Source organism: Mycobacterium gordonae, from assembly GCF_002101675.1.
Taxonomy (GTDB): domain Bacteria; phylum Actinomycetota; class Actinomycetes; order Mycobacteriales; family Mycobacteriaceae; genus Mycobacterium; species Mycobacterium gordonae.
The window spans coordinates 1-114,535 of sequence record NZ_LQOY01000155.1; the positions used below are offsets into that span (position 1 = coordinate 1).

General features: G+C 66.7%; 107 protein-coding genes and 4 tRNA genes. 58 read left to right on the forward strand and 53 right to left on the reverse strand.

The window, feature by feature from the left end; translation table 11 throughout:
* Positions 1-166: 166 nt before the first annotated feature.
* From AWC08_RS21850 to fadD8, 4 genes are read right to left on the reverse strand one after another with little or no spacing between them, the layout of a single operon-like run.
* Positions 167-1,069 carry a 1,4-dihydroxy-2-naphthoyl-CoA synthase gene (locus tag AWC08_RS21850; protein ID WP_065131803.1) on the reverse strand — a complete coding sequence of 301 codons (903 nt, stop codon included), beginning with the start codon at positions 1,067-1,069 and terminating at the stop codon, positions 167-169.
* Entirely contained in the window at positions 1,066-1,746 is a 681-nt protein-coding gene (locus AWC08_RS21855; protein WP_065131802.1) for a hypothetical protein, read from the reverse strand. The genes AWC08_RS21850 and AWC08_RS21855 overlap by 4 nt, the downstream gene beginning before the upstream one ends.
* Complete coding sequence (locus tag AWC08_RS21860) at positions 1,743-2,189, reverse strand: nitroreductase family deazaflavin-dependent oxidoreductase (protein ID WP_065131801.1); 447 nt, start codon at positions 2,187-2,189, stop codon at positions 1,743-1,745. The genes AWC08_RS21855 and AWC08_RS21860 overlap by 4 nt, the downstream gene beginning before the upstream one ends.
* Positions 2,190-2,203: 14 nt before the next feature.
* Positions 2,204-3,823 carry a fatty-acid--CoA ligase FadD8 gene (gene fadD8, locus AWC08_RS21865; RefSeq protein ID WP_372513544.1) on the reverse strand — a complete coding sequence of 540 codons (1,620 nt, stop codon included), beginning with the start codon at positions 3,821-3,823 and terminating at the stop codon, positions 2,204-2,206.
* Between the two features lie 99 nt (positions 3,824-3,922).
* Here fadD8 and AWC08_RS21870 point away from each other — a divergent pair, with 99 nt between their 5' ends.
* The 6 genes from AWC08_RS21870 (at position 3,923) to AWC08_RS21895 (ending at position 10,749) form a co-directional block, all read left to right on the forward strand.
* A complete protein-coding gene (locus AWC08_RS21870) occupies positions 3,923-5,527 on the forward strand; it encodes an amidohydrolase (RefSeq protein ID WP_069435058.1) in 1,605 nt (534 codons plus the stop codon).
* A gap of 50 nt (positions 5,528-5,577) precedes the next feature.
* Positions 5,578-6,495: an o-succinylbenzoate synthase gene (locus tag AWC08_RS21875; protein WP_244906520.1), complete on the forward strand. Its 918-nt coding sequence runs from the start codon at positions 5,578-5,580 to the stop codon at positions 6,493-6,495.
* Entirely contained in the window at positions 6,492-7,280 is a 789-nt protein-coding gene (locus AWC08_RS21880; RefSeq protein ID WP_065131797.1) for an alpha/beta fold hydrolase, read from the forward strand. Before AWC08_RS21875 ends, AWC08_RS21880 begins: the two co-directional genes overlap by 4 nt.
* A gap of 105 nt (positions 7,281-7,385) precedes the next feature.
* Positions 7,386-9,035: a 2-succinyl-5-enolpyruvyl-6-hydroxy-3-cyclohexene-1-carboxylic-acid synthase gene (gene menD / locus AWC08_RS21885; protein ID WP_065131796.1), complete on the forward strand. Its 1,650-nt coding sequence runs from the start codon at positions 7,386-7,388 to the stop codon at positions 9,033-9,035.
* A 26-nt stretch (positions 9,036-9,061) separates the two neighbouring features.
* The gene (locus AWC08_RS21890; protein WP_065131813.1) at positions 9,062-9,541 is read left to right on the forward strand and encodes a DUF3592 domain-containing protein; all 480 of its coding nucleotides are present in this window, start codon (positions 9,062-9,064) and stop codon (positions 9,539-9,541) included.
* A gap of 71 nt (positions 9,542-9,612) precedes the next feature.
* The gene (locus tag AWC08_RS21895; RefSeq protein WP_065131795.1) at positions 9,613-10,749 is read left to right on the forward strand and encodes a glycosyltransferase family 4 protein; all 1,137 of its coding nucleotides are present in this window, start codon (positions 9,613-9,615) and stop codon (positions 10,747-10,749) included.
* 4 nt (positions 10,750-10,753) lie between these two features.
* Here the strand turns inward: AWC08_RS21895 and AWC08_RS21900 are convergent, their stop codons facing one another.
* Positions 10,754-11,578, reverse strand: a complete 825-nt coding sequence (locus AWC08_RS21900; protein WP_065131812.1) for an SDR family oxidoreductase — start codon at positions 11,576-11,578, stop codon at positions 10,754-10,756.
* Between the two features lie 65 nt (positions 11,579-11,643).
* On the opposite strand from AWC08_RS21900, the gene AWC08_RS21905 reads away from it, so the two are divergent.
* Positions 11,644-12,333 carry a demethylmenaquinone methyltransferase gene (locus AWC08_RS21905; protein ID WP_065131794.1) on the forward strand — a complete coding sequence of 230 codons (690 nt, stop codon included), beginning with the start codon at positions 11,644-11,646 and terminating at the stop codon, positions 12,331-12,333.
* Between the two features lie 103 nt (positions 12,334-12,436).
* Here the strand turns inward: AWC08_RS21905 and AWC08_RS21910 are convergent, their stop codons facing one another.
* From AWC08_RS21910 to menJ, 3 genes are all read right to left on the reverse strand, one after another.
* Positions 12,437-12,772 (reverse strand): DUF732 domain-containing protein, encoded by a 336-nt coding sequence (locus AWC08_RS21910; protein WP_065131793.1) that lies wholly within the window; start codon positions 12,770-12,772, stop codon positions 12,437-12,439.
* A gap of 34 nt (positions 12,773-12,806) precedes the next feature.
* Complete coding sequence (locus tag AWC08_RS21915) at positions 12,807-13,484, reverse strand: class I SAM-dependent methyltransferase (RefSeq protein ID WP_069434901.1); 678 nt, start codon at positions 13,482-13,484, stop codon at positions 12,807-12,809.
* Between the two features lie 135 nt (positions 13,485-13,619).
* The gene (gene menJ, locus AWC08_RS21920; protein WP_232008070.1) at positions 13,620-14,834 is read right to left on the reverse strand and encodes a menaquinone reductase; all 1,215 of its coding nucleotides are present in this window, start codon (positions 14,832-14,834) and stop codon (positions 13,620-13,622) included.
* A 45-nt stretch (positions 14,835-14,879) separates the two neighbouring features.
* On the opposite strand from menJ, the gene grcC1 reads away from it, so the two are divergent.
* Both grcC1 and htpX read left to right on the forward strand, forming a co-directional pair.
* A complete protein-coding gene (gene grcC1 / locus AWC08_RS21925; protein WP_065131791.1) occupies positions 14,880-15,887 on the forward strand; it encodes a nonaprenyl/(2E,6E)-farnesyl/geranylgeranyl diphosphat synthase in 1,008 nt (335 codons plus the stop codon).
* Between the two features lie 79 nt (positions 15,888-15,966).
* Entirely contained in the window at positions 15,967-16,830 is an 864-nt protein-coding gene (htpX, locus tag AWC08_RS21930; RefSeq protein ID WP_065131790.1) for a zinc metalloprotease HtpX, read from the forward strand.
* A gap of 51 nt (positions 16,831-16,881) precedes the next feature.
* Here htpX and AWC08_RS21935 read toward each other — a convergent pair whose 3' ends face one another.
* The 3 genes from AWC08_RS21935 to AWC08_RS21945 form a co-directional block, all read right to left on the reverse strand.
* On the reverse strand, positions 16,882-18,030 hold the full coding sequence (locus AWC08_RS21935; protein ID WP_069434900.1) for a YncE family protein: 1,149 nt from the start codon (positions 18,028-18,030) through the stop codon (positions 16,882-16,884).
* Positions 18,031-18,142: 112 nt separating this feature from the next.
* On the reverse strand, positions 18,143-19,630 hold the full coding sequence (locus AWC08_RS21940; protein WP_069434899.1) for a SulP family inorganic anion transporter: 1,488 nt from the start codon (positions 19,628-19,630) through the stop codon (positions 18,143-18,145).
* A 243-nt stretch (positions 19,631-19,873) separates the two neighbouring features.
* A complete protein-coding gene (locus AWC08_RS21945; protein WP_065131787.1) occupies positions 19,874-20,899 on the reverse strand; it encodes an NAD(P)H-dependent glycerol-3-phosphate dehydrogenase in 1,026 nt (341 codons plus the stop codon).
* Between the two features lie 126 nt (positions 20,900-21,025).
* Between AWC08_RS21945 and AWC08_RS21950 the strand changes: the two genes are divergently transcribed.
* Positions 21,026-22,399, forward strand: a complete 1,374-nt coding sequence (locus AWC08_RS21950) for a trypsin-like peptidase domain-containing protein (RefSeq protein WP_232008069.1) — start codon at positions 21,026-21,028, stop codon at positions 22,397-22,399.
* A gap of 7 nt (positions 22,400-22,406) precedes the next feature.
* Here the strand turns inward: AWC08_RS21950 and AWC08_RS21955 are convergent, their stop codons facing one another.
* Both AWC08_RS21955 and AWC08_RS21960 read right to left on the reverse strand, forming a co-directional pair.
* A complete protein-coding gene (locus AWC08_RS21955) occupies positions 22,407-23,882 on the reverse strand; it encodes a flavin-containing monooxygenase (RefSeq protein ID WP_085088174.1) in 1,476 nt (491 codons plus the stop codon).
* 92 nt (positions 23,883-23,974) lie between these two features.
* A complete protein-coding gene (locus tag AWC08_RS21960; RefSeq protein ID WP_065131784.1) occupies positions 23,975-24,466 on the reverse strand; it encodes a YajQ family cyclic di-GMP-binding protein in 492 nt (163 codons plus the stop codon).
* A 68-nt stretch (positions 24,467-24,534) separates the two neighbouring features.
* On the opposite strand from AWC08_RS21960, the gene AWC08_RS21965 reads away from it, so the two are divergent.
* Positions 24,535-24,618, forward strand: a tRNA-Tyr gene (locus tag AWC08_RS21965).
* Positions 24,619-24,771: 153 nt separating this feature from the next.
* On the opposite strand, the gene AWC08_RS36670 is transcribed toward AWC08_RS21965, so the two are convergent.
* Positions 24,772-24,939, reverse strand: a complete 168-nt coding sequence (locus AWC08_RS36670; protein WP_156781011.1) for a hypothetical protein — start codon at positions 24,937-24,939, stop codon at positions 24,772-24,774.
* 211 nt (positions 24,940-25,150) lie between these two features.
* On the opposite strand from AWC08_RS36670, the gene AWC08_RS21970 reads away from it, so the two are divergent.
* On the forward strand, positions 25,151-26,914 hold the full coding sequence (locus tag AWC08_RS21970) for an AMP-dependent synthetase/ligase (protein WP_232007875.1): 1,764 nt from the start codon (positions 25,151-25,153) through the stop codon (positions 26,912-26,914).
* Positions 26,915-26,937: 23 nt separating this feature from the next.
* On the opposite strand, the gene AWC08_RS21975 is transcribed toward AWC08_RS21970, so the two are convergent.
* A complete protein-coding gene (locus AWC08_RS21975; RefSeq protein WP_069433779.1) occupies positions 26,938-27,546 on the reverse strand; it encodes a TetR/AcrR family transcriptional regulator in 609 nt (202 codons plus the stop codon).
* A 20-nt stretch (positions 27,547-27,566) separates the two neighbouring features.
* The gene (locus tag AWC08_RS21980) at positions 27,567-28,331 is read right to left on the reverse strand and encodes an HD domain-containing protein (RefSeq protein ID WP_069433771.1); all 765 of its coding nucleotides are present in this window, start codon (positions 28,329-28,331) and stop codon (positions 27,567-27,569) included.
* A 421-nt stretch (positions 28,332-28,752) separates the two neighbouring features.
* Between AWC08_RS21980 and AWC08_RS21985 the strand changes: the two genes are divergently transcribed.
* The gene (locus tag AWC08_RS21985) at positions 28,753-29,439 is read left to right on the forward strand and encodes a class I SAM-dependent methyltransferase (RefSeq protein ID WP_069433772.1); all 687 of its coding nucleotides are present in this window, start codon (positions 28,753-28,755) and stop codon (positions 29,437-29,439) included.
* A gap of 27 nt (positions 29,440-29,466) precedes the next feature.
* On the opposite strand, the gene AWC08_RS21990 is transcribed toward AWC08_RS21985, so the two are convergent.
* A complete protein-coding gene (locus AWC08_RS21990; RefSeq protein ID WP_069433773.1) occupies positions 29,467-30,399 on the reverse strand; it encodes an LLM class F420-dependent oxidoreductase in 933 nt (310 codons plus the stop codon).
* Positions 30,400-30,450: 51 nt separating this feature from the next.
* Positions 30,451-31,428 (reverse strand): YihY/virulence factor BrkB family protein, encoded by a 978-nt coding sequence (locus AWC08_RS21995; RefSeq protein ID WP_065131779.1) that lies wholly within the window; start codon positions 31,426-31,428, stop codon positions 30,451-30,453.
* 107 nt (positions 31,429-31,535) lie between these two features.
* On the opposite strand from AWC08_RS21995, the gene AWC08_RS22000 reads away from it, so the two are divergent.
* Positions 31,536-33,647, forward strand: coding sequence for a catalase (locus AWC08_RS22000; RefSeq protein ID WP_065131778.1), 2,112 nt, complete (start codon positions 31,536-31,538; stop codon positions 33,645-33,647).
* A 2-nt stretch (positions 33,648-33,649) separates the two neighbouring features.
* Here the strand turns inward: AWC08_RS22000 and AWC08_RS22005 are convergent, their stop codons facing one another.
* From AWC08_RS22005 to AWC08_RS36675, 3 genes are read right to left on the reverse strand one after another with little or no spacing between them, the layout of a single operon-like run.
* On the reverse strand, positions 33,650-35,218 hold the full coding sequence (locus tag AWC08_RS22005) for a long-chain-fatty-acid--CoA ligase (protein WP_065131777.1): 1,569 nt from the start codon (positions 35,216-35,218) through the stop codon (positions 33,650-33,652).
* Between the two features lie 40 nt (positions 35,219-35,258).
* Positions 35,259-36,062: a mycofactocin-coupled SDR family oxidoreductase gene (locus AWC08_RS22010; protein ID WP_065131776.1), complete on the reverse strand. Its 804-nt coding sequence runs from the start codon at positions 36,060-36,062 to the stop codon at positions 35,259-35,261.
* A gap of 54 nt (positions 36,063-36,116) precedes the next feature.
* On the reverse strand, positions 36,117-36,335 hold the full coding sequence (locus tag AWC08_RS36675; RefSeq protein WP_156803080.1) for a hypothetical protein: 219 nt from the start codon (positions 36,333-36,335) through the stop codon (positions 36,117-36,119).
* Positions 36,336-36,429: 94 nt separating this feature from the next.
* On the opposite strand from AWC08_RS36675, the gene AWC08_RS22015 reads away from it, so the two are divergent.
* Positions 36,430-37,389 (forward strand): DNA polymerase domain-containing protein, encoded by a 960-nt coding sequence (locus AWC08_RS22015; RefSeq protein ID WP_065131775.1) that lies wholly within the window; start codon positions 36,430-36,432, stop codon positions 37,387-37,389.
* Between the two features lie 2 nt (positions 37,390-37,391).
* Here AWC08_RS22015 and AWC08_RS22020 read toward each other — a convergent pair whose 3' ends face one another.
* Together AWC08_RS22020 and AWC08_RS22025 are read right to left on the reverse strand one after the other, a co-directional pair.
* A complete protein-coding gene (locus AWC08_RS22020) occupies positions 37,392-37,760 on the reverse strand; it encodes a nuclear transport factor 2 family protein (RefSeq protein ID WP_065131774.1) in 369 nt (122 codons plus the stop codon).
* Complete coding sequence (locus AWC08_RS22025) at positions 37,747-38,454, reverse strand: SDR family NAD(P)-dependent oxidoreductase (RefSeq protein ID WP_065131773.1); 708 nt, start codon at positions 38,452-38,454, stop codon at positions 37,747-37,749. The genes AWC08_RS22020 and AWC08_RS22025 overlap by 14 nt, the downstream gene beginning before the upstream one ends.
* Positions 38,455-38,564: 110 nt before the next feature.
* Between AWC08_RS22025 and AWC08_RS22030 the strand changes: the two genes are divergently transcribed.
* Positions 38,565-39,506: a carbohydrate kinase family protein gene (locus AWC08_RS22030; protein WP_065131772.1), complete on the forward strand. Its 942-nt coding sequence runs from the start codon at positions 38,565-38,567 to the stop codon at positions 39,504-39,506.
* On the opposite strand, the gene AWC08_RS22035 is transcribed toward AWC08_RS22030, so the two are convergent.
* Positions 39,485-40,807, reverse strand: coding sequence for a hypothetical protein (locus tag AWC08_RS22035; protein ID WP_232007874.1), 1,323 nt, complete (start codon positions 40,805-40,807; stop codon positions 39,485-39,487). The genes AWC08_RS22030 and AWC08_RS22035 overlap by 22 nt on opposite strands.
* A gap of 118 nt (positions 40,808-40,925) precedes the next feature.
* On the opposite strand from AWC08_RS22035, the gene AWC08_RS22040 reads away from it, so the two are divergent.
* Both AWC08_RS22040 and AWC08_RS22045 read left to right on the forward strand, forming a co-directional pair.
* On the forward strand, positions 40,926-42,368 hold the full coding sequence (locus tag AWC08_RS22040; protein ID WP_069433774.1) for an amidase: 1,443 nt from the start codon (positions 40,926-40,928) through the stop codon (positions 42,366-42,368).
* Complete coding sequence (locus AWC08_RS22045) at positions 42,365-42,709, forward strand: hypothetical protein (protein WP_069433775.1); 345 nt, start codon at positions 42,365-42,367, stop codon at positions 42,707-42,709. Before AWC08_RS22040 ends, AWC08_RS22045 begins: the two co-directional genes overlap by 4 nt.
* A 34-nt stretch (positions 42,710-42,743) precedes the next feature.
* Here the strand turns inward: AWC08_RS22045 and AWC08_RS37155 are convergent, their stop codons facing one another.
* Complete coding sequence (locus AWC08_RS37155) at positions 42,744-42,917, reverse strand: hypothetical protein (protein WP_167544980.1); 174 nt, start codon at positions 42,915-42,917, stop codon at positions 42,744-42,746.
* A 332-nt stretch (positions 42,918-43,249) separates the two neighbouring features.
* Positions 43,250-43,453 (reverse strand): cold-shock protein, encoded by a 204-nt coding sequence (locus AWC08_RS22050; RefSeq protein ID WP_055578804.1) that lies wholly within the window; start codon positions 43,451-43,453, stop codon positions 43,250-43,252.
* A gap of 383 nt (positions 43,454-43,836) precedes the next feature.
* On the opposite strand from AWC08_RS22050, the gene AWC08_RS22055 reads away from it, so the two are divergent.
* The 11 genes from AWC08_RS22055 to AWC08_RS22105 all read left to right on the forward strand — a co-directional run bounded on the left by AWC08_RS22055 (position 43,837) and on the right by AWC08_RS22105 (position 54,225).
* Positions 43,837-44,337 (forward strand): DUF5994 family protein, encoded by a 501-nt coding sequence (locus tag AWC08_RS22055; protein WP_065131768.1) that lies wholly within the window; start codon positions 43,837-43,839, stop codon positions 44,335-44,337.
* Positions 44,338-44,425: 88 nt separating this feature from the next.
* Complete coding sequence (locus AWC08_RS22060; RefSeq protein WP_065131809.1) at positions 44,426-45,784, forward strand: cytochrome P450; 1,359 nt, start codon at positions 44,426-44,428, stop codon at positions 45,782-45,784.
* Positions 45,781-46,773, forward strand: coding sequence for a 1-aminocyclopropane-1-carboxylate deaminase/D-cysteine desulfhydrase (locus AWC08_RS22065; RefSeq protein ID WP_065131767.1), 993 nt, complete (start codon positions 45,781-45,783; stop codon positions 46,771-46,773). The genes AWC08_RS22060 and AWC08_RS22065 overlap by 4 nt, the downstream gene beginning before the upstream one ends.
* Before the next feature lie 84 nt (positions 46,774-46,857).
* Positions 46,858-48,036: an acyl-CoA dehydrogenase family protein gene (locus AWC08_RS22070; protein ID WP_065131808.1), complete on the forward strand. Its 1,179-nt coding sequence runs from the start codon at positions 46,858-46,860 to the stop codon at positions 48,034-48,036.
* A gap of 4 nt (positions 48,037-48,040) precedes the next feature.
* Complete coding sequence (locus AWC08_RS22075; protein WP_065131766.1) at positions 48,041-49,144, forward strand: acyl-CoA dehydrogenase family protein; 1,104 nt, start codon at positions 48,041-48,043, stop codon at positions 49,142-49,144.
* Positions 49,128-49,625, forward strand: a complete 498-nt coding sequence (locus AWC08_RS22080; protein WP_065131765.1) for a MaoC family dehydratase — start codon at positions 49,128-49,130, stop codon at positions 49,623-49,625. The genes AWC08_RS22075 and AWC08_RS22080 overlap by 17 nt, the downstream gene beginning before the upstream one ends.
* On the forward strand, positions 49,622-50,047 hold the full coding sequence (locus tag AWC08_RS22085) for a MaoC/PaaZ C-terminal domain-containing protein (RefSeq protein WP_065131764.1): 426 nt from the start codon (positions 49,622-49,624) through the stop codon (positions 50,045-50,047). Before AWC08_RS22080 ends, AWC08_RS22085 begins: the two co-directional genes overlap by 4 nt.
* Positions 50,044-51,246, forward strand: a complete 1,203-nt coding sequence (locus tag AWC08_RS22090; RefSeq protein WP_069433776.1) for a thiolase family protein — start codon at positions 50,044-50,046, stop codon at positions 51,244-51,246. The genes AWC08_RS22085 and AWC08_RS22090 overlap by 4 nt, the downstream gene beginning before the upstream one ends.
* A 1-nt stretch (position 51,247) precedes the next feature.
* A complete protein-coding gene (locus AWC08_RS22095) occupies positions 51,248-51,661 on the forward strand; it encodes a Zn-ribbon domain-containing OB-fold protein (protein ID WP_065131762.1) in 414 nt (137 codons plus the stop codon).
* Positions 51,662-51,663: 2 nt separating this feature from the next.
* Positions 51,664-53,238, forward strand: a complete 1,575-nt coding sequence (gene fadD1 / locus AWC08_RS22100; protein WP_065131761.1) for a fatty-acid--CoA ligase FadD1 — start codon at positions 51,664-51,666, stop codon at positions 53,236-53,238.
* Positions 53,239-53,271: 33 nt separating this feature from the next.
* Positions 53,272-54,225 carry an AraC family transcriptional regulator gene (locus AWC08_RS22105; protein ID WP_065131807.1) on the forward strand — a complete coding sequence of 318 codons (954 nt, stop codon included), beginning with the start codon at positions 53,272-53,274 and terminating at the stop codon, positions 54,223-54,225.
* Here AWC08_RS22105 and AWC08_RS22110 read toward each other — a convergent pair.
* Together AWC08_RS22110 and AWC08_RS22115 are read right to left on the reverse strand one after the other, a co-directional pair.
* The gene (locus AWC08_RS22110) at positions 54,189-54,995 is read right to left on the reverse strand and encodes a GAF and ANTAR domain-containing protein (RefSeq protein WP_065131760.1); all 807 of its coding nucleotides are present in this window, start codon (positions 54,993-54,995) and stop codon (positions 54,189-54,191) included. The genes AWC08_RS22105 and AWC08_RS22110 overlap by 37 nt on opposite strands.
* A 204-nt stretch (positions 54,996-55,199) precedes the next feature.
* Positions 55,200-56,462, reverse strand: a complete 1,263-nt coding sequence (locus tag AWC08_RS22115) for a cytochrome P450 (RefSeq protein ID WP_065131759.1) — start codon at positions 56,460-56,462, stop codon at positions 55,200-55,202.
* A 127-nt stretch (positions 56,463-56,589) separates the two neighbouring features.
* On the opposite strand from AWC08_RS22115, the gene AWC08_RS22120 reads away from it, so the two are divergent.
* Positions 56,590-56,901 (forward strand): hypothetical protein, encoded by a 312-nt coding sequence (locus AWC08_RS22120; RefSeq protein ID WP_069433777.1) that lies wholly within the window; start codon positions 56,590-56,592, stop codon positions 56,899-56,901.
* A 2-nt stretch (positions 56,902-56,903) separates the two neighbouring features.
* On the opposite strand, the gene AWC08_RS22125 is transcribed toward AWC08_RS22120, so the two are convergent.
* From AWC08_RS22125 to lpqN, 4 genes are all read right to left on the reverse strand, one after another.
* Positions 56,904-59,135, reverse strand: coding sequence for an FUSC family protein (locus AWC08_RS22125; protein WP_082986034.1), 2,232 nt, complete (start codon positions 59,133-59,135; stop codon positions 56,904-56,906).
* Positions 59,132-60,667 (reverse strand): alpha/beta fold hydrolase, encoded by a 1,536-nt coding sequence (locus AWC08_RS22130; protein ID WP_232008071.1) that lies wholly within the window; start codon positions 60,665-60,667, stop codon positions 59,132-59,134. The genes AWC08_RS22125 and AWC08_RS22130 overlap by 4 nt, the downstream gene beginning before the upstream one ends.
* Positions 60,668-60,692: 25 nt before the next feature.
* On the reverse strand, positions 60,693-61,175 hold the full coding sequence (locus AWC08_RS22135; protein WP_065131757.1) for a hypothetical protein: 483 nt from the start codon (positions 61,173-61,175) through the stop codon (positions 60,693-60,695).
* A 150-nt stretch (positions 61,176-61,325) separates the two neighbouring features.
* Positions 61,326-62,015, reverse strand: a complete 690-nt coding sequence (gene lpqN, locus AWC08_RS22140; RefSeq protein ID WP_065131804.1) for an envelope biogenesis lipoprotein LpqN — start codon at positions 62,013-62,015, stop codon at positions 61,326-61,328.
* A 139-nt stretch (positions 62,016-62,154) separates the two neighbouring features.
* Here lpqN and AWC08_RS22145 point away from each other — a divergent pair, with 139 nt between their 5' ends.
* On the forward strand, positions 62,155-64,785 hold the full coding sequence (locus AWC08_RS22145; protein WP_069434906.1) for a GH92 family glycosyl hydrolase: 2,631 nt from the start codon (positions 62,155-62,157) through the stop codon (positions 64,783-64,785).
* 5 nt (positions 64,786-64,790) lie between these two features.
* On the opposite strand, the gene AWC08_RS22150 is transcribed toward AWC08_RS22145, so the two are convergent.
* Positions 64,791-67,166: a lysylphosphatidylglycerol synthase transmembrane domain-containing protein gene (locus AWC08_RS22150; RefSeq protein ID WP_069434905.1), complete on the reverse strand. Its 2,376-nt coding sequence runs from the start codon at positions 67,164-67,166 to the stop codon at positions 64,791-64,793.
* Between the two features lie 144 nt (positions 67,167-67,310).
* On the opposite strand from AWC08_RS22150, the gene AWC08_RS22155 reads away from it, so the two are divergent.
* Entirely contained in the window at positions 67,311-68,252 is a 942-nt protein-coding gene (locus AWC08_RS22155) for a class I SAM-dependent methyltransferase (RefSeq protein ID WP_065135875.1), read from the forward strand.
* 467 nt (positions 68,253-68,719) lie between these two features.
* Here the strand turns inward: AWC08_RS22155 and AWC08_RS22160 are convergent, their stop codons facing one another.
* Positions 68,720-69,838, reverse strand: a complete 1,119-nt coding sequence (locus AWC08_RS22160; RefSeq protein WP_065135876.1) for an HNH endonuclease — start codon at positions 69,836-69,838, stop codon at positions 68,720-68,722.
* A gap of 104 nt (positions 69,839-69,942) precedes the next feature.
* On the opposite strand from AWC08_RS22160, the gene AWC08_RS22165 reads away from it, so the two are divergent.
* Both AWC08_RS22165 and AWC08_RS22170 read left to right on the forward strand, forming a co-directional pair.
* Complete coding sequence (locus AWC08_RS22165; RefSeq protein WP_065135877.1) at positions 69,943-70,170, forward strand: antitoxin; 228 nt, start codon at positions 69,943-69,945, stop codon at positions 70,168-70,170.
* Complete coding sequence (locus AWC08_RS22170; protein WP_069434903.1) at positions 70,167-70,574, forward strand: TA system VapC family ribonuclease toxin; 408 nt, start codon at positions 70,167-70,169, stop codon at positions 70,572-70,574. Before AWC08_RS22165 ends, AWC08_RS22170 begins: the two co-directional genes overlap by 4 nt.
* A 92-nt stretch (positions 70,575-70,666) precedes the next feature.
* On the opposite strand, the gene AWC08_RS22175 is transcribed toward AWC08_RS22170, so the two are convergent.
* From AWC08_RS22175 to recC, 5 genes are all read right to left on the reverse strand, one after another.
* Positions 70,667-73,249: an SEC-C domain-containing protein gene (locus AWC08_RS22175; RefSeq protein ID WP_065135883.1), complete on the reverse strand. Its 2,583-nt coding sequence runs from the start codon at positions 73,247-73,249 to the stop codon at positions 70,667-70,669.
* Positions 73,250-73,319: 70 nt separating this feature from the next.
* Positions 73,320-74,045 (reverse strand): TVP38/TMEM64 family protein, encoded by a 726-nt coding sequence (locus AWC08_RS22180; RefSeq protein ID WP_065135879.1) that lies wholly within the window; start codon positions 74,043-74,045, stop codon positions 73,320-73,322.
* On the reverse strand, positions 74,038-75,807 hold the full coding sequence (gene recD, locus AWC08_RS22185) for an exodeoxyribonuclease V subunit alpha (RefSeq protein WP_082986574.1): 1,770 nt from the start codon (positions 75,805-75,807) through the stop codon (positions 74,038-74,040). Before recD ends, AWC08_RS22180 begins: the two co-directional genes overlap by 8 nt.
* On the reverse strand, positions 75,804-79,106 hold the full coding sequence (gene recB / locus AWC08_RS22190; protein WP_142283736.1) for an exodeoxyribonuclease V subunit beta: 3,303 nt from the start codon (positions 79,104-79,106) through the stop codon (positions 75,804-75,806). Before recB ends, recD begins: the two co-directional genes overlap by 4 nt.
* Entirely contained in the window at positions 79,106-82,402 is a 3,297-nt protein-coding gene (gene recC, locus AWC08_RS22195; protein WP_069434077.1) for an exodeoxyribonuclease V subunit gamma, read from the reverse strand. Before recC ends, recB begins: the two co-directional genes overlap by 1 nt.
* 253 nt (positions 82,403-82,655) lie before the next feature.
* Between recC and AWC08_RS22200 the strand changes: the two genes are divergently transcribed.
* From AWC08_RS22200 to AWC08_RS22215, 4 genes are read left to right on the forward strand one after another with little or no spacing between them, the layout of a single operon-like run.
* Positions 82,656-83,489 (forward strand): lysophospholipid acyltransferase family protein, encoded by an 834-nt coding sequence (locus tag AWC08_RS22200; RefSeq protein WP_065135881.1) that lies wholly within the window; start codon positions 82,656-82,658, stop codon positions 83,487-83,489.
* The gene (locus AWC08_RS22205; RefSeq protein ID WP_069434376.1) at positions 83,489-83,920 is read left to right on the forward strand and encodes an SRPBCC family protein; all 432 of its coding nucleotides are present in this window, start codon (positions 83,489-83,491) and stop codon (positions 83,918-83,920) included. The genes AWC08_RS22200 and AWC08_RS22205 overlap by 1 nt, the downstream gene beginning before the upstream one ends.
* Before the next feature lie 54 nt (positions 83,921-83,974).
* Entirely contained in the window at positions 83,975-84,430 is a 456-nt protein-coding gene (cynS, locus tag AWC08_RS22210) for a cyanase (RefSeq protein ID WP_065137419.1), read from the forward strand.
* A 10-nt stretch (positions 84,431-84,440) separates the two neighbouring features.
* Entirely contained in the window at positions 84,441-85,472 is a 1,032-nt protein-coding gene (locus AWC08_RS22215) for a patatin-like phospholipase family protein (protein ID WP_065137420.1), read from the forward strand.
* Between the two features lie 182 nt (positions 85,473-85,654).
* Here AWC08_RS22215 and AWC08_RS22220 read toward each other — a convergent pair whose 3' ends face one another.
* From AWC08_RS22220 to AWC08_RS22230, 3 genes are all read right to left on the reverse strand, one after another.
* On the reverse strand, positions 85,655-86,350 hold the full coding sequence (locus AWC08_RS22220; RefSeq protein WP_065137421.1) for a crotonase/enoyl-CoA hydratase family protein: 696 nt from the start codon (positions 86,348-86,350) through the stop codon (positions 85,655-85,657).
* A gap of 41 nt (positions 86,351-86,391) precedes the next feature.
* On the reverse strand, positions 86,392-87,249 hold the full coding sequence (locus tag AWC08_RS22225) for a hypothetical protein (RefSeq protein WP_065137422.1): 858 nt from the start codon (positions 87,247-87,249) through the stop codon (positions 86,392-86,394).
* Between the two features lie 97 nt (positions 87,250-87,346).
* The gene (locus tag AWC08_RS22230) at positions 87,347-88,063 is read right to left on the reverse strand and encodes an MBL fold metallo-hydrolase (RefSeq protein ID WP_065137423.1); all 717 of its coding nucleotides are present in this window, start codon (positions 88,061-88,063) and stop codon (positions 87,347-87,349) included.
* A gap of 86 nt (positions 88,064-88,149) precedes the next feature.
* Between AWC08_RS22230 and AWC08_RS22235 the strand changes: the two genes are divergently transcribed.
* From AWC08_RS22235 to rplA, 12 genes are all read left to right on the forward strand, one after another.
* Entirely contained in the window at positions 88,150-88,365 is a 216-nt protein-coding gene (locus tag AWC08_RS22235; protein WP_055578834.1) for a type II toxin-antitoxin system VapB family antitoxin, read from the forward strand.
* Between the two features lie 97 nt (positions 88,366-88,462).
* Positions 88,463-88,535: transfer RNA gene (locus AWC08_RS22240), tRNA-Thr, on the forward strand.
* A gap of 32 nt (positions 88,536-88,567) precedes the next feature.
* Positions 88,568-88,644 (forward strand) — tRNA-Met (locus AWC08_RS22245).
* A 54-nt stretch (positions 88,645-88,698) separates the two neighbouring features.
* Positions 88,699-88,866: a 50S ribosomal protein L33 gene (rpmG, locus tag AWC08_RS22250; RefSeq protein WP_036352522.1), complete on the forward strand. Its 168-nt coding sequence runs from the start codon at positions 88,699-88,701 to the stop codon at positions 88,864-88,866.
* A gap of 47 nt (positions 88,867-88,913) precedes the next feature.
* Positions 88,914-89,393: a (3R)-hydroxyacyl-ACP dehydratase subunit HadA gene (gene hadA / locus AWC08_RS22255; protein ID WP_065137424.1), complete on the forward strand. Its 480-nt coding sequence runs from the start codon at positions 88,914-88,916 to the stop codon at positions 89,391-89,393.
* Positions 89,380-89,808: a (3R)-hydroxyacyl-ACP dehydratase subunit HadB gene (gene hadB / locus AWC08_RS22260; RefSeq protein WP_055578836.1), complete on the forward strand. Its 429-nt coding sequence runs from the start codon at positions 89,380-89,382 to the stop codon at positions 89,806-89,808. The genes hadA and hadB overlap by 14 nt, the downstream gene beginning before the upstream one ends.
* Before the next feature lie 3 nt (positions 89,809-89,811).
* A complete protein-coding gene (gene hadC, locus AWC08_RS22265; RefSeq protein WP_069434375.1) occupies positions 89,812-90,312 on the forward strand; it encodes a (3R)-hydroxyacyl-ACP dehydratase subunit HadC in 501 nt (166 codons plus the stop codon).
* Between the two features lie 122 nt (positions 90,313-90,434).
* A tRNA-Trp gene (locus tag AWC08_RS22270) sits at positions 90,435-90,507 on the forward strand.
* A 121-nt stretch (positions 90,508-90,628) separates the two neighbouring features.
* Positions 90,629-91,090, forward strand: a complete 462-nt coding sequence (secE, locus tag AWC08_RS22275; RefSeq protein ID WP_065137426.1) for a preprotein translocase subunit SecE — start codon at positions 90,629-90,631, stop codon at positions 91,088-91,090.
* A 31-nt stretch (positions 91,091-91,121) separates the two neighbouring features.
* A complete protein-coding gene (gene nusG / locus AWC08_RS22280) occupies positions 91,122-91,841 on the forward strand; it encodes a transcription termination/antitermination protein NusG (RefSeq protein WP_069434374.1) in 720 nt (239 codons plus the stop codon).
* A gap of 54 nt (positions 91,842-91,895) precedes the next feature.
* Positions 91,896-92,327, forward strand: a complete 432-nt coding sequence (rplK, locus tag AWC08_RS22285; protein ID WP_055578840.1) for a 50S ribosomal protein L11 — start codon at positions 91,896-91,898, stop codon at positions 92,325-92,327.
* Positions 92,328-92,397: 70 nt separating this feature from the next.
* Positions 92,398-93,111, forward strand: a complete 714-nt coding sequence (gene rplA, locus AWC08_RS22290; RefSeq protein WP_055578841.1) for a 50S ribosomal protein L1 — start codon at positions 92,398-92,400, stop codon at positions 93,109-93,111.
* Between the two features lie 156 nt (positions 93,112-93,267).
* Here rplA and AWC08_RS22295 read toward each other — a convergent pair whose 3' ends face one another.
* The 10 genes from AWC08_RS22295 to AWC08_RS22340 all read right to left on the reverse strand — a co-directional run bounded on the left by AWC08_RS22295 (position 93,268) and on the right by AWC08_RS22340 (position 102,789).
* The gene (locus AWC08_RS22295) at positions 93,268-94,476 is read right to left on the reverse strand and encodes an RNA polymerase sigma factor (RefSeq protein ID WP_069434373.1); all 1,209 of its coding nucleotides are present in this window, start codon (positions 94,474-94,476) and stop codon (positions 93,268-93,270) included.
* Between the two features lie 9 nt (positions 94,477-94,485).
* Positions 94,486-95,184 carry a YciI family protein gene (locus tag AWC08_RS22300; RefSeq protein WP_069434372.1) on the reverse strand — a complete coding sequence of 233 codons (699 nt, stop codon included), beginning with the start codon at positions 95,182-95,184 and terminating at the stop codon, positions 94,486-94,488.
* Between the two features lie 83 nt (positions 95,185-95,267).
* The gene (gene mmaA4 / locus AWC08_RS22305; protein WP_372511532.1) at positions 95,268-96,188 is read right to left on the reverse strand and encodes a hydroxymycolate synthase MmaA4; all 921 of its coding nucleotides are present in this window, start codon (positions 96,186-96,188) and stop codon (positions 95,268-95,270) included.
* Positions 96,189-96,310: 122 nt separating this feature from the next.
* The gene (locus AWC08_RS22310; protein WP_065136938.1) at positions 96,311-97,192 is read right to left on the reverse strand and encodes a cyclopropane mycolic acid synthase family methyltransferase; all 882 of its coding nucleotides are present in this window, start codon (positions 97,190-97,192) and stop codon (positions 96,311-96,313) included.
* Between the two features lie 151 nt (positions 97,193-97,343).
* On the reverse strand, positions 97,344-98,207 hold the full coding sequence (gene mmaA2, locus AWC08_RS22315) for a cyclopropane mycolic acid synthase MmaA2 (RefSeq protein WP_069434371.1): 864 nt from the start codon (positions 98,205-98,207) through the stop codon (positions 97,344-97,346).
* Between the two features lie 141 nt (positions 98,208-98,348).
* On the reverse strand, positions 98,349-99,209 hold the full coding sequence (locus AWC08_RS22320) for a cyclopropane mycolic acid synthase family methyltransferase (RefSeq protein WP_065136943.1): 861 nt from the start codon (positions 99,207-99,209) through the stop codon (positions 98,349-98,351).
* A gap of 88 nt (positions 99,210-99,297) precedes the next feature.
* Positions 99,298-100,203: an alpha/beta fold hydrolase gene (locus tag AWC08_RS22325; RefSeq protein WP_065136940.1), complete on the reverse strand. Its 906-nt coding sequence runs from the start codon at positions 100,201-100,203 to the stop codon at positions 99,298-99,300.
* Positions 100,204-100,207: 4 nt separating this feature from the next.
* On the reverse strand, positions 100,208-101,563 hold the full coding sequence (locus AWC08_RS22330; RefSeq protein ID WP_069434370.1) for an ABC1 kinase family protein: 1,356 nt from the start codon (positions 101,561-101,563) through the stop codon (positions 100,208-100,210).
* Between the two features lie 95 nt (positions 101,564-101,658).
* Positions 101,659-102,252 (reverse strand): DinB family protein, encoded by a 594-nt coding sequence (locus tag AWC08_RS22335; protein ID WP_069434369.1) that lies wholly within the window; start codon positions 102,250-102,252, stop codon positions 101,659-101,661.
* A 3-nt stretch (positions 102,253-102,255) separates the two neighbouring features.
* The gene (locus AWC08_RS22340; protein WP_065137623.1) at positions 102,256-102,789 is read right to left on the reverse strand and encodes a DinB family protein; all 534 of its coding nucleotides are present in this window, start codon (positions 102,787-102,789) and stop codon (positions 102,256-102,258) included.
* Between the two features lie 62 nt (positions 102,790-102,851).
* On the opposite strand from AWC08_RS22340, the gene AWC08_RS22345 reads away from it, so the two are divergent.
* From AWC08_RS22345 to rplL, 6 genes are all read left to right on the forward strand, one after another.
* Positions 102,852-103,811 carry a helix-turn-helix transcriptional regulator gene (locus tag AWC08_RS22345; protein ID WP_065137624.1) on the forward strand — a complete coding sequence of 320 codons (960 nt, stop codon included), beginning with the start codon at positions 102,852-102,854 and terminating at the stop codon, positions 103,809-103,811.
* Between the two features lie 9 nt (positions 103,812-103,820).
* Positions 103,821-107,993 (forward strand): glycoside hydrolase family 38 N-terminal domain-containing protein, encoded by a 4,173-nt coding sequence (locus AWC08_RS22350; RefSeq protein WP_069434368.1) that lies wholly within the window; start codon positions 103,821-103,823, stop codon positions 107,991-107,993.
* Between the two features lie 75 nt (positions 107,994-108,068).
* Complete coding sequence (locus tag AWC08_RS22355) at positions 108,069-108,686, forward strand: DUF7158 domain-containing protein (protein WP_065137626.1); 618 nt, start codon at positions 108,069-108,071, stop codon at positions 108,684-108,686.
* Positions 108,686-109,618 carry an ROK family protein gene (locus AWC08_RS22360; protein ID WP_085088178.1) on the forward strand — a complete coding sequence of 311 codons (933 nt, stop codon included), beginning with the start codon at positions 108,686-108,688 and terminating at the stop codon, positions 109,616-109,618. Before AWC08_RS22355 ends, AWC08_RS22360 begins: the two co-directional genes overlap by 1 nt.
* A gap of 335 nt (positions 109,619-109,953) precedes the next feature.
* Positions 109,954-110,523: a 50S ribosomal protein L10 gene (rplJ, locus tag AWC08_RS22365; RefSeq protein ID WP_065137628.1), complete on the forward strand. Its 570-nt coding sequence runs from the start codon at positions 109,954-109,956 to the stop codon at positions 110,521-110,523.
* 44 nt (positions 110,524-110,567) lie between these two features.
* On the forward strand, positions 110,568-110,960 hold the full coding sequence (rplL, locus tag AWC08_RS22370) for a 50S ribosomal protein L7/L12 (RefSeq protein WP_055578857.1): 393 nt from the start codon (positions 110,568-110,570) through the stop codon (positions 110,958-110,960).
* 61 nt (positions 110,961-111,021) lie between these two features.
* Here rplL and AWC08_RS22375 read toward each other — a convergent pair whose 3' ends face one another.
* Positions 111,022-111,699 (reverse strand): TetR/AcrR family transcriptional regulator, encoded by a 678-nt coding sequence (locus AWC08_RS22375; protein WP_065137637.1) that lies wholly within the window; start codon positions 111,697-111,699, stop codon positions 111,022-111,024.
* Between the two features lie 83 nt (positions 111,700-111,782).
* On the opposite strand from AWC08_RS22375, the gene AWC08_RS22380 reads away from it, so the two are divergent.
* Complete coding sequence (locus AWC08_RS22380) at positions 111,783-113,300, forward strand: carotenoid oxygenase family protein (RefSeq protein ID WP_065137629.1); 1,518 nt, start codon at positions 111,783-111,785, stop codon at positions 113,298-113,300.
* 130 nt (positions 113,301-113,430) lie between these two features.
* Positions 113,431-114,435 carry an ABC transporter ATP-binding protein gene (locus AWC08_RS22385; RefSeq protein WP_055578859.1) on the forward strand — a complete coding sequence of 335 codons (1,005 nt, stop codon included), beginning with the start codon at positions 113,431-113,433 and terminating at the stop codon, positions 114,433-114,435.
* The last annotated feature ends 100 nt before the right edge of the window (positions 114,436-114,535 follow it).

Sequence of the window (114,535 nt, forward strand, 5' to 3'; positions counted from 1 at the left end):
AACAGAATGGTCGAACTGCGCAAATACATCACCCGCAGAAACGCCCACGGCCACACCGAATGGCACCCACCCGCCCACCTCGACCACGGACGACCCCGCACCAACTGCATGCACCACCCCGAAAGACCACTCAGAGCCGACGACGACGTGCCGTAACGCGATAGCGTCAGAAATACCGTGGAAACGGGCTCCAGTCCGGCGGACGCTTTTCCAGGAACGCGTCGCGACCCTCGACGGCCTCGTCCGTCATGTACGCCAGCCGGGTGGCTTCCCCGGCGAACAGCTGCTGCCCCACTAGGCCGTCGTCGAGCAGGTTGAACGCGAACTTCAGCATCCGTTGCGCCTGAGGCGATTTCGCGTTGATCTCCGCCGCCCACTGCACGGCGACGGCTTCCAGCTCGGCGTGATCCACCACCTCGTTCACCGCACCCATGTGATGCATCTGCTCGGCGGTGTACGCCCGGCCCAAAAAGAAGATCTCGCGAGCGAACTTCTGGCCCACCTGGCGGGCCAGGTACGCACTGCCGTACCCGCCGTCGAAGCTACCGACGTCGGCGTCGGTCTGCTTGAAACGCGCGTGTTCGCGGCTGGCCAGGGTGAGGTCGCAGACCACATGCAGGCTGTGCCCACCTCCGGCGGCCCACCCGTTGACCAGGCAGATCACCACCTTCGGCATGAACCGGATCAGCCGCTGCACCTCGAGGATGTGCAACCGGCCGGCGCGCGCCGCGTCCACGGTGTCCGCGGTCTCGCCGCTGGCGTACTGGTAGCCGCTACGTCCGCGGATGCGCTGGTCCCCGCCGGAGCAGAAGGCCCAGCCGCCGTCCTTCGGCGACGGCCCGTTGCCGGTCAGCAACACCACACCCACATCCGGCGACATCCGCGCGTGGTCGAGCACCCGGTAGAGCTCGTCGACGGTGTGCGGGCGGAACGCGTTGCGCACCTCGGGCCGGTCGAACGCCACCCGCACCGTCGCGTCGCGCACGTGGCGGTGATAGGTGATGTCGGTCAGATCGTCGAAGCCGTCGACGAGTCGCCACTGTGCGGCGTCAAAAGGATTGTCGCTCAAGGCTCTTGGACTCCATCCTGGTCGATGTTGAGCTCGCCGCAACTGATCGTCTGGGCGGTCGTCACCACGGGGTCGTGCTCCGACGTGGCCGTCAGGGTATCGGATCTTCCGGTAGCGGCCCGGAGCCCGTTCAGGTCGACCTCGGTGCGGCGCACGGTCCACTGGTCGCCGCTGCCCAGTGCCTGCAGGGCCACGAGGTGACGCCCGTCTCCCAAGTCGCTGCACCCGACACCCGTGCCCATGCCCGCGAGGTTCTCCAGATCGAACACGAACGGCCTGCCACGGTCTTCCCGAACGATCTGCAGCCGGCACTCGGCGAACGCATACAGGGGTGCGCTGCGGCCCAGGCTGGCGATCACCTGGTGACCGTCCTGAATATCAACAGCCAAGGCGCGCACCGGTATCGGGCTGGCCGACACGATCGGCACGTCGCTGTTCGCCCCGCTGGCGGTGGCGATGCCGACGGCCCGGGTCATCGCGCCGTCCTGGCCTTGCCACTTGCCGACCCACAAGGTGTCGGGCAGGCCGTCGCCGTCGACATCACCGATCTGCCGGCTGGCCGCGCCCGGTGGTGCAGGGGCGCCGCCCGGGGCGCAGCCCGGTGCGGCCGCCGCGCGGGGCGCCCCGGCCAGACCGCCCGCGGCAACCAAGACGGCGATCAACGGACGCAGCATCATGTGTCGAAACGAAAGACGGCACAGCGCCCGGCCAGTGCTTCGAACTCCTCGGGGCGCCCGTCTTTGACGAGCCCGGAACGCTTCATGAAGCCCACCCCGGTCGGCACTTCGGTCGGGAACGCCCGCAGCACCGGTCGCGCCTCCGCTGCCGAAAGTTCCACCATCCGCACCCGCTCACTCTCGCGGCCACGGGTCAGCGTGACTTCCCCTGCGGCCCTGACGTTTTTGACCCAGTCGGCACCCGGAAAGCCGGCCACCACATACTGCTTGCCGTCCAAGGTCATCGGGGTGACCGGCGTGGAGCGCGGCTTGCCGGACTTGCGGCCGGGCACCGTCAGCACGACCGGGCTCTCGCCGCCGAAGTTCATGCCCAGCTTCGACATCTGGATGAAGACCTTGTTCAGCGGCTTGAGCCACCAGGGCGGTGCGATGCGGTCAGCCATGCCCGCCAGCGTACTTAGCCCACCGCGCGGCCGGCGCCCTCCCAGAACTGCGCGCGCACCGCCTTCTTGTCGGGCTTGCCCAGTCCGGTCAGCGGCAGCGCGTCGACGACGACAACCCGCTTGGGCGACTGCACCGAGCCCTTGCGGTCTTTGACCGCGGCCTGGATTTCTGCGGTCATCAATTCGATCGCCGCCTCGTCGCGGGCGGCGTCGGCGCGCAGCACCACCACCGCGGTCACGGCCTCACCCCACTTCTCGTCCGGGGTGCCGACCACGCACGTCTGCGCGACGGCCGGGTGCTCGGCGATGACATCCTCGACTTCGCGCGGGAAGACGTTGAAGCCGCCGGTCACGATCATGTCCTTGACCCGGTCGACGATGAAGTAAAAGCCGTCCTCGTCCTCGCGGGCCATGTCGCCGGTGTGCAGCCAGCCGTCCTTGAACGCTTCGGCCGTCGCCTCCGGCTTGTTCCAGTAGCCGGCCGCCAAAAGTGGTCCGCTGACACATATTTCGCCCGGCTCGCCCTGCGGCACCGGCTTGCCGTCATCACCCAGCAGCGCCACCCGGGCGAACAGCGTGGGCCGTCCGCAGGAGGTCAGCCGCTTCTCGTCGTGGTCGGCCTTGGCCAGGTAGGTGATCACCATCGGGGCCTCGGACTGGCCGTAATACTGGGCGAAGATCGGGCCGAAGCGCCGAATGGCCTCGGCCAGCCGTACCGGGTTGATCGCGGAAGCGCCGTAGTAGACAGTCTCCAACGAGGACAGGTCCCGCGTGTGCGAGTCCGGGTGGTCCATCAGCGCATAGAGCATCGACGGCACCAGCATGGTGGCCGTAATGCGTTGCTCCTCAATGACTCTCAGCACCTCGGCCGGGTCGAACTTGGCCAGCACCACCATCTCCCCGCCCTTGACCACGGTCGGGGTGAAGAATGCCGCGCCGGCGTGTGACAGCGGTGTGCACATCAGGAACCGGGGGTGTTCCGGCCATTCCCATTCGGCCAGCTGGATCTGGGTCATGGCGGCGATGTTCCCGGTGGTGCCGATCACGCCCTTGGGCTTGCCGGTAGTGCCGCCGGTGTAGGCCATGCCGCCGATGTTGTCCGGCGGCAGGTCGGCGACCACCAGCGGCTTGGGCTCGAACTTGGCGGCCTCGGCGTTCAGGTCGACAGCCACCCCCTGCAACGCCTCGGGCACCGGGCCGATGGTGAGGATCTGCTTGAGCGAGTCCACCTTTTCCAGCAATCCGAGCGCGCGCTCGACGAACATCGGGTTGGGGTCGATGATCAGCGCGCTGGCCCCGGAGTCGCTGAGCACATAGGCGTGGTCGTCCAGTGAGCCGAGCGGGTGCAGCGCGGTGCGCCGATAACCCTGCGTCTGGCTGGCTCCGAGGATCATCAGCACTTCCGGCCGGTTGAGCGACAGCAGTCCGACCATGACGCCGGAACCCGCGCCGAGGGCCTCGAATGCCTGGACGTACTGGCTGATCCGCTCGGCGAGCTGACCACCGGTCAGCGTGGTGTCGCCGAGGAAGAGCACCGGCCGGTTCTTGTGGCGCTTGAGTGCGCCCGCCAGCAGATGGCCGTTGTGGGTCGGGTTGCGCAACAAATCGACACTCATGGCGCCGCTCCTCCTCATCGCATCGCTGAAGCATCGTCGCCGGCGCGACTGATATCCCAGACTAGAACGTGTTGCAATTCTGCTTCGCGGGGGCCTTGATCAGTAGAGTCTGCACACATGAGCGCCGCAGATGTCGTGATTACCGGAACCGTTCTCACCGTCGACGAAAACCGTCCCACCGCCGAGGCGCTCGCCATCGCCGACGGCCGCATCGTCGCCGTTGGCGACCGGGCCGACGTCGCGCAGTACAAGGGGCCCGGCACCCGCACCATCGATTTCGGCGACGGCTGCGTCATGCCGGGTTTCGTCGAGGCGCACGGACACCCGCTGATGGAGGCGATCGCGCTTTCCGACCGGATCATCGACATCCGCCCCGTCACTATCCGGGACCCGGACGACGTCGTCGCCACGGTTCGGCAAGAGGCCGCCCGCCGGGGCTCGGAGGGCGCCTACCTCAACGGCTGGGACGCCCTGTTGCAGCCCGGCCTGCCGAACCCGACGCTGGGTTGGCTGGACGACATCGCACCCGACGGCCCGCTGGTCATCATCCACAACTCCGGCCACAAGGCCTACTTCAATTCGCGCGCCGCACAACTCAACGGCCTCACCCGCGACACCCCCGACCCCAAGGGCGCCAAATACGGCCGCGACGCGAACGGCGAACTCGACGGCACCGCGGAGGAGATCGGCGCCGTCTTCCCGTTGCTGGGCGGTGCGATTCAGGCCGGCGCCTACCCGGACATGCTGCGCGCCGAGTGCGCGCGGCTCAACCGTGCCGGGCTGACCACCTGTTCGGAGATGGCCTTCGACCCGAAGTTCAAGCCGCTGGTCGAGCAAATGCACAAGGACCTGACCGTGCGGCTGCGCACCTACGAGGTCTCCAACGCGCAGATGTCGACGCAAGCCACTCCTGGCGAGGGTGACGACATGCTGCGTCAGGTCGGCATCAAGATCTGGGTGGACGGGTCACCGTGGATCGGCAATATCGCACTGTCGTTCCCGTATCTGGACACGGCGGCCACCCGGTCCGCCGGCATTACGCCGGGTTCCTGCGGCTGCGCCAACTACACGAAAGAGCAGCTGACCGAGATCGTCGGCGCATATCTGCCGCTGGGCTGGCAGATGGCCTGTCACGTGCAGGGCGATGCCGGCGTGGACACCATCCTCGACGTTTACGAGGAAGCCTTGCGGCAGCATCCGCGTGACGATCACCGCATGCGGCTCGAACACGTCGGCGCCATCCGGCCCGAACAACTACAGCGCGCCGCCGCACTCGGGGTCACCTGCAGCATCTTCGTCGACCAGATCCACTACTGGGGTGACGTCATCGTCGACGGGCTGTTCGGGCCGGAGCGCGGCTCGCGCTGGATGCCGGCCGGATCCGCCGTCGCCACCGGCATGCGCATCTCCCTGCACAACGACCCACCCGTGACGCCCGAGGAGCCCCTGCGCAACATCAGCGTGGCCGCGACCCGGGTGGCCCCCAGTGGACGGGTGCTGGCGCCCGAGGAGCGGCTCACCGTCGAGCAGGCAATTCGGGCACAAACCATCGACGCCGCCTGGCAGCTGTTCGCCGACGACGTGATCGGGTCGCTTGAGGTCGGCAAGTACGCCGACCTGGTGGTGCTGTCCGCCGACCCGCGCGCGGTGCCGCCCGAGCAGATCGCCGATCTACAGGTCCGCGCGACGTTCCTGGCCGGTAGGCAGGTCTACGGGCAGTGACTCCGGGTGTGCAGGACCTGTTGGACCGCCTGCACGTCGTGGCGCTGCCGATGCGGGTGCGGTTCCGCGGCATCACCACGCGCGAGCTGGCGTTGATCGAGGGCCCGGCCGGGTGGGGCGAATTCGGCGCCTTCGTCGAATACGGCCCGCCCGAGGCCGCGCACTGGCTGGCCTCGGCGATCGAGGCCGCCTACCAGCAGCCGCCACCGGCCCGGCGTGACCGTATTCCGATCAACGCCACCGTCCCGGCCGTCGGCGCGGCCGAGGTGCCGGCCGTGCTGGCCCGGTTTCCCGGCGCCCGCACCGCCAAGGTCAAGGTCGCCGAACCCGGGCAGACGCTGGCCGACGACGTCGACCGGGTGAACGCGGTACGGGAGCTGGTCGCCACGGTCCGGGTGGACGCCAACGGGGGCTGGACGGTCGAGGAGGCGGTTCGGGCGGCCCATGCACTGACCGCCGACGGCCCGCTCGAATACCTCGAACAGCCCTGCGCCACGGTCAGCGAGCTCGCCGAGCTGCGTCACAGGGTCGACGTGCCCGTCGCCGCCGACGAAAGCATCCGCAAGGCGCAGGATCCGCTGGCGGTGGTCCGCGCCGGCGCCGCCGACGTCGCGGTGCTCAAAGTCGCTCCTCTGGGCGGGATTTCGGCGATGCTGCGAATCGCCGCGCAGATCGACGTCCCCATCGTGGTGTCCAGCGCGCTGGACTCGGCCGTCGGGATCGCCCATGGTCTGGCCGCCGCGGCGGCCTTGCCGGAACTGCGCCATGCCTGCGGGCTGGGCACCGGCCGGCTGTTCGTTGACGACGTCACCGATCCGGTCGAGCCCGTCGACGGATCGCTGCCGGTGGGTCCGGTGGCGCCCGATCCTGCCCGGCTGGAGGCGTTGCGTGCGCCGGCGGATCGGCGACGGTGGTGGATCGACCGGGTCAAGGCCTGTTACCCGCTGCTTGTACCGTCGATCGGGTGATCAACCTGGCTTACGACGACAAGGGGACCGGGGAGCCGGTTGTCTTCATCTCCGGGCGCGGCGGTGCCGGACGCACCTGGCACCTGCATCAGGTGCCGGCGTTTCTTTCGGCGGGATACCGCTGCGTCACCTTCGACAACCGTGGGATCGGCGCCACCGAGAACGCCGAAGGCTTCACGACCCAGACTGTGGTGGCCGACACCGCGGCGCTGATCGAATCCCTCGGCATCGGTCCAGTGCGGATCGTTGCGGTGTCGATGGGGTCGTACATCGCGCAGGAACTCATGGTGGTCCGGTCCGAACTGGTCAGCTCGGCGGTGCTGATGGCCACCCGCGGCCGGCTCGACCGCACCCGCCAGTTCTTCCATCAGGCCGAGGCCGACCTCGACGCGGCGGGCGTCGGGCTGCCCGCCACCTACGACGCGAAAACCCGTCTAGTGGAGAACTTCTCGCGCAAGACGCTGAACGACGACGCGGCCATCGCCGACTGGATCGCGATGTTCAGCATGTGGCCGACCAAACTCACGCCCGGTTATCGCTGCCAGCTCGACATCGCCCCGCAAAGCAACCGGTTGCCCGCCTACCGCAATATTGCCGCCCCGGTGCTGGTGATTGGATTCTCCGACGACGTGATCACCCCGCCCTACCTGGGGCGCGAGGTCGCCGATGCGCTGCCCAACGGCCGGTACCTGCAGATCCCCGATACCGGGCACCTGGGGTTCCTGGAGCGGCCCGAGGCCGTGAACGCCGCAATGCTGAAGTTCTTCGCCGGGGTCAAGGCCTGACTCGCCACTAGGGCCGTTGAGACTGCGTCCAGTGCGCACCTCATCGGCGTGTCGCCGCCCTGGACGCAGAGTCGACGCCGCGCGCGGTTGTGACACCCTGTAGAGGTGAACCCCTCGACGACCCAGGCGCGCGTCGTCGTCGACGAATTGATCCGCGGCGGCGTCCGCGACGTGGTCTTGTGCCCCGGCTCACGCAACGCGCCGCTGGCGTTTGCCCTGCAGGATGCCGACCGGGCCGGCCGGCTGCGGCTGCACGTACGCATCGACGAACGCACCGCCGGCTATCTGGCCATCGGCCTGGCCCTCGGGGCGGACGCGCCGGTATGCATCGCGATGACCTCGGGCACCGCGGTCGCCAACCTCGGGCCGGCGGTGGTCGAAGCCAACTACGCCCGCGTGCCGCTGATTGTGTTGTCCGCCAACCGGCCGTATGAACTGCTGGGCACCGGGGCCAACCAGACCATGGAACAGCTCGGCTATTTCGGCTCGCAGGTAAGGGCCACCATCAGCCTCGGCCTGGCCGAGGACACACCCGAGCGGTTACCGGCTCTCAACGCCACCTGGCGTTCGGCGACCTGCCGAGTGTTGGTGGCCGCCATGGGTTCTCGCACGGCCAACGCCGGACCCGTGCACTTCGACATTCCGCTGCGCGAACCTCTGGTGCCCGACGCGGAGCACCTCAATGCGCACATTCCCGCAGGCCGCCCCGACGGGAGACCGTGGACCTACACGCCACCGGTCACCTTCGATCAACCGCTGGACATCGACCTCACGCCAGACACCGTCGTCATCGCCGGCCACGGCGCCGGCGTGCACCCGAATCTCGCGGCGTTGCCGACCGTCGCCGAGCCGACTGCGCCGCCGGCGGCCAACCCGCTGCATCCGCTGGCGCTGCCGCTGCTGCGTCCTCAGCAGGTGATCATGCTGGGCCGCCCGACGTTGCACCGCCCGGTTTCGGCCCTGCTGGCCGATGCCGCGGTGCCGGTGTACGCGCTGACGACGGGGCCGCGCTGGCCCGACGTCTCGGGCAACTCGCAGGCCACCGGCACCCGGGCGGTCACCACCGGCGCCCCCGACCCGGCGTGGCTACGGCGCTGCGACGACGTGAACGAGCAGGCTGTTGCCGCGGTGCGCGGCCAACTCGCCGAGCACCCGCTCACCACCGGCCTGCACGTCGCCGCCGCGGTCACCGACGCGCTGCGTCCCGGTGACCAGCTGGTACTGGGGGCGTCCAATCCGGTGCGGGACGCCGCCCTGGTCGGGCTCAACACCAAGGGCATCCGGGTGCGGTCCAACCGAGGGGTCGCCGGAATCGACGGCACCGTGTCCACCATCATCGGGGCCGCGCTCGCCTACGAGCGCGTCGGCAATCCCGACAACCCGCCGCGCACCGTCGCCCTGATCGGCGACCTCACCTTCGTCCACGACAGTTCCGGGCTGCTGATCGGGCCCACCGAGCCGACTCCGCGACACCTCACCATCGTCGTCTCCAACGACAACGGCGGCGGCATCTTCGAACTGCTCGAGCAGGGCGACCCGCGATTTTCGGACGTGTCCGCCCGGGTCTTCGGCACGCCGCACGACGTCGACGTCGGCGCGCTGTGCCGTGCCTACCACGTGGAGAGCCGGCAGATCGAGGTGGACCAATTGGCCGCCGCTCTCGACGAGCCCGCCGCCGGCATGCGGGTCTTGGAGGTCAAGGCGGACCGGTCGTCGTTGCGCCGACTGCATGCGGCGATCAAGGCCGCTTTGTGAGAAGACTCACCAAGCCGCCGAAAGGTCTGCTGCGCATACTCATTCACGGCACCAGCGAGGAACTGCCAGACACCCGCCCCAGGATGGTGGTGCGGTGGGCGCGCATCGCCGTGTTGATCATCATCCTCCTCGTCACGCTGCAGTCTGTGCTGTTGGTGGCCGGGGCTTATCGCAATGACCTCGCGATCACCCGCAACATGGGAGTCGCGCAGGCCGAGGTCCTCAGTGCCGGCCCGCGGCGCTCCACCATCGAGTTCGTCACCCCGGACCGCGTCACCTACCGACCAGAGCTCGGCGTGCTGTACCCCTCGGAGCTGGCCACCGGCATGCGGATCTACGTCGAATACAACAAGAAAGACCCCAACCTGGTGCGGGTGCAGCATCGGAACGCGGGCCTGGCGATCATCCCGGCGGGCTCCATCGCGGTGGTGGCCTGGCTGGTCGGTGCGGCCGCCTTGACCCTGCTGGCGGTGCTGGACAAGCGGCTGAACCAAGCCGCGTCATAACGCGAACAGATTTCGCGTCGCGTACTCCCGGCGGCTACCTGGTCGACAGTCGGCGCTGCCAATCTGGTGGCGTGCGCGTTGCAATCGTCGCCGAATCATTCCTCCCGCAGGTCAACGGTGTGAGCAACTCGGTGGTCCGGGTGCTCGAGCATCTGCGTCGCAGCGGTCATGAAGCCCTCGTCGTCGCCCCGGACAACCCGCCCGGTTCGCCGCGCGCGGACCGCGTGCATGACGGGGTCCGCGTCCACCGAACGCCGTCGCGGATGTTTCCCAAGGTGACGACGCTGCCGCTGGGTGTACCCACGCCCCGACTTGTGCGCGTGTTGCGGGGATTCGATCCCGACGTGGTGCACCTGGCTTCACCGGCGCTGCTCGGATACGGCGGCATGCTGGCCGCGCGCCGACTCGGCGTCCCGACGGTGGCTGTCTACCAGACCGACGTTCCGGGTTTCGCGGCGAGCTATGGCATTCCGATCACCACCCGGGCTGCGTGGGCATGGTTTCGGCACCTGCACAGCCGCGCCGACCGCACCCTGGCGCCGTCCACGCCGACCATGGAAGCTCTTGTCGCGCAGGGTTTTCCGCGGGTTCACCGATGGGCGCGCGGGGTTGACCTGATTCGTTTCGCACCGTCGGCGCGGGACGAGACGCTGCGGCGGCGGTGGTCACCGGACGGCAGGCCGATCGTCGGGTTCGTCGGCCGGCTCGCCCCGGAGAAGCACGTCGAACGCCTCGCGGGGCTGGCCGCCGCCGACGCGGTGCGTCTCGTCATCGTCGGCGACGGAGTCGACCGGGCGAAACTGGAGAAGCTCATGCCCACAGCGGTTTTCACCGGCGCGCTCTACGGCGACGACCTCGCCGCGGCGTACGCCGGCATGGACGTCTTCGTGCATCCCGGCGAACACGAGACGTTCTGTCAGGTCGTGCAGGAAGCGCTGGCGTCGGGGTTGCCGGTCATCGCCCCCGACGCCGGCGGCCCGCGTGATCTGGTCGCTCCCTGCCGTACCGGCCTGCTGCTGCCGGTGAAGGAGTTCGAGGCACGGCTGCCCGCAGCCGTCGAGCACCTGCTGGCGGAGCGACCACGGTATTCGCAGGCGGCCCGGCGCAGCGTGCTCGGCCGCAGTTGGCCGGTCATCTGTGACGAGCTGCTCGGCCACTACGAGGCAGTACTGGCCGGCCCGGCCCGGCACGCCCGTCGGTACGCCTGAGAACCTAGCCCTGAGCCAACTCGGCCACCGGTTGCCACTGCTCCCAGGTGCGCAACCGGTTCTCGTAATCGGCCTTGGCCGTCTGCAGCGGCGATGCACCGAAGAACACCCGCAGCGGCGGCTCTTCGGCGTCCACCACCTTCAGCACCGCTTCCGCCGAAGCCGAGGGATCACCGGGGCTGGCCCACCGCTGCTTGCGCCACTCGTCCTGCTTGGCGTGCACTTCCGCGTAGTCGGGGAGGCGCTCGGCCCGCCGCGACGACGAGCCGGCCCAGTCGGTGTCGAACCCGCCGGGCTCGATCAGCGTGACGTGTATCCCGAATGAGGCGACTTCCTGGGCCAGCGCCTGGGAGAAACCCTCGAGCGCCCACTTGGAGGCATGGTAGATGCCGACGTCGGGGAACGCGGTGATGCCGCCGATCGACGACACCTGGATGATGTGCCCGCTGCGCTGCGCCCGCAGGTACGGCAACGCAGCCTGGGTGATCCATAGCGCGCCGAAGACATTGGTCTCGATCTGGTCGCGCGCGTCCTGTTCGGACACCTCCTCGATGAACCCGAACTGCCCGTAGCCGGCGTTGTTGACGACGATGTCCAGGCGCCCGAAGTGGTCATGGGCACCCTTGACCGCCGCGAAGTCCGCCGCCCGGTCGGTGACGTCGAGCTGGATCGGCAACACCGCGTCGCCGTACTGACTGACCAGGTCGTCCAGCGATGTGGTGTCGCGTGCCGTGGCGGCCACCTTGTCGCCGCGTTTCAAAGCGGCTGTCGCCCACTGGCGTCCGAAGCCGCGCGATGTCCCGGTGATGAACCAAACTTTTTCGCTCACGAAGTTGTGCAACGCATCGACCGGCGACGAATTCCCCCGTCCGGGGGCCGGGTAGCGTCTCAGAGGTGAGCCGCGCCGACCTCGACAAGGATCCCCGGGACGTCGCGTCCATGTTCGACGGGGTCGCCCGCCGATACGACATCACCAATACGGTGCTCTCGCTGGGCCAGGACCGGTTCTGGCGGCGCGCCACGCGGTCGGCCCTGAAGATCGGTCCGGGCCAGAGGGTGCTGGATCTGGCTGCCGGGACGGCGGTGTCGACCGTCGAGCTGGCGAAGTCCGGGGCGTGGTGTGTGGCAGCCGATTTCTCGGTCGGCATGCTCTCGGCGGGCAGTGCCCGTGCGGTGCCCAAGGTCGCCGGCGACGCGACCCGATTGCCGTTCGCCGACGATGTGTTCGACGCGGTGACCATCAGCTTCGGCTTGCGCAACGTGGCCGACTTCCCCGCCGGGCTGCGCGAAATGGCGCGGGTCACCAAGCCCGGCGGGCGGTTGGTGGTGTGCGAATTCTCCACTCCCACAAGCCCTTTGTTCGCCACCGCGTACAAGGAGTACCTGATGCAGGCGCTGCCGCGGGTGGCACGCGCGGTATCCAGTAACCCCGACGCCTACGTCTACCTCGCCGAGTCGATCAGGGCGTGGCCCGACCAGGCGGCACTGGCGCAGGAGATCACCCGAGCCGGATGGTCAGCGGTGCGGTGGCGCAATCTCACCGGCGGGATCGTGGCACTGCACGCCGCCTACAAGCCACTCTGACTGGCGGTATCACCGTGCGCCGCCCTGCTCTTCACCGAGCCTCAATTTTCGCAGTGCTCCACTCGCAGTTGGTCTGGAAATTTCCAGAGGCGAGCCGCGAGCCTTAGGTGCCGGCGCGCTGCAGGAAGCCGACCTGCTCGGGGCAGTAGTGGTCAAGAGCAGCACCGAGGAACTGGAACGCCTGACCCTGGGTGGTGTGCAGCGGCAGGTTGCGCTGCAGGAAGATGGCCGACTTGTACGGGTCCGTGTCCACGCCCCGCTCGATGCGCTGACAGCTGATCTTGCCCAGCCAGGCGTTGTAGTCCTGCGGCCCGTAGATGCCGTAGGTGTGCAGTTGAGCGTTGAAAGGGGCGTCGTAGTCGTCGGCCTCGGCGGGTGCCGCCAACCCGATAGCGGCGACCGCCATGGCCGCGAAAGCACCCAGCCTAAATGCCTTCATTAGACGGACTATACACCCGACACCAGCCTCGCTATCAGCCCAGATGGGCCGACAGCAGCCAGGCGCCGACCGACTTGCGGCCATCGGGTTCGTCGCGAGCCACGAAGCCGGGCATGTCCGCCGGGAGCTGCGCGTGGATGCGCGCGGGCCGAATGTCGTCGATGACCCAGTACTTGGAGACGACCTCGCGCAGCTCGTCCTCGGTGACGGCGTTGACGGGGCCGTCAGGCAGCGCGGCCCGGTCGAAGACGAGGACGAAGTAGGAGGCGCCCGGTGCCGCCGCGCGCACGATGGACTGCTGATAGCCCTCGCGCAGCTCGACGGGCATCGAGTGGAAAAGGGTGGAGTCCACGATCGTCTGGAACCGGCCGGCCGATCCGTCGGGGTAACTGGCGAAGTCGCTGATGTCGGCGACAGCGAAGCTCGCGTTGGTCAGGCCACGCCGCTGCGCCTCGGCCGTGGCCAGCCTGATGGCGGTGGGGGAGGCGTCCAGGCCGACGGTGGTGTGCCCGCGCTCGGCCAGCGCCAGTGAGATGGCGCCCTCTCCGCAGCCGGCGTCGAGAACGTCGCCGTGAAAGCGGCCCTGCTCGATGAGTGCGGCCAATTCCGGCTGCGGTTCACCGATGCTCCACGGCGGCCGGACTCCTTCGCCGAGCTGCGCCCATTCGCCGCGGTAAGCCTGTTCGAATTGAAAATCCACTGGTGAAGTCATGCCGACGACTATATCAACTAGCCTGATATATGTCAACCAGCTTGATATGCAAAGCCGGCCTTCACATTGCGCGAGCAGCCGCAAGATCCCCCAATTACGTTGCAAATTGGGGGATCTTGCGTCTGCTCGGCACTCTTAGCTGAACGGCGGGCGGCGGTCGATCAGCCGGGACGCCCAGCCGCCGCCGCGCCACACCCGGGCCACCCAGTCGGCATCCTCGTCGGTGACCAGATTGGCCATCACCCGCACGGCGATGCGCATCAACGTGGTGGAACGCATGGCGATCGGTCCGGTCGCCGGCAGGAAACGCTGGAAGGTCAGCAGCAACGCCAGCCGGCGCGCCACCGAGAACCCGCGGGCGTAGTGATCGGTGAGCAACGCCGGCCACAGCTGTGACAAATCACGCGACTCAAGCATCTCGGCGGCCAGCCGGCCCGTCTCCAGCCCGTAGTCGATGCCTTCACCGTTGAGCGGGTTGACGCAGGCCGCGGCATCGCCGATCAGCACCCAGTTCGGCCCGGCCACGCCCGACACCGCGCCGCCCATCGGCAGCAAAGCCGAAGCGACCGCCCGGGGTGGACCCTCGAATCCCCACTCGTCGCGCCGCAGGTCGGTGTAGTACGAGATCAGCGGCCGCAGCGCCAGGTCCGCCGGGCGCTTGGTGGTCGACAACGCGCCCACGCCGATGTTCACTTCACCGTTGCCCAACGGGAAGATCCAGCCGTAGCCCGGCAGCACAGCGCCGTCGGGGGAGCGCAGTTCCAGGTGCGAGGTCAGCCACGGGTCGGCACTGCGCGGCGTGGCCAGGTAGCCACGGGCGGCCACACCGTACACCGTCTCCTGATGCCAGCGCCGGCCCAGCTTGCGGCCCAACGAGGACCGCGCGCCGTCGGCGACGATCAACTGATCACACGCCACCTCGGTGCCGTCGGCCAACGTCACCGACGTCACGCGTCGTGACGAATCATGGTGTACAGCAACCACTTTAGAGCCCAGCAGCATACGTGCGCCGGATTCCTCGGCTACTTTGCGGATGCGGTCGTCGAGCTCGATGCGGGCCACCGCGCTGCTGTGCGGCGGGAACGACGGGCCCGGCCAGCCGATTTCCACCTCGCCGCCGAAGCCGCTCATGCGCAGCCCGCGGTGACGGATACGGCCGGACAGCCAGTCGCCCAGCCCCAGCCGTTCCAGCTCGAGGATCGCCCGGGGTGTCAGCCCGTCGCCGCACGCCTTGTCGCGGGGGAAACTCGCCGAATCGATGACCAGGACGTCCCGGCCCGCCCGTGCGGCCCAGGCGGCCGCCGCCGACCCGGCCGGTCCGGCGCCGACCACCACCACCTGCGCCCGCAGGGCTCTGGGGACTGCGTTCTCCACGCCCACCAGTATGTTGGTCGAATGAGGACTCCGGCGACGGTGGTGGCGGGCGTTGACTTCGGCGACGCTGGATTCGCCGCATTCGTGCGTGACGGTGTCGCTCGGGTCGAGCAGCTGATGGACGCTGAGCTGCGCGGTTCCGACGAGGTGATGACCGAATCCCTGCTGCACCTGTTTCAGGCCGGTGGCAAGCGGTTCCGTCCGCTGTTCACGGTGCTGGCTGCGCAGACCGGCCCGGACCCGGACAACGCGGACGTGACCCTGGCAGCCGCGGTGGTCGAGCTCATCCATCTGGCGACGCTGTATCACGACGACGTGATGGACGAGGCCGAGGTTCGCCGCGGAGCGCCCAGTGCTAACGCCCGCTGGGGCAACAACGTCGCCATCCTGGCCGGCGACTACCTGCTGGCCACGGCGTCGCGCCTGGTGTCCCGGCTCGGTCCCGATGCCGTGCGAATCGTCGCCGACACCTTCGCTGAGCTGGTGACGGGTCAGATGCGGGAGACCCGCGGCACTCCCGAGGGGGTGGACCGCATCGAGCAGTACCTGCGGGTGGTCCACGAGAAGACGGGCAGCCTGATCGGCGCCGCCGGCCGATTCGGCGGCATGTTCTCCGGTGCCCCCGACGACCAGATCGAACGACTGAGCCGGCTGGGCGGCATCGTCGGCACGGCTTTCCAGATCGCTGACGACATCATTGACATCGACAGTGATTCCGACGAGTCGGGCAAGGTCCCGGGCACCGACCTGCGCGAAGGCGTGCGAACCCTGCCGATGCTGTACGCACTGCAAGACACGGATCCCGAGGGCGCGCGACTGCGCGAGCTACTTGCCGGACCCATTCACGACGACAACGAGGTGCTCGAAGCGCTGGCCTTACTGCGGGCATCGCCGGGCATGGCCAAGGCCAAGGAGACGCTGGCGGGGTACGCAGACCGGGCGCGGCACGAGCTGAGTCTGTTGCCCCAAGGTCCCGGCCGGGAGGCGTTGCAGGCGCTGGTCGACTACACCGTCAGCCGGCACGGCTGAACCGGTCCGCACGGATCGGAACCTGAACCGTCCTCCCAGCCGTTGTTCGGCTGTAATCAAGTCGTAGGAGGACACACCCATGACCTGGCATCCGCATGCCAACAGGCTGAAGACATTCCTGCTGTTGGTCGGTATGTCGGCGATGATTGTGTTCGTCGGCGCGCTGTTCGGCCGAACGGCACTGATTATCGCCACACTGTTCGCGATCGGCATCAACGTCTACACGTACTACAACAGCGACAAGCTGGCCCTGCGGGCCATGCACGCGGTACCGGTGTCGGAGTTGCAGTACCCCGCCATGTACCGGATCGTGCGCGAGTTGGCCACCGCGGCCCACCAGCCCATGCCGCGGCTGTACATCAGCGACACCAACGCGCCCAACGCCTTTGCCACCGGACGCAACCCGCGCAATGCCGCGGTCTGTTGCACCACCGGCATCCTGCAGATTCTCAACGAGCGCGAGCTGCGCGCCGTTCTGGGCCATGAACTCTCGCACGTCTACAACCGGGACATCCTGATCTCCTGTGTGGCTGGTGCGCTCGCGTCGGTGGTCACCGCCCTGGCCAACATGGCCATGTGGTTCGGCGCTTTCGGTGGCAACCGCGAGGGTGGTGTCAATCCCTTTGCGATGCTGCTGGTTTCGCTGCTCGGACCGATCGCTGCGACGGTGGTGCGGCTCGCGGTGTCGCGCTCCCGGGAGTACCAGGCCGACGAGTCCGGCGCGATGCTGACCGGCGACCCGCTGGCGTTAGCCTCGGCGTTGCGCAAGATCTCCGGCGGCGTGCAGATGGCGCCGTTACCGCCGGAGCCGCAGCTGGCCAGCCAGGCCCACCTGATGATCGCCAACCCGTTCCGGGCCGGTGAGCGTATCGGCTCGCTGTTCTCGACGCATCCGCCGATCGAGGACCGCATCCGCCGGCTGGAGCAGATGGCGCGCGGCTGAGGTCGGTGATATGTCGTCGAGCGGCCATCGTGTTGTGCGGCAGGCGAATGACTATCGAGGTTCGATCACTGACACCGTGCCGTCGTTGAAGCTGGAGACATAGACCGTGTGGGTGCCCGGGTCCACCGCCACCCCGTGCCCCAGCGAGGCCGGGACGAGGGGCGCGGTGACGGTAACCGCTCGGGTAGCACCGTCGATCACAGCCAGCGTGTCGTTGGCGTATTTGGGCACGTAGACGGTGTGGGTTGCCGGATCGACCGCCAACCCGTCGGGGTCTTTGCCGATGGGAATGGTGGCGGTCACCGTACGGGTCGACGCGTCGATCACCGAGACTCTGCCGCTGCGCGACGGCGGCTGCGTATCGTGGGGGGCTGTCTCGGGGTCGATGGTGGCGACGTAGACGACGTGGGTGCCCGGGTCGACCGCAACAGCTTTGGGCCAGTGGGCGACCGGGATGGTCGCGGTGACGGCGTGCGTCGACCCATCGATGAGCGACATGGTGTCGTCGCCGGAGTTGGTGGCGTAGACGATGTGGCTGCCCGGATCCACCGCCACCTCGCCCGCGTATTTGCCGACCGGCACGGTCGCCGTCACAGCGTGCGTCGACCCATCGATCACGGACACCGCGCCCGCGCCGCCGTGGGGGTCCGAGCTGCCGGCGTAAACCGTGTGGGTGCCCGGATCGACCGCCAGAGAATACGGGCCGGGGGCGACGGGAACGGTGGCGATGACCGTCTTATTACCGCCGTCGATCACCGACACGGAGTCGTCTGAGTTGTTGACGACGTAGACGGTGTGAGTTCCCGGATCCACCGCCACCGCATCCGAGCGCCGGCCCACCGGCACAGTGGCCGTGACCATGCGCGTCGACCCGTCGATCACAGAGACCGTGCCCTTGCCGCTGTCCGGGTCCAAGTTGCCGACGTACACCGTGTGAGTGCCCGGATCCACCGCCACTCCGCCGGGGCCCTTGCCGACGGGAATGGTGGCGGCAAGCTCGTATTTGACTGGGCCAGAGGAACTTCGCGTGCCGCCCGGCGGCGCCGAAGAACTCGGTGTGGAAGCCTGGCGTCCGGCCGGACTGCCGCAGCCGGACAGGGCCAGCGCGACCGCTCCGATGACGGCGAGCCCGCCGGTACCCAGCCGCGTCATCAAGCGCTGCCGACGGGTGCGGGTGGTGATCTTCTTCAGTCGCGCCATTCTTTCCATGGTCCGTTCTGCGGCGTCGACCGCCCGAACCAGCGCTGAACCCCGGACGGGCCTTGCATGTCTCTTTCGGTGGCTGCATCCGGCTGGGCGATCTGGGAGCTGATTATGCTGCCGCTTCCGGGGTTTCGCTACTGACCAGTGACACCATGGGGGTGCGTGGGGGATGCCCCCGCTCGAGCAGCCCGTCGATGTGAACCGTTCCGCCGGTTACCTGATGCTGGCGCAGCCAGTCGGTAATCGATTGGTGCGCGGCGTGATCGAGGTAACTGACGGCCATGTGCAGGGTGACCGTGCAGCCCCGGGGCACCTCGGCCAGCACGCGGGTCAGGCGCGGCAGGCTGAGGAACGTGCAGGCACCCTCGATCCGCACGCGCCACTGATCACCGTCGGCAATGGCATCCACCTTGGCTCGGATTACCCGCCATCCGGTCATCGCGATGGCCAGGGCCAGCCCGATCATGACACCGTGCAGCAGGTTCAGGAACACCACCGCGACGATGGTCACCAAATAGATGGCGAAATCGCCTGTCTTCAAGGCGGTTTCGATATGCGCCGGTTGAAGCAGCTGAATTCCGATCACGATCAGCAGCCCGGCCAGCGCGGCGCTGGGAATCTGCTCGATCAGGCCGGCGAAGGGCAGGGCGAACAGCATGATCCAGCAGCCGTGCAGGATCGTCGAGGCGCTGGTCTTGGCCCCGGCCTTGATGTTCGCCGAACTGCGCACGATCACCCCGGCGATCGGCAGGCCGCCGACGGCGCCCGAGACGATGTTGGAGGCGCCCTGTCCGATCAACTCCCGGTCCAGATTGGTGCGCGGCCCGTCGTGCATCCGGTCGGTGGCGACCGCCGTCAGCAGGCTCTGCACGCTCGTGATCAACGTGACGGTGATGATGCCGACCACCACGGCACCCCAGTTGCCGTGCGGGATCGCGGGCAACTGCAAGGCGTCGAGCACGGAGCCTTCCAACGTGATTCGGGAGACGCTGAACGGAAGCACCACCGACATGACCGTCACCACCACGATGGCCACCAGTGGGCCGGGAACGGCGGCCAGCTTGGCCGGAACCCAACGCCACGCCACCATGATCGCGATCACCAGCAAACCGAGGAACAGACCGGGTCGATGGGCGCCGAGAATCTGGGCGGGCAACTCAACCACATTCACCCAGGCCGAGCTGTGCGACTCGCCGCCCAGCAACACATGTGTCTGCTGCAGCGCGATGGTGATCCCGATGCCGGCCAGCATCGCGTGCACCACTACCGGCGAAATGGCAAGGGCCGCACGCGCGACGCGGCTCAGCCCCAACAATATCTGCATCAGGCCCGCAACCGCGGTGATGAAGCAGGTTATGCCCCAGCCGAATTCGGCGATCAGGTCCGCGACGATCACGGTCAGGCCGGCGGCCGGACCGCTTACCTGCAAAGGTGATCCGCCCAATGCGCCGCCGACGATGCCGCCGACAATCGCGGCGATCAGACCGGCGAGCACCGGCGCATCAGAGGCGATCGCGATGCCCAGCGACAAGGGCAGTGCCACCAGGAAAACCACCAGTGACGCCGGCAGATCGTGCCGAAGGTCGATCTGTCGCATCCGAGACTCCCTCGTGATGTAGCGGGGAACATTGCGACATCCGTCCCGTATCGCGATGTATAACGCGGTCGTAACGTCTTGATTCACAAGCGAATACGATCCGCCCCGCAACGGCGATGTTTCGGGCGGCTCGCTTGACGACCTTCGTCGACGTTATGGGTGGTGGCTGGCACCGGCAACCGGACGCGCTGGGTGCATAGCGAACGCAAATTTTCTATGCACCGCGCCTGACAAGCGCCTGAGTCAGAATCCCGAGCCGTGTACCTCGTGTCCGGGTTCCTCGGCGGCCAGGCCGCTGTAGGCCTGCTCGACGGTGGAGCCGTGGTTGATCACGGCGTCGACCTCGCGCGCGATCGGCATGTTCAATCCGAATTCCTCCGCGAATTCCATGATGACGCTGGCGGCCTTGACCCCCTCGGCGACCTGGTTCATCGAAGCGATGATCTCGTCGATGGGCTTGCCGGCACCCAATTGTTCACCGACGTGGCGGTTGCGGCTGCGCTGGCTGGTGCAGGTGACGATCAGGTCCCCCAGGCCGGCCAGGCCGGGGAAGGTCTCGGCATTGCCGCCCATCGCCACCCCGAGCTTGGTCATCTCGCGCAGCGCGCGGGCGATCACCAGGGCGCGGGTGTTCTCGCCGATGCCCAGCGAATAGCCCATCCCCACCGCGATGGCGAAGACATTCTTCAGCGCCCCCGCCATCTCGACGCCGATGACGTCGTCGGTGGTGTACACGCGAAAACGCCGGGTGCGGAACAGCGTTGACAGCCGGGTCGCGAGGTGTTGATCCGGCATGGCCAGGACCGCGGCGGCGGCGTAGCCTTCGGCGACCTCGCGTGCAATGTTCGGACCGGCCAGGATGCCGGCCGGATGCCCGGGCAGGATCTCCTCGATGATCTGCGACATCCGCCTGTTGGTGCCCTGCTCAAGGCCTTTCACCAGGGAGACCACCGGTACCCAGGGCCGTAATTCCTTGGCCAGTTCGGTCAGCACCCCGCGAAAGCCGTGCGACGGCACACCCATCACCAGGACGTCGGCGCAATTGGCGGCTTCGGCGAAGTCGGTGGTAGCGCGCAGCGAGCTGCTCAGCGCGACTTCGTTGCCCAGGTAGCGGCTGTTGCGGTGGTTTTCGTTGATGTCCTTGGCCGTGTCCTCCGAGCGCACCCATTGCAGTGTCGGTCCGCGCCGCGCGCAGATTGAGGCCACGGTGGTGCCCCAGGAACCGCCACCGAGGACAACGACATTGGGTTCGCGCTTTTCAGCTGCCATGAAGTCAGCCTATTGCGGTCACCGTCGAATACCAACGACCCACGGGCAGAGGACTTCGGGCCCTTTCCGCCGGGGCGCCGGCACCGCGATGGTGAAGGGGTGATCTTATGCCGAGCATTGCTCGCCGTGGCCGCGCTGTTTGTATCGATGCTCTGGCCGGCGAGTGCGGTGGCCGACGGCGGCCGACCGCAGGCCAACGCGGAACAGGTTGCCGCGGCACGGATACGGCCTGCCGTCATGTTTCTGGCCGCCGAGGCGTACGGCTTGGTCCGGTTGCCCGATGGCAAGACCCTGTCGTTCTTCGGGGAAGGCTCCAACGCTCCCTTCGTCGCAAGCTGGAATTGCACCGGATTCGTGGTCAACCCCGACGGTTGGGTCGCCACCGCCGGCCACTGTGCCGATCCCGATACGGCCAAGGAACAGATACTCAAACGGGCCGCCACCGAATACCAGGCGCAATATCCCGACGCTTCGGTCAGTCAGGACCCGCTGGCGACGCTGGAGTACCTGGCTAAGAACGCGCGGGTGGAGGGCACCCTGCCGGGCCAGGGGCCACAGGTGAACCTGACGCTGATCTACGGCACCGGGACGAAGATCGCGGAGAAGATGCCCGCCACCGTCGTGGACTTCAAGCCGCTCGGCAAGGGCGACGTGGCCCTGCTGAAGGTCGACAAACACAACCTGCCGTCGTCCGAACTCACCACCGATGCCACGGTCAGTATCGGTACCGCGGTGCTGACGGTCGGTTACGCAGAGCCCACCGCGCGGCTCACCGGCCGGTCGCTCGACCCGACCAACAAGAGCGGCAAGGTCAGCAAGAAGTCGAACGTCAAGTCAAGCCCGGTATACGAGATCGACGCCGCCGTGGCCGAGGGAATGAGCGGCGGTCCCACCGTCGACCTCAGCGGAAAGGTGATCGGCGTCAACAGTTTCGGCCCCGCCGGCGAACCGCAGCCGTTCAACTTCATCGCGCCTTCGGACACGCTCGCGACGATGCTGGCGGCCAAGGCCGTCAAGGCCACCCTCGGACCCGCGGACCAGGCCTACCGCCAGGGGCTCAGCCATTACTACGAGGGCCGTTACAGCGACGCCATCAAGGACTTCGACCTGGCGCTCACGCTTTCCCCCGACTACCCCGGTGCCGCCGACCTGAAGACCAGCGCGGCCAACCTGCGCGAGCAGTACGGTGACGCCTCGATCTTCGAGCGCTCGAACGTGTTGTGGTACATCGTCAGTGGAGCCTTGCTGGTGCTCGTCGTCGGCGCCTGGATGACGGTCATGGTTGTCCGCAACCGCCGCCAACGGCGCGCCGAAGCCGAAGCGGACGTCCCCCCCGATGCCGACGACGACGCCGATGGCACCGTGCGATCGCTCGGACTCGTCCCTACGGTGGGGACTGACGAACCGCACTTCTGCGCCAACTGCGGCGCGCAGCATCACCACGCCGAGAAGTTCTGCACCCACTGCGGCAAGAAGATCTCGCTGGGGGCCTCGGCTTAGTTTCCGCTCAGCCCGCCAGCGCGGCCCGGTCGGCGGCCCGGCCGAATTCCATGGCTTCGTCGATCCGGTCGAACCGGTAGTCGATCGCATCGGCGAAATAGTTCTGCCGCACGTTCCACGGCCGCTTGGTACCCGACTTGGGCAGCGCGTGCAGTGCCCGCTTGACATATCCGGCCTGAATGTCCCAGGCCGGCTTCTCGGTCATCGGCTGGTCGCCGAGGTGCGGGCTGGCGTGGGTGTAGCCGTGCTCGGCCATATAGGCCAGCAGTTTGGCGGTCGCTCGCGCGGTCATGTCGGCCCGCAGCGTCCAGGAGGCGTTCGTGTACCCGACACACCAGAACAGGTTGGGCACGTCTTCGAGCATGTGGGCCTTGTAGACGAAACGGTCGCGGGGATTGATCTCGACCCCGTCGATGCTGATCGTGGCGCCGCCGAGGGCCTGCAGTTGCAGGCCGGTGGCGGTGACGATGATGTCGGCGTCGAGGTGCCGCCCGGATTTCAGGGCGATGCCGGTGGCGTCGAAGTGGTCGATGTGGTCGGTGACTACCTCGGCGCGTCCGCCGGCGACGGCTTCGTAGAGGTCGGCGTCCGGGATCAGGCACAGCCGCTGGTCCCAGGGGTTGTACCGCGGCTTGAAGTGGGTGTCGACGTCGTAACCCTCCGGCAGGTTCTGCACCGCTACGCGCCGTAGCAACCACTTGATCAGCGGTGGGGTCTTGCGGGACAGGAACCACAGCACGCCTTCCATCAAGGCGTTGTAGAACCGGATGGTCAGGTGAGCGATCCTGCGGGGCAACAACTTCCGGCTGAGCCAGGCGACCTTGCTGTACTTGGACGCCGAGATGAGGTAGGTCGGCGACCGTTGCAGCATGATCACCTTGCCGGCCTTCTCGGCCATCGACGGAATCAGCGTCACCGCGGTGGCGCCGCTGCCGATCACCACGACCGTCTTGCCGGTGTAGTCCAGGTCTTCGGGCCAGTGCTGCGGATGCACAATCGTGCCGCCGAACTGCTCGATGCCGGGGAAGTCGGGGGTGTAGCCGGTGTCGTAGTTGTAGTAGCCGCTGCCGAAGAACAGGAACCGGCTGCGGCACCGTTTGGTCTCGCCGTCCTGCTCGAACGTGACGGTCCAGGTGTCGGTGGCCGAGTCCCAGGCGGCGCCGCGCACGTAACTGCGGAACCGGATGTGCTCGTCGATGCCGTACTTGCGGGCCATGTCGGTCAGGTACTCGCGGATGTGCTCGCCGTCGGCGACGCCCTCTTCGCGGGTCCACGGCTCGAACGGAAAGCTGAGCGTGAAGATGCTGCTGTCCGAGCGCACTCCGGGGTATCGGAACAGGTCCCAGGTCCCGCCGATGCGCTCGCGCCGCTCCAGGATGGTGTAAGACACGTCCGGGTTGCGCTGCAGGATGCGGTAGGCCGCCCCGAGCCCGGAGATTCCGGCGCCGACGATGAGGACGTCGACGTAGTCCGTTTCCGCCATCGTTGACCTCACTTCCTCTTGAGGGCGTTGAGCCTGCGCTCAGGGCGGCAAATCGTGGGAGAAGTCCGCCGCTGACGCAGGCTCAGCGCGAGCTACCGGTAATTCACGAATTGCAGTGCGACGTCGAGGTCGGCCTGCTTGAGCATCGAGATGACCGCCTGCAGGTCGTCACGCTTCTTGCTGGTCACCCGAACTTCGTCGCCCTGGATCTGCGTCTTGACGGTCTTGGGCCCCTCGTCGCGGATCAGCTTGGTGATCTTCTTGGCGTTCTCGCTGCTGATGCCCTGCTTGAGGGTGCCGGTCAGCTTGTAGGTCTTGCCGGAGGCCTGCGGTTCGCCGGCCTCGAAGGACTTCAGCGAGATGTCGCGGCGAATCAGTTTCTCCTTGAAAACGTCGAGCGCGGCCTTAACCCGCTCCTCGGTGGAGGAGGTCAGCTCGATGCCTTCCTCGCCTTTCCACGCGATCTTGGTGTCAGTGCCGCGGAAGTCAAAGCGCGTGGACAGTTCCTTGGCGGCCTGGTTGAGTGCGTTGTCGACTTCCTGCCGGTCGATCTTGCTGACGATGTCGAACGATGAGTCGGCCATGCGCTGCGTCCCTTCTTCAGTGCTCCCCGTTTGTGAACTGTCTACCCGGTCGTTGTACCCTGCTAGGCGGCAGGTTGCCCGAGCGGCCAATGGGAGCGGACTGTAAATCCGTCGCGAAAGCTTCACAGGTTCGAATCCTGTACCTGCCACCAACATCGACGCAGGCCGGAGGCTGTTTCCGGGCCCGTCGCCGCGGAGCCTGGTTCGCGGGCACCGGCAACTGACGGTCCTGTACCTGGCAGCCGCTGCCGTGCGGCCGGCAGTTGCCAAGCGCGATATGGGTGGCTTCCTCCATCGTGGAGGCGTCATTCGCCCACCCGGTGTATCCGGTGATCGGGGAGTAGGCGCTCACCGTGTACAGCCCGCCTGCGGTCACCCCTGCCTGTGCGCTGGGAGAACTCGCCGCGGCGCCGCCGAAAGAGCCGCATCGCCGTGCTGATCGCGGCCACCAAGAAGAAGCGGTTACTGCTCATTCGAAATTCTTTGCCGTGCAGCGATGTTGATCGATCAGCCCAGCATGGGATCCGCCGCTGGACGGATTCTTCAAGAGTCCTCGGCGCCGCTCGGCCGATGCCAGACGGACGTGCCTCTTTGCGGCAACTCAGCACCTCCCATACTTCTTACGGAAAGAGGTAACAAGGAGGGATGACAGTGTCGTCGGTAACCGCGTCCAATCTGGCTTCGATGTTCTTCGACCGAGTCGGCGCGTCGGCCGACAAGGAGGCGTTCCGGCGGCTCAGCGGCGGCCGTTGGGTGTCAGTCACGTGGCAGGAAACCGCCGACCGCGTGCAGCAGCTGGCGGCGGCGTTGCTTGCGTCCGGCATCGAACCGGAGCAGCGCGTCGCGATCATGTCGGGCACCCGGTACGAGTGGATCCTGGCCGACCTCGCGGTCATGTGCGCCGGCGCGGCGACGACGACCGTCTATCCGAGCACGCATGCCGCGGATGCCACCTACATCGTCGCCGACTCGGAGTCGCAGATCGTCTTCGCCGAGGACGCCTCACAGGTCGCCAAACTCGCCGACAATCGCGGCGAGCTGCCCGACGTACATCTGGTGGTGGTCATGGACGGCGACGGTGACGGCGACTGGGTCATCACCTTCGAGGAATTCACCCGCCGGGGCGCCGCTTATCTGCAGGAACATCCGACGTCCGTCGCCGATGCCGCGGCCACGGTGACGAGCGAATCGCTGGCCACCCTGATCTACACGTCGGGGACCACCGGCCGCCCCAAGGGGGTGCGGCTCGCGCATCGGTCGTGGACGTCGGCGGCGGGGTTCATCCGCAACGAGGGGCTCCTGGGTGAGGACGACTTGCACGTGCTGTGGCTGCCACTTGCCCACTCATTCGGCAAGGTGCTGCTGGCCAGCCAGCTTGCGTGTGGGTTCGTCGCCGCAGTCGACGGGCGCGTCGACAAGATCGTCGAGAACATGGGCACCGTGAAGCCGACGTTCATGGCCGCCGTACCCCGCATCTTCGAGAAGGCACACGCCAAGATCGTGATGACGAGCCAGGAAGGTGGCGGCATCAAGGCACGGCTGTTCCAGCAGGCGTTCCGGGTGGGCCTGGATGTATCTCGTCGGCGTCGCGACGGCAAGTCGGTGCCGCTGCCGCTGCGGCTGCAGCAACAGCTGTTCGACCGCCTGGTGTTCAGCAAGGTGCGCGACGTCTTCGGTGGCCGGCTGCGGTTCTTCGTCTCCGGGTCGGCGCCACTCAACCGGGAGATCGCCGAGTGGTTCCTCGCCGCCGGAGTGCTTGTCCTGGAAGGCTATGGCCTCACCGAATCCGCTGGCGCCGGGTTCATCAACCGTCCCGACAACTACAAACTCGGCACGGTCGGCTTGCCGTTCACCGGCACGGACGTGCGCATCGGCGACAACGGCGAAGTACAGCTACACGGACCGCTGGTGATGACCGGTTACCACCACCTACCCGACAAGACCGAAGAGGCGATGACCAGTGACGGTTGGCTGCGCACCGGTGATCGCGGCAGCCTCGATTCCGACGGGTTCCTGACCATTACCGGCCGCATCAAGGAACTGTTCAAGACCTCCGGTGGCAAGTACGTCGCGCCGCCGGCCATCGAAGCGAAGTTCATGGCGCTCTGCCCTTATGCCAGCCAGTTCATCGTTTTCGGGGAAGCCCGCAACTACTGTGTCGCACTGATCGCCCTCGACGGCGACGCGTTGACCAAATGGGCTGAGGAGCAAGGTATCTCGGAGACGTCGTTCGCCGAACTCACCCGCAATGCCCAGGTTCGCGAGATGGTCGACGGCTATGTGCAGCAGCTCAACAGCGAGCTCAACCGCTGGGAGACGATCAAGAAGTGGGAGCTGATCGACCACGAATTGTCGGTCGACACAGGGGAACTCACGCCTTCGCTGAAGTTGAAGCGGGCAGTGGTCGAGCAGAACAACAAGCAGACCATCGACGCGTTCTACGCCTGATCGTCTGTAGCCGGCGCTAATCGCTACAACATCGGTTCGAACGCCGGGGACAGATAACGGGCGGCCATGACTTTGGCCTGTTCGATGATCACCGGATCCCCGACGGCATCAACACGGAAAGCCGTTTCGAGAAGAGCCTGACTGGCCTCCCAGCAGACATAGATCATCAGCATCAGTTCGTCGTGGGGCACGTGTGCGCGAGTTGCCAGCGTGTCGGCGAGAGTTGCGGCGAATCGGGTGTTGTTGTGTTCATGGTCGGCGCGAATGAAATCCGGGTCCAGGCGCGCGCCGACCCACAACTCTCGAAGCGCTGGTTCGCTGCGGTAAAACGACGCATAGGAATCCAGCAGTCGATCAAGCAGCACATGCCACTCTGCGTCGATGGCCGCATCTGCCAATGTTGCCGCGAGTACTTCCCCGAAGCGGTCTGCGAAGCGCTGCGCCAGCGCGTAGACGATGTCGTCCTTGCGGGCGAAGAACTGGTACAGCGTTCCCAGCGGAACGCCGGCGCGGCTGGCGATGTCGCTGACTTTGAGGTTTTCCAGGCCCTGGTCGACGACAATGGCCGCCGCCGCGTCCAGAATGCGTTCGACGCGTTCGCGGCTGCGCTGCTGACTCGGTGAGCGCCGCATGTGGGCCGGACCGGGCGGAATCACTTCTGGTCAAACGGCGCCGAGCGCATGAGCGGAATGAAACCGCAGCGGCGTAGCAGCGCAAAACGTCCGCCGCGTACAGCTTTCGCCTCGGCGGTGAAGTGGGCTGCCAGTTCGCGGGTGAATCCTTGCCTGTCGTAGCGGTCCAGCGTGTAGTCGACCAGTTTCGTGGACAGCTCCCATATCCGGTTGCCCACGATGTCGACCATGGCCCCGGCCTGGATGTAGCAACCGAGCGGGCCGTCGCGCTCGACATTGACGCCAGGGGTGGTGTGCACCGTAATGGCGTCGGCCAGCTGCGCTGCCTTGCGATCGTCGAGTTGTGCCGATGTGGCGCACTCGGTGGCGCGGCGGGCGCTGCGTAAGGTGAAGTCCTCACCCGGCACGACGGGCGCGATTCCGTGATCGTGCAACAGGCAGCCGGCGTAGAACAGTTCCTCGTCTAGTGCGATGGCATCGACGTCGGCGAGCGCACGTCCGAAGACCCATGACCGGTAACTGTGGCCAATGATTACCCGGCTCTGTTCCGCCGCGGCGGCCTCTACCTCGCGGGCGAACCGGCTGTCGGGCGGGCGAATCTCGTGATCTGTGGGCGAAGCGATGGTGGCGGGCCGGGCGCCTCTCAGCCGGTGCAGGAAATAGTCACGCTGGCTGTTCACGATCGAACCCAGCAGCCGTAGCCGTTCCCGCCGCGTGAGCAGGCCTTTGGTGCGCCGCGTCCACTCCAAGCCGCCGAGTCGGTTCGGGTCCGGGTGCGCGCTCATCTCGCTCCGACGATGAGCGACCGGCATAACATGAACATGATTCATGTTCTAGACGCCCAGAGCGGTGGAGTCAAACTCGCTCACGAGCATTCGGTTAGGCGCAGCCGTGCGTACGGCGCTCTGACCCGATCCAATGCGGCCGACGCGGCACTGCGGAGAGTGCGCGCCGCGGGCGAACTGCCTTCCGAAAAATTGGGCCGTTGCGCGCGGTTCGACCGAGAGTATAGTCAACCATGGTTGACGGTTGGGAGGTGAGCCAGATGGAGTACGAGTCATTGTTTCGCGAGGTCGAGACGTCCTGCGAGAGTGCCTTTTTCGTAGTCGGCCAGGTGGTCGAGTAAGCCGTTTCGGCTGGGGCATCGCCACTCCTCGTGGTGGATGCCCCAGCAGCCATCGCTGCGCCTACCGAGAGGAGAACCTGATGTTGCGCAGCACAACAATGGCCGAGGCCGGTTCGGTGACAGGCGACGGCAGCTCGGTTGAGGTCTACTGCCGGATGCCGTCGATGGGCGAGGTTGAGCAAGTTCAATCCATGCTGCTGCCCAACAGTTCGGTGCTTGATCTGGGCGCCGGCACCGGACGTGTCGCCGACGCTCTCGCCCTGCTCGGTCACCGCGTCACCGCCGTCGACGACTCACGCGAGATGCTCGCCCACGTCCGCAACGCCCGGACGGTGCAGAGCCGCATCGAAGACGTCCGGTTGAACGAGCGGTTCGACGCGGTCTTGTTGATGTCGAATCTGATCAACTATCCGACCCCGATACTTCGCAGGTCCATGCTGGCTACCGTCGCTCACCACTTGGCGCCGAATGGCCAGGCGATCATCCAGTGGGCGCCGCCGTCTCTGTTGGCTTCTCGGCCGACCGGCTGGACGAAAACGCTGAGTTTCGATGCAATGCAGACGACCCTGACGATCCGCTCCAACCGCGGGGGAATCACCACCGGCGAGTTCGTATTGGCTGTCGACGGCCGATCGTGGCGTCAGTCGTTGATCTTGCAGCGTGTCAGCCCCGACGCGGTCCGCGCCGATCTTGCGCGAGCGGGGTTGGTGCTGACGACAGTCGACCCGGATTCAACCCGTTGGTTGCACGCCCGGAGAACCTCTTAGGGAGTGCGGGTCAGCCCTGCGGCGTATTCACCGCAGCTGCGGCATCACGTCACTCGCCAACAGCTCCAGGTGCGCCAGGTCCGACATGTCGAGCAGCTGCGCGTAGACCCGCTGCACACCCAATTCGCGCCACGGCCCCAGCTTGTCGACGATCTCGTCCGGGCTGCCCACGAGCGGACTGTTGGAGCTCATCTCGTCGACCTCCCGGCCGATCACGGAAGCGCGGCGGGCCACCTCGGCGTCGTCGCGGCCGGCGCACAACACAAACGCACTCGAGTACACGATCGAGTCGGCAGCCCGGCCAGCCGCGGCCACCGCGTCGGCCACTCGCTCGAATTGCCGGCGCACGACGTCGATCGTCGCGAAGGGCACATTGAACTCGGCCGCATACTGGGCCGCCAGCGCCGGCGTGCGTTTGGCGCCGGTGCCACCGACCACGATCGGCGGGTGCGGGCTCTGCACCGGCTTGGGCAGCCCCGGGGAGTCGTTGATCGTGTAGTGCTCACCGGCATAGTCGAATGTCTGGCCCGCCGGGGTGGTCCACAGGCCGGTGATGACGGCGAGCTGCTCGGTGAGCCGGTCGAAGCGTTCCCGCACCGACGGGAACGGTACCCCGTAGGCTCGGTGCTCCGCTTCGAACCAGCCGCTGCCCAGTCCGAATTCCACACGGCCGCCGCTCATTTCGTCGACCTGTGCCACCGCTATCGCCAGCGGGCCCGGGTAGCGGAACGTCGCGGACGTCACCAGGGTGCCCAGCCTGATGTGCGAGGTCTCGCGGGCGATCGCGCCCAGCGTCACCCAGGAGTCGGTCGGTCCCGGGCCCCCGTCACCGCTCATGGCCAGGTAGTGATCCGAGCGGAAGAATGCGTCGAAGCCGAGATCCTCGGCTGCTTGTGCAACTGCCAACTGGTCGGCGTAGATGGCACCTTGCTGCGGCTCGACGAAAGCTCGGAAGTCCATGGGATCCTACGGTAACGTACTGCGCTGCAACGTGATAGCGCCGCGGTCGATTCAGGAGACGCCCGTGGGCTTGCGGTCGGAATCGTTGAATTTGACGCTGACACGCTGAAAGCCTTTGACGCGTTCAGCTTTCGCCTTCCTGGTGTAGGTCTTACGATCCGCCGGCGTGAGGTTCACGTCGTCGGTGAACGGCGTGAGCAACGAACGCGGGTGCAGTCCTTCAACCAAGACCACGTTGATCTCGGCGCACAGCACCAGCGTCGAGGACACCAGAAACAAGAACGCCAACAGTCCCAGCACCAACGCGAACACACTGTTGGTGGCGCTGGACGACTTCACCACGTGTCCGATGTAGCCCGCGCCGAACCACTGCAGGATCTGCCACACGATGGCCGCCGCGATGGCTCCCGGCAACACCTGCCGGTAGGTGAGTTCCCGGGCGGTGGTCACCCGGAACGCCACCAGGCAGATCCCCGCGTTGATGGCAACCGCGACCAGGGCGACGCCGATCCTGCCGAGCGGGCCCAAACTGCTTGTCACGTGCGCGATTGCCGAGAGCAGGGTGGTGGCGATGGCCGCCGAACCGAGCACCAACAGCAACACCAGGCTGCGCGCCCTCGACCGGATCGGATCGGGACGCTCATGCCGCGGCACCGCCCACACCGAATCCATGGCGTTCTGCAGCGCCTGCCCGACGCCCAAACCGCCGTAGAGTGCGCCGAATATCCCGACCGCCACCGCGCCGGATCCGCCGCTGAGTCCTTCTGGCTGGTGTAGCTGGCTGCCGATCACCGGGAACTGGCTCAACGTGCTCTGCAACACCTGTGCCTGCAGGTCGGGCCTGCCGGCCAGCAGGACTCCGAGGCCGGTGGTCAACAGCAGCAGCAGCGGAAACAGCGACACGAAGGTGTAGTAGGTGATCAGCGCGGCCAGATAACCGCCCTGATCGTCGAGGTACTTGTAGATCACCGCAATGGCAGCGCCCACGGTGCGATTGCGTTGCTGCAACCTGTCCAGCCAGCCGACCATCGCCGCTCACTTCAAGCTCACCAATGAAACATTGCCGCAAGAAATACCCGAAACCGCCGAGGGCCAATCTTTGCTTAGGGCGTTGAGTTTCGGGTACCCCTGCCGCCATGCCGCCCCGCCGCCAGTCTGATCAGACCGCCCCGAAGCGAACCAGCCCCACCGGCAACACAAATGGAGAGGTCGGGGACTACGACCCGCGCGGTCAGGGCGGAAAGTACCTGACGACCGCCCAGGGACTGCGCCTGCCCGACACCGACCACTCACTGAAGGCCGGCAACCGTGGGCCGAGTCTGCTCGAGGACTTCCACCTGCGCGAGAAGATCACGCACTTCGACCATGAGCGCATCCCGGAACGGGTCGTGCATGCCCGCGGCGCCGCCGCTCACGGTGTCTTCGAGTCCTACGGCACCGCCGCATCGGTCACCAGGGCAGGGTTCCTGGCGCGCAAAGGCAAGAAAACCCAAGTGTTCTGTCGGTTCTCGACCGTGCTGGGCTCGCGGGGTTCAGCCGACACCGTGCGCGACACCCGCGGATTCGCGGTCAAGTTCTACACCGACGAAGGCAATTTCGACCTGGTGGGCAACAACATTCCGGTCTTCTTCATCCAGGACGGCATCAAATTCCCCGACGTCGTTCATGCGGCCAAGCCCCACCCCGACCGCGAGATCCCGCAGGCCCAGTCGGCACACGACACCTTCTGGGATTTCGTCTCGCTGCATACCGAAGCCACCCATCACGTGTTCTGGAACATGAGCGATCGCGGCATTCCGCGTTCCTACCGCACGATGGAGGGATTCGGCGTCCACACCTTCCGGCTGGTCAACAAGAAGGGCAAGACGAGCCTGGTCAAATTTCACTGGAAGCCGGTGGCCGGGGTGCATTCCCAGGTCTGGGAAGAGGCGCAGATCGCGGCCGGTGTCGACCCCGACTTCCACCGCCGGGACATGGCCGATGGCATCGAAGCGGGCGCCCCCCTCGAATACGAGCTTGGCATCCAGGTGATGCCGGACGACGGCACCGACAGCTTCCAGGGCATCGACCTGCTGGACCCGACCAAGATCGTGCCGGAAGAGATGGTGCCGGTGCAGTTGATCGGCAAGCTGACTCTCAACGGCAACCCGACCAACTTCTTCGCCGAAACCGAGCAGGTCGCGTTCCATCTCGGCAACCTGGTGCCCGGCATCGAACCGACCAATGACCCGCTGCTGCAGGCCCGGCTGTTCTCCTACCTGGACACCCAATTGACCCGGCTCGGTGGTCCCAACTTCACCCAGCTGCCGATCAACCGGCCGCACTGCCCGGTGAACGACATGCTGCGCGACGGCATGCACCAGACCGCGATTCACACCGGCCAGGCGCCATACCGCCCCAACAGCATCGACGACGGCGAACCGTTGGTGGCCGGCGCGGACGAAGGCGGTTACGTGCAGACACCACGCCCCGTGCAGGGCCCGACGGTTCGGGAAAACCCGTCCTCGTTCGAGGACCATTTCACCCAGCCGGCCATGTTCTATCGGAGCCTGACCCCCGTCGAGCAGGCGCACATCATCGAGGCGTTCACGTTCGAACTCGGCAAGTGCTACGAGCAGTCCATCAAGGAACGCCAGCTGGAAGTGCTGGCGAACGTCGACGCCGATCTGTGCAAGCAGGTGGCCATCGGACTGGGCCTGCCGGCCCCCAAGGGCAATCCGCCGAAGGATGTGCTGCTGTCGCCGGCTCTGTCCCAAGTCGTCGAGACCCCCGGTCCCATCGACGGTCGCAAGATCGGCATCATCGCCGGTGCGGATTCCGATCTGGGTGGCGTGTCCAAACTCGTCGACGCGGTACTGGGCCTCAATGCGACACCGTTGGTCACCGCACCGGTCGGTGGCGTGCTGAAGTCCGGCCGGCGCAGCGTGATCGTCGAACGGACCCTACTGACCACGCGGTCCATCGAGTTCGACGCGGTGGTGGTCGCCGCGGGCACGAAGCCTGCGGATGATCTCAAGCTGGTGCTGTTGCTGCAGGAGGCATTTCGGCACTGCAAGCCGATAGCCGCCTGGGGTGACGGCACGGTTGCGCTGACCGCCGCGGGGATCCCGCTGGAGGCCCCCGGCGTGCTTGTTGCCGAGAAGATAGACCGAAAATTCACCGCCGCGCTCGCCAAAGCCGTTGGCCTGCACAGGGTGTGGGAGCGCGCCGTCGACGTGATGGCGTCGGAGGTGGCGCCGGCGCGCTGATGTCACACCGTCGCGCGGTCGCGGCCCTCCCAATAGGGCTTGCGCAGTTCCTTCTTGAGGATCTTGCCGGTCGGGTTGCGTGGCAGTTCGTCGGCGAAGTCGATGGATTTCGGGCACTTGTAGGCGGCCAGTCGCTCGCGGGCGAACGCGATGATCTCCTCCGCGGTGGCTTCACCCTCCACTGCGATAACGGCTTTCACCACTTCGCCCCACTTCTCGTCGGGTACTCCGATCACCGCGACCTCCACCACCGCCGGGTGTTCGGCCAGCACCTGCTCCACCTCGATCGAGTAGATGTTCTCCCCGCCCGAGATGATCATGTCCTTGAGCCGGTCTTCGACGAAGATGTAACCACCGTCGTCGACGCGCCCGATGTCGCCGGTGCGGAACCAGCCGTCCTCGGTGATCGCCTCGGCGGTCGCCTCCGGCCTGTTGTGATAACCCTTCATCAATTGTGGTGAGCGGAACCATAGTTCGCCCTGCTGACCGGGCGGGACATCTTCGAGCGTGTACGGGTCCACGACGCGCACCTCCGCGCCCGGGACCAGTGTTCCGGCACTGCTGAGCCGTTCCGGGTTGTCGGTGGCGCGATGGGCATCGGGCAGCAGGTGACTTATCACGCCGCACAACTCGGTCAGGCCGTACGCCTGGATGAAGTCGGTGTTCGGCCACGCCTGCAGGGCCGCACGCAGCAGCGGCAGCGGCATCGGCGACGCGCCATAGGAATAGGTCTTCAGCGCGCCGAACAGCTTCACCGCATCCTCGCCGGACTCCAGCACTTTCGCCAGCACCGCGGGCACTAGGAAGGTTCTGTTGGCGCCCTTGAGGATTGCGCCGGCCAGCGTCATGCCGTCGACGTCGCGCGTCATCACGCTGGGCACCCCGTCGTGGATCCCGAACTGCACATACGATGATCCGCCGACGTGGAACAGCGGCATCGACACCATGCTCTTGTCGCCCGGGTCGAACTCGAAGCCCTCATGGGCGTTGAGCGTGTGCGCGATCATGTTCGCCTGCGTCAGCTGCACCCCCTTGGGGCGCCCGGTGGTGCCCGAGGAGTACATGATGATGCACACGTCGTCGGGTTCGACGTCGTCGGCCCGGCCTACCGGCGTCGCCCCGGCCAGCAACGCCTCGTACTCGTCGCCGTCTCCGCCATCGGGGGTCACCGTGATGATGTGCTCGACGTTGACCAGGTCACCGCGGATCTTGTCGATGCTCGGCTTGAGTTCCGCCCCGACGATCAGCACCTTGGCGCCCGAATCGTTGATCACGTAGTCGAGTTCGTCGGCGGCGAGCCGGAAGTTGATGATCGCGTTGGCCGCACCAAGCGATGCGGCGGCGAACGTCAACTCGACACACGCGGGATGGTTCTTGTCCAAGAACGCCACCACGTCGCCGCGTTCGACACCGAACGCCGACAGTGCGCCGGCCAATCGGCGGACCCTGTCGTTCCACTGTGCCCAGGTCCACTTGCGGTCCAGATAGTCGATCGCCTCGTCATCAGGCTTGGTGGCGGCCCAGTGTGCGAGCCGGTCGTCAAGGAAACGCGGGTCTGCTAGGTCAGGCATGGGATGAGCCTTCCATGTCGAGTGCTTACGGAGAAGCAATTCAGTGGATGCGGGCGCTGCCGCCCAGTCCGACCTCCAGGACGCTGCCGGTGATGACGCCGGGGTCGGTGACCAGGTATACAACACCGCGGCTCACGTCTTCCGGCTGCAGCCACGGCTGCGGTATCGGGTTGGCTCTCATCATCCGGCGCACCAGCTCGTCGGGAACATCATCGCCTCCAGCGGGCTGCACCATCGGGGTCTGGGTGGTGGTCGGGCAGATGACGTTGATGGTGATGCCCTCTTTGGCGACTTCGAGGGCCGCCGACTTGGCGAGCCCGATGATGCCCCACTTGGTGGCGTTGTAGGCAGCGAGATCGGGGATCCCCATCCGGCCCCCCATCGAGGACGTCACCACGATCCGACCGAAACGCTGTCGGCGCATCACCGGAATGACGGCCCGCAGCGTGTGAAACACACCGGTCAGGTTCGTGTCGAGGAGTTGCTGCCACACCCGGTCGCTGACCTGGTCCAGCGGCCCCGTGCTCACGATGCCGGCGTTGGCCACGGCGATGTCGAGGCTGCCCAGTTCCGCCGCCGCCTGCTCGACGGCAGCGGCAACCTGCGACGAGTCCCGGACGTCGGCGGCTATCGGCAGGCAGCGTCGTCCCAGCTTCTCGACGAGTCGGGCGGTCTCGTGCAGATCGTCCACCGTGCCGAGCGGGTACGTCAGATCCGTCATGGGTCCGGGCGCGTCGACGGCGACGATGTCCGCGCCTTCGGCCGCCAGCGCCACCGCATGCGCGCGGCCTTGTCCCCGGGCACCTCCGGTGATCAGCGCGACCCGGCCATCCAAAGCACCCATGCCGCAGACGTTAGCCCCTGACCGCGAACCAGCTGCGGCGGGAGCTCATTAACGTCAGCGCCGCTGCCAGGGCGGACGGGGGTTCGGGATGCAGACGCCTCGCACGCAGCCCAACACGCCCCGAACGGGCGGCGGGGTGGCTTTGGGGGGTGGCTGGCATCCGGTGGCCGGACAGGGTGGGTCGCCGGGGCCGTAGTCCGCTTGGGCTGTCGGCGCGGCCACCAACGCCCCCGCGGTCAGCGCTGCTGCGATGAACATCTTGGCTGCGATCATCTGACTCTGCCCTCGAACGACTGCATGCAGGCTTCACGATAGCGCGCGCCACACGGTTCGGAGCCGGCCGAGAACGAGCGCATAGGCTTTGCATATGAGCGCCGGGGAGCAGCGCGGGGGAGTCGATCTGACGAACCTGGATCAGCCGCTGAGTCCGGATGCCGGCGCCACCAAGCGCGACCTGGTCGACTACCTGGACGCGGTGGCCGACCGGATGGTGCCCGGATTGGCCGGCCGGCCGCTCACCGTTCTTCGGGTGTTGCGCGGGCGGGCTCCCTTCATGCAGAAAAACGTTCCCAAGTACACCCCGGAGTGGGTGCGGACGGTGGCCATCTGGGCGGAGGCCTCCCACCGCGAGGTGCATTACCCCGTGTGTGACGACCGGCGGACCTTGCTCTGGCTCGCTAATCAGCGCGCGGTCGAATACCACCCCGCTCTGGGTCTGGCCGACGACATCTATCGGCCGACCCACCTCGTGCTCGATCTCGATCCGCCCGCCGGCGGCGACTTCGCCGCGGTGGTCCACGTGGCCCACCTGGTGCGGCAGGCGCTGGAAGACAGTGGTCTGGCCGGCGCGGTAAAGACCAGCGGGGCCAAGGGCATTCACGTCTTCGTGCCGATCGACGACCACGCAGCCGTCGAAGATGTCGCAGCCGCCACCCGCGCCTTGGCGGCGCGCGCCGAGGCGCTCGACCCTGCCTCGGCGACAACGGCTTTCATCGTGGAAGACCGCGAAGGCAAGGTTTTCGTCGATGCCACGCGAGCCGGGGGCGCCACGGTCGCCGCTGCCTACAGCCCGCGGTTACGTCCCGGCACTCCGGTGTCGTTCCCGTTGGACTGGTCGGATCTGGACCGGGTAAGCCCCACCGACTTCACGGTGCACACGGCGTTCGACGCCCTTGCCGGCCGTGATCCCTGGGCGGACTCGATGCCGGCGGCGCAACGACTGCCGAGCGACCTCATCGAACAGGGCCGCACCATCCCGGTCGCCCGAGTCGCGGCGATGCATGAAGGGAAGCGGCGCGCCCGCGCGCGACGCGCCGAAAAGGATTGAGCTCAGTCGGTTCGCGACGCCTGGTAGTACGCGATGCGCCAGTGGTCGGCGCCTCGGGTCACCAGCACGCCGATCCGCACGCTGACGGTGTCCCGATCGGGGAACGAGAAGTCGGCGTGCAGGTAGCCCAGGACTGCCTCCGTGCTCACCCGCCGGGTCTCCAGGACGTGGTAGGCCACCGTCATGCCCGGCGGCTGTCCATCGTAGTAGGCGTAAACTCCTTGTCGGCCAACGCTGTACGGACGCAGCCCCTGAAAGACCGTGTCCTCGGTGAACTGCTCGGCCACCAGGTCGGGTTGGTGGCTGTCGACGCCCGACTTCCATCGGTCCATCACTTCACCGACGATTTTTTCAAGGTCAGTGCCCGGCACTTTGGCCTCCGTCCACGTGCAGGATTTCGCCGGTGACGAACGAGTTGCCTTCCAGGTACAACACCGCGTCCACCACTTCGCCGATCTCACCCAGCCGCCCGAGTGGATGCATCTTCGCCAGCATGTCGTGGGTCGACGGGTCGTGCATCGGCGTGCGAATGTTGCCCAGCGCAACGGCGTTGACCCGGATCCCCCGGTCGGCGTACTCGATGGCCAGTGCCTTGGTCGCCGCGTTCAGCCCGCCCTTGGTCAGCGACGCCAGCACCGAGGGCACGGCGGAATTGGGGTGATCGACCAGGCTGGTGGAGATGTTCACGACATGGCCGCCGCGGCCCCCGTCCAGCATCACGGCGATCGCGGCCCGCGAAACCTCAAAGAAGCCGCGGAGATTCACCCCGGTGACGGCCTCGTAGTCCGCGTCGGTGTATTCCGTGAACGGCTTGGGAACGAAGATTCCGGCGTTGTTCACCACGGTGTCGACGCGGCCGAACCGTTCCAGTGCCGCATCCACGATGCGGCCGCCCACGCCGGGCTGCGCCACGTCACCGGGTACGGCCAGCACCAGCGGATCGGTACTGTCGGCGATGCGACGTGAGTTGGCGACGACGGCGTAGCCGCGTCGGCGGTATCCGGCGACCAGTGCGTCGCCGATCCCCTGCGAAGCGCCCGTGATGATGGCCACGCGTTCATTCACGACAGAGTCCCTTCCTTACCCGGTGACCTCGTCAACAACCATTAGGCTCCGGAGAATTCCGGCCCCTGACCGGCCCCGGTGACCGGTCCTGCAGCAGCGGAGGAGAGCGAATGGTGAGCCAGGTCGACATCGCCGTCGTCGGCGTGCACGTCCTCGACACTCACGTGCTGGGCGTCACCTCCATTCCCGACGGGTCCGAGGGCCAGCTGGTCGAGACCATCAAGATCTCCCCGGCCGGTACCGCCGGCGGTACGGCCGTCGTCCTGAGCCGCCTGGGCGCCCGGGCCCGCTCCTACGGAGCCGTCGGCGCCGACGCACTCGGCGACACCCTGCTCGGCTTGCTCAAGACCAATGGCGTCGACATCGCCGGCATGGTGCGCACCACGGCCAGCCAAACCTCGGCGTCGGTCATCCCCGTGCGTCCCAACGGGGACCGGCCGGCCTGGCACTGTCCGGGCGCCAACGCCACCCTCACTCTGGACGCGCTGGATCTCGACGACATCGCCCGCGCGGCGCACCTGCATCTCGGCGGGCCGGAATTCCTCGGCGGAGCTGCCGCAGCGACACTGCTCAAGCATGCCAAAGACCACGGTCTGAGTACGTCGGTCGACATCCTTGCCGGTGGCAACCCGGGCCTGCTGGCCTGGATCGCAGAGGCCCTGCCGCACACCGACTACCTGCTGCCCAACGACGAACAGGTGCTCGGCTTCACCGGCGCCACCGACCTGGAGGCCGGAGCCAGGGCCCTGCTGGAAGCCGGCGCCGGCTGCGTCGCGGTCACCCGCGGCGGTGCGGGCGCGCTCGTCGTCCTCCCGGAGGAATCGATCGCGGTGCCCGCATACGCGGTCGACGTTCTCGACACCACCGGATGCGGCGACGCGTTTTCGGCGGGCTTCATCCTCGGTCGCACGCTGGGACGAGACCTGACGGCGTCGGCTCGGCTGGGATGTGCCACCGCGGCGCAAGTTGCGGGGGGAGTGGGCACCGACGCGGGGTCCTACGACCTTGCGGCGGTAGAGGCCTTCATCGCTCAGAACCAGGGACCCGGGTAGCGGCCCTCGTTGTCACGCACCAATAGGATCTCCCGGCAGTCGCCCTTTTGCTGGGGGGCGGTTTCGCCGCGGCATACCAGGGTCCAGCCGGATATCCGTCCGAAGGGTCGCTCGGACCAGTTCGTCGCGACGGGGTTGGTTGCCGGGAGCGCGAGCACGGAGAAGGTGCCGGCGGAATTGGTGATGTAGAGGTGGTCGCCGAAGAACGCCAACTTCGAGATCGGTTGCTTCTTCGCCTCCTCGCGGGCTACGAGCAGATCCCAATGCTGCGTGCGCAGATTCCACACCCCATAGCCGAACTGGGAGCTGTCCGCGCCGCGCCCGTCGACGAAGAGCTTCCCGTCGGACAGTGTCGCAACCAGTCCACCACCGGAAATCCGGTCGGTGTCACCGAATTTGACCAGCGATCGGGACGTCAGGTCATAGAAGGTGGTCGACATGACCGGTGGGTTGTGCGACTCCCAGTGCGTGATCTGGACGAGTTTGTCTGGCCCGTCCGATAATTGGGCGTCGACGGCGGCTACGTCGTTGTCTTGGTAGACGGGTTCGCCTGTGGGCAGCCGCAATTCAGCACCCGTGGGTTCCCGATGGAAGGCCAGCACGTCCTGCCACACGCGGGCCTGCTCCGGGTCGTCCCAGCGGGTGGCCAGGTCGGTATTGGACAGGATCGTGGTCTTCGGGCTCGCCGATGCCCCACGCGCATCGGCGAAACCGTTGATCCATGCCACGCCGGTGGTAGTGGGCGCCAGCCGCCAGTCCTTGGCCGCGGCGAGCTTGAGTTCGGGAGTGGGTGCCGGCAGGTCCCGGGTTGCCAGCGGCTGACTTGACTTGAGATCGAACAGGTAGGCGGTCGCCTTGACCGTTGGCGGCGCGGGTGCCGCCTTGGTGGTGGCCACGACGTAGACGACTTTCATGTCGCTGACGTTGTTCGACAGCGCGCACATCGCGCCGGTGACCGCCTCGTCGGCGCCCACCATGGGCACTGCCGGCATGATCAGATCCGCGGTTTTCGGGTCGAGGACTTTCGGCCGGATGTCTTCGAGCGCGGATTTGCCGACCGAGAATTCGGTGGGACAGCCGAAGTAAACAGTATCGCCGTAGGCCTTCCAATCCTTGGCCAGCGGGCTGATGTGTGGCGGTGGCGGCGCCACCGTGTTCGGTGGCGGCTTGACAGTGGTGTGCGTGGTCTGTGCCGCCGGCGGCGTCACGGTCGCTGAGGTGGCGCAAGCGGCGACGCCGAGGCAGGCAGGTAGCGCGACCAGCGCAAACCACCGGCCGGTCGCGAACAGCCTGTTAGGCACCCTCATCAGCGTTCCCCCCGCTAAGTCATGTGTTCTCTGAGCCTAAAGGCGTTTGGTGCGCACGGCGAATCGAGCGCTGCCGCGGTGGGGGACCGCACGCCGTGATAGACCCGACATCATGAGCGGTCTTGCCGAACAAACACGGTGGATGGACGCCACGGATCAGGCGGTGCTGGTCGCCAACGGCGAGGTGACGCCGGGCGAGCTGCTGGACGCGGCGATCGAACGCATCGAGCGGTCCAATCCGGCGCTGAACGCCGTGGTCATCGAATGGTTCGAGCACGCCCGGTCGGTGGCTGCCGACCCGGGCCTGCCTGACGGTCCGTTCCGTGGAGTGCCGTTTCTGCTCAAGGACCTCTACACCAGCTTCGCCGGGCAGACGCTGTCCAACGGCAACGTGGCGCTTAAGGCGGCGGCCAAGATCGACACCACCGACACCACGCTGGTATCCCGGTTCAAGGCGGCGGGCCTGGTGATCGCCGGACGCACCAACAGCCCGGAGATGGGCAGTCTGCCGACCACCCAGCCGCTGGCCTGGGGCCCGACGCGAAATCCGTGGGCGCTGGACCGAACGGCCGGCGGCTCCAGCGGCGGGGCGGCCGCCGCCGTGGCGGTGGGGATGGTCCCCTTCGCGAACGCCTCGGATGGCGGCGGCAGCATCCGCATCCCGGCGTCGTGTTGTGGGTTGGTGGGCCTCAAGCCGAGTCAGGGCCGTATCACCGTCGGGCCCAAGCGCGCCGAATCGGGGCTGGGCGTCGAGCTCTGCGTCAGTCGCACGGTCCGCGACACGGCCGGCCTGCTCGACGCGGTGTGCGGCCCCGGTGTCGGTGACGCCGTGACTGCGCCCGAACCGCAGCGGCCCTATCTGCAGGAGTTGGGTGCCGACCCGGGCAGGTTGCGTATCGGGTTACTCGATATCCATCCGCGCGGCGGGTTTGTGCATGAGGACTGCGTGTCCGCGGTGCGCGCGGCAGGGTCGCTGTTGGAGGGCCTGGGCCACATCGTGGAGCCGGCCTGGCCGTCCTGCCTCTCCGATCCCACCCTGCAGCAGAAGTTCATGGCGCTGTGGATCACCCAGATGGCGATGGCGGCACGCGGCTTCAGCGAGACGCTTGGCCGCGACGTGATAGCCCAGGACATCGAGCCGGTCAACTGGGTGCTGATCGAGCGGGCGCGGCACGTGACGGCCGTGGATTATGCGGCGGCGGAGAACGCTGTATATGCGTTTCGCCGTTCGCTGCAACAGTGGTGGGCCGACGGCTGGGACCTGCTGCTGACGCCGACGGTCGCCGAACCGCCGTTGCCGCTCACCGAATTCGAGAACAATCCGGATCATCCGACGGCACCGATGCGCCGCGGCGGCGAGTTCGCCGCATTCACGCCACCATTCAATATGAGCGGGCAGCCGGCGATCAGCCTTCCGTTGTACCGCAATGCCGACGGGTTGCCGGTCGGTGTTCAGCTGGCTGCCGCGTACGGACGCGAAGACGTGCTGATTCGCGTTGCCGCGCAGGTGGAATCGGCGCACCCCTGGGCCGGTGACCGTCCCGAGATTCCGTGACGCTGCAGGAGAAGCTCGTCTCACCGGACGGCCGCTATGTGGTCTGCGTCGATGCGTTCGAGGCGCGTGCCTTCCAGTGGGTGGACACGCCTGAAGTAGTGGATTTGACGACGGGTTTGGCGCTGCTGGATCTGAAAGACCCGTGTTGGCATCTGGACTCGGCGGATTGGCTCAGTAAGTCGCGGGTGTCGATGCGGTTGCGGCATTTTCCGGACGGTGTGCCGACCTACGAGGTCGTGGTCGACTGCGAGGAACGCGTCGCGACGTTGGATGGGAGCACGGCGCACCCGCTGAGGCAGCTTGATGAGGCGCTGCGGGAGGTTCTCGCTTCCCGGCCGTAGCGACCGGGAAGCGAGGGCGCGACAGTCTTGCGGCTCAGTAGTAGCAGGTGTAGAAGGTCTGGCTCTGGTAGTCGTAGCAGGTGTAGCTGCCGGTGGGCGGCTGGTTCCCGGGAGCGGCGTTGGCGGTGCCGGCGCCGAACGCGGCGAGGCCGAGGCCGGCGGCCATCAGGGTCATGCCGGCAAGGGCGCGGGCGCGGGTGGTGAACATTGCGGTTTCCTTTCGCTTGTAGTGCTGATAGCGAAAGAATCTTCGGTGCGGCTTGAGGATTCCTTGACGGGTTCTTGGAGCGTTCAGGGCGGTCGGTCGAATTCGTGGGGAAGGCTCAGCGGTCCAGCCAGCAGCACCCACATGTATGGCGGCGGGCGGGGCATGTCAACGAAAGTCGGGCCTGGAGCGGTCACTTGCGATCGGTATTTCGGCACCGATCGCGAGCCGCCATACGGTCAGATGACGACGTATGGTCGGCCCTGCCGGCCCCCGAAAGAAAACATGGGCCGGCAGGACATCGCCTGCCAGCCCATGTGCGAAGGAGTGTCGGGTTAAATGACCGTTACTCCGGTAGCCTGGGGCCCCTTGGCGCCCTGGCCGATGTCGAATTGGACGCGCTGGTTCTCCTCGAGCGAACGGTAGCCATTCCCGTTGATCTCGGAGTAGTGAACGAACACATCTCCGGTGTCGCCGTCGGGAGCGATGAATCCGAAGCCTTTATCGCTGTTGAACCATTTCACAGTCCCCTGTGCCATACTCTATCTACTCTCTCATTCTGAACGGATGTCGAAAGACATCCCGCACCACACTAGCACGGCCGACTGCGTGACATTGACCTTCACGCATAGGATTTCGTTCGACGACTCAGGCATCGCGTGACTTCCGGACAGTAGATGACGCTGAAATCGATTGTATTGGAAGCGATCTCGCCGCACGGGCAAGGTAGAGCCACGCCCGCTGCGCCGCCGTGTAGCATCAACGGTGAACGCCTGATCAGCCGACGCCGATCTACCCGTACCCCTATAGCCCAATGATCATGTGTGATTGGCTTCGTTCGTCGATCCCCACCTGAGTGAGCCGGCTCAGCCGGATGAAGGATCGTCATGGAATATTCAGTTGCGCAGCAAGTGTTTTCGGAATGAACCGTGGGCGGCACGGGCGGCGGCTGGCGAGTCCGGTCCGGCTCACCCTGGCAGTTCAGTTGGGTGCGCCGGTGGACGGGGCGTGGTGGCCCCACTCGGCCTCGATTGCGGGTGAGCTTCCTGAGCTGATCGAGGTGTTGTCGCCGCGACTGGGACAGGTCGTCGCGATCAATGTCAATTGGACGTCGCTGCAAGCTTCGCCGGATTTGGATGCGCTATGCGGCGCCAAGCCCACTGTGCCGGGTGGGCCGTCCGCGCGCCAACGGCTGATGGCGGTCAGCGGTAGCGATGCTTGCGCGAACATCCTCGTTGTGCCATGTAGGACCTCCAGCACTCTGGCCCTCATGCTCTTGCGTCAGGCCGCGGATCTTCCGTTTACTCCGTCCGAACTGGCCACCCAGACGTTCCGGTCCGGCGATCACATCGTGCGCGCGGCACGTGCGGAGAGCGAGTCGTTCGACGGGCGGCTGCGGAAAGATCCTTCCCTGGCCGATTGATCCGGTGTCGCCGTAGGGCGGCGCCGCACCCCTCGATGCGGAAGCTCCGACAGTTGACCCGATGGCCCCGGACGTCGACGATCGAACGATGCGGTCGAACAACCCACCAACGCTGCCGCCGGGGCCCCGGTTACCCAGCTGGGTGCTGGCCGCGTTGATGATGGGCCGTGGTCCCGCGGCGGTGGCCGCCTGCCATCGCCGCTACGGTAGCGTGTTCACGCTGCGCGTGGCGTTGCTGGGCACCATGGTGTATCTGAGCGACCCGGCCGATATCAAGACGGTGTTCGCCGGCGATCCGCGGGTCTTTCACGCCGGCGAAGCCAACAAGATTCTGCGTGGGCTGCTGGGCGACAGCTCACTGCTCGTCATCGACGACGATGCGCACCGCGAGCGGCGCCGGCTGATGCTGCCACCTTTCCACCGCGACGCGGTGGCCCGGCAGGCCGAGCTGATGGCCGAGATCGCGGCGGACAACATCGCCGGCTGGCCGGTGGGCGAATCATTTGCCGTGGCGCCCAGGATGTCCGAGATCACCCTGGAAGTCATTCTGCGAACGGTGATCGGTGCCTCCGATGCGCACCGACTCGCCGCGCTGCGCGAGATCATGCCGCAGCTGCTGAACCTCGGGCCCTGGGAGAGCGTCGCCATCTCCAATCCGAAGCTGCTGCGACGCCGGCCGTGGCGAAAGCTGCGGCGGCACATCGCTGAGGCAGACCGTCTGCTCTACGCCGAGATCGCGGATCGCCGCGCCGACCCGGACCTCGCGCAACGGGCCGACACATTGGCCATGCTGGTGCGGGCCGACACCGCGATGACGGATGAGGAATTGCGCGACCAGTTGATGACGCTGCTGGCGGCGGGGCACGACACCACCGCGACCGCGTTGTCCTGGGCGCTCGAGCGCCTGACCCGTCACCCCAAAGCCCTCGCGAAGGCGGTGCGGGCGGCCGAAGCCAGCGCGGCGGGTGATCCGGCCGGCGATGAGTACCTCGACGCGGTGGCCAAGGAGACGCTGCGAATCCGTCCGGTGGTGTTCGACGTCGGTCGGGTGCTGACCGAGCCGGTCGACCTCGGCGGTTACCGGTTGCCGGCCGGCGCCATGGTGGTGCCCGGCATGGGACTGGTGCACGCGAGTGCGGCGGTATATCCGGATCCGGACCGGTTCGACCCGGATCGGATGCTCGGGGCCGTGCTGAGCCCCAGCACCTGGCTGCCCTTCGGTGGTGGCAACCGGCGCTGCCTCGGCGCCACCTTCGCCATGGTGGAGTTGCGGGTCGTACTGCGCGAAATTCTGCGTCGGCTCGACCTGGACACCACGACCGCCGCCGGCGAACGCCAGAAGCTCAAGCACGTCGTCATCATTCCTCACCGCGGTGCTCGAGTCAGCATTCGCGCAGTCAAGCCGATCGGTTCAACAGCCCCGTCGGCCACCGCAATCCACAGGTGACGAGCTACCTTCACGAACGCTTCCCCGAGTTGCGCGACACGCTGCGCCGCGTCCAACTCGGTGACGGGCCGACACCCGTGCGCCCACTGTCTCACCTGACCGCCATCGGCCCGTCGCTGTGGATCAAGGACGACGGCAGGTATGGCAACGGTGGCTGGGGCGGCAACAAGGTCCGCAAGCTGGAATGGCTGCTGCCAGAAGCGAAAAGGCTACGGCGACGCACGATTCTGACCTTCGGCGGCCTGGGCACCAATTGGGGCCTGGCGACCGCACTGTACGCCCGCGATTTCGGTCTGCGCACCGCACTCGCGCTCATCGACCAGCCGGTCGACGAGCATGTCGAGGCCCAGCTGAATCGCTTGCGTGCCTGTGGCGCCGATATCTATCTGACGCATACCAAGTTTCGTACGGTCGCTGCCCTGCCGTACCTCTATGTGCGCCACCGCCGCCCCTATGTGCTGCCCGCCGGTGGTTCGTCACCGGTGGGTGTCCTCGGATATGTGGAGGCGGCGCTGGAGATCGCCGCGCAGGTGGCGGCCGGCACTCTGCCGCCGCCGGCGGCGGTCGTGGCCGCGGTCGGTTCGGGCGGGACTGTCGCCGGGCTGCACCTCGGGCTTGCCGTTGCCGGTCTCACCACCACAAGGGTGATCGGTGTCGTCGTCAATGACACGCTGCGCCTGGATCACCGGTCGATCACCTCGCTCGCCCATCGTGCGGCACGCCTGCTGCAACGTCGTGGGGCGCGGATGCCGGACACCCCGCTGCCGGCGCAGCGCCTTGTGCTGCTGCGTGATTGGCTCGGCCGGGGCTACGGCTACCCGACGGTCGAAGGCACGCGGGCACACCGGCTCGCGCACGACGCGGAACAACTCGACCTCGAGCCCGTCTACACCGCCAAAGCAGTGGCCGCGCTGCTGCAGCTGCAGTCCAGCGGCCGGCTACCCGACGGGCCCGCGCTGTATCTCCACACAAACGGGCCACGCCCCTAGCGGGCGCCGTCGTAGCCGCCACCCCGACTCGTGTCCGCCGACGGAGTGGAGGGAAGCCAGCGCACGCAGGCTAATGTCGCGATTGTGGAGTTCGAGCTCGATGACGAGCAGCGGGCGTGGCTGGCCGAGGTGCGGCAGTTCCTCCGCGACAACGTCACCCCCGCGCTGCGCGCTGAGCTCGCCGAGCATGACCTCGAGTTCCAGGGCGGCGAGCTTACCGCATTTCGCCGCAAGATCGGCGAACGCGGGTGGTTCGGACTGAACTGGCCACGCGAGTACGGCGGGCTCGGAGTGACCGCGATGCACCAGCACCTGCTGATGAGCGAATTCGAGTACTGGGGCGTGCCCGGGCCCGACCTGACGGTCACCTCGGTGGCGCCGATGATCATGCGGCACGGCACCGAACAGAACAAGAAGGAATTCCTCGCGCCCATCGCGCGCGGGGAAATAGTCTGCGCGGTCGGATATTCCGAGCCCGACGCCGGCACCGACCTGGCCAGTCTGCGCACCCGCGCCATTCGCGATGGCGAGCAGTGGGTGATCACCGGTTCCAAGATCTGGAACAGCGGAGCCCAGCGCTGCACTCACGAATGGTTATGTGTGCGCACCGATCCCGATGCGCCGCGGCACCGCGGCATCTCGGTGATCATGGTGCCCATCGACAGTCCCGGCATCGAGATTCGGCCCCTCTACGCCTGGTCGGGCTACCGCACCAATGAGACGTTCTTTCAGGAGGTCCGGGTGCCGGTCGGGAACCTGATCGGCGAGGTGAACAAGGGCTGGACCTACATCACCGGGGCGCTCGATCTGGAGCGCGGCGCGCTGACCAATGCCGGTGATCTGCGCCGTGCCCTGGACGAATTGGTGGCGTTGGCCGCCACGCCGCTGCGGGACGGATCGGTGCCGGCGCAGAACCGCGCCTTGCGCCGCCGACTGGCTCAAGCCGAGGCCGACGTCGAAGCCGCCACGTTGATGGGCTACGAAGCCGCGTCCCTGCTCGACAGCGGACGCATACCCTCGGTCGAAGTGAGCGTGGAGAAGATCTTCACCAGCGAATTGCGGCAGCGCATAGCGGATTTGGCGCTCGATCTGCTCGGGCCGGACGGGTTGCTGGCACACCGCAGCGCTGTGGCGCCGCTGGGCGGGTTCTTCGAGCGCCTCTACCGGGTGTCGCCGCTGATGCGTTTCGGCGGCGGCGCCAACGAAGTGTTGCGGGATGTGATCGCCCAGCGCGGTTACGGCATGCCGTCCTACGGTCGGTGATTGCGTGCGACTGACTCCCGATCAGGATGAGCGCGATCTGGCCGCCATGTGCCGCAGCCTGTTGGCCGCGCACCGCTGCGACGCCACGCATGTCGAGCCGGCACTGTGGCATGCGCTGGCCGAAGCGGGCGTGCTCGGGCTGGGAATCACCGAGGAGTTCGGCGGCTCGGGCGGTACTTTGACCGATCTCGGCATCTTCTGCATCGAGGCCGGACGGGCTTTGTGCCCCAGCGCCGTGCACAGCACCCTGCACGCCGGGTTGGCAGTCGACTGGATCGGAGGGCCGGACGCGCGCGCCGCCTGGCTGCCCGCACTGACGTCCGGCGCCGCGCGCGCCGCCACGGCGTTGTGGAACCCGCGCGACGCGTCGATGCCGGGTTCGTCGGTGCGCTGTGCTGGGGACGGGGCCGGTCGGTGGCGGCTGTCCGGCGTGGCCGACTTCGTCGCCGACGCTGCGGCGGCAGACCTCATCGTCCTCGCCGCGGAAAGCGATTCGGGCTGCTGTGTTTTCGTCGTCGAACCCGCGCGGACCGGGATCACCGTCGCACCGCTGCCGATGGCGGGTGAGCATCGTGCCTGCGCGGTGACCTTCGACGACGTGCTCCTCGACGACGACGCGCCCGTGCTGGCTACCAGCGTCGGTCCCGAAGCGCTGCGCCGCGTGGCCAACGCCGCGACCGCGTTGCTGAGCCTGGATCTGGTGGGGGTGGGCGAGGCGGTCGTGCAGCGCACCGTCGACCACATCATGATGCGTGAGCAATTCGGCCGGCCGATCGCCTCGTTCCAGGCGGCGCAACACCTCGTGGCCAATATGCGCATCGCCCTGTCAGCGGCCCGACTGGCCGCGCAATGGGCGGTGCACCGGGTCGGGCAGGGGCACGTCGGCACCCGGGAAACCGCGATCGCCCGGATGCACGCCGCGGCGGTCAAACAGATCACCCTCGACGCCCATCAGCTGCACGGCGGAATGGGCTACGTCGTCGACACCGACCTGCACCTGTTCTCCGAACGCGCCCGGGTGCTGTCGACGTGGGGTGGCGGCGCCGACGTGGCCGCGAAATGGCTTGAGGATGAGATGGAGTGGAAGGGAAATGGACAGTCTGATTGATCCTGATTCCGCCGCGCGGGTCGGCACCGTGGTCGCGACGGCCGCCGGTGAGGTGAACAAGCGGGACTGGCAACGCTGGGCGGCCGCCGTCGGCGACCACAACCCGTTGTGGTTCGACACCGAGTACGCGCGGGCCCACGGGTACCGCGACATCATCTGTCCGCCACTGTTTCTGCAGTACGCCATCCTCGGCGTCAGCGCATTGGCCGACCTGCGGCGCGACGGATCGTCCGGTGCGGTGACCGGTAGCCTGCCGTTTCCGCGGGCCCCGCGACGGATGGCCGGCGGCGAAACGACCGCCTTTCACGGCCCGGCATACCATCGCGACGAGATCGAGATGGTGCGCACCATCGAGTCCATCGTGGAAAAAGAGGGCCGGTCGGGAAGATTCGTGCTGGTGACGTGGCGCGGCGAATACCGCAACCAGCACCGGCAACTCCTCGCCGAGGCCACCATGTCGATGATTGCCAGGCCCGCATGACCGGGCAGGTCTATGTCGAGGACGTCGAACCCGGCTATGCCATACCGGTTCTGACCGTCATCGTTACCGAGACGCAGATGTTCTTCTTCAGCGCCGCAACGTACAACGGCCACCGCATCCACTACGACAAGGACTGGGCGCGAGACGTCGAAGGCTACAACACCGTGCTCGTGCAGGGGCCTTTGCAGGCGGCGCTGCTGTCGCGTGCGCTGACCGACTGGATCGGTGGTGCCGGCCGCCTGGTGTCATTCTCGGTGCAGAACCGCGCGATCGCCTATCCAGGTGAGGAACTGCGTTTCGGTGGCGTGGTCACCGGCAAACGGGATGCGTTGGTAGACCTCGACATCTTCTGCCGGCGCGGTGACGACGTATTGATGCCGGGCAGCGCGACCGTCGCTCTGCCGCACCGGAGCGCGCCGTGACCGGGCTGCGGGGCACGGCCGCCATCATCGGGATCGCCGAGCTGCCCGCCGAACGACGGCAGAGCGCGCCACCGTCGTTCACCATTGACCAGTATGCGCGGCTGGCCAAGCTGGTGATCGAAGACGCCGGAGTGAAAGCCTCTGTGGTTAACGGCTTGTCGTGCCACGGCATCGCGGAGTCGGACATGTTCGCGCCGGCCACGCTGTCGGAGTATCTCGGCATTCCGCTGGACTTCGGTGACCGGGTGGACCTGGGCGGTGCGACCGCCGCCGGGATGGTGTGGCGAGCGGCCGCGGCGGTGGAACTGGGGATCTGCGACGCGGTGCTGGCGGTGGTGCCGGGATCGCAGGAGATTCCCCGCTCCCAGCGTCGGCCAAGCCGAACGCTGGGCTGGTACGGGGCATCCAGCAACAACTACGGGTCACCGCAAGCCGAGTTCGAAATCCCATACGGCAACGTCGGCCAGAACGCTCCCTATGCGCAGATCGCCCAGCGCTATGCGGCCGAACACGGTTACAATCCCAGAGCTTTGGCCAAAGTAGCGGTGGATCAGCGGACCAACGCCTGTGCCCATCCGGGAGCAGTGTTCCACGGCAAGCCCCTCACCGTCGAGGATGTGCTGAACAGCCCGGTGATCGCCGACCCGATCCACCTGCTCGAGACGGTGATGCGCGTCCAGGGCGGCGCCGGGGTCCTCATCGCTAACGCTGATATCGCCCGTCGAGCCCGCCACCGGCCCGTGTGGATCAAGGGCTTCGGAGAGCACATCCGTTTCAAAACGCCCACCTACGCCGACGACCTGCTGTGTACGCCGATAGCCCGTGCGGCCGAAAAGGCCTTTGTCATGGCGGGTCTGGGCCGCGATGACGTCGATGTCGCCTCGATCTACGACTGCTACACCATCACGGTGCTGATGACGCTGGAAGACGCCGGATTCTGTGGCAAGGGCCAAGGTATGGCGTGGCTGACCCAGCACGACCTGACCTTCCGCGGTGACTTCCCGCTGAACACCGCCGGCGGTCAGCTCTCCTACGGACAGGCCGGTATGGCCGGCGGCATGCATCACGTCGTCGACGGGGCTCGTCAGATCATGGGTCGAGCCGGGGCGGCGCAGGTGCAAGACTGCGACACGGCGTTCGTGACCGGCAACGGCGGCATCATGAGTGAACAAGTGGCGCTGGTGTTGGGTGGCGACTGAGATGACCGAGCCACTCCCGCTGCCCGAGCCGACACCGGTGTCGCAACCGTTTTGGGATGCGCTGCGAGAACACCGCATTCGCATCCAGTACTCGCCGTCGTCCGGACGATACGTCTTTTATCCGCGCACGCTGGCGCCCGGAACCCTGGCCGACGATTTGGAATGGCGTGACATCGACGGCGCGGGAACGCTGTACACCTACACCATTGCCCGTCGTCCGACCGGGCCGCCCTGGGCGGAACACGCGCCGCAGCTGCTCGCGGTCGTGCAATGGGATGTCGGGCCGCGGGTCAGCACCGAGCTGGTTGATGTCGATCCGGACGAGATCCGCGTCGGGATGCGGGTGTCCCCGGTGTTCCACGACGTGCCCGGCCACTCGGCGACGCTGTTGTACTACACCAAAGATAGTGGTTGATAATGCCTTTCGAAACCATCCAGCAGCTGCTGCGGTCCCGCATGGCAGACGACGGTGTCGCGGTGGCGCACGGCGACCGGACGTGGACGTGGCGCGAGCATCTCGCTGAGGCATCCGCGGAGGCCTCGTTTCTGCTTGGGTTGATGGCTGGCGACCGTCCGCTGCATGTCGGTGCGCTGCTGGGCAACTCGCCGGCGATGCTGCGTTCCATGGCAGCGGCGGCGCTGGGCGGGTACGTCTTGTGCGGTGTCAATACCACCCGGCGCGGGCAGGGTTTGGTGTCCGACGTCCGCAGAGCCGACTGTCAAGTCCTGCTTGTCGATTCGGAGCACCGCGGCCTGCTCGACGGTCTCGCAATGCCCGGGGTGAGGATCCTTGATGTCGACGGTGCCACCTTTCAAGACTCGGTGGCGGTCGCGAAACCATTGGTGCCCGTGGAGATCAGCGGCGTCGATCCGGTGGTGATCATCTTCACCTCCGGTACCAGCGGTGATCCGAAGGCAGTCCGGTTCGCTCACGCGATGGGCGTCATGTGCGGGGCCAGCCTGGTCGAGCGGTTTGGATTGTCCTCCGACGACGTCTGTTATCTCGCGATGCCGCTGTTCCATTCCAACGGGGTCGCGGCCGGTTGGGCGGTGGCGATCGCCTGCGGTGCCACCATGGTGCCGGCCAAGTTCTCGCCGTCCCGATTCCTGGCGGACATCCGCCGCTACGGGGTCACTTATATGAACTACGTCGGCAAGCCGCTGGCGCTGGTGCTGGCCACTCCCGAGCAGCCCGACGACGCGGACAACCCGCTGCGTGCGGCTTTCGGCAACGAAGCCACCGAACACGATCTCGAGCGGTTCGCGCGACGTTTCGGTTGCCGGGTGGTGGACAGCTTCGGATCCAGCGAGTTCGCGGTGGTCGTGATGCGCGAGGAGGGCACACCGCCTGGATCGATCGGCAAAGGGTATCCCGGGGTCAGCATCTACCGTTCTGAGACCGTAACCGAATGCGCACCAGCCGTTTTCGACGAGCATGGCGCGCTGGTCAACTTCGACGAGGCCGTCGGGGAACTGGTGAACACCTATGGCGCCGGAGGATTCACCGGCTACTACAACGACGCCGATGCCACCGCTGAACGGATGCGCCACGGCATGTACTGGTCGGGCGACCTGGCCTACCGCGATGCCGACGGCTGGATCTACCTGGCCGGTCGCACCGCAGACTGGATGCGGGTGGATGGGGAGAATTTGGCGGCCGGTCCCATCGAGCGGGTACTGCAGCGGTTGCCGGAGATCAATCACGTCGCGGTGTATGCGGTACCCGACGACAGAGTCGGCGACCAGGTGATGGCGGCGATCGTGCTGAACAACGGCGCAACGTTGACACCCCGGCAATTCGGCGAATTCCTGGCCGCGCAACCCGATCTGTCACCGAAGGCCTGGCCCCGGTATGTGCGGCTCACCGCCACACTCCCACAGACCGCGACCAACAAGATCCTCAAACGCGAACTCATCGCCCAAGGTCCCAGTTCCGGAGACGGCGTGCTGTGGAAGCGTGAGGGCAGGGGGCGGGATTACCTCGCGGACTAGTGCAAGATGGGTGTGACAGAGGTGACGGATGCGATGAACTCTCTTGACTTTGACAGCTGCGACCTGGGCGAGACGGAAGACTTTCTGGTGCGTAACTACACCCGGATGCGCATCGGGGCCAACGGCGAACATCGGCGCGCCCGCATCCGGCGTCGGTGGTCGGGCCCGGTCACCTTTGACGAGCTGTCGTTCAGCTACAACATGAGCTACAACGCCGATCCGCTGGGGAAGATCTTGCTCTGCCGGGTGCACACGGGGCGGATCGAGGAGAACTTCATCGGCGAACCGCAGGACGTGTTCGCGCCCGGTGACCTCACCCTGTTGTCCCCGCCCGAGCTGCCCTATTCCGGACAGGTCTGTCAGGCCAGCTACGACCTCACCGGTCTGCCTCCGGCGTTGTTGGATCGCGTCGCAAGCAGTGCTCCCGGCACCAAGAGCGAGCCGGTGCAACTGACGGGCCACCGGCCGATCAGCGCGGCGGCCGGGCGGCGCCTGAGTGCCTTCATCGACTACCTGCGTGACCACGTCCTGTCCGATCCGGCCGCCTGCGCGTCACCGTTGGTCACCAGCAGCGTCGCCGCCCACCTGGCGGCTGCCGTGCTCGCGGCACTTCCCAGCAACGCCGAGCTCGACCCCGCTGCCACCGACCGCCGCGACGCCGCCAAGCCGGTCCTGCTACGGCGGGCCATCGCGTTCATCGAAGAGAACGCGCACAAAGACATCATGCTCAGCGACATCGCCGAGCACGTCTACGTGACCCCGCGCACCCTGCAGTACATGTTTCGCCAGCACCTGGACTGCACGCCCATGGACTATCTGCGCCGGGCCCGGCTGCATCGCGCTCATCACGACTTGCTCAGCGGAACACGTGCGTCCACCACCGTGACGCAGGTCGCCAATCGGTGGGGGTTCGCCCACATCGGACGGTTTGCCGCGTACTACCGCGAGATCTATGGACGCTCACCGCATGACACGTTGCGGCACTGACACCCCGACGGTGCTTCGCGGGACGCTTGGCCGGCGCGCTCGAGTTGAATCACCTTCTCAGCGATGTGCACGAGTTTGGTGTTGGACTCCTGAGACAACTGACGCAGCATGGAGAAGGCGGCCGCCGCGCTGATCTGGAAGCGCTCCATCAAGATGCCCTTGGCCTGACCGATGACGTCCCGACTGACCAGTGCCGCGTGAAAGTGCTGCTGACCATGCAGCACGTTCCACGCCAGGCTGGTGTGGGCGGCATAAATCAGCCCCAGCTCCAAGGATTCTTCGGTGAAAGCCCAGGGCAGTTCGGCGTAGCAGCTGAACGCGGCCGGCGCCGAGTCGTCACCGCAGAGCGGAAACGAGATGATCGAGCGGACCCGGGTGCGTTCCAATGCTGCATCGCGGTATCGCGGCCAGCGCCGGTCAGTGGCCAGGTCGTCGATGCAGACGATGCGCCGCTCCCGGGCGGCCGACAGGCACGGACCTTCACCGACGTCGCGATGCACTGCGTCGGACAGGGACGGGTAGCGATGATTGGCGGCCAGTGTGCGGACCATCCCGCCGTCGCCGAAGACGGTGACGCCCAGATACTGAGCCCCGGGAATCGCCGCCACCGTCATTGCGATGATGTCGCGCAGCACCGTACCGAAGTCCGGATCGCGGCTCCGTTGCAGCTCGTCGACCTTCCTGAGCACCGCATAGATGCTCTGGCGTTCCGCCGAGAGAGTGTGTTCAGGTTCTGCCAATAACCGCGAGCCGACGTCGTGGCCCCTCACGATTTCCCCTCCAGCATTCGGTGGCTACATCTGTATTCGACTATCCCAGGCGGCCGGTTGGGCCGACAACCTCCGCTGCTCGCCGAAATCCCGCCGTCCTCAGCACTGGATCACTCCAAAACTCTTGTCGCACCGAACATTTAAGTAACCGCAAGCACCGGTCGCCAGTGCATGATTTTCGCAGAGAGGATTTCTGCTGACGGCTCACATTTCGTATTCTGGCCGTCCGCTGCACCCGTCTCCGTAGTCGACCGGCCAGTGTTTGATGCCGGTGATGAACGGTGACCGCAACCGCTCGGGTGCCCCGGCTGACGCCAGATCGGGCATGGTGTCCGCGATCGCATTGAACATCAGGTCGATTGTCATGCGGGCCAGGTTGGCGCCAATGCAATAGTGGGCTCCGCTGCCACCGAAACCGACGTGCGGGTTCGGGCTACGCAGGATGTTGAAGGCGTACGGGTCGTCGAAGACCTCTTCGTCGAAGTTGGCCGACCGGTAGAACATCACCAACCGCTGACCTTTTCTGATGGGTACGCCGCGAATCTCGGTGTCCGCCAGAGCCGTCCGCTGAAATGCGGTGATGGGCGTGGCCCAGCGGATGACCTCGTCGGCCGTGGTCGGCGGCCGGTGGGCCTTGAACAGTTCCCACTGATCCGGGAAGTCGGTGAAGGCCATCATGCCCTGCGTGATCGAATTGCGGGTCGTCTCGTTGCCGGCGATAGCGAGCGTCACCACGAACATCCCGAATTCGGCTTCGGTGAGCCGGTGGCCGTCGGCGTCGGCCCGGATCAGCGTCGAGACGATGTCGTCGCCGGGCTCGGTGACCCTGCTTTCAGCCAGTTGCATTGCGTACCACATCATTTCGGCTGCCGAGGTCAGTGAATCGTGGTCGGCGAATTCCGGGTCGTCGGCGCCGATCATCTGATTGGACCAGTCGAACAGCTTGTCACGGTCCTCGGCCGGCACCCCGAGCAAGCCGGCGATCGCCTGCAGCGGCAGCTCGCAGGCCACCTGTCTGACGAAGTCACCCGAGCGCTGCGCCGCGGCCCGCGTGGCGATCTGGCGGGCCCGCTCGGCAAGGTCGGCGCGCAACCGTTCGACCGCACGCGGGGTGAAGCCGCGCGCGACGATCTTGCGCAGGCGACTGTGCTCGGGATCATCCATCATGATCATCGACGCCCGGCCCAGCTCGATCTGCGCCTGCGCCGATTCTTGCGGATAACGCGGCACCACGGACTTCTCGGCGGAGGAGAAGATGTCGCTGCGCAGCGAAACCTCACGGACGTCGCGGTGCTTGCTCACCACCCAGTAGCCGCCGTCGCCGAAGCCGCCCTGATCGATCGGTTGCTCGTTCCACCAGATCGGCGCCGTGGCGCGCAGCTCCGCCAGCTCGTGTTCCGGTACCCGGTGCGCGTAGATGTCAGGGTCGGTGAAGTCGAATCCCGGCGGCAGATCAGGGGCGGCCATCGCGTGGCTCCTAGCGGGCTCCTCGGGGCGGGCTACTGCGATGCTATCGACGCCCCGGTGAGTGAGCGCAAGAATCTCACAAGAAATCCGCGAACATCAGCCAAGCGGGCCGCGGCACGCTGAGCGCATGAAGATCGCGGCGATGATTATCGCGGGACTGGCGGCCGGCACCTTGGTGACGGCGAGTCCCGCCCACGCGGATGCGCTGGGCGACGTGCAGGAGCTGCAGCGCCAGACATCCGAATTGCACGCCGGCTGGGACAGTATGAGCCCGGCGCAGCGAAACCAGCAGCTGGCGCAGCTGCAGCGGCAGGCGACGATTGTGCAGGGCGAGGTGGACAACCTGCCTCCGGAGCAACGGCCGGAGATTCAGGCCAGACTGACCGCGGTGACCTTGGAGCTCACCGACATCCTGTGGAAGGTGTGGCCGGTCCCCTGACATCACTTCTGTGGTGGGGCAGGCATTTTGAGGCCAGCCTCGGTATCGAAGTGGGTTGCCGCGGCAACGATGGCACGGTCGATCTGACGCAACGGATGCAGCACTGAGGGGTGTTGCGTAGCGACCCCGGACGCCGCCGGGTTGAAGGGGCCCTCGTGTTGGCGTCCCAGCGCCTCGGCGGCGTCCAGTGCATCGGCTGCGGAGACGACGGTGTCGGCGTCCGAGCCGTCCAGGGCTGCGACCAACGAATCGATGTTGTGCCGAATTTGATTGGCGGCAAGCGTCACTGCGGTAGCCACTTCTTGCGGGCAGCCCGGGTTGCGGTACTGCCCGCTGCGCCGCGCCAGAATCCGGGCGTATCGATCGCAGGCTCTGAACAACCTCAGCCTGCGCTGGATGCTGCGCCGGCCCGCCAGTCCGGCGACGCCCGCCACCAGCGGCTTGGCCGTGGCGCCGACTTGCTGCAGCTTGCGATCGAGTTGCCGCGCCTGCTCGATCGGGCTCTCAGGCAGTTCGTGGTCGAACATGGTCGCGATGGATGTCCCGATGAGGGCTGACAACTGGGCGAGGAAATCACTGGTGTCGCTGCGCAGGACGGTGCCGATGTTGGTGGGCAGCACCAGGATTGCGACGGCGACGCCGATCACCGCCCCGATCGCGGTCTCCTCGATCCGCACCAGCAGCACGTCGAAGCTGAACTGGCCGAGCAGCCCGTAGAGCAGTGCGAGCGTCGTGGTGATCCAGAAGGCCATCAGGCTCTGGGTCAGCTGCATGAAATAGAAGGCACAGAACAGGCAGACGAAGATCATCACCAGCGAAGCGGTGCGGTCACCGGCGACCAGCGTGGCGACCAGGATTCCGGCCGGCACGCCCAGCACGGTGCCCAGCAGGCGCTGCCAGCCCTTGGTGAGGGTATCCCCCCAGGTGTTTGTTCCGGCGAATACCAGAAAAGCGGCGATCACCGCCCAGTACCAGCGCGCCGGTGACACCAGGTCGCCGGTGACGATCGCCAGCGACGCCGCGACCGAGGCTTGGATGGCCTGGCGGGTCGTCGGAAGCAGCCCATGCGGGGAGTCGTCGACGGCATCGGGGGAGACCTCGTCCGGTTCCTGCGGCGTCGCGCCGTCGGCTTCGGCCTGATCGAGAGCGTGCTCGATCTGTTCTCGCACCTCCGAAGTGGCTGTTGCGGCGGCGATTATCGTCAGGGCGAGGCGACGCACCGCGGCCTGCTGCGGCTCGCCCGAGCACGCGGGCTGACGATCGAGGATGTCCTGCCCCTGATTCGCCGCACGGCCCAGCCCCGCCGGATCGGGAACCCCGATGCCCCAAGCGAGTTGGTTGAGCGCGGACGCCAGCTCTGCCCGCGTCTCCGGCTCTATCTGCGTTTCTTCCGATGCTGCGCGGATACCGGCGATCGCCACCCACTCGACTGCGAGTTCGGCGTCGTAAAGCCACGGCGCCAACTGATCGCCACCTTGCCCGAGCCATAATGCGGCCGGGTTGGCCTTGTCCTCGATCTGGTCCTGCACCATCAGCGCGGTCTCGTTGAGCCGGGCGATCCGCACGCGCAGTCGTCGCCGGCGCCGCTCGTCGAGACGGCCGGTCCGCACGACGTCGGCGGTGGTGTCGACGACGATCGCCATCCGCGCCCGCAGTGACCGAATCGTGGCCTGCAGCACGCGTTCTGGACGATCGGGCAACAGGTAGGTGGTCATGACAAAGGTACACAGCGTACCCACCAGGACGGCAAGGATCATCCACGGTAGCTCGTGCACACCGGCGCGCAGGAAGAGGTTGAAGAAGTACGCCATGAACGCGACCATGCCCAGTGCCCGCCCGCGGGCTCCGAATCGGCGGATGTAAACCGCGACGAAAACGACGACCACGAATACGATGTCGCTGATCACCTGGTACGGCGAGAGCAGCGCGGCCACGGCGATGGACAGCGCCGCCGGTACCGGCAACAGCGCCATCGTGATCCGTTGCTGGCGCGGATCGGGCTCGTTGACCGAGCGCGCGGCGATCATCGTGATTACGGCGCCTAGCAGCGCGACGGTCAACGGTTGATGGGCCATGCTGGTCAGCGCGTACATCACCAGCAGGGAGCAGGCCAATGCAATTGTCGTGCGGATGGCCAGCCGCAGCCGCAACAGCCCCGGGTCCGAGCCGAGGGTCCAGGCGCGTGCGCGTCGATAGCGCTCGGTGATGGATGCGTTGAGGATGGCAGTCTTCATCCCTGCGGCAGGCTGAAGGTCGGGATGGCGGTATGCCCGATGCACGACTGGTCGACATCGGTGCTCGGGTTGTCGACGAACGCCGTCATGATCTGCTGCGCACAAGCCGAGGTGGGAATCACCCCGTGGCCGACGCCCGGGAAGCGTAGTGCGACCGAGTTGGTGAGGCCGGGCGTCACCTCTTTCACCCATTGCGGCGCGGTGCTGGAGTCGAACGAACCGGACAGGATCAGCGTCGGAACTTTGCTCAGCACCGGGACGGTGTCGGCCGTGTCCGACCGGCCCAGACCCCACGCCTGGCACTCGCGGAAGATCCAGCTGCCCGTCGGCGTGATGCGCAGCACCGAGTCAGGCAGGCCGGGCATCGCCCGTCGCGCCTGGGACAGGGCCTGGTCCGGGTTGGTCCAGGCAGCCATCTCCTGGCAGTAAGCGCCCAGCGCCAACCCGGCGCCCAGCAGGCCGCGCTCGGACTTGGACGGGGCTCCGGCGGCTATTCCCGCGGCCGCCAGGGCCCCGTCACCGCGGGAGAGGTCGACGATCATTCGTGGAATGTCGACGACCTTGGCGGGCTCGGCACTCCAGTCCAGCACCAGGGGGATCACCTTGAACCCGTCGATTCGCACGCTTGTCGGCTCACCGGTGGGCATCGGCGTGGTGACTTCGATCGGGTTCTGGCTCAGCCTCGTCACGGTGTCGAGGAACACCGCCGGCAGGTTCGGGTAGGCACTCGCGCACGCCGGTTGATTGGCACATGCCACGAAGATCGCGGCCAGGCCACTCGCGGGGGCTTCCCACCAGTGGTCGACGATGTTGACGTGCGGTGCCACCACCGAGTCCAGGACCACTGACCGGATGCCCTTGGGGTGGTCGCGCAGGAGCTGCTGGGCCAGATCGGTGCCGTAGGAGACGCCGTACACGTTCCACTGGTCGATGCCAAGCTGCTCACGCAGATCGGCGATGTCGGCGGCGTTCTCTCTGGTGTCGTAGGCCGCGAAATCGGCGCCGGACGTCGAAAGCCGGTTGCGGCAAGCGGCGACGGCGGCGGCGTCGAGATCGGCGGTGGCGGGTGCCTGAAATTCCAGTTGCACTGCGCGGGTTGTGAAGTCGTCCATTTCCGGGCAACCCAGGTGCGGGTCGCTGTGCACCGTGCCGCGCTGGTTGACGAAGATGACGTCGCGGTCGGCGTTCATCCCGGCGGCCACCACCGCCGGTGCGTTGAGTGTCCCGGCGCCGCCCGGCCCACCGGCCAGAAACACGATGGGGTCGGGCTTGGGTGTGTTGCTTGCGGCCTTCACCCGCGCGACGAGGATCCGGATCGTCCGGCTTTTCGGGTCGTCACGGTTCTCCGGCACAGTGAGGTAGCCGCAGGTGTAGTTCGACCCCAGATCGGCCTGCGGCACTCCCGGGAAGTTGGGTTGCGGGCAGGACGCGCCCGCATAAGAGATCCGGCTGCTCGATCCGTCAGAACATCCGACGAGGCCGGCGATCAGGACCACGGACAACAGCCAGGCCAGCTTTCGACGCCCGCTCAAAGGTGGCAAGGGCAAGACATGCCGCTCAGGCGGGGGTGAATTTGACGGCGGCCAGCTTGAGTCGTTCGATCGCTTCGCCGAACTCCTCGGCCGTCGGAATGCGGTTGTCGCGGAACTTCAGTCCCATCTGGCGCTGCGCGCGCTTGACGTCGTAGGACTGTGCGGCGCGCAAGTAGAGATCACGGGTGGCGGCGCGGTCCTCGACGAGTTCCCCACGCATCGTGGTCGTCTTGCCGTTATAGACGACCTGTGCGGGCGCCCCGCCGCGGAAGTTGTACTTCCATGCCGCACTGGCCAGCGCGTAGAGGTCGCCGTTGATGACGTGAGCGCTGACCGGCAATTTGAATTGCTTGCCTGATTTGCGCCCGGAGAAGTTCAGCACCATGAACTGCCGGCGCAGCGAACCGCCCAGCGGGGTTCCCAACAGGAAGCTCAGCGCGGGGTTGACGGCTTTGAGCAAGGCTGACGGGGGATGCCCGACGTCAACCGCATACGACTGTTCTGTCATGCGTTTCACCGTAGACAATCGCGGCGTGCGGCGGGAGACGCCGGGGTTTCGCCCACAGCTTGGGCGTGCCGAGGTGCATCGGATGCGGGACCGTAACGCACAGCGCCGCGAAGCGTCTGGGCTCCGCGGCGCTGTGCGTACTCGGCTGGATCAAGGGGTGATCGTGGTCTGCTCGTCGATGACGGCAGTGGCGTCCATCAACGGACCGGTCTCCGCCTCGGGCGCGTCGGCGTCGAGTTGCAGCACGAAAAGACCGTTCGGGCCGGTGATCACCACCGTCTTCTGGGCGACCGTGCGCTGCTTGCCGTTCTTGACGTAGGAGCCACCGTACTGCCACGCCGGGAACCCGCCGAGGGTGGATTCCTTCCCGTTGGCGCTGCCGCCCTCGAATTGCGGCAGATTCTTCAATTCACCCGGCGCGTATTCGAAAATTTTGCCTTGGTCGACGTTGCCCTCGAGCTTGGAGACGACGGCGACGATGGTGGGCGCATCGTTGGGGTCGGCAGGGGCGTCGAAGACGATGCCGCCGTAGGGAGCTCCCTGTCCTTCCGGAACGGTGTGCCAGCCGTTGGGTACTGGCAGGTTGATCGTCGGAGATCCGGGGTCGCCGTGGTGCACCGCGATCTCTTTGATGTTGGCTTCACGGATGTAGTCGGCGATGGTCTTGTTGGCTTGGGCGCCCGAGGTGGCGCTGGTGGTCGCCGACGAGGTGGCCGTCGACGTCGAGGTCGACGTGCTGGTCGACGTGGACGTCTTGACTTCGGTCTTGGTTTCGGTGTGGCAGCCGACCAGCGCCAGGCTCAATGCCACCGTTGCGACTACCGCCGTGAGGTCCTTCATGTATCGCATCTCCAGAAGTTCTGGCACCGGTATCTGTGCCGGTGACGTCGGACAAGACACTAGCCGAATGTCCGATATCTACGTTGGGTCGTTTGACGAAAACTCCCCTGGAACACCCGGCGTGCAGTAAGAGACATTTATGCGGTCTGCACGGACGCGAACGGGCCTGAGGGTGAGCGTCGCCGTGGGCGCGGTGCTGGCCCTCTTCGTGCCGTTCTTCCTGCTGTCGCCCACGGCCTATGACGGTGAGCCCGCTGCCGTCAGGAACCCGGTGGACCACGTCGACACCCTCGTCGGCACCGGCACCGGGGGAGACATCGTGGGAGAAATCAACAATTTCCCCGGGGCCGCCGTGCCATTCGGAATGGTGCAGTACTCGCCCGACACGGTAGGCAACTACGCCGGCTATGACCATGCGAACGAACGCGCCACCGGATTCAGCATGACCCACGCCTCGGTGGGCTGCCCCGCCTTCGGTGACATCTCGATGCTGCCGACGACCAGTGCCGTCGGCGGACGGCCGTGGCGCGCCTGGGATCGAATCGCCCACGACAACACCGAGTCCGGTGTGCCGGGCTACTACACGGTTCGTTTCCCCGACACCGGCGTCAAGGCCGAACTCACCGCGACCACCCGAACCGGGTTGGGCCGGTTCACTTTTCCGCGGGACAACCAGCCGGCGCTGCTGCACGTACGCTCTGGCGCGTCGCTGGCGGGCAACTCGCGCGCGGCAATACAGATCGGCGAGGACAACACCACGATCACCGGATGGGCGACCAGCGGCTCGTTCTGCGACAAGCAGAACACCTACACGGTGTACTTCGCGATGGAATTCAACCAGCCGTTCGTGGCGTACGGGACCTGGGACGGCTACTCGGTGTATAACTCTGTCCGTCAGGCGAATTCGCCGTACAGCGGTGGATACGTGCAGTTTCCGGCCGGCGCGGTGCTCCAGGTGCGAACCGCCATCTCCTATGTGAGCATCGAAGGCGCTCGGGCGAATCTGGCAGCCGAGCGGGGAGACTTCGACGGTGTTCGCGCGGCCGCGGCGAGCGCGTGGAACAATGCGCTGTCCCGCATCATGGTCTCCAGCCGCAGCCCCGGCGACCTGACGACCTTCTACACCTGTCTGTACCGATCACTGTTGCATCCCAATACCTTCAACGACGCGGACGGCCACTTCATCGGTTTCGACAACGCGATTCACACGGTGGCGCAGGGTCGTACGCAGTACGCCAACTTCTCCGACTGGGACACCTACCGCAGCCTGGCCGCGCTGCAGGGGCTGCTGTTCCCCAAGGAAGCCAGCGACATGGCCCAATCGCTGGTCACCGACGCCGAGCAGAGCGGTTCGCTGCCGCGGTGGGCACTGGCGAACTCCGCGACGAGCCAGATGACCGGCGACAGCGTCGTCCCGCTGATCGTGAACCTATACATGTTCGGAGCCAAGGACTTCGACACCGGCGCGGCGTTGCGCTTCATGGTCAGTGGCGCGACGCGCGGTGGTGCCGGTGTCAACGGCTATGTCGAGCGTCCAGGCGTCGGCGCCTACCTGCAGCTGGGCTACGTCCCACAACTCACCGAATTCGGTCCCGGTGCCTCGATCACTCTGGAGTGGTCCATCGACGACTTCGCCATCTCCCGATTCGCCGCCGCGCTGGGTCAGGACGGCATAGCACGCGAATTCCAGAATCGGGCTCAGTACTGGCAGAACTTGTTCAACCCGACGACGGGGTATATCTCACCGCGCAGTCCGAGCGGACTTTTCCGCGACGGCCCAGGGTTCAGAGAGTCGAGGTCGGCCTTCGGTCAGCCCGGTTACGACGAGGGCAACGCCGAGCAGTATCTATGGCTGGTACCACAGAACGTCGCCGGCCTGGTCACCGCGCTCGGTGGTCCCAAGGCCGTCGCCGCACGCCTTGACCGATTCACCAAGCGCCTCAACGAGGGTCCCAACGACCCCTACCTGTGGGCCGGCAACGAACCGGGTTTCGGTGTGCCCTGGTTGTACAACTACATCGGAGAGCCGTCGAAGACCCAACGCACCGTCGACCGGGTCCGTGGGCTGTTCGGCCCGACACCGGATGGCGCACCGGGCAATGACGATCTCGGCGCGATGTCGAGCTGGTACGTCTGGGCTGCCCTCGGGTTGTATCCGATCACCCCGGGGACAGCGCTGCTGACCATCAACACACCGCTGTTCGACCGTGCTGTAATCGCTTTGCCGACAGGGCAATTCATTCGGATCACCGCACCCGGGGCCTCGGGTCTCAACCGCCTTAAGTACATCAGAGGTCTGCGCCTGGATGGTGAACCGAGCGACCGCACCTATGTTCCCGAGTCGCTGATCCGCACCGGCGGTGACATTGCGTTCACACTCGGGGCCCGGCCCGATCACTGGGGCACCAGCGCCTCCTCGGCGCCGCCGTCGTTCGGTGCGGGCAGTTCGACGGTCACCATCAACGTCGCCCGCCCGCTGGCGACGATCACCCCCGGCACCACGGGCACGGTGACGCTGGACGCCCAGCGAATGATCGAGGGACCCGGTGAGTACACCGTCACCGGGACGTCTTACGCGCCGGGCATCACGGTCGCACCGGTCACGGGACGGTTCGACGCCAACGGAGGCGCGAGCGTGGCCGTCGCGATTACGGTTGCTCAGCAGGTACCCGAGGGGTATTACCCGGTGTACCTGACCGCGGCCGTCGCCGGAAGCAGCAGGTATCTGACCGTCATGGTCGACGTCCCAGGCACGGACGTGGCCGAGTAGGTCCCTCAGACCATGTCGTTCTTGGTGAGCCAGCGCATCACCGGCCAGCCGACGAACACCGGGAGCCAGCAGGTGAGCACCCGGTAGAGCAGCACCGACGGCACGCCGATCGCGGCGGGCACCCCGAAGGCGGCGAGTCCACCGATCAGCGCGGCCTCCACCGCCCCGACCCCGCCCGGGGTGGGCGCCGCCGACGCCAGTGTTCCGCCGACCATTGTCACCACCGTGACCGTGACGAAGGTCGTGCCGCCGCCGAACGCTTCCACACTGGCCCACAGCGCCAACGCCGCGCCGAGAGTTGTTCCGGCAGCGCCCAATACGATCAGGCCCAGCCGCTTGGGCTCGCGCGCCAGTTCGGTGAGATCGCGCGTGACCTCGCCAATCTTGGGGCGCAATTCGGTTGCCAGCCAACGTCTCAGGTTCGGCACCAACAAGAAGGTGCCGCCGATGCCCAGCGCCACACCGGCTATCAGGTACAGCACGGTGGCGTTGGGGACGAAGTGGGACAAATCGGTCGATGTGCCGGCCACGGCGCTGAACAAGATCAGCAACGTCAGGTGCACGATCACCTGAACCGTTTGCTGCAGCGCCACCGCCGCTGTGGCGCGCAAGGCGGTCAGGCCGCCCTTCTGCAGGAACCGGGTACTCAGCGCCAGTCCACCGACACCGGCCGGCGTGGTGGTGGCCGCAAATGTGTTGGCCACCTGCATAATTGACAACTTCCAGAAGCTCACCGCGCCGTCGGCGCACGCCCACAGCGCTCCGGCGGCGCCGACGTAGGTCAGTGCCGACACCGACAGGCCCAGCAGCGCCCACCACCAGTTCGCCGTCCGGAGTTCGTGGAAGAACGTCGGCACGGTGCTGATGAAGGGATAGGCGACGTAGACCAGTGCGCCGATCAGGACCAGCTGGATGAACTGGCTGCGGCTGAACCGGGTGATGGTCTCGGTTTCGATCTCATCGGCACCGGTCTGGCGCTGCACCTCCGCCCGCGCGGCGGCCATCACCGCCTTGGGGTTGGCCACCGACTGCCGGATTCGTTTGGGCACAGCGGATTTGGTGAGCCGGCGCGATGCGGTCAGGATGCTGTCGTTGCCGAAGGCCGCGATCGCCGCGCCGACCGCGGACTCGGCGTCATACAGCGCGGATGTCGTGACCAGCAGCTGGGCGATGTCGGATTGCAGTTGGGAGTCGGTGGCGCCGTATTCGGCGGCGCCGAACCCGCCGAACAGCACCTTTCCCTCGGCGACTGTGATTTCGTTGCAGCGCAGGTCGCCATGCGAGATCTGGTGGTCGTAAAGGACGCGCAGGGACTCCCAGACGTTGGCGACCGGTGTGTCGTTGGCGCATTCGTCGAGCGGAATGCCCTGTACGGGTTGGTGGGCATACATGGTCCAGCCGCGGTCCAGAACCGCCAGCGCGATCGTCGCGGTGTTGGCGACGCCGGTGTCGGCGATGGCGATAGCCATCAGGGCGCGATGCTCGACGGCGCGGCGCAACGAGGTTTGCAGGGGCGCGGTCTCGGACCCGCGCAACCGCAGTTTCCACCACAGTTGGCGCAGTGCGCCACCGCTGCGTTGATGCGGGCCGTATAACTCGACGGCCGCGCGGGCCGACGGTTCGGTCGACTCGGCCGACAACACCAGTGGCCCCGGTCCGCCCGGGCGGACAACCACGAGCCGCGACACCAGAAAGCCGCGCCTGGCCATCGCGCGGACCGCGCCCTCCAACGGCACTTCGAGCGCGGGAGTGCCGACGACCAGGACCACGAACGCGCCGACGAACCAGCCGACCGAGAGTCCCACCACCGCGCGGGCCGGCACGATCGCACTGACCACCAGGTGGATGGGCACGAAGGCCAGCAGCAACGCCCACCACCAGTGCCGCCACCGGGCCGGCAGCCATGGCCCGGACACGGTGAGGACCGCCGCAAGCATCGCGATCCACCGTGGGTCGTCGAGGAATTGGGACGGCACGGTGGTGAGCTTGTCGTTCAGGTCGAAGTGCCACCGTGGTGCGGCGATGCGGTTGCTGCTGATGGATAGCGGGAGAACCGCCATCAGTGCGGCGGCGCCGTAGGCGCCCAACAGCTTCCACTGCCGGGACAGGATCAAACCGATCAGGATCACGAACGGCAGCGCCAGGATCGCGATGCCGTAGATCAGGTAGACCAGATCGGCCTGGGTCGGGGTGAGGACGCCGACGATCTCCGAGATCGACTTTTCCAGCGCCACCCAGCGGGGGCGGGTGATCAGCGAGCTGGTCACTACCGCCACGAGAGCGACGGCGGCCAGTACGAGCCGGATGATGTCGTTGGTGCGTCGGGTCAGGGGTTGCAGCAAGCTGCCGGACACGGTGATGTCGCGGCCGTCAACTCGCATGTGCAGGGGTCCTTTGAGATCCTTGGGATCCGTCTTCCGGGGTGTCGCCGTCGGCTGTTCTACGACAACTTAACGTGCGCGTCGGCTCACACACTGCTGATGTAGTCTCGCGGCTGTTGTGTTCCGGTGACTAGGAGGGCTGATATGGCACGCACCGAGAACGACTCCTGGGAAATCACCGAGAGTGTGGGCGCGACGGCGCTGGGTGTGGCCGCAGCTCGGGCCGCCGAGACCGAGAGCGAAGTCCCGCTGATCCGGGATCCCTTCGCGCGGGTGTTCCTCGACGCGGTGGGCGACGGGGTGTGGAACTGGTTCGCCAAGCCCGACCTACCCGCTGCGATTCTCGAAACCGAGCCGCAGCTGCCCGCCCAGATGCAATCGATGGTCGACTACATGGCGTCGCGGACAGCCTTCTTCGACACGTTCTTCATCGAGGCGGCTCGCTCGGGAGTGAGTCAGGTCGTCATCCTGGCGGCCGGTCTGGATGCGCGGGCCTGGCGGTTGCCCTGGCCGGCCGGGACGACCATCTACGAACTCGACCAGCCAAAGGTGTTGGAATTCAAGGTGTCGACGCTGGCTCAGCAGGGCGCCGAGCCGACCGGCAACCGCGTTCCCGTGGCGGTGGACCTCCGCGAAGACTGGCCGGCCGTGTTGCAGCAGGCCGGGTTTGATTCGTCGGCGCCCAGTGCCTGGTCCGTCGAGGGCTTATTGCCTTACCTGCCCGCGGTCGCTCACGAGCTGCTGTTCGAACGCATTCAGAATCTCGCGGCACCTGGCAGTCGGATCGCGGTGGAGGCGCCGGGACCCGATTGGCTCGACGAGGACGTGCGCGCGCAGCGACGGGAGCGGGTGGATCGGATTCGGGCGGTGATGGCTCAGGTTGACCCGCAGCGTGAAATGCCCCGCACTGATGACCTGTGGTACTTCGAGGAGCGCGAGGACGTGGGCGAGTGGTTGCGCCGGCACGGCTGGGACGCGACGGTGACCCCGTCGCCCGAGCTGATGGCCAGCTACGGACGCGGCGTGCCGGACGGGGTGGAGGACGCTTCGCCGCGCACCCAGTTCGTCTCGGCGGTGCGGGGATAGATTTCGAATTCCGGTGCGTGCGTCGAGCAAGGCCATCGGTCTCCGTCCACGGCCTCATTCCTGAGTCGTTGGGCTAGCTGCTCGCCGGCGGGCGTGAGTCCCAGCCAGATCCTGAATCCCCACAACGCGGGCTCGACGTGGTGGGTGACGAAGAGGTCGTGGACGCGTTCCGTGTCGATCGGGAGATTCCAGCCGGTGAATTTCTCGCCAGGGTAGGGAAGATCCCCGATTCGCACGAGTCCGTCTTCCAGGAGCGACCTGACGGTCTCCACTGCCAAGTCTTTCCGGGTCCAATCGTTTTCGGACAATCGGTAGTGGGATATCGCGGTTTCAACTTCCGCAAGAGGTACCCAGTCGGACAGCGCACTGATAAGCAGCGTCGCGCGAAGACGGTCTCGCGGTGTCCTGTCGGGCTGATCTCAGGCCGCTGCGCCAAGCGCGTCGGTGGTCATCTCATCCAGTGTCGTCTAACGCGGGTCGGGTGGTGGTGCGGATTCGTATCTGTCGGTCGCAATCCACCACGGCGGGATGCTGATGTCGAGTCGTGTGGTGCTTCGGTATCCGGACCACGTCGGCACACCTTCAGGTTGGTTTCGGTAAATGCCGCGGGCTGCCGCCACGACGCGGTGGCGCTGTGTTGGCCATTGAATGTCTTTTGCTATCTGCTCCAAACCATTTCGATCGCGGGCCAACACCCGATCGATGATTTGCACCGCGGGTAAGGCCCCGCTCTTGTCACCGTTGCACCGCGCGCACGACAGGACGAGGTTGGCCAAGCCGTCAATCCCGACCAATGACCAGGGGAGAACATGGTCGATCGGGTTGTCGGACGGCAGATGGCTTCGACAGTAGAAGCAGTGTGCGCCGAAGACGTCTTTGAGTGGTTCCCGGACGATCGCCAACGCGGTGCGTTCGCGGCCGAACAGGTGACCCGCAACGTCGGGCACGTCCGCATCGAGGAATTTGTTCATGCGCCGAACGTCGTCGACCCACATGATTTCCAGGGCCGGCTTGAGCAATCCGGCGAGACGGGCAAGTCCATGTGCGACACCGGGGCGCAGTTCGATCGCGTCCCCGTGTGCCCGCAGCGCTGACCGTGACACATGATCGTGCAGAAACGAATCGTCGTAGAGGAAGGGATCACTGGTCGATGCGCCAGGAAGCCGCTGTAGCCGATGCAGTGGCTGTCGAGCCAAGCACAAGGTGATGTCGTCAATGGCCTCGCGATAGACGTCGGTCGCTCGAACCGACGCCACCTCGAGCGACAAGCTCCCGTGGCCTGCCGTCGCTGCGTGGCGTAATCGGTTGGCGGCGTTCAGGATCCGGGCTCTCGGCTGGGTCGACTGGTGCAACTCGCGTCCGTCGAACGGGCGGACTTGACGCCAGTAGATCTCCAGTACTCGGTGAGCAAGGTCGGAAATCGGAACCGCTAGCGGGTCACCGGTTTGCGCAGGCAGGTTCTCGATGCAGAAGTCGATGAGCGCCATCAAGGTAGCCAGTTTGTATGTCGCCGTGCGTAATCCGGTTTCCAGGATCGCGACGACGCGCTGTCCCAGCAGCAGCGGGTCGATGCCGCCCTCGGCCATGACTGAGGTCCCCCTTCGGCCGCAAGCATAGGCGCAAACAGGCTCAATGAAGTGCACAGCTCCGCGCATCACTGCATCATGATGCAGTGATGATAAGATGCGGCATGCGCACGACTATCGATCTGCCCGACGACCTACACAAGTTGGCCCAGGCCATAGCTCGCGACACTCAACGCACGCTGAGCGAAACGGTCGCCGACCTGATCCGACGCGGTTTGGCGTCGGAAAGTTCAGCGGGAATGGCGGTGGATCCGAAGACGGGGTTTCCGGTGGTCAGGGTCGGCCGAATTGTCACTTCACAGGACGTGCGCTCCCTGGAGGATGAGGAGTGACGACCCTGCTCGATGCCAACGTCCTCATTGCCCTCGTCGTCGCAGAGCACGTGCATCATGACGTCGCTGCCGAATGGCTGGCGGCGTCCGACACGACCATCGCCACCTGCCCGGTGACGCAGGGAAGCCTGATTCGATTTCTCCTCCGATCGGGGCAGTCCGTAGCTGCGGCGCGTGATGTGGTCGCCACGATCGAGGCGATGGATCGCCACGAATTCTGGCCCGACCGAATCTCTTTCGCGGAGGTGCGGCTCGGTAACGTGGTCGGGCACCGACAGGTAACCGACGCATACCTTGCTCAACTCGCGCGAACCAACGGAGGGCAACTTGCGACCCTCGACAGCGGCTTGGCGCAGCTGCACGGTGACGTCGCCGTAATACTTTCGACTACTCCCCCCGACTAGGGGCCGCACGCGTGTTGAGCACTTAGCGCAGCGACTTCTCTCAAATTTCGCCGTCGAGATCGGCGCATCGGTCGCGTGGCGACGCGGCCCGGTTATTCCAAACCGAGCGCCTCGCGCAGCCGATCTGCATCCATGCCCGCACCGGCGCCGGCCCCCGAGGGAAACGTATCGAGCAGCTTGATCAGGTCGCCGCGCCGGGTCGGGTCGTCGGCTGCCTGCCGCGGCGTACGTCCGGCGAGTGCGGGAATGGGCTCGTCGAGCCAGCGGGCCTCGTGCCCGCGGATCACCTCGTCCAGCAGGGCGGCCTGAGGATCGGCGGGGTCGAGCGGGCTTTGGCCGCTGACCGGCATCCGCGCGGCCACCTCTGCGGCTTCGCGCGCGTCCCGCACCGGGTGACGGATGTCGTCGAGCACGGTCACCGCCGGGTCGAGTTGCGCGAGCGTGGCCAGGACCCGGTCCATCCGCGGCTCACTGTTGGCTTGCACCCGCAGCGTGTCGCCGTCGAGGGCCAGCGTGGCCCGAACCCGTTGCAAGCCGTCGACCATGACGTGCTCGTTCCAACGCGGCTGGTCAGCGTCAGCGTCCACGCGGTCGTAGATTTCGTCGAGTGCTCCGATGATCCCGGGCGCAGTGCCGACTTGCACACTCGCCTCGCACATTGTCAGCGGATCGCCCTCGGTGTTGACCAGCGTCGGTGGCGCGAAGCGGCGGGTCAGCTGCGCCACCAGCGTCACCGCATCGGGTTCGCCGTCAAGCAGATCGATCAGCTCGTCACGCTGGTGCAGCGCAACGGGCTCGATGCCACCGAAGAACATCATCTTGTCCCCGGCGGGCACCACACGGGCGCAGATCAGCTGACCCGCCTGCAGCGCGGAACTGGCCGCCCGCTCATGCACCTCGTGGGTGTCGCCGGTGCGCAGGTCGCGCACGGTCATCCCATGGCCGCGGCGTACCTGCTCGACTTCGAAGACCGAACGCTCCACCAGCAGCCATTGTTCGGCCAGCAGCCGCTCGTCATCGGGCAGCAGCGCCCCGCGCGCTCGAAGGAACTCTTCGAACGCGCCGCCTTCGAACAGCACCGCGTCCAGCACCAGCGGATCGGCCAGCGCCTCGGCCAGCGCGTCCTCGTCGTCTGGATCGGCGTACCTGCAGCGTTCGTAGCCCACCTCGGCCAGCAGGTCGTTCCAGCCGCTCATCATGACGTGCTGGGCAGCCTTGGCGTAGAGCCAGTTCACTCGCTCGGCCAGTGGCGACTCCTCCCGCCCGAGATGGCATTTCTTGTACTTGCGGCCCGACCCGCACCAGCACGCCTCGTTGCGGCCGATGTCGCGGCGCGGTTGCGCGCGGTGCCGCTCCAACAGCGCGACCAGCGGGTCGTCCGGCTCGGCACCGGCACGGCGCAGCAGCGACAGACCGCGCTCGGCGTCGCCGCGATCGGAGGCTATGCGGGCCAGATCGACGAGGGTCAACGGCCAGCTGGTGTCCATTGACTCGGCCGCCAGCAGCTCGCGTTCAGCTGCTTCGACGTCCCCGAGCCGCTGCAGCGCGACGGCGCGCAGCCAGCGCACGGGTGCGCGCGCCGCGCGAGGCACCCTCGCTTCCAGCACCGCGGCGAACAAACCCAGCGCAGCTGCACCGTCGGGGTCGACGTCGACAGTTTCGGCCACGAGCAGCTCGGCGAGAAGTGGATCGGCCAGCGCCGCGCCGAGCTCACCCGCCAGGTCCGTGGAGGTGTCATCGGCAGACGGGGTCGCACCCGCGTCCGGTGGCGGCAGTACATCCTCATCGGGTACGTCGTCCTCGGCGGCATCGACCAGAAGTGATATGCGCTCGTACATTTCGACCAAAGCGTACAGCACGACTGCGTCGTCGAATTCGATGCCGTGGCGCTCGGCCATCAGCTTGCACCTGGCCTCCAAACGCCAAGCCGGGAAGTCGAATTCACCGTGGGCCAACGAATCGCGGTCCCGCGTCAAGCCGCTTTGGTCGGCGATGTCGGACAGCGGTGGCAGCGGCTCGGTGAGCAGTGCCGGATCCTCCACACATGCGGCCCAGACCGCCGCGGCGAAGAAAATCGGCTCGTCGGTGTCGGCCATGGCGGTGAGTCGGGCGCCGAGGGAGGTGGCGTTCGCATCCGCCGCGGATGGCGGCGTGATTCGTTCGACCGCGAGCCCGTCGGCGGTCAGGCGCACACCGACCAGGTCTCCTTCGGTGACGCCCAGCGACCGCAGCGTTCCGGGCGCCAGCAGCAACGCCCCGCCCTCTTCGACCGCCTCCTCGGGGATGCCCCGCTCTTCAAGCACGTCGTCGTCGAAGTCGATCATGACGACCTGCGCGGGTGAACCGTCGCTGAACCGGGCGTACTGTTCGTGCTCACAGAGGACGGTGATCGGATTCAGGTCCGGGTTCGCGGTGAGAATGTCGTGGGTCGCCTCGAGTGCGCCGAGCCGGTGGGTGAACACCCGCCCGGCCAGCACCGTGGGCAGCCAAACCCACCGCTCATCGTTCAACTGTCCGGCCGGGCAATCGATTTCACGACGGAGAAGGCGCAGCACGAGCTCTGGATCGGGGACGCCGGCTTGGCGCAGGTGAATGGTGATGTCATCTTCGGACAGCGGGCCGTGTTCGGCAAGAATCTTCTCCAGGGTCTGGATCGACTCCAACTCCGTCACCACGGTGCCCACCCTATGCCGCTGAAGGCACCAGCGTCCGCCCGGCGCATCGCGATGCTGACATCTGTGACAGTCAACTCGGTTCGTCTCCCGACTCCGTAGCCGCACCGTCGCCACCGGGATGGTGGCGCCAGTGCCGGTAGACGTGCCGCGCGGCGAACACGCCGACAACCGCGGTGACGCACCACACCGCTATGGCCGCATAGGCCAGCGGCGAGGAGCGATCCCGAATCGAAGCACCCAGCGCCGTATAGACGAACGCCCGCGGTGCCGACCCGATGAATGATCCGATTGCTATCTGCCACAACGGAACCCCAAACGCCCCGAACGTATAGGAAGCAAACGCGTCGGAGATGCCCGGAACGAAGCGCTGGCCTACGACCGCCCACAGTCCGCCTCGTTCGATCACCGAGTCGATCCGCTGCGCCCGATTGGGGCCGACCAGCACTCGTGCGCTGTCCCGGCCGGCCCGGCGGCCGACAGTGCTTGCCACGATGGCCGTGCCCATCGCCGCCCCGATCGTCACGAAGAGGCCCAGCACGGGACCGAACAGCAGCCCACTGCCCGCGGCCAGAATGGAGCCTGGCAGGAACATGGCCCCGAGGACGGCCGACATGACGATGTATGCCAACGGCGCCATGGGTCCGGTCGCGGTAACGGTGCGGCGCACCGCGTCGATGTCGACCACTCGGGCAATGGCCACCAGGTAGAACATGGTGAGCAGGAAAGCCACAAACGCCAGCAGCCGGATGAAGTGGGGGCGCCGCGACGGCGCTGCGAAGCCGTCGTCGTCAACCATGTTGGCCGCTGGGGGAACTGGCCAGCCGCGGCGCCAGCCCGCTGGCCCGCACCGCGCGCCGCGTTATCGCGGCCCGCACCGACGTCTCTGGACCGATCACCCGCACCTTCCGCTTCGCCCGGGTGATGGCGGTGTAGAACAACTCCCGCGTCAGCAACCGCGAATCTTCGGGCGGCATAAGCACGGTGACCACCTCGGTCTGACTGCCCTGGCTCTTGTGAATCGTCATGGCGTGCATCGTCTCGACCTCTGACAGCCGGCTGGTGGCGAACTCGAGCAAGTCGTCAGCACCGGCGATGACCGCTCGCAGCGCGCCCCGCTGGCCCGCGCCGTCAACCACGGTCACCCCGGTGTCGCCGTTGTAGACGCCCAACCCGTAGTCGTTGCTCGTCACGAGTACCGGTCGTCCGGCGTACCACGGCGACCAGATCGGGTCGCCGGTTGCCTCCACCAGCCACCGCTCCACCTGACGGTTCCAGTGCGCGAACCCGTATCGTCCCCGGCGGTGGGCACACAGCAGCCGGTGCTCGTCGAGGATGGCCAGCGCGGCCTTCGCATCACCGAGCACGGCGGCCTGCCGCAGCGCAAGGGCGTGTGGCACAAGCACTGTGCGAAGGTGCTCGGTCGGGTCCTCGGTGTCGATCCATTCGATGTGATCGCCACCGGCGCGCAGCAGGTCGACGGCCAGATCGGGCTGTCCGTCGCGAACCGACGTCGCCAGCCGGCCGATCGACTCCCCGAATCGGTGCGAGGTCTGCAACGCCGCGACCCGCGCGTCCCGGCGCGCTGCGAGTCCGTCGACCAGGTCGGCCAGCACCGCTCCCGCCTCCACCGACGCCAACTGGTCGGGATCGCCGACCAGGAGCAACCGGGTCTGCGGGCGAACCGACTCGAGCAACCGCGCCATCATCGTCAGCGACACCATCGACGTCTCGTCGACGACGATCACATCGTGCGGCAACCTGTTGCCCCGGTGGTGACGAAACCGCGACGAAGTATCCGGCCGGCTGCCCAGCAGGCGGTGGATGGTCGTCGCCCGCAGACCTGAAACCCGTTGCCGGTCAACCTGATCCAGTTCGTTCACCTGTAACTGCACCGCCTCGTGCAGCCGGGCCGCCGCCTTGCCCGTCGGCGCCGCGAGCGCGATGCGCAGCCGCGGCCGACCGTCTAGCTCCGCCTGCTCGGCGAACAGCGCCAGCAGCCGTGCCACCGTGGTGGTCTTGCCCGTACCTGGGCCGCCGGTCAATACCGTCAGTCCTTGGTCCAGGGCGATGCCGGCGGCCTCGCGCTGTTCCTCGTAGCCCGCCGGAAACAACCGGTCGACCTCGGGGACCAGAGACGGGCCACGACGGGACAGGAGCGCCGAGAAGTCGTCGGCGACCTGCTGCTCCTCACGCCAATACCGGTCCAGATACACCAGAGTGCCGTTATATACGCGCAGCACCGGCGGCTCGCCGGCTAACGGGCTGGCCGCCACCGCCGTGAGCCACTGCGCCACCGGCGGCCACGGCAACTCCGCGATGCCGACCTGGGACTCCACCGACCGCAGGTCCACGCACACCGAGCCGCCGCGCAGCGCGCGCACGGCCAGTGCCAGTGCCAGGGCGACCGAGGGGTCCGGCTCGCCGGCCATCGCCGTAAGACGTTGCGCGACATGCACGTCGGCCGATTCGAGCACACCGGCTTCGTTGAACGTGCGCAACAGGCCGGTGGCACTGACAGCCTGCCGGCGGTCGGCGGGGTCGAGCGTCTCGGCGGTCACGCGGCCGCCCCGCGCGCGTCGAGCAGGTCGGACAGTCCGATCACCAGCTGCGCGGGCGGGGCCCAGCTGAACACCCCGGCCGGATGTCCGTCGAGAACCGGGGTGTCGCGTCCGCACATTCCGCGCAGGAACAGATACAGCACCCCGCCCAGATGCCGCGCCGGATCGTAGTTCGGCTGTCGCCAACGCAGAAACCGATGCAGCACAACGCTGTACAACAACGCCTGCAGTGGGTAGTCCGAGTGCAGCATCGCCTCGGCCATCCTCGGCTGTGTGTAGTCGGCGGCGGTCAGGGGTCGGTCCGGTTCGCCGAGCCAGTTGGTCTTGTAGTCGACGACCAGGAAACGGTGCCCGGATTCGTGCGGAATCCGCAGCACCGCGTCCACCGACCCGCTGAGATAGCCACGCAGCGGCTGGCCGCCGAGTGCGTCACCGGTCAGTCGGTCGGCGTAGGACGCGAGCGGATCGTCGGCCCCAAGGTGGGCTCGCAGCAACCGTCCGACGTCCGCGAGCCGCAGCTCCACGGCGGCACCCCGAACGTCCCCGCCGGCCAGCGGGAACTCAAAGTCCAACTCCCGCAACCGGTCCGGCAGACCGATCCGACGCAGCGTCAGCCCCGCCGCCAACGGCCCCAGGGGAGTGTCGTGCATCGGGACAAGCGCCGCGGCGAGTTGCGGTGCGGGGACATCGACGGGCCACCACGCCGAGTGAACACCGATCTGCGCCTCGAGTTCGGCGGCGAGGTCAGCCGCGAAGGGGTCGCTGGTCTCCAGCACCGCGTGCACCAGCGTGCCGAATTGCGCGCCGGTCGGCAGCTCGGCCATGGGGGAGGGCAGATTCGGCACCGGTGCCGCCCCGGTCAGCGGGATATCGCCGACTTCGTCGTCGAGTTCGGCGAGCTCAGGTTCGCTACTCACACCGACCGCCTGGTCCGCCAAGCGGATCAGGCCCGAGTAGGAGGTGCGCCGCCAGGCCGTGTCGATGGCCCGGTGGAAATGGCGGATGCCGAGATCGGACGGCGCCGGCTGGCCAGACATCCGCGGGGGCAATGCGATCACGGACTCCTCCACGACGGGACCACCGGCGTCCTGCCACTGCCGAAGCCGCTCCCACGCCTCGTCATCGGCGATCTTGAGCGGTTCGCAGCGATCCGGGACCGCCGACTCCCCAGGACGTCGGCCCCGCAACAGCCGTGACAGCCCACCATTGGGTTCGCCGTAAGCCGGTGACCACCAGGCCACCACCTGCGACTGGGCACGCGTCAACGCGACGTAGGTCAATCGGCTGTCGTCACTGGCTGTCTCCTTGCGGCCCAGTTCCTCCACGGCCGCGAAGTCGGGACTGTCCTTGCCGCCGATGTGCAGACAGCGCTGTCCCTGGTCGTGGAACAGCACCAGGTCGTGTTCGCCGACGTTGCGGTTGAAAGCGAACGGCAGGTACACCACCGGGTACTGCAGCCCCTTGCTGACCCAGACCGTCATGATCTGGACCGCGGCCGCGTCGCTGTCGATCCGGCGATTGCGTTCGGTGGCGCCGGCCCGTTCCTCGCGTTGGCCCCGCAGCCAGTCCCGTAGCGCGGGCAACGAATAGCGCTCCCGGTGCGCGACCTCCTGCAACAGTTGCGTCACGTGCGCGAGATCGGTCATGTGCCGCTCGCCGCCGTACCACGACAGCACCCGGTCGGCCATGCCATTCAATTGGGCGGCCTCGAATATCGCGGCGACACCTCGTTCGCGGGCGTGATCCGCCCACTGGCGCAAGGTGTCGGCGACGTCGTCGGTGAGCGCGTCACCTCCGGCCGCGAGGTCCGGCGCGGTCTTTCCGAAGAACATCGTCGTCGCGGCCGCACGCACGACCCCGGGGCGGTGCGGCTGATCGAACGCCTCCAACAGCGACAGCCAGTCGTCGGCGGCTTCGGAGCTGAATACGTCGGAGTCGCCGGTGTAGACCGCGGGGATACCGGCCTCGGTCAGTGCGCGGTGGCAGGCGCGGGCATCCTTGTGGCTCTCGACGATCACCGCGACATCGCGGGCTTCCAGCGGCTTGCCGTCGAATGTTGCCGCGCTCGACAACAGTCCGCCGATGTCGGCGGCGAGATCGCGGCCGATGTGCTCGCGCAGTTCGTCGATCGGCAGATTCTGGGTACCTTTGCGGCCCAACGTGTTCCGGCGCACAACTCGAAGCCGGAACGGAGCATTGTGCGGAGCACCGGCGAGGCGATGGCCGCCGTGCGAGGCCGCGACGTCGTGCACCACGATGGCGGGGTCGCCCAGTTGTGCTCCGCGCAGCACGGCTTGCAATCGCTGCACGAGCGCGCTGTCACTGCGCCAGTTCGTGACCAGCGTTCGCTTGTCACCGGCGGTCCTGGCCGCGTCGAGATAGGTGACGATGTCACCGCCGCGGAACGCATAGATGGCCTGCTTCGGATCCCCGATCAGGATGAGCGTGGACCGCCCGCTGAAGGCCCGGTTGATCACCTGCCACTGGACCGGATCGGTGTCTTGGAACTCGTCGACCATGACGATGGGCCAGCGCTGGTGCATCCGGGCCCGAGCGGGGGAGTCGTCGGTGTTCAGTGCCGCGGCCAGCCGGATGAGCAGATCGTCGTATCCCAGCACACCGCGGCGCCGCTTACGCCTTTCCAGTTCAGCGAGAACGTCTTCGGCAAAGGCGACACAGACCGCGGCGCGCGAACCCGGTTCCGGGTGGCGTGGGCGCAGCTGGGTGGACGGGTTGGCGACGACCACGCGCGCGATTCGCAGCCCCTCGCGGTAGGTCAGGGCGGGGTCGTCGCGCTGACGCCCGAAATGTGCCAGGTAGAGATCGTCGACGATCTCGGTGACCAGGTCGTTGAGGTCCTCGAGCAACGTGACGCCGGAATCGGTATCGCCTGCCGCACCAAGGGATTTGAGCACCAGTTGGCAGAACTGGTGGGTGGTGGCGATGGTCGCCGCGTCGAAGCCGGCCAGGGCGTCGCGCAGTCGCTGCTTTCGTGCGTCACGCTGCGCATCCGTGCCGTCGACGAGGTAACGCACCAGATCGTTGCCCTCGGCAATCGCAGGGTCACCGAAGGCGGCCACCGCGTCCACGATCTGGCAGCGCACCCGCTCACGAAGCTCTTGACTTGCCGCGCGACCGAAGGTGATGAGCAGCATCTCGTCGAGCGTCGCGTGGCCCTCGGCGACGTAGCGGGTGACCAGACCGGCCAACGCGAAAGTCTTGCCGGTGCCCGCGCTGGCCTCCAGGACCGTGGTGGACCGCTGCGCGGGCAGCGGGCCGAGAAGGTCGAACGGTGGAATCATCCTGGCCTCCGCTGGGCCCGCGACTCCGCCCGCAGCATGGGCAGCCACAGGCGAGCGGCGTACGCGCCCAGGCGATGGTCTTCTCCCGCGGATGACTCACCGGGCCGCAGCGGTTGCATGAGGTCGTCGAGCCGGGCGTGGCGGCCCCAGGCCCGCACCTGCGCCTGGTCTTGGTCCTCCCCGGGATACAGACCACTTCGCCACCGGTATTCCGCCGGCTTGACCGGGTCGTCTCCGCAGTGCCGGGCCAACGCCCACGCGTAGGACGTCTTGATGGGCAACGGAATCGGCTCACGGCGTCCGGCATCGTAGATGGCCACCAGGTCGCGCAACACCTCGAGAGCCGGCTGTTGCGGGCGTCCCAGGTGCTCCTCGCGCGGTGTGGTGCCCCGTTTGGGCCGACCGATGCAGATCGCCGACCAGTCCCGGCTCGGTGCGTGAGAATGCAACGCCAACAACGGAATCCACGACTGGAGCAGGTGTTTGCCGTCGAGTTTGGAGTAGGTGACCGACACCAGGCGATCGCCGAACACCTGGGGCACCGTGCCGGTCACGCGCCGGCCACCGAGATCGATGTCGACGTCGTAAGTCGCGGTGTCGGTGCGTCGGTGCCGCAAGGCCGCCGCCGCCAGCAGCGCCGCCTGATCTCGGATCTCGGTCACCTTGCGCCAGCCGAGCTGGCCCGGGGGCAGGGTGCCCCGCCGCCACTCCGCCTGCCGGGCGGCGTCCGGGGCCAGCCCGCCGAGAATGTCGCTCAGCATCCGGTCGCCGACGGTCCATTCTTCGAGTGCGTTGATGTCGACGGGCATGGCGTCCTGCACACCGTCGACGTCCCAGGGCAGCGTGTAGTCCAGGGCCCGGAAGAAGCCCTTCACCGGGTCCTTGAAGAACGCGACCAGGTCGGCGAGGGCGACGTCGTCCGGTGGTGGCGGCGGCAGTGGACCGCAGATTAGCCTGGGTCGCTCGGATCGTTTCCCGGTTGCCGAACGTGCTGCGCGCAGCACCGTCGGATCGAAGCTGAAGGGCGCGCCGGGCACCAGCGCGCCGCGTTCCACGTTGCGAACGTCGAAGGGTTGCAACGGATGTTCGGCCATGATCCGCGACCGGACCGGCTCGGCGGTGGTCATGTCCAAGGTGTCGAGCAACTCGGCCAACGGGACGGCGGGGGGCCGGCGCTGCCCCGAGTATTCGTTGGCCCCGGTGTAGGTGATGACTAGATTGCTGCTGGCCGCCCCGATGGCATCCAGCAGCAGCTGCCGGTCCTCGGAGCGGATATCGCGTTCGCCGGTGAGCGGTTGGCGCGCCAGCGCGTCGTCGCCGTCGACGGTGCCGAGCCGCGGGAACACCCCGTCGTCGAGGCCCACCAGGCAGACCACCCGGTGCGGAACCGAACGCATCGGCACCATCGTGCACACCGTCAGGGTGCCGGTGCGGAAGTTGGCGCGGGTGGGACGCCCGGCCAGGTGCCTTTGCAGCAGGGCACGAATGTCGGGCAAACGCAGCAGGGTCTGATCCCGGGAACCCGCCGTGCGCAGTACGTCGGCGAACTCGCGCTGCATCTGATTGGTCTGCCAGGCGTCGTCCTCGTCGATACGCGTCAGCAGACCGATGCCGTCGGTCAGGGCCGTCAACCAGGCGGCCAGTGGTCGTGCTCCGGTCAGCGAGTCGACCACGCGCTGTAGGCGGTCGACGAATTCGGCGAACTGGCCGACCAACTCCACCCGGTTGCTGCCGACATCATCGAGAGGGAGCGTCGAATCGATCCAGGCGTGCGCGGTCTCGGACATCGCGACCCCGGCCAGGACGCGGTCAAGGCCGAATCGCCAGGTGTTGTGCACGAAGTCGACCCCGAACGGGGCGCGGTGTTCCTGGTCGAAACCCCACCGAATGTTCGCCTGGCGCACCCAGCGGGTGATGCCCTCCAGATCGTCGTCGCTGAAGCTGAACCGGGCCCGCACCGGGGTTGACTGGGCGAGATTGAGCACCTCACTCGAGGTGACCCGCCCGCCGGCCAAACCGAGCAACTGCGACGCCACGCCCAGCAGCGAATTGGTTTGCAGCAGTGAACGATCGGCGAGCCGAACCCGGAGTCGGTGGGCGGGATGTGCGCCGCTCACCACCTCACCGAGGCCGAAGTCGGCGACGATGAGCGGGGCGTAGGTCTCGATGTCGGGGCACATCACCAGGATGTCGCGCGGCTCGAGCGTCGGGTCGTCGGCCAGCAGGCCGAGCAGCACCTCCCGCAGCACGTCGATCTGCCGGGCCGGGCCGTGGCAGCTGTGGACCTGTACGGACCGGTCGTCGTCGGCCAGCATGCGGCCGGCCGGACGGACCGTGTTGGCGGCCAGGTCGGCCTGCAGCCAGCCGAGCAGGGTATCCCGGCGGTCAGGCTCGCCGAGCGCCTCGTCGGTCGCGGGATCGGCGGGCAGGCTTCTTTGCAGCTCACGCAGATCACGACCGAGGGTGGCCAGCAGTGGGTGCCCCACCTGCCGATGGCTGGTGTCTTCGCGACGCGGCACGGTGCCATGTACGCCGGCGAGTGCCCGCCACAGAGCGTCGCTGGGGTGCGGCAGCCACAGATGCAGATCGTGGTGGACGGCGACCGCCTCGAGTAGCTCCACGTCGGTGCGTGCCAGCCGGGTATGGCCGAACAAGGACAGGCGCGGCGGCAGCGCGGCCGGGCTGTGACGCAAGTTGTCGAGCGTCTTGGCGTGCCGGACATGCGGCGGATCGGTTGGAATCGTCGCGACCAGAGCGCGCCACAGCTCGGGTTGCCAGTGCAAGTCGGCTTCCAGATCGCCCAGATTTCCGGCCAGCCAGTCGACCAGCAGCCCGGGACGCTGCCGGGCATAGGAGGCGAACAAACCCGCCAGGCGGCGAGCGAGCGCATAGCGCCGGCCCCGGCGCAAGTCAGCCTCGTCCCCAATGTCGAAGTGTCCCAGATGTTTTGCCAAGGTGCGGCACCACGGCTCGGCCATTGAGCAGTCGATCACCTGCAGCAGCGGCCAGGTCATCGCATCCGGGGACCACGGGTCCTCGTCGAGGGTGCCGACGATCTGGGCGATCAGGGACGCCGGGCTGCGAAAGGAGACGCCCGCGCAGACGCCGTCACCACGATCCGGTGCACAGCCCAGCCGGTGGGAGAGCCGCTGACTGAGCCAGCGTTCCACCCCGCGCGCCGGCACCAGAACGAGCTCTTGGGCGAACGGGTCGGGCAGCGGAACGGCCAGCAGGGCACCGAGACCGTCGGCGAGCAGGTCGGTCCGTTCGGCACGGTGGAGATGAAGCGCCATTGCGGGCCACCCTAGACCGCCCCTGTGACACCGGCGGCGCTCCGGGTGTACGAAGGGGCGCGGGGTCGGGACTGATCGCTCGAAACGACCTCGGCCAGGCGACGGTGGCCTGCTCGGTGTCGGACATCCGCCGACCGGTCGCTGGCGCCCATCCGCAAACCTCAATCGTCGGCCGCTGGACGAGGTGGTTTATCGCGGGCGCTGGGTGAGTATGCGTTGACCGCCCGGGCGCGCCGTGTGCCACGCTTGGGTGATGGCCGGCGTGACGGACGCCCTTGGATGGGCGAGCAAGCAGCTCATGGACCGGGTGCCCAAGGCAGACCTGGATCAGCGCGACCCGGACTTCATTCGCGACCAGCTGCCCGGAACCTGGCTGCTTGCGTCGCTGTACTTCCGGGCCGATGTTCGCCGGCTCGACCGCATACCGCCCACTGGGCCGGTGCTGCTGGTCGGCAATCACAGCGGCGGCAATGTGCCGCCCGACACGTTCGTCTTCACGTTGGCGTTCTGCTCGTATTTCGGGGTGGAGCGTCCCTTCTACCAACTCGCGCACAACCTGGTGACGCTGTATCCGCCCCTGCGCTGGCTTCGCAAGTTCGGAACCGTGGCGGCAAGCCCCGAAAATGCCCGTCTGGCATTGGAATCCGGCGCTGCGGTGTTGGTGTATCCGGGAGGCGACTATGAGGTGTTCCGGCCGTCGTGGCAGCGCCACGTCGTCGACTTCGGTGGCCGTAAGGGGTTCGTACGGCTGGCCCGCGAGACGGGTGTGCCGATCGTTCCGGTGGCCAGTGTGGGCGGTCAGGAGACGGCGCTGTTCCTCGGGCGCGCCCAGTGGCTGGCCAGGCTGCTGAGGCTCGACAAGGTGATCCGGCTCAAGAGTGTGCCCATATCGCTGGCCGTGCCGTGGGGGCTGAACGTCAGTGACCTGCTCGGGCATATCCCGCTGCCCGCCAAGATCGTCATCGAGGTGCAGGAGCCGATCGAGGTCCACGAGGACGACCAGGCCGTGTACGACGAAGTGATCGCAAGCCTGCAGGCAGGCGTCGACCGCCTCGCCGCCGAGCGTCGATTCCCGGTGATCGGCTGATGCGCGTCGACCGGCGCATAGTCGTCAACGCCGAGCGCGACGCCGTCTGGAAGGTCCTCAGCGACCCGGATCGCTACCCGTCGTTTCTGGCTCACCTCGAGCGCTGGGAGACGTTGACCGAGGGGCCGGTGCGGGTCGGGGCCCGCTACACCGTGCTGTGGAAGATCGGCTCGATCCCGGTGGGGGGTGTCGCCGAAGTGGTGGAGTGCGACACCGCGCGAGATCTGGCGTGGATCAACATCACTGGTGTGACCCAGCGCGGCCGATTCCGGCTGCGCGATGCGGGGCCGGGCCGGACTTCTGTGACGTTCCGTCTGGCCTACAACTCAGAAGGCGGGCTGCTCGGCCTCATTGCCGACCGGGTGGCATCGCGCTGGGTGTCGCGCTCGCTGGCGGAGAGCCTCGAGAACCTTCGGCGCATCGTCGAGTAATGCGGTGCGTGAGCCGGGTCCGGTGCTGTCAGCCCCAACCGGCATGCTGGGTTCGTGAACAGAAACGAGATCACCGAGCAGATCGTCGTTGCCCGTCTGTCCAAGGGCCTCAGCTGGCAGCAACTGGCGGATGCGATCGAGCAGCCGCTGTTGTGGACGACGTCTGCGCTGCTGGGCCAGCACCCGATTCCGGTGGACCAGGGAAAGGTTCTGGTCGAGATGCTGGGACTGGACGAGTCCGTACTCCCCGTTCTGGCCGCGCCGCCGATGCGCGGCGGGCTGCCCAGCGCGGTGCCCACCGACCCCACCATCTACCGGTTCTACGAGGCACTTCAGGTCTACGGTGGCGCGCTCAAGGAAGTGATCCACGAAAAATTCGGTGACGGCATCATGAGCGCGATCAACTTCAGCGTCGAGCTGCAGCAGAAGCCGCACGAATCCGGCGACCGGGTCGTGGTCACATTCGACGGGAAATTCCTTCCCTATCAATGGACTTCGGCGCAGGACTGAGGGGGCGTTCATGGCGGAGCAGGCCAGGGCCACACGGCGCAAACCCGTCGACATGGTCCTCTCCGGTGGCGGTGTCAAGGGTGTCGGGCTGGTCGGCGCCGTGGTCGCGGTCATGGAAGCCGGTTACGCACTCAAACGGGTCTCCGGCGTCTCAGCGGGTTCGCTGGTCGGGTCGATCCTGGCCGCCGCGTCCGACGGGGACCAGCTGACCACCGCGCAGATCAAAGAGCTCGCGTTGACCCTGCCTTATGAGAAGTTCCGTGACACCGGTGCGGTGGGTCATCTGCCGGTCGTCGGCCCGGCGTGGGGTCTGCTGCGTGAAAACGGTTTGTATCGAGGTGATTTCGCGCACCAATGGATCCGCAGCGAGCTGAAGAACCTCGGGGTGCAGACCTTCGGTGATCTGGCGCTGAGCGACCGGCAAATGCCCGCCGAGCGCCGCTACCGGCTGGTGGTAACCGTCACCGACCTGACGACCGGTCAGCTGGTGCGGCTGCCCTGGGACTACCGGCGGCTGTACGGACTCGATCCCGACGAGCAGTCGGTGGCGGACGCGGTGCGCGCCTCGATGTCGATACCGTTCTTCTTCCGGCCCGTCACCCTGACTAGTGCGGCGGGACGCGCCTCCACCCTGGTCGACGGCGGCGTCCTGTCGAACTTTCCGATCGACTCCTTCGACCGGCCGGACTGCAAGTCCCCGCGCTGGCCCACCTTCGGCATCACGGTGGTGCCGGAGCTACCCCAGGGCAACGACCAACTGATTCCCGGCGTGGGCGCGTTGCGCCTTCTGGGTCCGCCGTCGGTCCTGCTCGAGCAGCTGATCACGACCATGTTCGTCGGCCACGACCAGACGTATCTCAACCAACCGTGGGTGAGCGCCCGCGCCATTCGGGTCGACTCGACCGCGGTCAACTTCCTGGATTTCGGCATCTCGCGCCAAGACGCCGAAGCGCTCTACGACAAAGGCTACGAATCCGCCCAGGATTTCCTGTCGACCTGGAACTGGGTCGAGTATCTCGAGCGGTTCCGCCAGTTCCAATGACGTGCCGGCGCAACGGTGTCAAACTTTTAGACGGAGGAGGCGCCGGTGTGCAGCGGTTGTTCGGGCAACCGCACCACCTGGCCCAACAATGCAGCAGGACTGGTACTGGTCCACCTGTTCGGCCACGGCTCGTCGCCATGGCCGGCTTACGTGCCCGGCGCCGGGCGGTCAAAGCATCGTCGCTAGAGGCCGAATTCTTTCTCGATGTTGTCGATTCCGGAGCGGATCGCTTTGAGCGTATCCGCACGGGCTCGAAGCTTGGTGGCAGCATGCGCCGACTGATTCAGGCCGGCGAACTCGTGAGCCGCCTCCTCGGCGCGGGCGACCACCCGGTCCGGCAGCGCCATCTCGTCGATGAAGCCGGCGGCCAGCGCCGTTTCACCGAAGAACGTCTTGGCCAGGCCGGTGGCCTGCTGATAGGCCGACCGGGTCAGCCGGAGCTTGAGAACTTCGAGAGCCGCCCACGGAATCACCATCCCGATCGCGACCTCGTTGGCCTGAATGTTGTAGGCGTGGGCGGCAATTCGGTGGTCACCCGAGCACAGCAGAAACGAACCCATTGCGATCGCGGGACCGGTGCAGGCGATCACCACCGGCTTGGGGTAGGACAGCAGCCGGTAGGACAGCTCGAACCCGCCGCGCAGCATGTCGATGGCGGGCTGCACCTCGCCGGAGGTCAGGATCTTCAAGTCGAATCCGCCGCTGAACACCCGTTGGTTGCCGGTGATCACCAGTGCCCCGACGTTGTCCGCGTCGGCCTGGTCCAGGGCGTCGTTGAGGGCCTGCTGCATCGTCGGACCCAACGCGTTGACCTTGCCGTCGTCCATCCGGATGACCCCGATGGTTTCGTCGTGGGTATAGACGACCGGACCGCTCATGGGTTACTCCTTCGCTACGGGCCTTCGATTGAATCAGATCGTCACACCCGCTGGCCGCGATGCTTACCCAGTTCGTCCTCCGCGTCGCCCCAGCGCAGACTCACGTCGGTGGGTTCCTCGAGTTGCCGGGTGCGCCATCTGTCCTGGGTTTCCTGCACGGCGCGGTTGATCCGGTCGATCTCGCTGCGGAACACCTCCGGGCGAGTTTCCTTGCTGGCGTAGTGGAAGTAGGTCAGCAGGTTGCGCAACAGCTCCAGTTTCTGCTTCTCCCGCTTAGCCAGGTCGTGCGTCGTCATCAGCTCGATGCGCTGCACGGGCGGCAGGGCGTCCCAGTCCAGCACCACCTTGGTCTCCAGCGGCTGCCGGGCGCGCTGCCAGAATTTCCAGCCGCGGGGCTGCTCCGGGCGGTCGTAGTAGATGACGGTGCCCTCGAAGCGCGATTCGACGCCGTGCCCGATTTCGGCGCGGTCGAGTGCGGAGTCCCACACCATCCGCCACTCCTGACCGGGAGCCAGTGTCGGCAATTCCCGAGGCAGCTGCAGTTCGACGACGTCGGCGTAGCCGTCGGAGGCGTTCTCGTATTCGGCGACGGTCGGAGGGTTGGGGAAGTTGAACCGGATGTCGTAGGCCGCGGTACTACCGAAATTGCGTACCACCAGTTCGATGACATGCCAGTCCGCGACGTGGGGCTCCATCAGCATGGCGACGTGTGGGCGGGTCTTCTCGGCGGCCAGCGCTCGATTCCGCTGCAGCTGCCGCTGGGTGAAGATCAGGGCGATGACGCCGAGTGCGATCGCTGCCCACGCGGCCCACGCCAGCCAGGTGCTGGACGAGATGGAGTCCATTTCCCGCAAGCTTTCTGGCCAGCTTTGCGGCCAGCTTCCTCGGACCCACCCCATGGATTCCACCCTCCGCCTAATCCTCGGACCTGGAACTTAGCTGCACTGATCGTAAAGGGGCTTGCTGTGTATTGCTGAGCGGGCTATCAGGCGAGCGTCAGCCACCCATCATCATTCGCCACTGATCGATATTGGCCGGCCGGTAGACGTAATTGGACCGTTTGACCTCCGACAGCGACGCGCTCGGGTCGGCGGAGTACCAATGGCCGGGGAACACCGTCGGGTCCCCGGGAAGCGCCGCCAGTTGCTGCAAACTTCGGTACATCTCGTCGGAATCGCCTCCCGGGAAGTCGGTGCGTCCGCAACCGTCGAGGAACAGGGTGTCGCCGGCGACCAGTCGTCCGTCCAGCAGGAAGCATTGGCTGCCAGGAGTGTGACCGGGCGTATGCAGCAGTTCGATCTCGATGTCGCCGATGTTGATCCGGTCGCGATGCTCATGGCTGGTCAGATCGCTCATCGGTATGCCGGTGATCCGGGACACCCAGAGCGCCTCGTGAGCGTTCACGTGAACCGGGACGCTGACCCGTTCCATCAATTCGGCCAGGCCTTTGAGCTCGAAGCCCATCATCGAGCCGCCGACGTGATCAGGGTGGTGATGGGTGACGAGCACCCCCGCCAGGCGCATGTCGTCGGCCTCGAGCGCATCGACCAGATCCCCGGCGGCATAGGCCGGATCGACCACCATCGCGTCCCCGGTTTCGCGGTCACCGATCAGGTAGGCGAAATTGCGCATCTGGGCCGCAATCACGTCGTTGGCCGCGAAGTCGCGGCCGGAAAGTAACTGCCGGAAGTACAACCGGTCCGAATTTGACACGCCACCAGCCTATGGGTCGCGCAAAAACGCGTTCAACCTGGCCTTTATACCTATTCCTACCTGCGCCGAGTCGCTAGTATCGGTCCATGTTGAAGAGGATCGAAGTCCTACTTGACATGGACCTGGTCGACGAGATCATTCGCCGCTATCACGTGGCCGGCGCGCGAGAAGCCGTCAATCTGGCCATGCGGACAATGCTCGACGAGGCCGACAACGCCGACCCCGACTCGCACGCCGAGGACTACGACGAGTTCAGCGACCTCAGTGCCTGGTCGTTGCACCGCAACAGCGACACGGGTTGACCGGCTAGCCCTGCTCGGGCGCACGTGGTTTGGAGACGTTGTGCGCCAGGCTGTACCCTCTTTTTGGTCCGCGGCAGGTCTTCGCTGCGGGTGAACGGCCCCCTTAGCTCAGTCGGTAGAGCGTTTCCATGGTAAGGAAAAGGTCAACGGTTCGATTCCGTTAGGGGGCTCGGCGGACGCCGAGCAGGTGCGCGGCCCCAGAGGCGGTGTAGCTCAGTTGGTTAGAGCGAACGACTCATAATCGTTAGGTCGCCGGTTCGAGTCCGGCCATCGCTACCACCACAGCACGACAACCGAATATTGAGACTTCGAGAGATTTGAGAGAGAACCGTCATGGCTTCCAGTACCGACGTGCGGCCGAAGATCACCTTGGCGTGCGAGGTGTGCAAGCACCGCAACTACATCACCAAGAAGAACCGCCGCAATGACCCGGACCGTCTTGAGCTGAAGAAGTTCTGCCCGAACTGCGGTAAGCACCAGGGGCACCGCGAAACGCGCTAATCGCGCACACCCAATTACAGAGAGTCGACTAGGTAGGTTCGAGAACTGTGGCCCTGTCCGAAAAGATCCTCGGGATGCGTTACCGCTACCCCGACCATTACGTGGTGGAACGGGAAAAGATCCGCGAGTACGCCACGGCGGTACAGAACGACGAGCCCGCATTTTTCGGCGAGGACGCGGCGGCGGAACTGGGTTACGACGGGCTGACGGCCCCGCTGTGCTTCATCTCCGTGTTCGGCTATAAGGCGCAGTCGGCATTCTTCGAAAGCGCCAACATCGCCGTGACCGACCAGCAGATCGTCCAGGTTGACCAGGTCCTGAAGTTCAAGAAGCCGATCGTCGCCGGCGACAAGCTCTACTGCGACGTCCATGTGGATGCGGTGCGCGAGGCGCACGGCACCCAGATCATCGTGACCAAGAACATCATCACCAACGATGCCGGCGAGATCGTCCAGGAGACGTACACGACCCTGGCGGGCCGTGCCGGCGAAGACGGGGAAGTAGGATTTGCGGATGCCTCTGCGTGAGTTCAGTTCGGTCCAGGTGGGTGACCAGCTCCCGGAGCGGACCTACCCGTTGACCCGTCAGGATCTGGTCAACTACGCGGGAGTTTCCGGCGACCTGAACCCGATCCACTGGGACGACGAGATCGCCAAGATGGTCGGGCTGGATACCGCGATCGCCCACGGGATGCTGACGATGGGTATCGGCGGCGGCTATGTCACGTCGTGGGTCGGCGACCCGGGCGCCGTGACCGAGTACAACGTGCGGTTCACCGCGGTGGTCCCCGTACCCAACGACGGCAAGGGCGCCGAGCTGGTGTTCAGCGGCCGGGTCAAGTCCGTTGACCCGGAGACCAAGTCGGTGACCATCGCGCTGACGGCGACGACGGGCGGCAAGAAGATCTTCGGCCGGGCTGTCGCCTCGGCGAAGCTGGCTTAGCGGATGGCCCTCAAAACAGATATCCGCGGGATGACGTGGGTCTATCCCGACTACTTCGAGGTGGGCAGGGAACAGGTTCGCGCGTTCTCGCGTTCGGTGAAGTCCGGCGACGCGGCCAACTTCGACGAGAAGGCCGCCGCCGAACTCGGCTACCCCACCATGATCGCGCCGCTCACCTTCGTGTCGATTCTGGCGAAACTCATCCAGGACGACTTTTTTCGCAATGTCGACGTCGGCTTTGAAACCATGCAGATTGTGCAGGTCGACCAGAAGTTCGTCTACCACGCGCCGATCCATATCGGCGACAAGCTCTACGGCAGCATGCGCATTGAATCGGTGAACGAGCGGTTCGGCGCCGACATCGTCATGACGAAGAACTTCTGTCACAACCAGGATGGTGTGCTGGTCTTGGAGGCCTACACAACCCTGATGGGCCACGAAGGGGACAACTCCATCCAGCTCAAATGGGACAAGGAATCGGGCCAGGTCGTGCGAACCGGGTAATTAGTATCTGGCTCCCGCGTCCATGTACACTCGGACCTCGGGGTTTTCCCATTACCAGCGCGCTGTCCGTCGGTTCGCGATTGCCGAACGGGGGGCGCGTGAGTCATGTAAGCCCCGGAAATAGGGGCGTAGCTCAACTGGCAGAGCAGCGGTCTCCAAAACCGCAGGTTGCAGGTTCAAGTCCTGTCGCCCCTGCTGACGGCGGGTCCCGCGAGGAGGCCGGCCATTTGACTCGCGTGCCATGGTGGACACTGGGAAGAGTGGCCGCTTTGAGCGGTACGGCCCGCGAAACAGCTAGCGAACGAAGGAGCACGCGGTGAGCGACGAAGGCGACGTTGCCGACGACGCCGCAGGCGACGGCGGTGCCGTGGTGACCAAGGCGGCGGCCCGGCCGCAGCGACCCACGGGAAAACGCTCCCGGGTGCGTGCGGTGGAGGCCGAGGACGGCGACGAGTCGACCGACGTCGAGGTCGCCGAGAAGGATTCTGCCAAGAAAGACGCGTCGAAGTCGTCGAAGACTTCGAAGGCGAAATCGACGCAGAAGGACAAGGCCAAGAAGCCGAAGAAAGCCGGTTCTTCCGGCTCGATCAACCCCTTCGTGTTCGTCTACAACTACCTCAAGCAGGTTGTAGCCGAGATGCGGAAGGTGATCTGGCCCAACCGCAAGCAGATGCTCACCTACACCTCGGTGGTGCTGGTCTTCCTCGCCTTCATGGTGGCGCTGGTAGGGGGCGCCGACTTGGGCCTGAGCAAGCTCGTGCTGTTGGTGTTCGGCTGAGACTTGAGAGCGATAGAGAGGACTGAGAACCGTGACGACGTTCGACGGTGACACGTCCGCAGGTGAAGCGGTCGATGTGCAAGAGGCTGACGCCCCCCAGGACGCGGCGGCGGCTCCGGCCGAAGAAGTCGACCCCGCCGCTGCGCTCAAGGCGGAGCTGCGCAGCAAGCCGGGCGACTGGTATGTCATTCACTCCTATGCGGGATACGAGAACAAGGTGAAGGCCAACCTCGAGACCCGTGTGCAGAACCTTGATGTCGGCGACTACATCTTCCAGGTGGAGGTTCCCACCGAAGAGGTCACCGAGATCAAGAACGGCCAGCGCAAGCAGGTGAATCGCAAGGTGCTGCCGGGCTACATCCTGGTGCGCATGGACTTGACCGACGACTCGTGGTCCGCGGTGCGCAACACTCCCGGAGTCACCGGATTCGTGGGCGCGACCTCGCGCCCGTCGGCGCTCTCGCTCGACGACGTGGTGAAGTTCCTGCTGCCGCCCGGTGCCGCGAAGAAGGCCGCCAAAGGCGCTGCCAGCACCGCCGCCGCGGCAGAGACGGGTGGTCTGGAACGTCCCGTGCTGGAGGTCGACTACGAGGTCGGTGAATCGGTGACGGTCATGGACGGGCCGTTCGCGACCTTGCCGGCCACGATCAACGAGGTCAACGCCGAACAGCAGAAGCTCAAGGTGCTGGTCTCGATCTTCGGCCGCGAGACGCCGGTCGAGCTGACCTTCAGCCAGGTGTCCAAGATCTAGCCCTCTGGGCATCCCCGAACTTTGCAAAATCAGGAAGGAATGTAGGACAAACTCATGGCCCCGAAGAAGAAAAAAGTCACCGGGCTGATCAAGCTGCAGATCGTGGCCGGACAGGCCAATCCCGCACCGCCGGTCGGCCCGGCGCTCGGCCAGCACGGCGTCAACATCATGGAGTTCTGCAAGGCCTACAACGCGGCGACGGAAAGCCAGCGTGGCCAGGTGATTCCGGTGGAGATCACGGTCTACGAGGACCGCAGCTTCACTTTCGCGCTGAAGACTCCGCCGGCCGCCAAGCTGCTGCTCAAGGCCGCCGGTGTGCCCAAGGGCTCGGCTGAGCCGCACAAGACCAAGGTCGCCAAGGTGACCTGGGACCAGGTGCGTGAGATCGCCGAGACCAAGAAGACCGACCTCAACGCCAACGACATCGACGCCGCGGCGAAGATCATCGCCGGCACCGCCCGCTCGATGGGCATCACGGTCGAATAGCGACCAACCGTGGGAGGGCCAGCTTCGGCCCGTACCTAACCACGAACCCAACATCAGATTGGATTGAGAAATGAGCAAAACCAGCAAGGCATACCGCGCCGCCGCCGAGAAGGTGGACCGCAACAACCTCTACACCCCGTTGCAGGCCGCCCGGCTCGCCAAGGAGACGTCGTCGACCAAGCAGGACGCGACCGTCGAGGTGGCAATCCGGCTCGGTGTCGACCCGCGCAAGGCCGACCAGATGGTCCGCGGCACGGTCAACCTGCCGCACGGCACGGGCAAGACCGCCCGCGTCGCCGTCTTCGCCGTCGGTGAGAAGGCCGATGCCGCCGTCGCCGCCGGAGCCGATGTGGTCGGCAGTGACGACCTTATCGAGAAGATCCAGGGCGGCTTCCTCGACTTCGACGCCGCCATCGCGACCCCCGACCAGATGGCCAAGGTCGGCCGGATCGCCCGGGTGCTGGGCCCCCGCGGCCTGATGCCGAACCCCAAGACCGGCACCGTCACTCCGGATGTCGCCAAGGCCGTCGCCGACATCAAGGGCGGCAAGATCAACTTCCGCGTCGACAAGCAGGCCAACCTGCACTTCGTGATCGGCAAGGCGTCGTTCGACGAGAAGAAACTGGCGGAGAACTACGGCGCCGCGCTTGACGAGGTGTTGCGGCACAAGCCGTCGTCGTCCAAGGGTCGCTACCTGAAGAAGGTGACGGTGTCCACGACGACCGGCCCGGGTATCCCGGTTGACCCGTCGGTCACGCGCAACTTCACCGCCGAGGCGGAGTAAGCGGCGCCCCTGGGGCGCCGCGAGCGTAGCCGAGCATCGAGCCCCGAGGCGGAGTAAGCGGCGGCCTGGGGCGCCGCGCCTTTCCTGCGCGAGCAGACGCAAAATCGCCGTGGAACAGTCGCTCCAGGGCGCTTTTGCGACTGCTCGGCGGGGAACCTAGCCGCCGCATTCTGTGATGCGCCGCCGCAGAAAGGCGCGGCCCGGCTCGGAAGCATTGGCATCCAACGCCTTTCGATACCAGGCGACCGCTTCGGCGAGACGCCCCGCACGTCGCAGCAGGTCGGCGCGCACCGACGGCACGAGGTTGGAGCGCTCCAGCCGTGGATCGCCAGCCACCTCGTCCAGAGCTGTCAGGCCCGCGTCCGGGCCGTCGCGGAAACCGATCGCCAGCGCGCGGTTGGCCCGCACCACCGGCGAGTCGGCCAACTGCACCAAGCGGTCGTAAGCCGCGCAGATCGCCGACCAGTCGGTCTCTTCCCAGCTCGGCGCCGTCGCATGGATGGCGGCGATCACGGCTTGCGGGAGATACGGGCCGGTCGATCCCTGCGCCTGCCGCAACCGAGTCAGGCCGCGGCTGATCCGGTCGCGGTCCCACCGGCGCCGGTCCTGCTCGTCCAGCGGCACCAGCGCTCCGTCGTCATCCAGCCGGGTCGCTCGTCGCGAGTCATGCAGCAACATCACGGCCGCCAGGGCATGCGCCTCCGGGTGCGGCAGCAGAGCGCACATCTCGCCGGCCAACCGGATGCCCTCGTCGCACAGCTCGTCGCGGATCGCCGACGGGCCCGCCGTGGACCAGTACCCCTCGGTGAATACGGCGTAGATGCAGCCCAGGACGTGCGGTGTGCGTTCGGGCAGCAAGTGTGCGGGAGGCACCCGTAGCGGGATATTCGCGTGCCGAATCTTGTACTTGGCCCGGGTGATCCGTTGGCCGATCGCGGCTTCGGTCTGCAGCAGCGCCCGGGCGATCTCGGCGACCGTCAACCCGGATACCAGTCGCAGTGTGAGCGCCAGTTGCGACCGGCGGTCCAGTGCGGGGTGCGCGCAGGTGAACATCATCCGCAGTTCGTCGTCGCGGACCGGGTGCGGGTCGGGGGAGCCGGTGTGAGAATCGTCCACGAAAGCCGCCAATTCCTTTCCGGGACGGATGGATTCGCGGCGTAACCGATCACGGGCGCGGTTGCGCGCGACCGTGATCAGCCATCCGCCGGGACGATCTGGCACACCGTCGCGGGGCCAGCTGCGCAGCGCCTCGGCGCACGCCTCCTGGACGGCGTCCTCGGCAATGCTGAGGTCGCCCGACCATCGTGCGATGGCGGCGACGGCGGGTCCCCATTCCCGCCGGAAGACGCCGTCCAGGTTGGTCATCCGGCTTAGTTACAGTCCCGAGATGCCGGCCAGTTGCCGCAGCTGCACCGTGGAAGCGGGAATCATCGACGCGACTTTTACGGCCTCGTCGCGCTCGCTCGCGTTGAGCACATAGAAGCCGTTGGCCACTTCGGCGCCTTCCGCGTAGGGGCCGTCGGTGATGACGACCTCGCCGTCGCGAACGCGCACGGTCGTCGCGGTCGAGCGGTCGTGCAGTGCGGCCCCACCGACGATGTGATCGCCTGCGGCTGCCGCGAATTCGCCGTGGCGTTCCGCCACCGCATTCCATTCCGGCGTGTGTGGCGCGTGCGTGGTTTCGGGCGGTTCCATGAGCAGCGCGAGCCACTCATCGCCGCTCGACTTGCGAGCCGGCTCGATCGCGTGGACCGTGGGCCACACCTCCACCGCACCGTGCTTGGCGACCGGGATGTCTCGCGCGAAAGCCAGTGCCTCGTCCAGGTTCTCGGCTTCGAATACGTAGTAGCCGCACGCCACCTCGGCGCCTTCGGCGAACGGTCCGTCGGTGACGACGGGTGCGTCCGGACCACCGGTGACGTGCACCGCGGTCGCGGCCGGTGCCAGGGCGTCGCCGGCGCGGATCGCCGGACGTGCCTTGGCGTGGAAGCGTTCGTAGGCCCGCATCTCGGCGGCGCGTTCCTCGGGCGCCAAGTCGCGCTCGTGGCTGATAAGCAAAGCGAAGTACTGCATTCGTCGTTTCCTCCCGTAGCGAGCGAAGCCTGGTGCTCCACTCTCTACCGGTACGACGAACAGCGCACGCCCGATCCGACGGACTAGGCGGCCGCCCCCGGCTTGAGGTAGGTCACCAGGCTCACGTCGAGCATCTCGTCGTCGAAGTAGTGCTCGCAGCCACGCAGGTACTTCATGTACCGCTCGTAGACCTCCAGCGAGGTGACCTCGATGGCCTTCTCCTTGTTCGACTCCAGGGTGTCGCCCCAGATGTGCAGCGTCTTGATGTAATGCGGGCGCAGCGAAAGTGGTTCGGGCACAACAAAGCCGGCCTTTTCGCCGTGCTCCACCATCATCTCCGTGGACGGCAGGCGGCCACCCGGGAAGATCTCGGTCACGATGAACTTGATGAACCGCACCGTCTCGAAGGTGATCCGCTTACCCCGGGCAGCCATGTCGTACGGGTGGTAGCTCACACTGCTCTGGATGGTCATCCGGCCGTCGTCGGGCATGACGTCGAAACACCGCTTGAAGAAGTCGTCGTAGTTCTCGTGCCCGAAGTGCTCGAAGGCCTCGATGGAGACGATCCGGTCGACCGGTTCGTTGAAGTCCTCCCAGCCGTGCAGGAGCACCCGCCGGGAGCGGTCGGTGTCGATCGCGTCAAGCACCTGCTGGGAGCGGGCGTGCTGGTTCTTGGACAGGGTCAGCCCGATGACGTTGACGTCGTACTTCTCCACGGCGCGCTTCATGGTGGTGCCCCAGCCGCAGCCCACGTCGAGCAGCGTCATCCCCGGCTTGAGGTCCAGCTGGTCCAGGTTCAGGTCGATCTTGGCGATCTGGGCTTCCTCGAGAGAGATGTCCCACGGCTCGAAGTAGGCGCAGCTGTAGGTCCGAGTCGGGTCCTGAAACAACGCGAAGAAGTCATCGGAGACGTCGTAGTGCGCCTGGATGTCTTCGAACTGGGTGGGCTTGGTCATGGCACCGGTCGGTTTCTCGGCCATTGCTGTGGTGTTCTCCTGGATCATGTGGCGCTCACCTGATCGCGCGCACGGGTCCTAGATCTCTGACGTGCAACACTACCCGATCCGGCGGTACCGGCTTACCGGCTGGGGATGCTGCCCGATGCCCCTTTCCGGCACCTTGCCGCCTATTTCTGCAGGGTGAAGTGGTGGCAGTCGATGTAGCCGATCCGGAAGGACTCGGCGCAACCGGTCAGGTACTTCATGTAGCGCTCATAGATCTCTTCGGACTGGATGGCGATGGCCTCGTCTTTGTGCGCCAGCAGGGCTTCGGCCCACAGGTCGAGGGTCCTGGCGAAGTGCAGCTGCAGTGATTCGACGTGGGTCACCGTGAAACCGGCCTTGGTCGCGTGGTCATGCACCTTCTCGATCGACGGCAGGCGGCCGCCCGGGAAGATCTCGGTGACGATGAACTTGATGAAGCGCGCCATCTCGAACGTCACCGGCATGCCGCGCTCGACGATCTGACCTCCGGTCAGTCCGGTGATCGAGTGCAGCAGCATCCGCCCGTCGTCGGGCAGTGCTTCGAAGACGAACTTGAAGAAGTCGTCGTAGCGCTGGAAACCGAAGTGTTCCAGGGCCTCGATGGTGATGATCCGGTCCACCGGCTCGTTGAACTCGGCCCAGTCGCTGAGCAGCACCCGGTGGGAACGGTTGGTGTCGACCTGATCGAGCAGCCGTTCGCAGTACGCGTGCTGGTTCTTGGACAAGGTCACGCCGATGACGTTCACGTCATACTTCTCGAGCGCGCGCTTCATCGTCGAACCCCAGCCGCAGCCCACGTCGAGCAGGGTCATCCCCGGTTCGAGCCCCAGCTTGCCCAGCGCCAGGTCCAGCTTGGCGACCTGGGCTTGCTCCAGCGTCATGTCGTCGCGCTCGAAGTAGGCGCAGCTGTACGTCCGGGTCGGGTCCGTGAACAGCTCGAAGAACTCGTTAGAGATGTCGTAGTGCGACTGGACGTCGTCGTTGTTCTCTCGCCTGCTCCGGGCACGAGTTAGGTTGTTAGACATTCGTCCTCCCGATGGGACAGGCCCACCCCCCGCGGAGGTGATCATCCACGGCACCCTACACGTGCCGGGACACATACCTCGCATTTGAACTCATCGAAACCGGGATTAATTGAGGCGGGACCCTTCATACCTCACTCTGGTCGCCTTCCCGCTACTTTTCCAGGGTGAACTGGTTGACGTCGATGTACCCGATCCGGAACGAGTTCGCGCACCCGGTCAGATACTTCATGTACCGGTCGTAGACCTCTTCGGACTGGATCTCGATGGCCTCATCGCGGCGCGACTCCAATGCCGCGGCCCACAGGTCGAGAGTGCGGGCGTAGTGCGGCTGCAGTGACTGGCGACGGGTCAGCGTGAAGCCCGCCTTGGCGGAATGCTCCGCCACCTTCTCGATCGACGGCAACCGGCCGCCCGGGAAGATCTCGGTCATGATGAACTTCGCGAACCGGGCGCCCTCGAAGGTCAACGGCATGCCGCGTTCGGCCATCTGCGGGCCGGTCAGGGCGGTGATGGTGTGCAGCAGCATGACGCCGTCGGCCGGCAGCACCCGGTGCGCCAGCGCGAAGAAGTCGTCGTAGCGGTCGAAGCCGAAGTGCTCGAAAGCGCCGATCGAGACGATGCGGTCGACGGGTTCGTCGAACTGCTCCCAGCCTTCCAACAGCACGCGCCGGCTGCGCTGGGTGTCCAGTTCGTCGAACGTCTGCTGCACGTGCGCGGCCTGGTTCTTCGACAGGGTGAGGCCGATGACGTTGACGTCGTACTTCTCGATTGCGCGGCGCATGGTGGCGCCCCACCCGCAGCCGACATCGAGCAGCGTCATGCCGGGCTGCAGGCCCAGCTTGCCCAGCGCCAGGTCGATCTTGGCGATCTGGGCCTCTTCCAGCGTCATGTCGTCGCGCTCGAAATATGCGCAGCTGTAAGTCTGGGTGGGGTCCAGAAACAGCCGGAAGAAGTCGTCGGACAGGTCGTAGTGTGCCTGCACATCGTCAAAGTGCGGCTTCAGCTTCGCAGCCATGTTTTATTGCCTTTCTGGACCAGGAGCGGCCCACGATCGCACGCGTCGTCGCATCCCCCCGTGCATGCCTGCAGCATGTTATCCGACGCGGCGCGTCATTACTAAACCGCGACAGCGTCAACGCTGGTCAGCGGCTTTTTGCTATTTCGTCAGCGTATATTGCGCGACATTGGACAGGCCCTTGCGGAACAGGTTCGCGCAGCCCGTCAAATACCGCATGAAACGGTCGTAAACCTCTTGGGACTGCACAGCGATAGCCTGCTCGCGATTGGCTTCCAGATTGGCCGCCCACATGTCCAGCGTGCGTGCGTAATGCGGCTGCAGATATTGGATCTCGCCGACCGAGAATCCGCTGTTCTTTGCGTTGTCGATGATGTCGACCTCACCGCACATCCCGCCGCCCGGGAAGATTTCGGTGGCCAGGAAGCGGAAGAAACGCAGGTCGCTCATGGTCACCGTGATGCCGTGGTCACGCCAGTACGTCTGCTCGTGGGTGAAGATGCTGTGCAGCAGCATGCTGCCGTCGTCGGGCAGGATCTCGTAGGCGCGATCGAAGAACGCGGGCCAGCGCTCTTTCTTGAAGGCGTCGAACGCCTCGAAACTGACGATTCGATCGACCTTTTCGTTGAACTCCTCCCAGCCCTGCAACCGCGCCTCGGCGTGCCGCGTGGTGGGGATCGCTGCGAGTCTGGCCTTGCTGCGCAGGTAGTGGTTGCGGCTCAGGGTGATGCCGATGACGTTGACGTCGTACTTCTCGACGGCGCGAACCACCGCACCGCCCCACCCGCAGCCGACGTCGAGCAGCGTCATGCCCGGTTCCAGGTTCAGCTTGTTCAGCGCCAGATCCAGCTTCGCCAACTGCGCCTCTTCGAGCGTCATGTCATCGCGCTCGAAGTAAGCGCAGGTGTACACCATGTTGGGGTCCAGGAACAGCGCGAAGAACTCGTCGGAAATGTCGTAAGTCGCTTGCGACTCTTCGTAATACGGTCTCAGTTCGGCCATATCGGACCACCTCCAGCGCACACCGTTGCGTTTCTCGTATTTGCGTGACACCCCTGCGCGAGGCATCCCGACGCCGTCGGCTGTCGGTTCAACCGGCGGCAGCGAAGTTGCTAGTCAGCTCACCGATGACGCGACTCCACAACTGCTTGGGCAGATCATGACCCATGCCGTCGACCAACACCAATCGGGCACCGTCGATTGCCTTGGCGACCGCCCGGCCGCCGAAGGGGCGCATTAGTTTATCCGCCTTGCCGTGGATGACGACAGTCGGGGCAGTAATGCGCCGGTCGTAGTGCAGCAGGCTGCCGCTGCCCATGATGGCGCTGAACTGCTGGGAGATACCCCACGGGTGATAGTTGCGGTCGTAGGCTTCGGCGGCATCGGCCCGCATCTGTTCCTCGGGCGTCGGGTACTGCGGGCTGCCGATGATCTTGCTGACCCGGATGGAGTTGTCGATGATCACTTCGCGCGGCGAGCTCGGCGGCGGGCCCTTGATGAGCGACAGCAGAGCGCGCGGCGCAGGCGGCGGCAGGAACCGATGGTTATTGCTGGAGAAGATCACCGCCAGCGTCTGGGTTCGCTGCGCGTATTGCGCGGCGAAAACCTGCGCGATCATGCCGCCCATCGATGCTCCGACGACGTGTGCGCCCTCGATACCGAGGTGATCGAGCAGCGCTGCGGCGTCGTCGGCCATGTCCTCGAGCTTGTAAGCCGAGCGGCTGGGCAAACCGAGGAACGAGCGCGCCATCCGCGTCGCCAGGGGCTGAGGGTCGCGGTGGCGCTCCGTCTTGCTGGACAGCCCGACATCACGGTTGTCGTAGCGGATGACCCGCAAGCCCTGGCTGACGAGTTGCTCGCAGAACTCGGTCCGCCATAACAACATCTGGGCGCCCAGGCCCATGATCAGCAGCACGGGCGGGTGGTCGAGGTCGCCCATGTCCTCGTAATACAGCTTCAGATCACCCGATACCGCGGTGCCACTGCGAACTTCCACTTACCTACACCTCGTTGGACTGGGGGTTGGATTGATGCTCGCGGCTGACCTCGACCATGAAGTTGGCGAAATAGCCGGTGAGCTGCGGGTCGGACATCATCTGCCACTTGGGCGCCAGCAGCTTCATGTACCGCTCGACGTAGAGGAACTGCTTGCCGATCAGCACCAGCTCGCGGGGCAGTTTGACGTCGTAGGCGTCGGCCAGCGCCGAGAGCTGGCGGCCGATGTCGGCATACGACATGTCGCCGAGGGACTGCATGGTCAGCGGGGTGGCGAACTTCTCCAGGTCCTTGGCGGCCTCGGCCTCGGGCTTCATGGTGCCGACGGCGCCCATCAGCACCACGATCTTGCCCGCCGCGGCGTGGTCCTTCTTGACCAGCAGCGCGTATACCAGCTCCCGCAGCAGCCATCGGGTGCGCGGATCGATGCGGCCCATGATCCCGAAGTCGAAGAACACGATGCGGCCTTCGTCGTCGACGTAGAGGTTGCCCGCGTGCAGGTCGCCGTGGAACAGGCCGTGCCGCAGCCCGCCTTCGAAGACGCTGAACAGCAACGCCTTGACGAGTTCGGTGCCGTCGAAGCCGGCTTTGCGGATGGCCGCGACGTTGTCGATGCGGATGCCCTGCACCCGTTCCATGGTCAGCACCCGCTCGCTGGTGAAATTCCAGTGCACCTGCGGCACCCGGATGTTCTTGCCCAACGGTGACGCGTGCAGATGGGATACCCAGGCGTCCATCGACTGCGCTTCCAGCCGGAAGTCCAGCTCCTCGGCCAGGTTGTCGGAGAAGTCGGCGACCACGTCCTGTGCCGATAGCCGGCGCCCCAGCTTCGCCAGCTCGACGGCCTGGGCGAAGCGCTGCAGGATCTGCAGGTCGGCGGCCACCCGGCGGCGGATACCTGGTCGCTGGATCTTGACGACGACGTCTTCGCCGGTCTTCAGCGTCGCGTAATGCACCTGCGCGATCGACGCCGACGCGAAAGGCGTCTCTTCGAATGTCGCGAACAGGTTGGCCGGCTCGTCGCCGAGTTCCTCGATGAGCAGCTTGTGTACCTCGCCGGTGTCGGCGGGTGGCACCCGGTCCAGCAGACCGCGGAATTCGCGGGACAGCGATTCGCCGAAAGCGCCGGGACTGGACGCGATGATCTGTCCGAACTTGACGTACGTCGGGCCCAGGTCGGCGAAGGTTTGGGGAATTTCCTTGATGACCTTCTGTTGCCACGCTCCCTTGCCCGGGAGCTTGGTGAGCACCCGAGCGGCGGTGCGGGTTACCTGCCAACCGGTGACAGCTACCCGGGCCGCTTCGACCGGTAGCGGCACCCGGTCAAGCTTGGCCACATCGCGGTGTTTGGTGGAACTCATTTCTGCAGTCTGCCAAACAGGTGGAGCCAATTCCCAATTCGCGTGAGGCCGCTCACGCGCGGAAATTGAGCGCCGTACACCCAATGCCTGGGGCGCTATTCGGGTTGCCAGGGCGTCAGCCACGGCTCCGGTTTCCAGTTCTCCCGCCCCGCGATCAGCTCGTACATGGTCGCTCCGTCGATGCTCTCCCGGACGATGTCGGCGTGCCCGGCATGGCGGGCCAGTTCGTTGATGACGTGCAGGAACACCCAGCGAACCGACCAGGCGGCGACGTCGGAGGGAAACCACGGCGCGTCCCGCGGGACCGGGACCGCGGCGTCGAGGTCGGCCGTTTCTGCCAATCGAAGGGACTCGGAATTCTGCGCGGTGAATGCTTCGAGCAACCCGTCGAGGGTTTCACCGGGCAGCATCACAAATTGGTCGGCATGTTCGGCGGAGCGTTCCTCGAACGGCCGCGGGTCCTTCGGCGGCGCATCCGGCGCGGCCGCCACCCGGGCCATCCACGTCCGCTGCATACCGGTGACATGCTTGATCAGGCCGCCGATGGACAGTGCGCTGGCCGACGGAGCCGACCGCGCTTGTTCGTCGGTGAGGCCGTAGCAGACCGCGAAATAGGCGTTCTGGTGATAGGCGAGGAATTCGCGCAGGGCGCCGCGTTCGTCGGCGACCGGAGGGGCGAGGGCCGGCATCGGTCAGTCCTTTCTGTCGTGCAGCTGGTGGTGTACGTAAAGATCTCGTAGACAAGCGATTTCAGCGCCGTGATGGATCGCCTCCCGGTTGATGTGCAGGATCAGTTCACTGAGCGCATAGGAGGCGTAGGGGCCTTCCGATGGACCGCACGGCCGGTTGAGGTCCGCGCCGGACAGCGCCCGCACACCGGTGATCCACGCCGCGTACTCCTTGTCGAGTTGGTGCAAAGCGGTCGCCGCATCGGTGGCGTAGCGCCAATTCTCGTAGTCGGCGGGCGGGCCGCCGAAGTGGTGGTGGTTGCGCATGGCGAACACTCCGACGATGAGATGAGCCAGCCGCCAGGCGATGGTGGTGAACGGCGTCGGGCTAGGGCTCGGATACGCGAAATCCACCGAGCCGTTCGGATGCACGGTCCAGCAATCGGGGACCGGCTGCCAGAAATATTCGTCGTCGGTCAGGCCGTCGAGGCGGGGGCGTAATTGGGCTTGCCAGTGCCAGTCGAGCTGGTCGGCCAATTGGGTGGTGAGGTCTGCCATGGGCACAGCCTGTCAGCTATAGCGGACAGTTTCTGTCCTAAAAATGGGGGAGAATTGCCGGCATGTCGGAGACCACCGGCCGGGTGTTGCAGCTGCTGGGTTTGCTGCAGTCGCGTCGGGTGTGGACCGGCGAGGAACTGGCGCGGCAGCTGTCGGTCACGGGACGAAGTGTGCGCCGCGACGTAGAACGCCTGCGGGCACTGGGTTATCCGGTGGAAGCCAGCAAGGGCGCGGGCGGCGGTTATCGGCTGGGCGCCGGCGCGGCGTTGCCGCCGTTGCTGCTTGATCCGGACGAGGCGGTGGCCGTCGCGGTGTGTCTGCGGCTCGCCGCCGGCGGCAGTGTGGCCGGGGTCGGCGAATCCGCGTTGCGGGCCCTCAGCAAGCTGGATCAGGTATTGCCGGCCCGGCTGCGCTCCCAGGTGGCCGCGGTGCACGAGGCGACCGTCACGCTGGTGCCGGACGTGGTCGACACCCCGGTGGACCCCGACACGCTGATGACGCTGGCGCGGGCGTGCCGGGACCATGAGCACGTGACGGCCGGCTACACCGCGCGGGACGGCATTGCGAGCCGGCGCCGCCTGGAGCCCTACCAACTGGTGACCACCGGCCGGCGGTGGTATCTGTTGGCCTACGACCGCGACCGCAATGACTGGCGAACCCTGAGACTGGACCGGATGAGTGCAACGCGCGCGGCGGGCAGCACCTTCGTACCGCGGCCGGCGCCGGACGCTCGCGAGTTCCTTCGGCACGCGATCAGCGCCGCGCCGTACCGGTACGTGGCTCGAGTTCGTTACCAGCTGCCCGCGTCGGTTGTCGCGCGCCACTTCTCGCCACAGTCGATGACTGTGGAACCCGAGGGAGACGCGGCCTGCGTGGTGACGGCCGGCGGCGACGATCCACAGCGGATGGTGCTGCACTTCGCGATGGTCGGCGCCGAGTTCACCGTGCTGGAACCGGCCGAGGTGCGGGCGGCGGCGGGTGCGGTGGGCAAACGTCTCCGACGCGCGGGTGGCGCACCGTAAGGTGCGGTCATGCAACTGCTTTCGGCGGCTTCGACGGAGCTGTTCGTAGGCCCGCCGGAGGTGCCGCTGCAATTGGTTCGCGTCGTCGTTGCCGGATGCACCGAGCCGATCGGGCTTTCTGTTGACGGTGAGGGGCTACGCGGGGCGGCGCTCGTCGGAGCCGGGCAAGAGGTGGTCGAGGTTGCCGTCTCGGTGGACCGCCCGGTCGTCGGGGCCCGGATCGCCGCGCGGGTTCATGCCGCGGGAACCAGCCTGAGCTTTGACTTCGTGGTGGCCGAGCCCGGCTGGACGATGTTCATGGTCAGCCACTTCCACTACGACCCGGTCTGGTGGAATACGCAGGCCGCCTATACCAGTCAGTGGCATGAAGACCCGCCCGGGCGCGCCCGTCAGACCAACGGGTTCGAGTTGGTGCACGCCCACCTGGAAATGGCCCGCCGCGAGCCGGAGTACAAATTCGTGCTGGCCGAAGTCGACTACCTCAAGCCCTATTGGGACACCCGGCCCGAGGACCGCGCCGACCTGCGCCGGTTCCTCGCGCAGGGGCGGGTCGAAGTGATGGGCGGCACCTACAACGAGCCCAACACCAACCTCACCAGCCCCGAAACCACTATCCGGAACATGGTGCACGGCATCGGTTTTCAGCGTGACGTGCTGGGCGCCGACCCGGCCACGGCCTGGCAGCTCGACGTGTTCGGGCATGACCCGCAGTTCCCGGGCATGGCCGCCGACGCGGGTCTGACGTCGAGCTCGTGGGCCCGCGGCCCGCACCATCAGTGGGGCCCCGCGTCCGGGGGCGATGTGGACCGGATGCAGTTCTCCAGTGAGTTCGAGTGGATCTCGCCGTCCGGGCGGGGCCTGCTCACCCACTACATGCCCGCGCATTACTCGGCGGGCTGGTGGATGGACTCGTCGACCACGCTGGCCGAAGCCGAGGAAGCCACCTATGCGCTGTTCGGCCAACTGAAGAAGGTTGCCCTGACCCGCAACGTGCTGCTGCCGGTCGGCACGGACTACACGCCGCCGAACAAGTGGGTCACCGAGATCCACCGCGACTGGGCAGGGCGGTACACCTGGCCGCGGTTCGTGTGCGGGCTGCCGCGGGAGTTCTTTGCGGCGGTGCGTGCCGAACTCGCCGAACGTGGCGTGGTCGCGTCGCCGCAGACCCGCGACATGAACCCCATCTACACCGGCAAGGACGTGTCCTATATCGACACCAAACAGGCCAACCGGGCCGCCGAGAACACGGTGCTCGAGGCGGAGCGCTTCGCGGTGTTCGCCGGCGTGCTGACCGGGGCGCCGTACCCGCAGGCCGCGTTCGCCAAGGCGTGGGTGCAACTCGCGTACGGCGCTCACCACGACGCGATCACCGGCTCGGAATCCGACCAGGTGTACCTCGATCTGCTCACGGGCTGGCGAGACGCGTGGGAGTTGGGCCGCACCTGCCGCGACAACGCGTTGCAGGTGCTGTCCGGGCTGGTGGGCGGCGGGGCTGACTCGGTGGTGGTGTGGAACCCGCTGACGCAGCCGCGCACCGACGTCGTCACGGCCCGGCTGGAGCGGCCACTGGGCGCCGGTGTCCGGGTGCTCGACTCCGAGGGCGCCGAGCTGGCAGTGCATGTCGAGCACGACGGACGGTCGGTGACCTGGCTGGCCGAAGACGTGCCCTCGCTGGGATGGCGGACTTATCAATTGGTTCCAGCGCCGAGCCCCACCGGCTGGGGGCCGATCGCCGGGACGCAGATCGCCAACGAGTACTACCGGCTCACCGCCGACCCACAGCGCGGCGGGGCGGTGACGTCGCTGATCCGCGGCGACCGGGAGTTGATCGCCGCCGGCCGGCTGGGCAACGAGCTCGCGATCTACGAGGAATATGCGTCGCATCCGGCCCAGGGTGAGGGGCCGTGGCATCTGCTCCCGCGCGGACCGGTGGTGGGCAGCTCCGAATTCCCCGCCACCGTGCAGGCATACCGCGGGCCGCTCGGTGAGCGGCTGGTGGTCCGGGGCCGCGTCGGCGAGCTGCTGCGCTACACCCAGACCGTCACCTTGTGGCGTGGCACGGACCGCGTCGCCTGCCGCACCAGCATCGACGATTTCGCGGGCGAAGACCGGTTGGTGCGGCTGCGGTGGCCGTGTCCGGTACCCGGCGCCATGCCGGTCAGCGAGGTCGGGGACGCCGTCGTCGGGCGGGGTTTCGCGTTACTGCATGACGGTGATCGATCGGTCGACACCGCTGAGCACCTGTGGACGCTGGACAACCCGGCCTACGGCTGGTTCGGGTTGTCCTCGGCGGCCCGCGTCCGCATCGGCAGCGACACCCGAGCGGTATCGGTAGCCGAAGTAGTGGCGCCGTCCGAGTCGGTCGCCGGCCCGCTGGCCCGGGACCTCATGGTGGCGCTGGTGCGCGCGGGGGTGACGGCCACCTGCAGCGGCGCCGAAAAGCCGCGCTACGGCAACCTCGACGTCGACTCCAATCTCCCGGACGTCCGCATCGCGCTCGGCGGCCCCGCGCGCAATGCGTTCACCGCGGCGGTGCTCGCGCAAGCCAGCCCTGACTACACCGCCGAACTGGAGCGACAGCTGGCGCAGACGGGCCAAGCTCGGGTTTGGGTGCCGGCCGCGGCGGACTTGGCCGCGCGGTGGGTCCCCGGCGCCGACCTGCGCGCCTGCGACGCCCTGCCGGTGCTCATCGTCGACGGCAACGGCGCGCGGAATCTGACCGCCGCGATCGCGGCTGTCGCTCTCGACTTGAGTGACGCCGAAATTGTTGTCGCACAACAAGTTCCGTTATCGGCAGAGCCGTTCGAGGACTATACGGTCGCTCTACTCAACCGTGGTGTGCCAAGTTTCGCCGTCGAAACCGACGGCACGCTGCACACCGCGCTGCTGCGGTCGTGCACCGGCTGGCCGTCCGGAATCTGGATCGACGAACCGCGTCGCACGGCGCCCGACGGCTCCAACTTCCAGCTGCAGCACTGGACGCACGACTTCGACTACGCCCTGATCTGCGGCGACGGTGACTGGCGCCAACTCGGCCTCCCGTCGCGCAGCGCGCAGTTCTCCCACCCGCTGATCGCCGTCAACCCGCGCGAGCAGCACGGTCTGTTGCCGGCACTGGGTTCGCTGCTGCACGTCGAGCCCGCCGACGGGGTGGCGCTGGGTGCGTTGAAGGCCGCCGGCAACCCGCTGGCGGCCGGCAGCGCACAACCCGTCGCGGTCGGGCATGTCGCGTTGCGCCTGGTGGAATCGACCGGGGCCGGCGCCCGCGTCGTCGTCGGCTCGGATCTGGGCACGCTGCGCGCGTTGGCGCAAGCGAACCTGCTGGAGGAACCCGAACGCCGCAGACGCCTCATCGATCTGCACGGTTACCAGGTGGCGACGATTTTGGCGCGGCTGGACATCGCCCCACTTCGCGACGAGCAGACGGCTTTGGCCCCGGACTCCGAGCCGGCTCAGCCGCTCTACGCTCGTTACTGGCTGCACAATCGCGGCCCAGCGCCGCTGGGCGGATTGCCGGTCATCGGCCACCTGCACCCCCAGCAGGTGAGTGTGGATCCCGGCGCGGACCTGCGGGAGGTGAGCTTGCGCCTGACCGTGGCCAGCGATTGCACCGACCTCTCACTCGCCGGCACCGTCGCCGTGCTGTGCCCGGACGGCTGGTCGGTCGCCCCAGTGGAGTTGCCATTCACGCTGGACGCCGGAGGTCACCTGGAAACCGACGTCGTATTGGGCATACCGGGCCACGCGCCGGACGGGCGGTACCCGGTGCGCGCCCAGCTGCGAGTCACCGAGCCCGACGTGCCGCCCGCGTGGCGGCAGGTGGTCGAGGACGTCACGTTCATCGACATCGGTGACGACGCGGGCGAGGTCGTCTACCTCATCGACGGTCCCGCCGCCGTGGCCGTGGCGGCTGGGGCCAAGGCGCGTTTCTCGGTGACCATCGGCAGCCGTGCCCACGCCGACCTGGCGGTCGAAGCGCACCTGATCAGCCCGTGGGGAACATGGGAGTGGATGGGACCGGCCGTGCTGGGCGCCGACCTGCCGGCGCAGGGCAGAGTGGAACTCGCCTTCGACGTCAGCCCGCCGGTCTGGCTGGAACCCGGGCAGTGGTGGGCGCTGGTTCGGGTGGGATGCGCGGGCACACTGATCTATTCGCCGGCGGTGAAAGTGACGGTGACATGAACCCCGCCCGCCGGCGACGCTGCAGTGGGGGCACCTCCCGCTTGCGGGGGACGAAGCGATGAGGAGGAGCGGCGCATGAGACTCGATCACGTAGCAACGGTGGCCGGCTTCCCGGTCGCCGTCGCGGACGTCGATGCCCGCGAGACACGGCTGCGAGATGGTCCGCAGGCGAACGCGCTGCCCGCACCGGGCACCAGTGAGGGCCGCCAGCTGCGGCGCTGGCTGACGCAACTGATCGTCACCGACCAGGTGGTCGCCGCCGAGGCGGCCGCCCGCGGCCTCGACGGCGACGGCGCCCCGTCCGAGATCGACCTGCTGCCCGACGCGACCGCCCGGCTCGAGATCGGCAGCATCGCCGCGGCCGCTCTGGCCGACCCACGGGCTCGCGCTCTGTTCGCCGACGTCACGGCGGACGTCGACATCAGCGCCGACGACGTGGCCGCCTACCACGCCCGCAACCCGCTGCGGTTCGCGCCGTCGCGGGCCGGAAGCCACGGCTGGCGGGTACCTCCGGCCGAGGATCCTCCGCTGGACGAGGTACGACCGGCCGTCGCTCAGCACCTGTTGGGCGCCGCGCGCCGCCGAGCATTTCGGGTCTGGCTCGACGCCCGCCGCGCCGCGGTGGTGCAGCTCGCGCCCGGTTACGAACATCCCGGCGACCCACGTCAGCCCGACAACACCCACCGGCACTGATGCTCACCCTTTGCCTCGACATCGGCGGCACCAAGATCGCCGCCGGACTCGCCGACCCCGCCGCCCTCGCCGACCCCGGCCGCACGCTGGTCTACAACGCCACCTGCCCCACGCCCGCCGGCGGCAGCGCCGAGCAGGTGTGGGATGCGGTCGCGGCAATGATCGCCGACGCGGTGCGCGCGGCCGGAGGGACAGTGGCGGCGGTGGGCATCGCCTCGGCCGGGCCCGTCGACCTGGCCACCGGCAGCGTGAGCCCGGTCAACATCCGGGCCTGGCGTGGCTTCCCGCTGCGCGATCGCGTGGCGGCCGCGGTGCCGAACGTGCCGGTCCGGCTCGGTGGTGACGGTGTCTGCATGGCCCTGGGCGAACACTGGATCGGAGCCGGCCGCGGTGCCGGCTTTCTGCTGGGCATGGTGGTCTCCACCGGCGTCGGCGGCGGCCTGGTGCTCGACGGCGTGCCGTACATCGGCCGCACCGGCAACGCCGGTCACGTCGGTCATGTCGTGGTCGACCCGGACGGGCTGCCGTGCGCGTGCGGCGGCCGCGGCTGTGTAGAGACGATCGCCTCCGGTCCGTCGATGACGCGCTGGGCCCGGGCCAACGGCTGGTCCGCGCCGCCGGGCGCCGGTGCCCGGGAACTGTCCGCGGCGGCGGCGGCCGGCGACGCGGTGGCCTTGCAGGCTTTCGCACGGGGCACGCGCGCGCTGGCCGCGATGATCGCCTCGGTGGGGGCGGCGTGCGACCTGGATCTCGTCGTTATCGGCGGGGGGGTGGCGAAGTCCGGCGGCCTGCTCTTCGACCCGTTGCGTGCAGCTTTGGTGGAGTACACGGGGCTGAATTTCCTGACCGGCCTGCGGGTGGTGCCGGCCGAACTCGGCGGTGACGCCGGACTGGTCGGCGCGGCGCGGCTGGTCGGGCTGCGCGAGCAATAAGGCGTTACGGGCCGCTTCCTCAAGGCCGATTGGGAGTTCACGACGAGACGCGCCGGGTGCGTCGTGGTTTTCATGCTCGGCGAATAGCGGCTCGCGCTCCTGCCATGGCACCGTTTTGGCTGATCGCGCGGCCGCACGCTATTGTGGTGCCCGATCCACCAAAGACCGTCGGTCACCGAGTCAATCGGTTGAAGGTCCGGGAACATCCCGGCGGCCCACGCAGGAGGACGAGGCATTATCGCCGGCGCGCGCCGGCGCATTTCACGCCCCGGCCGCATCCTGCGCCGGGGCGTTCGTCGTTCCTCCGGTGGCCACCACTTTTGTAGGAGGTATGCATGGCCAGGGCTGACAAGGCCACCGCCGTCGCAGAAATCACCGAGCACTTCAAGGCCTCGACGGCGACGGTCATCACCGAGTACCGCGGCCTGTCCGTGGCCAACCTGGCCGAGCTGCGCCGGTCGCTGGGGGAGACGACCACCTACGCGGTGGCCAAGAACACCCTGATCAAGCGGGCGGCGTCGGAGGCCGGCATCGAGGGCCTCGACGAGTTGTTCGCCGGCCCGACGGCCATCGCGTTCGTCAGCGGCGAGCCCGTCGACGCGGCCAAGGCCCTGAAGACCTTCGCCAAGGACCACAAGGCGCTGGTCATCAAGGGCGGCTACATGGACGGTCACCCGCTGACCGTCGCCGAAGTCGAGCGCATCGCGGACCTGGAATCCCGCGAGGTGCTGCTGGCCAAGCTGGCCGGCGCGATGAAGGGCAACCTCGCCAAGGCCGCCGGGCTGTTCAACGCACCCGCGTCGCAGATGGCCCGACTGCTGGCTGCCCTGCAGGAAAAGAAGGCCGAAGGCCCCGCGGCCGCGGAAGCACCGGCCGCTGAGGCCAGCCCCGAAGCCGCCGAATAACCCCACAAACCCGAGAAACTCACGAAATTCAGGAGGAAAACACCATGGCAAAGATCTCCAGCGACGACCTGCTCGACGCCTTCAAGGAAATGACCCTGTTGGAGCTGTCGGACTTCGTCAAGAAGTTCGAGGAGACCTTCGAGGTCACCGCGGCCGCTCCGGTCGCGGTCGCCGCGGCCGGCGGTGGCGGTGGCGGCGCTCCCGCGGAAGCCGCCGAGGAGCAGTCGGAGTTCGACGTGATCCTCGAGGGCGCCGGTGAGAAGAAGATCGGCGTCATCAAGGTGGTGCGTGAGATCGTCTCCGGCCTGGGCCTCAAGGAGGCTAAGGACCTGGTCGACAGCGCTCCCAAGCCGCTGCTCGAGAAGGTCTCCAAGGAGGCCGCCGACGAGGCCAAGGGCAAGCTCGAGGCCGCCGGCGCCAGCGTCACCGTCAAGTAACTCTGCCGAGCAGACGCGAAGGCCCCCTTTTCCTTGCGGTTAAGGGGGTTTTTGTGTCTGCTCAGCCTGCTGCCATCGACCGTTGCGACCGCTCGATCAGGTCGGGTGAATCACCCAGGGCCACAAGCAGATTTCTCGTCATGCCGACAAGCACCGGGAGCGCGGACATCCCGTCGTCACCGTAGAACCCGGCAAGCTCCAGCATCACGAAGCCGTGGATCAGCGCCCAGAACTGCGCCGCCGTCGCGACCACGGAGGCATCATTGGTCGCGGCGTAAGACGTGATGCGGCCGGCGAGCATCGCCCGGTGCACCGCCCGGACCAGATGCGTGAAGCTGGATTCCTGCTGCTCGATATCGGCAAGGGTGAGCGTCAGGACGTTGCCGGCGGGCGCCTTGATGCCGTGCGCGCTGGTGCTGCCGAACATCAGCCGGTACATGTGTGGCCGTTCGATCGCGTAACGCCGGTAGGCGGCGCCGACGGCCATCAGGTCGGCCACCGGATCGTCGGTCTCTGGCACCGTCAACGCGACGCCGAACTGCCGCAAACCTTCTTCTGCGACCGCGGCGATGAGTTCGCGCATGCCACCGAAGTGGGTGTAGACCGCCATCGTCGATGTGCCCGCGGCGCTGGCCACCTTGCGGGTCTGCAGCGCGTCGGGCCCGTAATCGTTCAGCAGCCCCACGGCGGCATGGAGCATGTCATCGCGAACGCTGCGCTGGGTCGGGTCGGAAGTCATCTCGCCAAACAATATTGCCATCTGCCGGTCGGCGGCGTACGGTTCGGATAACGCTGAAATAACAATGTTATAGGAGCTCAGACATGACGGCGACACAGACGGCCGAAATCCGGAACCCCTACCTCGAGGACTTTCTGGCACCGGTGAGCGCCGAAGTCACCGCCACCGACCTGCAGGTGAGCGGGCGCATCCCCGAGCACCTGGACGGGCGCTACCTGCGCAACGGGCCCAACCCCGCCGCCGAGGTGAACCCGGCCACCTACCACTGGTTCAGCGGCGACGGAATGGTCCACGGCGTGGCGCTGCAGGACGGGCAGGCCCGCTGGTATCGGAACCGCTGGGTGCGCAGCGCGTCGGTGGCCGCCAAGCTCGGCGAGCCCGCCCCGGCCCGGCTGGACCCACGGGCGGGCATGCTGGCCCTGGGTGCCAACACCAACGTGCTGGCCCACGCCGGCCGCACGCTGGCCCTGGTGGAGGGTGGCGTCGCCAACTACGAGCTCACCGAGGAGCTCGACACCGTCGGCACCTGCGATTTCGACGGGACGCTGTACGGCGGCTACACCGCCCACCCGCACCGCGACCCGCACACCGGCGAACTGCATGCCGTTTCCTACTCGTTCGCGCGCGGGCGAACGGTGCAGTATTCCGTGATCGACACCCAAGGACGGGCCCGTCGCACCGTCGACATCCGGGTAGGCGGATCGCCGATGATGCACGATTTCTCTCTCACCGATAAATACGTGGTGATCTACGACCTGCCGGTCACGTTCGACCCGGGGCAGGTGCTTCCGGTGAAGGTGCCGCGCTGGCTGAGTGTGCCGGCCCAACTAGTGATGCAGTCGCTGGTCGGGCATGTGCGGGTGCCGAGCCCGATCGCGGCCCGGCTGAACAGCAATCCCAAGCCGACCGACCGGATGCCCTACGCGTGGAACCCGTCGTATCCCGCACGCATCGGGGTGATGCCCAGGGAGGGCACCAACCGCGACGTGCGCTGGTTCGACATTGAACCCTGCTACGTCTACCACCCGCTCAACGCCTACTCCGAGATCCGCAACGGTGCTGAATACCTGGTGCTCGACGTGGTGAGTTACTCGCGCATGTTCGATCGCGACCGCCGCGGCCCGGGGGACACCCGACCCATGCTGGAGCGCTGGACGATCAACCTGGCGACGGGTTCGGTGTCCACCGAACGGCGCGACGACCGGCCGCAGGAGTTCCCGCGGATCAACGAGACGCTGACCGGCGCCCGGCACCGGTTCGGCTATGCCGTCGGTGTCGACGACGGCTACCTCGCTCAACAGCAGGGCATGCCGATGGTGACCGCCCTCTACAAGCACGACTACGCGACCGGGTCCAGTGAGGTCGCCAGGCTGGACCCCGAGCTTGTGATCGGCGAGATGTCATTCGTCCCCAACCCGTCGGCCGGCGGGGAAGGCTCCGCAGAAGACGATGGCGTCCTGATGGGCTACGGGTATCACCGCGGCCGTGACGAGGGCCAGTTGCTGCTGGTGGACGCGCAGACCTTGGAGCCGGTCGCCACCGTCCACCTGCCTCAGCGGGTGCCCATGGGCTTCCACGGCAACTGGGCGCCGGCGGGCTGACGCGGCTGATCAGGCCGCCTGGGAGATTGTTATCTTTGCAACCCTGATGTCGCGTACCACGCGTGCGCTACAGTGACTCAAGCCACACGGGGCCTGGTGGCGAATTTGCGCGTTGACGGAAGGATTTCCCATGGGCGTCAGCATCGAGGTCAACGGACTCACGAAGTCCTTCGGATCCTCGAGGATCTGGGAAGACGTCACGCTCGAGATCCCGTCCGGGGAGGTCAGCGTTCTGCTGGGCCCCTCGGGTACCGGCAAGTCGGTGTTCCTCAAATCCCTGATCGGTCTGCTCCGGCCGGAGCGGGGCTCGATCATCATCGACGGCACCGACATCATCGAGTGCTCGGCCAAGGAGCTGTACGAGATCCGCACCCTGTTCGGCGTGCTGTTCCAGGACGGCGCGCTGTTCGGCTCGATGAACCTCTACGACAACACCGCGTTCCCGTTGCGTGAGCACACCAAGAAGAAGGAAAAAGAGATCCGCGACATCGTCATGGAGAAGTTGACGATGGTCGGTCTCGGCGGTGACGAGAAGAAATTCCCCGGTGAGATCTCCGGTGGTATGCGCAAGCGCGCCGGCCTGGCCCGGGCCCTGGTGCTGGACCCGCAGATCATCCTCTGCGACGAGCCCGACTCCGGTCTGGACCCGGTTCGTACCGCCTACCTGAGCCAGCTGATCATGGACATCAACGCCCAGATCGACGCCACCATCCTGATCGTGACGCACAACATCAACATCGCTCGCACCGTGCCGGACAACATGGGCATGCTTTTCCGCAAGCACCTGGTGATGTTCGGCCCCCGCGAGGTGCTGCTGACCAGCGACGAGCCGGTGGTGCGGCAGTTCCTCAACGGCCGTCGGATCGGTCCGATCGGCATGTCCGAGGAGAAGGACGAGGCCACCATGGCCGAGGAGCAGGCCGCGCTGGACGCCGGTCAGCACGCCGGTGGTGTGGAGGAGATCGAGGGCGTGCCCCCGCAGATCGTGGCCTCGCCCGGGATGCCCGAACGTAAAGCCGTCGCCCGTCGTCAGGCCCGGGTGCGGGCCATGCTGCACACGTTGCCCAAGGACGCGCAGGCAGCCATCCTCGACGACCTCGAGGGCACTCACAAGTACCAGTCGCACGAGTACTGATCCCACACGCGGGGCCACGCGCCCCCGTAGGGGCAGGCTTCTCGGACGAATTGCCCTCGGCGAGATTTTGCCGCCACACGGGTTTCGGTGAGGCTGCCGC

Coding starts and splice junctions, on each gene's coding strand:
- AWC08_RS21855 (WP_065131802.1), bottom strand. CDS start 1,746: ATGATGCTGCGTCCGTTGATCGCCGTCTTGGTTGCCGCGGGCGGTCTG.
- AWC08_RS21860 (WP_065131801.1), bottom strand. CDS start 2,189: ATGGCTGACCGCATCGCACCGCCCTGGTGGCTCAAGCCGCTGAACAAG.
- fadD8 (WP_372513544.1), bottom strand. CDS start 3,823: ATGAGGAGGAGCGGCGCCATGAGTGTCGATTTGTTGCGCAACCCGACC.
- AWC08_RS21870 (WP_069435058.1), top strand. CDS start 3,923: ATGAGCGCCGCAGATGTCGTGATTACCGGAACCGTTCTCACCGTCGAC.
- AWC08_RS21875 (WP_244906520.1), top strand. CDS start 5,578: ATGCGGGTGCGGTTCCGCGGCATCACCACGCGCGAGCTGGCGTTGATC.
- AWC08_RS21910 (WP_065131793.1), bottom strand. CDS start 12,772: ATGAAGGCATTTAGGCTGGGTGCTTTCGCGGCCATGGCGGTCGCCGCT.
- AWC08_RS21915 (WP_069434901.1), bottom strand. CDS start 13,484: ATGACTTCACCAGTGGATTTTCAATTCGAACAGGCTTACCGCGGCGAA.
- grcC1 (WP_065131791.1), top strand. CDS start 14,880: ATGAGGACTCCGGCGACGGTGGTGGCGGGCGTTGACTTCGGCGACGCT.
- htpX (WP_065131790.1), top strand. CDS start 15,967: ATGACCTGGCATCCGCATGCCAACAGGCTGAAGACATTCCTGCTGTTG.
- AWC08_RS21935 (WP_069434900.1), bottom strand. CDS start 18,030: ATGGCGCGACTGAAGAAGATCACCACCCGCACCCGTCGGCAGCGCTTG.
- AWC08_RS21940 (WP_069434899.1), bottom strand. CDS start 19,630: ATGCGACAGATCGACCTTCGGCACGATCTGCCGGCGTCACTGGTGGTT.
- AWC08_RS21945 (WP_065131787.1), bottom strand. CDS start 20,899: ATGGCAGCTGAAAAGCGCGAACCCAATGTCGTTGTCCTCGGTGGCGGT.
- AWC08_RS21955 (WP_085088174.1), bottom strand. CDS start 23,882: ATGGCGGAAACGGACTACGTCGACGTCCTCATCGTCGGCGCCGGAATC.
- AWC08_RS21960 (WP_065131784.1), bottom strand. CDS start 24,466: ATGGCCGACTCATCGTTCGACATCGTCAGCAAGATCGACCGGCAGGAA.
- AWC08_RS36670 (WP_156781011.1), bottom strand. CDS start 24,939: ATGAGCAGTAACCGCTTCTTCTTGGTGGCCGCGATCAGCACGGCGATG.
- AWC08_RS21970 (WP_232007875.1), top strand. CDS start 25,151: ATGTTCTTCGACCGAGTCGGCGCGTCGGCCGACAAGGAGGCGTTCCGG.
- AWC08_RS21975 (WP_069433779.1), bottom strand. CDS start 27,546: ATGCGGCGCTCACCGAGTCAGCAGCGCAGCCGCGAACGCGTCGAACGC.
- AWC08_RS21980 (WP_069433771.1), bottom strand. CDS start 28,331: ATGAGCGCGCACCCGGACCCGAACCGACTCGGCGGCTTGGAGTGGACG.
- AWC08_RS21985 (WP_069433772.1), top strand. CDS start 28,753: ATGTTGCGCAGCACAACAATGGCCGAGGCCGGTTCGGTGACAGGCGAC.
- AWC08_RS21990 (WP_069433773.1), bottom strand. CDS start 30,399: ATGGACTTCCGAGCTTTCGTCGAGCCGCAGCAAGGTGCCATCTACGCC.
- AWC08_RS21995 (WP_065131779.1), bottom strand. CDS start 31,428: ATGGTCGGCTGGCTGGACAGGTTGCAGCAACGCAATCGCACCGTGGGC.
- AWC08_RS22000 (WP_065131778.1), top strand. CDS start 31,536: ATGCCGCCCCGCCGCCAGTCTGATCAGACCGCCCCGAAGCGAACCAGC.
- AWC08_RS22005 (WP_065131777.1), bottom strand. CDS start 35,218: ATGCCTGACCTAGCAGACCCGCGTTTCCTTGACGACCGGCTCGCACAC.
- AWC08_RS22010 (WP_065131776.1), bottom strand. CDS start 36,062: ATGGGTGCTTTGGATGGCCGGGTCGCGCTGATCACCGGAGGTGCCCGG.
- AWC08_RS36675 (WP_156803080.1), bottom strand. CDS start 36,335: ATGATCGCAGCCAAGATGTTCATCGCAGCAGCGCTGACCGCGGGGGCG.
- AWC08_RS22015 (WP_065131775.1), top strand. CDS start 36,430: ATGAGCGCCGGGGAGCAGCGCGGGGGAGTCGATCTGACGAACCTGGAT.
- AWC08_RS22030 (WP_065131772.1), top strand. CDS start 38,565: ATGGTGAGCCAGGTCGACATCGCCGTCGTCGGCGTGCACGTCCTCGAC.
- AWC08_RS22040 (WP_069433774.1), top strand. CDS start 40,926: ATGAGCGGTCTTGCCGAACAAACACGGTGGATGGACGCCACGGATCAG.
- AWC08_RS37155 (WP_167544980.1), bottom strand. CDS start 42,917: ATGTTCACCACCCGCGCCCGCGCCCTTGCCGGCATGACCCTGATGGCC.
- AWC08_RS22050 (WP_055578804.1), bottom strand. CDS start 43,453: ATGGCACAGGGGACTGTGAAATGGTTCAACAGCGATAAAGGCTTCGGA.
- AWC08_RS22055 (WP_065131768.1), top strand. CDS start 43,837: ATGAACCGTGGGCGGCACGGGCGGCGGCTGGCGAGTCCGGTCCGGCTC.
- AWC08_RS22060 (WP_065131809.1), top strand. CDS start 44,426: ATGCGGTCGAACAACCCACCAACGCTGCCGCCGGGGCCCCGGTTACCC.
- AWC08_RS22080 (WP_065131765.1), top strand. CDS start 49,128: ATGGACAGTCTGATTGATCCTGATTCCGCCGCGCGGGTCGGCACCGTG.
- AWC08_RS22085 (WP_065131764.1), top strand. CDS start 49,622: ATGACCGGGCAGGTCTATGTCGAGGACGTCGAACCCGGCTATGCCATA.
- AWC08_RS22095 (WP_065131762.1), top strand. CDS start 51,248: ATGACCGAGCCACTCCCGCTGCCCGAGCCGACACCGGTGTCGCAACCG.
- fadD1 (WP_065131761.1), top strand. CDS start 51,664: ATGCCTTTCGAAACCATCCAGCAGCTGCTGCGGTCCCGCATGGCAGAC.
- AWC08_RS22105 (WP_065131807.1), top strand. CDS start 53,272: ATGAACTCTCTTGACTTTGACAGCTGCGACCTGGGCGAGACGGAAGAC.
- AWC08_RS22115 (WP_065131759.1), bottom strand. CDS start 56,462: ATGGCCGCCCCTGATCTGCCGCCGGGATTCGACTTCACCGACCCTGAC.
- AWC08_RS22120 (WP_069433777.1), top strand. CDS start 56,590: ATGAAGATCGCGGCGATGATTATCGCGGGACTGGCGGCCGGCACCTTG.
- AWC08_RS22125 (WP_082986034.1), bottom strand. CDS start 59,135: ATGAAGACTGCCATCCTCAACGCATCCATCACCGAGCGCTATCGACGC.
- AWC08_RS22135 (WP_065131757.1), bottom strand. CDS start 61,175: ATGACAGAACAGTCGTATGCGGTTGACGTCGGGCATCCCCCGTCAGCC.
- lpqN (WP_065131804.1), bottom strand. CDS start 62,015: ATGAAGGACCTCACGGCGGTAGTCGCAACGGTGGCATTGAGCCTGGCG.
- AWC08_RS22145 (WP_069434906.1), top strand. CDS start 62,155: ATGCGGTCTGCACGGACGCGAACGGGCCTGAGGGTGAGCGTCGCCGTG.
- AWC08_RS22150 (WP_069434905.1), bottom strand. CDS start 67,166: ATGCGAGTTGACGGCCGCGACATCACCGTGTCCGGCAGCTTGCTGCAA.
- AWC08_RS22155 (WP_065135875.1), top strand. CDS start 67,311: ATGGCACGCACCGAGAACGACTCCTGGGAAATCACCGAGAGTGTGGGC.
- AWC08_RS22160 (WP_065135876.1), bottom strand. CDS start 69,838: ATGGCCGAGGGCGGCATCGACCCGCTGCTGCTGGGACAGCGCGTCGTC.
- AWC08_RS22165 (WP_065135877.1), top strand. CDS start 69,943: ATGCGCACGACTATCGATCTGCCCGACGACCTACACAAGTTGGCCCAG.
- AWC08_RS22180 (WP_065135879.1), bottom strand. CDS start 74,045: ATGGTTGACGACGACGGCTTCGCAGCGCCGTCGCGGCGCCCCCACTTC.
- recC (WP_069434077.1), bottom strand. CDS start 82,402: ATGGCGCTTCATCTCCACCGTGCCGAACGGACCGACCTGCTCGCCGAC.
- AWC08_RS22200 (WP_065135881.1), top strand. CDS start 82,656: ATGGCCGGCGTGACGGACGCCCTTGGATGGGCGAGCAAGCAGCTCATG.
- AWC08_RS22205 (WP_069434376.1), top strand. CDS start 83,489: ATGCGCGTCGACCGGCGCATAGTCGTCAACGCCGAGCGCGACGCCGTC.
- AWC08_RS22215 (WP_065137420.1), top strand. CDS start 84,441: ATGGCGGAGCAGGCCAGGGCCACACGGCGCAAACCCGTCGACATGGTC.
- AWC08_RS22220 (WP_065137421.1), bottom strand. CDS start 86,350: ATGAGCGGTCCGGTCGTCTATACCCACGACGAAACCATCGGGGTCATC.
- AWC08_RS22225 (WP_065137422.1), bottom strand. CDS start 87,249: ATGGGGTGGGTCCGAGGAAGCTGGCCGCAAAGCTGGCCAGAAAGCTTG.
- AWC08_RS22235 (WP_055578834.1), top strand. CDS start 88,150: ATGTTGAAGAGGATCGAAGTCCTACTTGACATGGACCTGGTCGACGAG.
- rpmG (WP_036352522.1), top strand. CDS start 88,699: ATGGCTTCCAGTACCGACGTGCGGCCGAAGATCACCTTGGCGTGCGAG.
- hadB (WP_055578836.1), top strand. CDS start 89,380: ATGCCTCTGCGTGAGTTCAGTTCGGTCCAGGTGGGTGACCAGCTCCCG.
- hadC (WP_069434375.1), top strand. CDS start 89,812: ATGGCCCTCAAAACAGATATCCGCGGGATGACGTGGGTCTATCCCGAC.
- rplK (WP_055578840.1), top strand. CDS start 91,896: ATGGCCCCGAAGAAGAAAAAAGTCACCGGGCTGATCAAGCTGCAGATC.
- rplA (WP_055578841.1), top strand. CDS start 92,398: ATGAGCAAAACCAGCAAGGCATACCGCGCCGCCGCCGAGAAGGTGGAC.
- AWC08_RS22295 (WP_069434373.1), bottom strand. CDS start 94,476: ATGACCAACCTGGACGGCGTCTTCCGGCGGGAATGGGGACCCGCCGTC.
- AWC08_RS22300 (WP_069434372.1), bottom strand. CDS start 95,184: ATGCAGTACTTCGCTTTGCTTATCAGCCACGAGCGCGACTTGGCGCCC.
- mmaA4 (WP_372511532.1), bottom strand. CDS start 96,188: ATGATCCAGGAGAACACCACAGCAATGGCCGAGAAACCGACCGGTGCC.
- AWC08_RS22310 (WP_065136938.1), bottom strand. CDS start 97,192: ATGTCTAACAACCTAACTCGTGCCCGGAGCAGGCGAGAGAACAACGAC.
- mmaA2 (WP_069434371.1), bottom strand. CDS start 98,207: ATGGCTGCGAAGCTGAAGCCGCACTTTGACGATGTGCAGGCACACTAC.
- AWC08_RS22320 (WP_065136943.1), bottom strand. CDS start 99,209: ATGGCCGAACTGAGACCGTATTACGAAGAGTCGCAAGCGACTTACGAC.
- AWC08_RS22330 (WP_069434370.1), bottom strand. CDS start 101,563: ATGAGTTCCACCAAACACCGCGATGTGGCCAAGCTTGACCGGGTGCCG.
- AWC08_RS22335 (WP_069434369.1), bottom strand. CDS start 102,252: ATGCCGGCCCTCGCCCCTCCGGTCGCCGACGAACGCGGCGCCCTGCGC.
- AWC08_RS22340 (WP_065137623.1), bottom strand. CDS start 102,789: ATGGCAGACCTCACCACCCAATTGGCCGACCAGCTCGACTGGCACTGG.
- AWC08_RS22345 (WP_065137624.1), top strand. CDS start 102,852: ATGTCGGAGACCACCGGCCGGGTGTTGCAGCTGCTGGGTTTGCTGCAG.
- AWC08_RS22350 (WP_069434368.1), top strand. CDS start 103,821: ATGCAACTGCTTTCGGCGGCTTCGACGGAGCTGTTCGTAGGCCCGCCG.
- AWC08_RS22355 (WP_065137626.1), top strand. CDS start 108,069: ATGAGACTCGATCACGTAGCAACGGTGGCCGGCTTCCCGGTCGCCGTC.
- AWC08_RS22360 (WP_085088178.1), top strand. CDS start 108,686: ATGCTCACCCTTTGCCTCGACATCGGCGGCACCAAGATCGCCGCCGGA.
- rplJ (WP_065137628.1), top strand. CDS start 109,954: ATGGCCAGGGCTGACAAGGCCACCGCCGTCGCAGAAATCACCGAGCAC.
- rplL (WP_055578857.1), top strand. CDS start 110,568: ATGGCAAAGATCTCCAGCGACGACCTGCTCGACGCCTTCAAGGAAATG.
- AWC08_RS22375 (WP_065137637.1), bottom strand. CDS start 111,699: ATGACTTCCGACCCGACCCAGCGCAGCGTTCGCGATGACATGCTCCAT.
- AWC08_RS22380 (WP_065137629.1), top strand. CDS start 111,783: ATGACGGCGACACAGACGGCCGAAATCCGGAACCCCTACCTCGAGGAC.
- AWC08_RS22385 (WP_055578859.1), top strand. CDS start 113,431: ATGGGCGTCAGCATCGAGGTCAACGGACTCACGAAGTCCTTCGGATCC.